The organism is Undibacterium sp. Jales W-56, from assembly GCF_025548535.1.
Taxonomy (GTDB): Bacteria; Pseudomonadota; Gammaproteobacteria; order Burkholderiales; family Burkholderiaceae_D; genus Undibacterium.
The window spans coordinates 573,039-688,381 of record NZ_JAJLQW010000001.1 but is presented as its reverse complement, the minus strand read 5'-3'; the positions used below and the strand labels follow the sequence as shown (position 1 = coordinate 688,381).

Annotated in this window: 100 protein-coding genes, 1 tRNA gene, 1 other RNA gene and 1 pseudogene (1 of these 103 only partly in view); 42 read left to right on the top strand and 61 right to left on the bottom strand. The window is 52.1% G+C overall.

The window, feature by feature from the left end:
- The 3 genes from LPB67_RS03080 to LPB67_RS03070 all read right to left on the bottom strand — a co-directional run.
- Positions 1-1,107, bottom strand: partial view of an efflux transporter outer membrane subunit gene (locus LPB67_RS03080; RefSeq protein ID WP_262835594.1) — the 5' portion only. Its footprint begins 351 nt before the window's first position; 1,107 of the gene's 1,458 nt are visible here — the first part of the coding sequence; it begins with the start codon at positions 1,105-1,107; its stop codon lies off the left edge, out of view.
- A gap of 3 nt (positions 1,108-1,110) precedes the next feature.
- Positions 1,111-4,266 carry an efflux RND transporter permease subunit gene (locus tag LPB67_RS03075; protein WP_262835593.1) on the bottom strand — a complete coding sequence of 1,052 codons (3,156 nt, stop codon included), beginning with the start codon at positions 4,264-4,266 and terminating at the stop codon, positions 1,111-1,113.
- A 69-nt stretch (positions 4,267-4,335) separates the two neighbouring features.
- A complete protein-coding gene (locus LPB67_RS03070; RefSeq protein ID WP_262835592.1) occupies positions 4,336-5,703 on the bottom strand; it encodes an efflux RND transporter periplasmic adaptor subunit in 1,368 nt (455 codons plus the stop codon).
- 156 nt (positions 5,704-5,859) lie between these two features.
- On the opposite strand from LPB67_RS03070, the gene LPB67_RS03065 reads away from it, so the two are divergent.
- On the top strand, positions 5,860-6,495 hold the full coding sequence (locus LPB67_RS03065) for a TetR family transcriptional regulator (RefSeq protein ID WP_262835591.1): 636 nt from the start codon (positions 5,860-5,862) through the stop codon (positions 6,493-6,495).
- A gap of 30 nt (positions 6,496-6,525) precedes the next feature.
- Here the strand turns inward: LPB67_RS03065 and LPB67_RS03060 are convergent, their stop codons facing one another.
- The gene (locus tag LPB67_RS03060) at positions 6,526-7,134 is read right to left on the bottom strand and encodes a trimeric intracellular cation channel family protein (protein ID WP_262836149.1); all 609 of its coding nucleotides are present in this window, start codon (positions 7,132-7,134) and stop codon (positions 6,526-6,528) included.
- 216 nt (positions 7,135-7,350) lie between these two features.
- Here LPB67_RS03060 and LPB67_RS03055 point away from each other — a divergent pair, with 216 nt between their 5' ends.
- The 3 genes from LPB67_RS03055 (at position 7,351) to LPB67_RS03045 (ending at position 10,005) form a co-directional block, all read left to right on the top strand.
- The gene (locus LPB67_RS03055; protein WP_262835590.1) at positions 7,351-7,617 is read left to right on the top strand and encodes a type B 50S ribosomal protein L31; all 267 of its coding nucleotides are present in this window, start codon (positions 7,351-7,353) and stop codon (positions 7,615-7,617) included.
- 289 nt (positions 7,618-7,906) lie between these two features.
- Positions 7,907-9,622, top strand: a complete 1,716-nt coding sequence (locus LPB67_RS03050; protein ID WP_262835589.1) for an ArnT family glycosyltransferase — start codon at positions 7,907-7,909, stop codon at positions 9,620-9,622.
- Positions 9,623-9,918: 296 nt separating this feature from the next.
- A tRNA-Leu gene (locus tag LPB67_RS03045) sits at positions 9,919-10,005 on the top strand.
- A 239-nt stretch (positions 10,006-10,244) separates the two neighbouring features.
- Here the strand turns inward: LPB67_RS03045 and LPB67_RS03040 are convergent.
- A complete protein-coding gene (locus LPB67_RS03040; RefSeq protein ID WP_262835588.1) occupies positions 10,245-10,373 on the bottom strand; it encodes a hypothetical protein in 129 nt (42 codons plus the stop codon).
- Between the two features lie 47 nt (positions 10,374-10,420).
- Between LPB67_RS03040 and LPB67_RS03035 the strand changes: the two genes are divergently transcribed.
- Positions 10,421-11,698 (top strand): NRAMP family divalent metal transporter, encoded by a 1,278-nt coding sequence (locus LPB67_RS03035; protein ID WP_262835587.1) that lies wholly within the window; start codon positions 10,421-10,423, stop codon positions 11,696-11,698.
- Positions 11,699-12,044: 346 nt separating this feature from the next.
- On the opposite strand, the gene LPB67_RS03030 is transcribed toward LPB67_RS03035, so the two are convergent.
- Positions 12,045-12,746, bottom strand: coding sequence for a glutathione S-transferase N-terminal domain-containing protein (locus tag LPB67_RS03030; protein WP_262835586.1), 702 nt, complete (start codon positions 12,744-12,746; stop codon positions 12,045-12,047).
- Positions 12,747-12,974: 228 nt separating this feature from the next.
- Here LPB67_RS03030 and LPB67_RS03025 point away from each other — a divergent pair, with 228 nt between their 5' ends.
- Both LPB67_RS03025 and LPB67_RS03020 read left to right on the top strand, forming a co-directional pair.
- Complete coding sequence (locus tag LPB67_RS03025) at positions 12,975-14,402, top strand: IgA Peptidase M64 (RefSeq protein WP_262835585.1); 1,428 nt, start codon at positions 12,975-12,977, stop codon at positions 14,400-14,402.
- 226 nt (positions 14,403-14,628) lie between these two features.
- On the top strand, positions 14,629-15,144 hold the full coding sequence (locus tag LPB67_RS03020; RefSeq protein WP_262835584.1) for a hypothetical protein: 516 nt from the start codon (positions 14,629-14,631) through the stop codon (positions 15,142-15,144).
- Here LPB67_RS03020 and LPB67_RS03015 read toward each other — a convergent pair.
- The gene (locus tag LPB67_RS03015) at positions 15,081-15,365 is read right to left on the bottom strand and encodes a phage integrase N-terminal SAM-like domain-containing protein (protein ID WP_262835583.1); all 285 of its coding nucleotides are present in this window, start codon (positions 15,363-15,365) and stop codon (positions 15,081-15,083) included. The genes LPB67_RS03020 and LPB67_RS03015 overlap by 64 nt on opposite strands.
- A 144-nt stretch (positions 15,366-15,509) precedes the next feature.
- Here LPB67_RS03015 and LPB67_RS03010 point away from each other — a divergent pair, with 144 nt between their 5' ends.
- Positions 15,510-16,196: a hypothetical protein gene (locus LPB67_RS03010; protein ID WP_262835582.1), complete on the top strand. Its 687-nt coding sequence runs from the start codon at positions 15,510-15,512 to the stop codon at positions 16,194-16,196.
- Between the two features lie 183 nt (positions 16,197-16,379).
- Positions 16,380-16,484, top strand: a pseudogene (locus LPB67_RS19160) (integrase core domain-containing protein); the annotation flags it as partial.
- Between the two features lie 241 nt (positions 16,485-16,725).
- Here the strand turns inward: LPB67_RS19160 and LPB67_RS03005 are convergent.
- Positions 16,726-19,044 carry a heavy metal translocating P-type ATPase gene (locus tag LPB67_RS03005; protein WP_262835581.1) on the bottom strand — a complete coding sequence of 773 codons (2,319 nt, stop codon included), beginning with the start codon at positions 19,042-19,044 and terminating at the stop codon, positions 16,726-16,728.
- 86 nt (positions 19,045-19,130) lie between these two features.
- On the opposite strand from LPB67_RS03005, the gene cadR reads away from it, so the two are divergent.
- A complete protein-coding gene (gene cadR, locus LPB67_RS03000) occupies positions 19,131-19,583 on the top strand; it encodes a Cd(II)/Pb(II)-responsive transcriptional regulator (RefSeq protein WP_316685067.1) in 453 nt (150 codons plus the stop codon).
- Between the two features lie 619 nt (positions 19,584-20,202).
- On the opposite strand, the gene ilvD is transcribed toward cadR, so the two are convergent.
- Entirely contained in the window at positions 20,203-22,065 is a 1,863-nt protein-coding gene (gene ilvD / locus LPB67_RS02995; protein WP_262835580.1) for a dihydroxy-acid dehydratase, read from the bottom strand.
- Positions 22,066-22,481: 416 nt separating this feature from the next.
- On the opposite strand from ilvD, the gene LPB67_RS02990 reads away from it, so the two are divergent.
- From LPB67_RS02990 to LPB67_RS02980, 3 genes are all read left to right on the top strand, one after another.
- Positions 22,482-22,892, top strand: coding sequence for a DUF2237 family protein (locus LPB67_RS02990; protein WP_262835579.1), 411 nt, complete (start codon positions 22,482-22,484; stop codon positions 22,890-22,892).
- Positions 22,893-22,969: 77 nt separating this feature from the next.
- Positions 22,970-23,872 carry a 5'-nucleotidase gene (locus LPB67_RS02985; RefSeq protein ID WP_262835578.1) on the top strand — a complete coding sequence of 301 codons (903 nt, stop codon included), beginning with the start codon at positions 22,970-22,972 and terminating at the stop codon, positions 23,870-23,872.
- Between the two features lie 610 nt (positions 23,873-24,482).
- Positions 24,483-26,060, top strand: coding sequence for a methyl-accepting chemotaxis protein (locus tag LPB67_RS02980; RefSeq protein ID WP_262835577.1), 1,578 nt, complete (start codon positions 24,483-24,485; stop codon positions 26,058-26,060).
- 189 nt (positions 26,061-26,249) lie between these two features.
- Here the strand turns inward: LPB67_RS02980 and LPB67_RS02975 are convergent, their stop codons facing one another.
- On the bottom strand, positions 26,250-28,562 hold the full coding sequence (locus tag LPB67_RS02975) for an NADP-dependent malic enzyme (protein ID WP_262835576.1): 2,313 nt from the start codon (positions 28,560-28,562) through the stop codon (positions 26,250-26,252).
- Positions 28,563-28,854: 292 nt separating this feature from the next.
- Here LPB67_RS02975 and LPB67_RS02970 point away from each other — a divergent pair, with 292 nt between their 5' ends.
- The 3 genes from LPB67_RS02970 (at position 28,855) to LPB67_RS02960 (ending at position 30,824) form a co-directional block, all read left to right on the top strand.
- A complete protein-coding gene (locus tag LPB67_RS02970; protein WP_262835575.1) occupies positions 28,855-29,334 on the top strand; it encodes a rubrerythrin family protein in 480 nt (159 codons plus the stop codon).
- Positions 29,335-29,381: 47 nt separating this feature from the next.
- On the top strand, positions 29,382-29,546 hold the full coding sequence (locus LPB67_RS02965; protein WP_262835574.1) for a rubredoxin: 165 nt from the start codon (positions 29,382-29,384) through the stop codon (positions 29,544-29,546).
- Positions 29,547-29,648: 102 nt separating this feature from the next.
- A complete protein-coding gene (locus LPB67_RS02960) occupies positions 29,649-30,824 on the top strand; it encodes an FAD-dependent oxidoreductase (RefSeq protein WP_262835573.1) in 1,176 nt (391 codons plus the stop codon).
- A 17-nt stretch (positions 30,825-30,841) separates the two neighbouring features.
- Here LPB67_RS02960 and LPB67_RS02955 read toward each other — a convergent pair whose 3' ends face one another.
- Entirely contained in the window at positions 30,842-31,717 is an 876-nt protein-coding gene (locus tag LPB67_RS02955) for a VirK/YbjX family protein (protein WP_262836147.1), read from the bottom strand.
- A gap of 424 nt (positions 31,718-32,141) precedes the next feature.
- Here LPB67_RS02955 and thiL point away from each other — a divergent pair, with 424 nt between their 5' ends.
- The 3 genes from thiL to LPB67_RS02940 all read left to right on the top strand — a co-directional run bounded on the left by thiL (position 32,142) and on the right by LPB67_RS02940 (position 34,308).
- Positions 32,142-33,110, top strand: coding sequence for a thiamine-phosphate kinase (gene thiL, locus LPB67_RS02950; protein WP_262835572.1), 969 nt, complete (start codon positions 32,142-32,144; stop codon positions 33,108-33,110).
- Positions 33,107-33,631: a phosphatidylglycerophosphatase A gene (locus tag LPB67_RS02945; RefSeq protein WP_262835571.1), complete on the top strand. Its 525-nt coding sequence runs from the start codon at positions 33,107-33,109 to the stop codon at positions 33,629-33,631. Before thiL ends, LPB67_RS02945 begins: the two co-directional genes overlap by 4 nt.
- A gap of 191 nt (positions 33,632-33,822) precedes the next feature.
- Positions 33,823-34,308, top strand: coding sequence for a CinA family protein (locus LPB67_RS02940; RefSeq protein WP_262835570.1), 486 nt, complete (start codon positions 33,823-33,825; stop codon positions 34,306-34,308).
- A 60-nt stretch (positions 34,309-34,368) separates the two neighbouring features.
- Here LPB67_RS02940 and pyrF read toward each other — a convergent pair whose 3' ends face one another.
- Positions 34,369-35,187, bottom strand: a complete 819-nt coding sequence (pyrF, locus tag LPB67_RS02935; RefSeq protein WP_262835569.1) for an orotidine-5'-phosphate decarboxylase — start codon at positions 35,185-35,187, stop codon at positions 34,369-34,371.
- A 222-nt stretch (positions 35,188-35,409) separates the two neighbouring features.
- Between pyrF and LPB67_RS02930 the strand changes: the two genes are divergently transcribed.
- Together LPB67_RS02930 and LPB67_RS02925 are read left to right on the top strand one after the other, a co-directional pair.
- A complete protein-coding gene (locus tag LPB67_RS02930) occupies positions 35,410-35,871 on the top strand; it encodes a MarR family winged helix-turn-helix transcriptional regulator (RefSeq protein WP_262835568.1) in 462 nt (153 codons plus the stop codon).
- Positions 35,872-36,024: 153 nt separating this feature from the next.
- Complete coding sequence (locus LPB67_RS02925) at positions 36,025-36,444, top strand: organic hydroperoxide resistance protein (RefSeq protein WP_262835567.1); 420 nt, start codon at positions 36,025-36,027, stop codon at positions 36,442-36,444.
- A 162-nt stretch (positions 36,445-36,606) separates the two neighbouring features.
- On the opposite strand, the gene LPB67_RS02920 is transcribed toward LPB67_RS02925, so the two are convergent.
- From LPB67_RS02920 to LPB67_RS02905, 4 genes are all read right to left on the bottom strand, one after another.
- A complete protein-coding gene (locus LPB67_RS02920) occupies positions 36,607-37,725 on the bottom strand; it encodes a hypothetical protein (protein WP_262835566.1) in 1,119 nt (372 codons plus the stop codon).
- 130 nt (positions 37,726-37,855) lie between these two features.
- Complete coding sequence (locus LPB67_RS02915; RefSeq protein WP_262835565.1) at positions 37,856-38,059, bottom strand: hypothetical protein; 204 nt, start codon at positions 38,057-38,059, stop codon at positions 37,856-37,858.
- A 111-nt stretch (positions 38,060-38,170) separates the two neighbouring features.
- Positions 38,171-39,571 (bottom strand): DUF1501 domain-containing protein, encoded by a 1,401-nt coding sequence (locus LPB67_RS02910; RefSeq protein WP_262835564.1) that lies wholly within the window; start codon positions 39,569-39,571, stop codon positions 38,171-38,173.
- Between the two features lie 10 nt (positions 39,572-39,581).
- Positions 39,582-41,369 (bottom strand): DUF1800 family protein, encoded by a 1,788-nt coding sequence (locus tag LPB67_RS02905; RefSeq protein WP_262835563.1) that lies wholly within the window; start codon positions 41,367-41,369, stop codon positions 39,582-39,584.
- 465 nt (positions 41,370-41,834) lie between these two features.
- Between LPB67_RS02905 and LPB67_RS02900 the strand changes: the two genes are divergently transcribed.
- Positions 41,835-42,293: a (2Fe-2S)-binding protein gene (locus tag LPB67_RS02900; protein ID WP_262835562.1), complete on the top strand. Its 459-nt coding sequence runs from the start codon at positions 41,835-41,837 to the stop codon at positions 42,291-42,293.
- A gap of 14 nt (positions 42,294-42,307) precedes the next feature.
- Positions 42,308-44,572, top strand: a complete 2,265-nt coding sequence (locus LPB67_RS02895) for a xanthine dehydrogenase family protein molybdopterin-binding subunit (RefSeq protein ID WP_262835561.1) — start codon at positions 42,308-42,310, stop codon at positions 44,570-44,572.
- Between the two features lie 255 nt (positions 44,573-44,827).
- Here the strand turns inward: LPB67_RS02895 and LPB67_RS02890 are convergent, their stop codons facing one another.
- Positions 44,828-47,005, bottom strand: coding sequence for a M4 family metallopeptidase (locus tag LPB67_RS02890; protein ID WP_262835560.1), 2,178 nt, complete (start codon positions 47,003-47,005; stop codon positions 44,828-44,830).
- A gap of 767 nt (positions 47,006-47,772) precedes the next feature.
- On the opposite strand from LPB67_RS02890, the gene groES reads away from it, so the two are divergent.
- From groES to LPB67_RS02870, 4 genes are all read left to right on the top strand, one after another.
- Positions 47,773-48,063, top strand: coding sequence for a co-chaperone GroES (gene groES / locus LPB67_RS02885; protein WP_262835559.1), 291 nt, complete (start codon positions 47,773-47,775; stop codon positions 48,061-48,063).
- A gap of 45 nt (positions 48,064-48,108) precedes the next feature.
- Entirely contained in the window at positions 48,109-49,758 is a 1,650-nt protein-coding gene (gene groL / locus LPB67_RS02880; RefSeq protein WP_262835558.1) for a chaperonin GroEL, read from the top strand.
- 347 nt (positions 49,759-50,105) lie between these two features.
- Positions 50,106-52,385, top strand: a complete 2,280-nt coding sequence (locus LPB67_RS02875) for a carotenoid biosynthesis protein (protein WP_262835557.1) — start codon at positions 50,106-50,108, stop codon at positions 52,383-52,385.
- Positions 52,386-52,709: 324 nt separating this feature from the next.
- Complete coding sequence (locus tag LPB67_RS02870; protein WP_262835556.1) at positions 52,710-54,449, top strand: diguanylate cyclase; 1,740 nt, start codon at positions 52,710-52,712, stop codon at positions 54,447-54,449.
- 89 nt (positions 54,450-54,538) lie between these two features.
- Here the strand turns inward: LPB67_RS02870 and LPB67_RS02865 are convergent, their stop codons facing one another.
- A complete protein-coding gene (locus tag LPB67_RS02865) occupies positions 54,539-55,201 on the bottom strand; it encodes a tRNA-uridine aminocarboxypropyltransferase (protein WP_262835555.1) in 663 nt (220 codons plus the stop codon).
- A 50-nt stretch (positions 55,202-55,251) separates the two neighbouring features.
- Positions 55,252-56,154 carry a TIGR01777 family oxidoreductase gene (locus LPB67_RS02860; protein ID WP_262835554.1) on the bottom strand — a complete coding sequence of 301 codons (903 nt, stop codon included), beginning with the start codon at positions 56,152-56,154 and terminating at the stop codon, positions 55,252-55,254.
- Between the two features lie 54 nt (positions 56,155-56,208).
- On the opposite strand from LPB67_RS02860, the gene LPB67_RS02855 reads away from it, so the two are divergent.
- Positions 56,209-57,018 carry an NUDIX domain-containing protein gene (locus LPB67_RS02855; protein WP_262835553.1) on the top strand — a complete coding sequence of 270 codons (810 nt, stop codon included), beginning with the start codon at positions 56,209-56,211 and terminating at the stop codon, positions 57,016-57,018.
- 1 nt (position 57,019) lies between these two features.
- On the opposite strand, the gene ampC is transcribed toward LPB67_RS02855, so the two are convergent.
- A complete protein-coding gene (gene ampC / locus LPB67_RS02850; protein ID WP_410482710.1) occupies positions 57,020-58,171 on the bottom strand; it encodes a class C beta-lactamase in 1,152 nt (383 codons plus the stop codon).
- Between ampC and LPB67_RS02845 the strand changes: the two genes are divergently transcribed.
- Positions 58,083-58,301 carry a hypothetical protein gene (locus tag LPB67_RS02845; protein ID WP_262835551.1) on the top strand — a complete coding sequence of 73 codons (219 nt, stop codon included), beginning with the start codon at positions 58,083-58,085 and terminating at the stop codon, positions 58,299-58,301. The two genes, ampC and LPB67_RS02845, sit on opposite strands and share 89 nt — an antisense overlap.
- A 71-nt stretch (positions 58,302-58,372) precedes the next feature.
- Here the strand turns inward: LPB67_RS02845 and LPB67_RS02840 are convergent, their stop codons facing one another.
- A complete protein-coding gene (locus LPB67_RS02840; RefSeq protein ID WP_262835550.1) occupies positions 58,373-60,157 on the bottom strand; it encodes a cell envelope integrity protein TolA in 1,785 nt (594 codons plus the stop codon).
- A 223-nt stretch (positions 60,158-60,380) separates the two neighbouring features.
- On the opposite strand from LPB67_RS02840, the gene LPB67_RS02835 reads away from it, so the two are divergent.
- Positions 60,381-61,331 carry a proline racemase family protein gene (locus LPB67_RS02835; protein WP_262835549.1) on the top strand — a complete coding sequence of 317 codons (951 nt, stop codon included), beginning with the start codon at positions 60,381-60,383 and terminating at the stop codon, positions 61,329-61,331.
- 35 nt (positions 61,332-61,366) lie between these two features.
- Here LPB67_RS02835 and LPB67_RS02830 read toward each other — a convergent pair whose 3' ends face one another.
- The gene (locus tag LPB67_RS02830; RefSeq protein ID WP_410482691.1) at positions 61,367-62,134 is read right to left on the bottom strand and encodes a helix-turn-helix domain-containing protein; all 768 of its coding nucleotides are present in this window, start codon (positions 62,132-62,134) and stop codon (positions 61,367-61,369) included.
- Between the two features lie 259 nt (positions 62,135-62,393).
- Here LPB67_RS02830 and LPB67_RS02825 point away from each other — a divergent pair, with 259 nt between their 5' ends.
- Together LPB67_RS02825 and LPB67_RS02820 are read left to right on the top strand one after the other, a co-directional pair.
- Positions 62,394-63,305 carry a dihydrodipicolinate synthase family protein gene (locus LPB67_RS02825; RefSeq protein ID WP_262835547.1) on the top strand — a complete coding sequence of 304 codons (912 nt, stop codon included), beginning with the start codon at positions 62,394-62,396 and terminating at the stop codon, positions 63,303-63,305.
- Between the two features lie 189 nt (positions 63,306-63,494).
- On the top strand, positions 63,495-64,184 hold the full coding sequence (locus LPB67_RS02820; protein ID WP_262835546.1) for a GntR family transcriptional regulator: 690 nt from the start codon (positions 63,495-63,497) through the stop codon (positions 64,182-64,184).
- Positions 64,185-64,241: 57 nt separating this feature from the next.
- Here the strand turns inward: LPB67_RS02820 and ylqF are convergent, their stop codons facing one another.
- On the bottom strand, positions 64,242-65,186 hold the full coding sequence (gene ylqF, locus LPB67_RS02815; RefSeq protein WP_262835545.1) for a ribosome biogenesis GTPase YlqF: 945 nt from the start codon (positions 65,184-65,186) through the stop codon (positions 64,242-64,244).
- A gap of 385 nt (positions 65,187-65,571) precedes the next feature.
- On the bottom strand, positions 65,572-66,114 hold the full coding sequence (locus LPB67_RS02810; protein ID WP_262835544.1) for a nuclear transport factor 2 family protein: 543 nt from the start codon (positions 66,112-66,114) through the stop codon (positions 65,572-65,574).
- Positions 66,115-66,378: 264 nt separating this feature from the next.
- Here LPB67_RS02810 and LPB67_RS02805 point away from each other — a divergent pair, with 264 nt between their 5' ends.
- Positions 66,379-66,615 (top strand): DUF2798 domain-containing protein, encoded by a 237-nt coding sequence (locus tag LPB67_RS02805; protein WP_262835543.1) that lies wholly within the window; start codon positions 66,379-66,381, stop codon positions 66,613-66,615.
- 46 nt (positions 66,616-66,661) lie between these two features.
- On the opposite strand, the gene LPB67_RS02800 is transcribed toward LPB67_RS02805, so the two are convergent.
- From LPB67_RS02800 to LPB67_RS02720, 17 genes are all read right to left on the bottom strand, one after another.
- On the bottom strand, positions 66,662-67,906 hold the full coding sequence (locus tag LPB67_RS02800) for a tetratricopeptide repeat protein (RefSeq protein WP_262835542.1): 1,245 nt from the start codon (positions 67,904-67,906) through the stop codon (positions 66,662-66,664).
- Entirely contained in the window at positions 67,903-68,796 is an 894-nt protein-coding gene (locus tag LPB67_RS02795; RefSeq protein ID WP_262835541.1) for an ExeA family protein, read from the bottom strand. The genes LPB67_RS02800 and LPB67_RS02795 overlap by 4 nt, the downstream gene beginning before the upstream one ends.
- 2 nt (positions 68,797-68,798) lie before the next feature.
- A complete protein-coding gene (gene mshL / locus LPB67_RS02790) occupies positions 68,799-70,538 on the bottom strand; it encodes a pilus (MSHA type) biogenesis protein MshL (protein ID WP_262835540.1) in 1,740 nt (579 codons plus the stop codon).
- A 28-nt stretch (positions 70,539-70,566) separates the two neighbouring features.
- Positions 70,567-70,971, bottom strand: coding sequence for an MSHA biogenesis protein MshK (locus LPB67_RS02785; protein ID WP_262835539.1), 405 nt, complete (start codon positions 70,969-70,971; stop codon positions 70,567-70,569).
- The gene (locus tag LPB67_RS02780; protein WP_262835538.1) at positions 70,956-71,723 is read right to left on the bottom strand and encodes an MSHA biogenesis protein MshJ; all 768 of its coding nucleotides are present in this window, start codon (positions 71,721-71,723) and stop codon (positions 70,956-70,958) included. The genes LPB67_RS02785 and LPB67_RS02780 overlap by 16 nt, the downstream gene beginning before the upstream one ends.
- Positions 71,720-72,424, bottom strand: a complete 705-nt coding sequence (locus LPB67_RS02775; protein ID WP_262835537.1) for a PilN domain-containing protein — start codon at positions 72,422-72,424, stop codon at positions 71,720-71,722. The genes LPB67_RS02780 and LPB67_RS02775 overlap by 4 nt, the downstream gene beginning before the upstream one ends.
- Positions 72,421-73,332 (bottom strand): agglutinin biogenesis protein MshI, encoded by a 912-nt coding sequence (locus tag LPB67_RS02770; RefSeq protein WP_262835536.1) that lies wholly within the window; start codon positions 73,330-73,332, stop codon positions 72,421-72,423. Before LPB67_RS02770 ends, LPB67_RS02775 begins: the two co-directional genes overlap by 4 nt.
- Before the next feature lie 145 nt (positions 73,333-73,477).
- The gene (locus LPB67_RS02765; protein WP_262835535.1) at positions 73,478-76,621 is read right to left on the bottom strand and encodes a DUF6701 domain-containing protein; all 3,144 of its coding nucleotides are present in this window, start codon (positions 76,619-76,621) and stop codon (positions 73,478-73,480) included.
- A gap of 264 nt (positions 76,622-76,885) precedes the next feature.
- The gene (locus LPB67_RS02760; protein WP_262835534.1) at positions 76,886-77,416 is read right to left on the bottom strand and encodes a hypothetical protein; all 531 of its coding nucleotides are present in this window, start codon (positions 77,414-77,416) and stop codon (positions 76,886-76,888) included.
- Positions 77,397-78,260 (bottom strand): type II secretion system protein, encoded by an 864-nt coding sequence (locus tag LPB67_RS02755; protein WP_262835533.1) that lies wholly within the window; start codon positions 78,258-78,260, stop codon positions 77,397-77,399. Before LPB67_RS02755 ends, LPB67_RS02760 begins: the two co-directional genes overlap by 20 nt.
- A gap of 1 nt (position 78,261) precedes the next feature.
- A complete protein-coding gene (locus LPB67_RS02750; RefSeq protein WP_262835532.1) occupies positions 78,262-78,855 on the bottom strand; it encodes a type II secretion system protein in 594 nt (197 codons plus the stop codon).
- Positions 78,845-79,309, bottom strand: coding sequence for a type II secretion system protein (locus LPB67_RS02745; RefSeq protein ID WP_262835531.1), 465 nt, complete (start codon positions 79,307-79,309; stop codon positions 78,845-78,847). Before LPB67_RS02745 ends, LPB67_RS02750 begins: the two co-directional genes overlap by 11 nt.
- A gap of 248 nt (positions 79,310-79,557) precedes the next feature.
- On the bottom strand, positions 79,558-79,989 hold the full coding sequence (locus tag LPB67_RS19090) for a type II secretion system protein (protein WP_316685064.1): 432 nt from the start codon (positions 79,987-79,989) through the stop codon (positions 79,558-79,560).
- 71 nt (positions 79,990-80,060) lie between these two features.
- Entirely contained in the window at positions 80,061-80,546 is a 486-nt protein-coding gene (locus LPB67_RS02735) for a type II secretion system protein (RefSeq protein ID WP_262835530.1), read from the bottom strand.
- Between the two features lie 236 nt (positions 80,547-80,782).
- Positions 80,783-82,012 (bottom strand): type II secretion system F family protein, encoded by a 1,230-nt coding sequence (locus tag LPB67_RS02730; RefSeq protein ID WP_262835529.1) that lies wholly within the window; start codon positions 82,010-82,012, stop codon positions 80,783-80,785.
- Position 82,013: 1 nt separating this feature from the next.
- Entirely contained in the window at positions 82,014-83,717 is a 1,704-nt protein-coding gene (locus LPB67_RS02725; RefSeq protein WP_262835528.1) for a GspE/PulE family protein, read from the bottom strand.
- Positions 83,718-83,836: 119 nt separating this feature from the next.
- Positions 83,837-84,775, bottom strand: a complete 939-nt coding sequence (locus LPB67_RS02720; RefSeq protein ID WP_262835527.1) for a histone deacetylase family protein — start codon at positions 84,773-84,775, stop codon at positions 83,837-83,839.
- Between the two features lie 254 nt (positions 84,776-85,029).
- On the opposite strand from LPB67_RS02720, the gene LPB67_RS02715 reads away from it, so the two are divergent.
- The 5 genes from LPB67_RS02715 (at position 85,030) to LPB67_RS02695 (ending at position 90,824) form a co-directional block, all read left to right on the top strand.
- A complete protein-coding gene (locus tag LPB67_RS02715) occupies positions 85,030-85,950 on the top strand; it encodes an AAA family ATPase (RefSeq protein WP_262835526.1) in 921 nt (306 codons plus the stop codon).
- A 39-nt stretch (positions 85,951-85,989) separates the two neighbouring features.
- The gene (locus LPB67_RS02710; RefSeq protein ID WP_262835525.1) at positions 85,990-87,003 is read left to right on the top strand and encodes a DUF58 domain-containing protein; all 1,014 of its coding nucleotides are present in this window, start codon (positions 85,990-85,992) and stop codon (positions 87,001-87,003) included.
- The gene (locus LPB67_RS02705; protein WP_262835524.1) at positions 87,000-89,069 is read left to right on the top strand and encodes a DUF3488 and DUF4129 domain-containing transglutaminase family protein; all 2,070 of its coding nucleotides are present in this window, start codon (positions 87,000-87,002) and stop codon (positions 89,067-89,069) included. Before LPB67_RS02710 ends, LPB67_RS02705 begins: the two co-directional genes overlap by 4 nt.
- Before the next feature lie 13 nt (positions 89,070-89,082).
- Positions 89,083-90,231, top strand: coding sequence for a lytic murein transglycosylase B (gene mltB / locus LPB67_RS02700; RefSeq protein WP_262835523.1), 1,149 nt, complete (start codon positions 89,083-89,085; stop codon positions 90,229-90,231).
- 284 nt (positions 90,232-90,515) lie between these two features.
- Positions 90,516-90,824 (top strand): hypothetical protein, encoded by a 309-nt coding sequence (locus LPB67_RS02695; protein ID WP_262835522.1) that lies wholly within the window; start codon positions 90,516-90,518, stop codon positions 90,822-90,824.
- A gap of 148 nt (positions 90,825-90,972) precedes the next feature.
- On the opposite strand, the gene cysM is transcribed toward LPB67_RS02695, so the two are convergent.
- From cysM to gyrA, 16 genes are all read right to left on the bottom strand, one after another.
- Positions 90,973-91,875 carry a cysteine synthase CysM gene (cysM, locus tag LPB67_RS02690; protein WP_262835521.1) on the bottom strand — a complete coding sequence of 301 codons (903 nt, stop codon included), beginning with the start codon at positions 91,873-91,875 and terminating at the stop codon, positions 90,973-90,975.
- Positions 91,876-92,045: 170 nt separating this feature from the next.
- Positions 92,046-92,480 carry a helix-hairpin-helix domain-containing protein gene (locus LPB67_RS02685; protein WP_262835520.1) on the bottom strand — a complete coding sequence of 145 codons (435 nt, stop codon included), beginning with the start codon at positions 92,478-92,480 and terminating at the stop codon, positions 92,046-92,048.
- 173 nt (positions 92,481-92,653) lie between these two features.
- Positions 92,654-93,571, bottom strand: a complete 918-nt coding sequence (gene rfaE1, locus LPB67_RS02680) for a D-glycero-beta-D-manno-heptose-7-phosphate kinase (protein ID WP_262835519.1) — start codon at positions 93,569-93,571, stop codon at positions 92,654-92,656.
- Positions 93,572-93,576: 5 nt separating this feature from the next.
- Positions 93,577-94,950, bottom strand: a complete 1,374-nt coding sequence (locus LPB67_RS02675; RefSeq protein ID WP_262835518.1) for a UDP-glucose dehydrogenase family protein — start codon at positions 94,948-94,950, stop codon at positions 93,577-93,579.
- Between the two features lie 55 nt (positions 94,951-95,005).
- Entirely contained in the window at positions 95,006-96,181 is a 1,176-nt protein-coding gene (gene lapB / locus LPB67_RS02670; protein ID WP_262835517.1) for a lipopolysaccharide assembly protein LapB, read from the bottom strand.
- Between the two features lie 24 nt (positions 96,182-96,205).
- A complete protein-coding gene (locus LPB67_RS02665; RefSeq protein WP_262835516.1) occupies positions 96,206-96,520 on the bottom strand; it encodes a lipopolysaccharide assembly LapA domain-containing protein in 315 nt (104 codons plus the stop codon).
- A 209-nt stretch (positions 96,521-96,729) separates the two neighbouring features.
- The gene (locus LPB67_RS02660) at positions 96,730-97,035 is read right to left on the bottom strand and encodes an integration host factor subunit beta (protein ID WP_262835515.1); all 306 of its coding nucleotides are present in this window, start codon (positions 97,033-97,035) and stop codon (positions 96,730-96,732) included.
- Positions 97,036-97,061: 26 nt separating this feature from the next.
- Positions 97,062-98,777, bottom strand: coding sequence for a 30S ribosomal protein S1 (gene rpsA / locus LPB67_RS02655; protein WP_262835513.1), 1,716 nt, complete (start codon positions 98,775-98,777; stop codon positions 97,062-97,064).
- A gap of 153 nt (positions 98,778-98,930) precedes the next feature.
- The gene (gene cmk, locus LPB67_RS02650; protein ID WP_316685062.1) at positions 98,931-99,620 is read right to left on the bottom strand and encodes a (d)CMP kinase; all 690 of its coding nucleotides are present in this window, start codon (positions 99,618-99,620) and stop codon (positions 98,931-98,933) included.
- On the bottom strand, positions 99,617-100,954 hold the full coding sequence (aroA, locus tag LPB67_RS02645) for a 3-phosphoshikimate 1-carboxyvinyltransferase (protein ID WP_262835512.1): 1,338 nt from the start codon (positions 100,952-100,954) through the stop codon (positions 99,617-99,619). The genes cmk and aroA overlap by 4 nt, the downstream gene beginning before the upstream one ends.
- A gap of 183 nt (positions 100,955-101,137) precedes the next feature.
- Positions 101,138-102,091, bottom strand: coding sequence for a prephenate dehydrogenase (locus LPB67_RS02640; RefSeq protein WP_262836145.1), 954 nt, complete (start codon positions 102,089-102,091; stop codon positions 101,138-101,140).
- Between the two features lie 10 nt (positions 102,092-102,101).
- The gene (gene hisC / locus LPB67_RS02635; protein ID WP_262835511.1) at positions 102,102-103,211 is read right to left on the bottom strand and encodes a histidinol-phosphate transaminase; all 1,110 of its coding nucleotides are present in this window, start codon (positions 103,209-103,211) and stop codon (positions 102,102-102,104) included.
- A gap of 165 nt (positions 103,212-103,376) precedes the next feature.
- Entirely contained in the window at positions 103,377-104,450 is a 1,074-nt protein-coding gene (gene pheA / locus LPB67_RS02630; RefSeq protein WP_262835510.1) for a prephenate dehydratase, read from the bottom strand.
- A 209-nt stretch (positions 104,451-104,659) separates the two neighbouring features.
- Positions 104,660-105,763: a 3-phosphoserine/phosphohydroxythreonine transaminase gene (gene serC / locus LPB67_RS02625; RefSeq protein WP_262835509.1), complete on the bottom strand. Its 1,104-nt coding sequence runs from the start codon at positions 105,761-105,763 to the stop codon at positions 104,660-104,662.
- A gap of 46 nt (positions 105,764-105,809) precedes the next feature.
- Positions 105,810-106,115: a putative quinol monooxygenase gene (locus LPB67_RS02620; RefSeq protein ID WP_262835508.1), complete on the bottom strand. Its 306-nt coding sequence runs from the start codon at positions 106,113-106,115 to the stop codon at positions 105,810-105,812.
- A 143-nt stretch (positions 106,116-106,258) separates the two neighbouring features.
- The gene (gene gyrA, locus LPB67_RS02615; protein ID WP_262835507.1) at positions 106,259-108,901 is read right to left on the bottom strand and encodes a DNA gyrase subunit A; all 2,643 of its coding nucleotides are present in this window, start codon (positions 108,899-108,901) and stop codon (positions 106,259-106,261) included.
- 761 nt (positions 108,902-109,662) lie between these two features.
- On the opposite strand from gyrA, the gene ompA reads away from it, so the two are divergent.
- The 4 genes from ompA (at position 109,663) to ssrA (ending at position 112,312) form a co-directional block, all read left to right on the top strand.
- Entirely contained in the window at positions 109,663-110,322 is a 660-nt protein-coding gene (ompA, locus tag LPB67_RS02610) for an outer membrane protein OmpA (protein WP_316685061.1), read from the top strand.
- 139 nt (positions 110,323-110,461) lie between these two features.
- On the top strand, positions 110,462-111,166 hold the full coding sequence (gene ubiG, locus LPB67_RS02605; RefSeq protein ID WP_262835506.1) for a bifunctional 2-polyprenyl-6-hydroxyphenol methylase/3-demethylubiquinol 3-O-methyltransferase UbiG: 705 nt from the start codon (positions 110,462-110,464) through the stop codon (positions 111,164-111,166).
- Positions 111,167-111,218: 52 nt separating this feature from the next.
- On the top strand, positions 111,219-111,896 hold the full coding sequence (locus tag LPB67_RS02600; protein WP_262835505.1) for an HAD family hydrolase: 678 nt from the start codon (positions 111,219-111,221) through the stop codon (positions 111,894-111,896).
- A 55-nt stretch (positions 111,897-111,951) separates the two neighbouring features.
- Positions 111,952-112,312: a transfer-messenger RNA gene (gene ssrA / locus LPB67_RS02595) on the top strand.
- A 286-nt stretch (positions 112,313-112,598) separates the two neighbouring features.
- Here ssrA and LPB67_RS02590 read toward each other — a convergent pair.
- Genes LPB67_RS02590 through LPB67_RS02575 form a run of 4 tightly spaced genes read right to left on the bottom strand, consistent with a single transcriptional unit; the run spans position 112,599 to position 115,224 of the window.
- Entirely contained in the window at positions 112,599-113,078 is a 480-nt protein-coding gene (locus tag LPB67_RS02590; protein WP_262835504.1) for a LacI family transcriptional regulator, read from the bottom strand.
- Positions 113,075-114,469, bottom strand: a complete 1,395-nt coding sequence (locus LPB67_RS02585) for a recombinase family protein (RefSeq protein WP_262835503.1) — start codon at positions 114,467-114,469, stop codon at positions 113,075-113,077. Before LPB67_RS02585 ends, LPB67_RS02590 begins: the two co-directional genes overlap by 4 nt.
- Positions 114,466-114,945 (bottom strand): DUF2924 domain-containing protein, encoded by a 480-nt coding sequence (locus LPB67_RS02580; RefSeq protein ID WP_262835502.1) that lies wholly within the window; start codon positions 114,943-114,945, stop codon positions 114,466-114,468. The genes LPB67_RS02585 and LPB67_RS02580 overlap by 4 nt, the downstream gene beginning before the upstream one ends.
- Positions 114,946-115,224: a hypothetical protein gene (locus tag LPB67_RS02575; RefSeq protein ID WP_262835501.1), complete on the bottom strand. Its 279-nt coding sequence runs from the start codon at positions 115,222-115,224 to the stop codon at positions 114,946-114,948.
- Positions 115,225-115,343 lie beyond the last annotated feature (119 nt).

Genomic DNA, 115,343 nt, shown 5'->3' with positions numbered 1-115,343 from the left:
AACCGCACCGATAGCACCCGCGCGGAATATGGGTTGCGCTAAATTGGCGCCGAGATTCCATAGCAAGGATGCCGGGTTAAACAAGTCCTGAAATACTTTGGATTCGTAACCATAACCCGTGGTCAGTTTCAGGCTCGGAAAATACTGCGCCTTGGCTTGACCGACATCGGTATTGGCCGCGACCAGACCCTGCTCGGCAGCGATGATGTCTGGTCGGCGATTCAGCAAATCGGAGGGCAGATCGGCAGGCACACTGAGTTGCCGGTAGATGCCGTCAATGCTGTTGCCGCGCGCGATATCCGGGTTGGCAATCGCCGCTGGCGAGCGACCGAGCAATACGGCAATCGCCGATTCGGTATTGGCCAACGCTTGTTTCGCTTGCGCCAGGGTGATCTCGGTGGCGGCAGCTTCTGCTTCTGCCTGATGCAAATCCAGCTCGCCGATCGAGCCGGCAGAAAAACGTTTTTGTTGCAAACGCAGATTTTCCTGGCGGGTTTTTAAAGCAGAATCCGCCAGTGCGACCTGGGCATCATAGGCACGCAAAGCGAAATAGTTTTGCGCGACATTCGAATACAAGGTGCTGATCACAATGCCGCGATTGGCTTCTTGCGCCAGCAATCTGGCACGCGCAGCCTCATCGGCACGACTCAGCTTGCCCCAGAAATCGAGTTCATACGAAGCACTTAAAGTCGCCTGAAAATCTTTGCCGATCAATGGCGAACCGGCCGGCACTTTGCCTGAATTCTGGCTAGTGCGCGATTTGGTGCCGACCAGGTTGGCATCGACAGCCGGATAGCGATTGGAGTTCGCTGCCGTTGCGGTCGCACGGGCTTCTTCAACTCGCCCTGCCGCCAATACCAGATCCTGATTATGCGCAGCGGCCTCATCCAATAAACTGTTCAGCACAGGATCCTGGAAAGATTTCCACCACGACAGCCATTCGACTGTCGCTGCGGATTTGGAGGCATTCGCCGCGGTATTCAGCGTGGCTGGCATATCGAATGCAGGTCGCTGATAATCCGGCCCGACCGCGCCGCAACCGGCCAGCAGCAAGCCGGCAGCGATCGCGGTGAATGCCAGTTTAGAGGTGGATTTATAGGTAGTCATCATTTATTCCTTCACTTCTGCAACTGGCGCATTGTGGAAAATATGCACAGGATGTTCGAAGTCTGCTTCGGTCGTTTTAAACCGCTTATCGTTAATCAGCTTAAAAAACAGCGGCACAAAGAAGATCGCCAGGAAAGTCGCTGCCAGCATGCCGCCCAGCACACCGGTACCGAGGGACATCCGTGCCGCAGCACCGGCCCCGTGCGAGAAAGCGAGTGGCATTACGCCCAGGATGAATGCCAGTGAAGTCATCAGAATCGGACGGAAACGCAAACGCGCGGCCTCCAATGCTGCCGCCACCGGCGCATAGCCTTCATGCACTTTCATCACTGCGAACTCCACAATCAGGATCGCATTCTTCGCCGACAATCCAAGCAAGGTCACCAGGCCGATCTGGAAGTACACGTCATTGTTGAAGTGACGCAGATAGACTGCCAGCAAGGCGCCGAAGATACCGAAAGGCATGGCCAGCAAAACCGAGAATGGCAGAGACCATTTTTCATATTGCGCAGCCAGGATCAGGAAAATCATCAGCACGCCTGCACCTAATGCCAGGCCAGCCGCGTTGCTACTGCGTTTTTCCTGGAATGAAGCACCACCCCAGTCATAACCCGTATCAGTCGGCAAGACATTTTTCGCGGCGCGTTCCATTGCGGCAATCGCCTGACCCGAGCTGTATCCCGGTTTCGCATCACCCAGCAATTTAATCGATGGCAAAGCATTAAAACGCTGCACGGAATCGGGGCCCGTAATGAAACGTATGGTGGTGAATGCACGCACCGGCACCATCACACCACTGGAGGAGCGGACATACATGCCGCCGATATCATCTGGCTTGGCGCGGAACTGCCCTTCTGCCTGCAATTGCACGGTGTAGATACGCCCATTTTTATTAAAGTCATTGACGTAATAGCTACCCATGGTCGCCGCCAGCGTATTGTAGATATCCGATAAGGCCACGCCCATAGAACGCGCTTTTTCATTGTCGACATCCACATACAATTGCGGTGAATTGGCTTGCCACAAGGTTTTTACGCCGGCCAGTTCAGGCTGTTTGTTGGCCTCCGCAATCAAGGCTGGCAGCAATTCTGCCAGGCGTTTGACGCCACCCTCACCTTTGTTTTGCAGATAAAACTCAAAGCCGCCGGTTTGCCCCAGGCCTTGAATCGCAGGTGGACTGAAGAACAGAGGTAAACCTTCTTTGATGTGGCCGGTTTTCATATACGCTTCACCCACCATTTGCTGTGCCGACTGATTGCGTTTTTCCCACGGCCTCAACGGAAAGAACATGGTCGCAGCAGACGACTTCAAGCCGCCGCCGCCAAGGAAATCAAGGCCGACCAGTGCAAAGGTGGTATCGATATTCTTGTTGGTTTTCATGGCGCTTTCCACTTGCCTGACCATCGCATCGGTACGATCCAGCGAAGAGCCTTCTGGCATGATGGCAGCGCCAAGGAAGTAGCCTTGATCTTCATCCGGCACCAAGCCGCCCGGCACTGTTTTCCACAGCAAACCAGTGACTACGACCATGCCGCCAAACAGCAGCACACCGAGTACAGCACGCTTCATGAAGAAGCTCACGCCATTGGTATAGCGTTTGGTCAAGCGCAGGAATGCCGCGTTGAACCACAAGAAGAATGGATGGTGATTTTCTGCCCCCGGTTTCAACAGGATGGCGCACAGTGCAGGCGTCAAAGTCAGAGCAACGATGCCGGATAAGACCACGGCAATAGAAATCGTGACCGAAAATTGACGATACAGTTCGCCAGCCAAACCGCCCAGGAAAGCAATTGGACCGAAAGCGGCGACCAGCACCATAACGATCGCAATCACCGGGCCAGTCACTTCATGCATCGCTTCAACCGCTGCATCTTTCGGCGTCATGCCTTCTTCATTAATCAGGCGCTCCACATTTTCCAGTACCACGATCGCATCATCGACTACGATACCGATTGCCAGCACCATGCCGAACAAGGTTAATGTGTTGATGCTATAGCCGAGCAAATGCAAGCCTGCCATGGTGCCGATCAGCGACACCGGAACAGCCAGTGTCGGAATGATGGTCGCACGCCAGCTTTGCAAGAACAGATAGACCACGATAAAGACCAGCACCATTGCCTCACCCAGCGTCTTTAGCACTTCGGCAATCGATTCCGTTACAAACGGCGTCGTGTCATACGGTGTGGTGTACTCCATGCCTTCTGGAAATTTTGCTTTCAGTTCCTGCAAGGTTGCTTCGACTGCTTTACGCGTATCCAGCGCATTGGCGCCGGTTTGCAAGAACACACCGATATTCGCGGATGGATGGCCATTGACCCGACCATACAGGTTGTAATCCTTGGAGCCCAGCTCTACTCTTGCCACGTCCTTGATGCGTACAGTCGCACCGCTCTTATCGGTCTTGACAATGATATTGGCAAACTCGGACGGCTCCAGCAATCGCCCTTTGGCGGTGACGGTCATCGTCAGTTCTTCGGTGTTATTCGGCGGCGCACCTACCTTGCCCGCAGCGTATTGGGCATTTTGCTCGGTAATCGCATTCGAAATATCGGCCACGGTAATGCCCAGTTGCGCCATACGATCGGGGCGCATCCAGATCCGCATCGCATAATCCTTGGCACCGAAAATCTGCACATTGGTGGTGCCAGGTACGCGCTTGATTGCATCCAATACGTTTTGCGTCGCATAGTTGGACAAATACAAAGCGTCGTAACGATTATCCGGAGAATACAAGGCCGCCACCACCAGGAAATTGGCCGAGCTCTTGGAGACCGTCACGCCCTGGCGGCGCACTTCTTGCGGCAATTTGGCATCGGCCTGACGCACCCGGTTGTTGACGTTCACCGCCGCAATATCGAGATTGGTGCCGACTTCAAAAGTCACATTGATCGATACCCGGCCGTCCGCAGATGAGGTCGAATCCATGTACAACATGTGTTCGACGCCATTGATCTGCTCTTCAATCGGTGCCGCTACTGTGCGCTCGACGACCTCGGCAGAAGCGCCCGGATACACCGCGGTGACATTGACTACCGGCGGAGAGATCTCCGGGTAGCGCGAAATTGGCAAGATCCGCAATGCGGCCAAGCCAGCCAGTACGATAATCAGCGACAGCACTGTCGCGAAAATCGGCCGGTTAATAAAAAATTTTGAAAACATGAATAGTCCTTGTGCCTCGTATTGCGTATTGTCAGGAGCTTCGTTGGGAGCTTAAGTAGCTTATTGGGCTTACTTACTCGCGGCAGGAGCGGCTTTGGCGCTGGCAGATTCAGCGGCTGGCTTGGCACCTGCAGACGCTGGCGGCAGCGCTGGTGCCGGCGTGACGGCAGCTTGCGCCGTCAACGCGACCGGTGTCACTGTCATGCCGGGATCATGCGCCTTGATGAAACCGTCGACCAGCACGCGGTCACCTGCCTGCAAGCCTTTGGTGACGATCCATTCGCCATTGCTCCAGCCGTCCAATTCAACCGGACGCGGTGCCAGTTTGTTATCCGGCGATACGGTGAAGACGATTTTGCCCATAGGACTATCGATCACCGCACGTTGTGGAATGGCGAGCGCCGCACTACGGGTCGCACCGTTCAGGATCACACGCACGAATTGGCCGGGACGCAAGTTGCCTTCAGGATTAGGAATCTGCGCGCGTGCATCAAAACCGCCATTGGCAGGATTCACCTTTTCGCTGGCGAAATTCATCTTGCCAGTGGTCGGATAAATGCTGCCGTCAGCCAGTTTCAACTTGATATCAAATGCCAGGCTACCGTTCGTCGCGCGCTTGCCCGGCAAGGCAATCTTGCCGCTTGTGACATCTTTGCTGAGCTTCAGATAATCGGCTTCGGTGACGCTGAAATTCACATAGATAGGATCGGTCTGCACTATCGTGGTCAGCAAACTATCGCTTGGCGTAACCAGGCTGCCGTTCGACTTATTCGCGATACCGGTGACACCGCCGATGGGTGCAACAACCTTGGTGTAGCCCAGATTCAATTTGGCTTCATTGACTTGCGCACGCGATTGCTTGTAGGTCGCCTCGGCTGTTTCCAGATTCGATTTCGCATCGTCGAATTCTTTTTGGCTGATCGCTTTTTCAGCCGCCAGCGGTGTTAGCCGAGCGAATTCACGCCTGGCCTGATTCAGCTTCGCCTCAGTCACGCCAGCGGCAGCTTCTGCCGAGGCTAACTGGGTCTGATAAGTGCCCGGATCGATCTGGAACAAGACAGAGCCGGCCTTCACACGAGAACCTTCTTCGTACACGCGCTTTTCCAGAATACCGGAAATTCTGGCGCGTACTTCGGTCTCGCGGGAGCCGGCGGTCTGGCCAACGTATTCAAAATCCATGGCCAGATTTCTTGGCTGGACCGTGACAACATTGACTTCTGGCGGCGGCATCCCGCCATGCGCTGCCGCATTGGCATCCTGCTTGCCGCAAGCAGATAGAGTCAGCAAAGGCAGGCTCAATGAGGCAATGAGCCAGAGACGGATGGAAGAATGAGAGACTGGATTGGCTGACATATGAGCGAATGATTCGAATGATTCAACAGAGATGGGGAACATTTTTTGGATCGCTTTAGAGAGGTCGGAATTAGGTGGGCTCATGAAATTTTCTCTTTCGATGGGGGTGCGATGTGCTATTATATACATTCACGAATGTTTGTAAATATGCAGAACAAAAAATATTATTGACCTCACAAGATAACAAAAAATACAAGGACAGGTGCAAGACATCTGCATCTGAGTAGCAGGAGAACGATTATGGCCAGAAAAACCAAAGAAGAAGCACAGGAAACCTATAGCGCGCTGCTCGACGCGGCTGAAAAAGTATTCGCCGAAAAAGGCGTGACCAGTACAACGCTTAATGATGTTGCCAATGCAGCGGGCATGACGCGCGGCGCTATTTACTGGCACTTTAAGGACAAAAGCGCCCTGTTTCAAGCCATGTGCGACCGCGCCTTCCTGCCAATGGAAGCGCTGCTCAATGAAATTGTCGCCACGCCAAGCAAAGATCCAATGGCAAGCATCAAGCAGCTATATTTACATTTTCTGAGGCAAGTCACCGGCGACGAACGGCAGCGCAAAGTCTTCGACATTATTTTTCACCGTTGCGAAAAAAACAGCGACCTGCTTTTTTTCGATGCCGAAGACGAAAAACGCATCGAATGCCTTCAAAAAGTCCAGGCTATCGTCATACAAGCTGTTGAACAGGGCAGCCTGCCTGCCAATACCGATACCTGGATCGTTATGCAAGCCATTCATGCCTACGCAATGGGTATCGTCCATGAATGGCTGGAAGATACATCAGCGTATTGCCTGATCCAGCATTCGGAAGCGATGATAGACATGTTCATGGCAGGATTGGCGGCCCGCCCTCCGCTGAAAACAATTGACTAGATACCTTCCCGACATTGCGTCAGAGCCTCTTCATCCTGGCAGTTTCCAGTCAAAACGAACTGCCAGCAATCGCATTGCCGAGGTCAGCACAATCCCTGAAAACACCGCAACACTCTCGGACATACCCAGCAAATTCAGGATCAGATAAGCCCAGCAACCTGCGAACGCACAGGTCGCATATAGCTGTCCGCGCCGGAATACCATGGGGATTTCATTGCAAATCATATCGCGCAGGACCCCGCCAAAGATGCCGGTGATGACACCCATCATGACGCAGACGAAAATCGGCATCTGCGCCTCTTGCGCCAGAGATGCCCCGACCACGCTGAACAAGCCCAGGCCAAGCGCATCGGCATACAGGATCATTTTTTCGGTGACCACGTGACGTAAATGCCTGAGGAATGGCGTAGCAATCAGCGCCATCACAAAGATCATCAAAGGATATTCCTGATGCTCAACCCAAAACAAAGGCCGTCTGTCCAGCAACAGATCGCGTAAGGTTCCGCCCCCGAATGCAGTGATGAAAGCCACGGTAAACACACCGACCACATCCATTTTCTTGCGCCGCGCTTCAATAAAGCCCGAACTGGCAAAAGCGATAATCCCAGCCACCTCGACTGCGTGAATCAGCGTGCTCATGCCTATATGTATTGATGCTGCCACCGTATCTCCTATCGTTCCCAGATTGCTGCAACTCGCACAGAATAGCGCAAACCCATGATTTTATTGTATAATCGCGGGCTGGCAATTCTGCCAAGAGTATATTTTTAAATCAGGCAAGTGATCGGCAATCGGGTCAAGAAGCAAGGCGACCGACGAAGTGGTGATTGGCTACCAAAACTTTTTGAGGCAAGCATGAAAGACGGCATCCACCCAAATTATCGTGAAGTTCTGTTCCACGATGTGTCCAATGATTTCAAATTCGTGACACGTTCTACTATCCAGACACGTGACAAAATGGAATTCGAAGGCAAAGAATACCCACTGGTAAAGATTGAGGTTTCTGCAGAATCCCATCCTTTCTACACTGGTAAACACAAAATTGTTGATACCGCTGGCCGCGTTGATAAATTCCGTAAAAAATTCGGCACTGTTGGTTCCAAAACTTCTGTTGCAAACTAAGATCGCTTTTAAAGTTTGCAAAGAATGTGTTGAACAAAAAAGGCAGCTTGAGCTGCCTTTTTTTATAAATGATCCGTCAAAGATTCATTTAACCTGATCTGCTAAAAAGATACAGAGTTTTACAGCAAGCTAAATTTGCAACAATCTACCGGCGTCAGCCAAGAATAGTATGAATGATTCATCCGGCACTGCACTACAATCTGGACTGCAATTCGCTTGACATCATTAAGATCGACTGCGATCTATTAAACCCTATTGTTTTTCGTCATAGCTCATTTTATAGAGACATATGAAGCCTGTACGCCTTCCTGCTGCCGCCACCATCGCCCTGCCACGCTGGGGCATCTTAGCGCTATGTCTGCTGTATATCCTGCCTGGCCTGATAGGTCGCGATCCATGGAAGGGCGACGACGCCGCCAGTTTTGGCATCATGTGGACGATGGCGCATGGCGGCCTGAACGATTGGCTATGGCCGCATATCGTCGGCCTGCCCATGCCGGAAGAAGGTCCGCTGGCATTCTGGCTGGGAGCAATTTGCATTAAATTATTTGGCTGGTTATTGGGCGACGCAATGGCGGCGCGGGTCGCCACCGGCATGTTCTTTATGCTGGGATCGGTGTCGGTCTGGTACACCACATATTTGCTCGGCCGCCGTACTGAGGCGCAACCGTTGAAGCTGGCATTTGGCGGGCAACCCGATGCCAAAGATTTTGGCCGTACCCTGGCAGATGGCGCTTTATTGATCTATCTCGGCTGCCTGGGCCTGTTAGTGCGCAGCCATGAAACCAGTGCCGAAGCCTTGCAGATTTCTCTCATCGCGTACGCCTTATACGGCTGCGCCAGATTACTCGACAGCAGCAACAAAACCAGCGCACTGAAGCTGGGACTAACCCTGGGCTTGCTGGTTCTGACACGCGGCTGGGTGTTGCCGGCCGCATTGAGTTTGTGCTTAATTGCATTGTGCTTTTATCGTCAGCAAATTCAATATCAATTGCTGCTCAAGCTGACATTCCCAGTTGCGCTGATTGTCGCAGGATCGTGGCTGCTCGCTATCGCCATGGTCAATCCCTTTGACAGCTCACCTTATCCTGCCTGGATGCTGTGGAACTCGCGCCAGATCGATTGGCCATCGGTATCGAGCATCACTTACTTCCTGAAATACGGCATCTGGTTCGCCTGGCCTGCATGGCCATTCGCGGCATGGGCAATTTATGCCTGGCGCAAGCAAGAAAAGGCCTTGCATATTTCTTTGCCCGTGACGTTCTTAGGCTGCTTTATCCTGCTGGCGCTGCTCAATCCGTTTTCAGAAGAAGGCATCCTGCTGCCGATCTTGCCGCCGCTCGCGATTCTGGCCGCCTTTGGCTTACCCACCATGAAGCGCAGCGCAATTAATGCCGTCGACTGGTTCGCCGTCATGGTGTTGACGGGCATTGCGGCTTTATTCTGGCTGTATTGGATTGCCCTGCAAACTGGCTGGCCAGCCAGTGCAGCAAAGGCCATGACACGCTGGGCACCGGGTTATGAAGCAAGCTTTAATCTCTTCACGTTCCTGATCGCCTTGATTGCGACTATCGCCTGGTTTGCCCTGGTGTATTGGCGCATTTCTCGTCAGCCATCGGTGCTTTGGCGCGCGGTGGTCTTGTCTAGCGGCGGCGTCATTCTATGCTGGTTGCTGCTGCTGACTTTGGCATTACCAATGATCAATCATCGCATCAGCTACGCCAAGCTGACCGAAGCATTGCAAGCAAAAATACCGCAGACGTATCAATGCATCGACAGTAATATCGGCCCTTCGCAGCGCGCCTCCTTTGCCTATTTCGGTCACCTGCATTTTGCCGGCTTTAATGAGCGCTCATGCGATGTGCTGCTTCTGCAATCGAGCCAAAGATTGCATCAAACCAGCGAAGTCGATACCAATACCTATCCAGGTAAATGGGAGCGGGTATGGGATGGCCATCGCGCTGCAGATAAAGATGAACTTTTTACTTTATATTTAAAAAAATAATCCTCAGCAAGGCAGTATTTTGAAGTCCATACTTAGGAATGGAAGTTCTCGCAGAAGATCTTGAGACAGAATTGCAATGCATCTCGCTTTAAAATATGAGCTGCGATTTATATCAGAAATGATGCCACGCTATCGTCTCAATTACGTAGTCAATTCAAAATCAATAGACTCACCACGAAACTGCAATACCGGTAAAAGAGAGGCGCAGTAACGCCAAACAGCTTAAGAAAATATGGCGGATTGCAGACGCACTATTGCAATCTTAAGTCACTTCTGTCATAATCTTCGCTTGCGTTGCCGAGATGGCGGAATAGGTAGACGCACGGGACTCAAAATCCCGCGCTGGAGACAGCGTGCCGGTTCGATTCCGGCTCTCGGCACCAATAACATTAAATGTTATTGGCAAATTAGAGAACCCTGTAAAGCTAATAAAATCAAAGCTTTACAGGGTTTTTTATTTATTAAATTCGAAAAAATTCCGATTAAAAACTTGCAATTCGGTTTGCCACAAAAAACCATAATTGACTCTTGGTCTTACCTTATCCTACCTCTTATTACCTCTCTTTTTGTGCCATTTTGTTCTGTACTTTTTTTACCTCACGTACCAGTCCTTGATTGCAACTTATTCGTCGCTGTCGATGGTTTTCTTTGCCGCAATCTTGATCAGCGTATTCACGATCTTTTCTCCCGGTAGACTTTGACCGGCATCAATCGCTGAAGACCCTCCCGTGTAGCATCGTGAGCACTTCATACCTATGCTATCTTGGCTGCATACGAATTACTCTGAATAGACGACTGATGCCAAAGAAGATACCCACGCTTCAAAACGAAGAAAAATCCTGGCTAGAAAAACTCGGTCCCGGCCTGATTACCGGCGCCGCTGACGACGATCCAAGTGGGATCGCTACATATTCGCAGGCCGGTGCGCAATTCGGCTTCAACATGTTGTGGACCGTATTATTCACCTATCCTTTAATGGTCGGTATCCAGGTGGTAAGCGCCAGAATCGGGAGGGTGAGCGGGCATGGTTTGGCCACCAACATTCGCCTGCACTTTCCGGGTTGGCTTTTGTACGGCGTAGTCGGACTGTTGCTGATCGCAAATACGATCAACATTGCAGCCGATGTATCTGCCATGGGTGAAGCACTTAAGTTGCTCATCGGCGGTCCGGCACAAGGCTACGCTGTGGCATTCGGCGTCTTGTCATTGCTGCTTCAAGTATTCATTCCCTATCGTCGCTATGTCCGCATCTTGAAATGGCTAACCTTGGCTCTGTTAGCCTATGTGGCAACGGTTTTTGTCGTTCAGATCCCCTGGCCGCAGGTCATCATGGGAGTATTGGCCCCGCAAATCTCCTGGAAGACGGAGTACATTACAACCGTTGTCGCTGTGTTCGGTACGACGATCAGTCCTTATCTTTTCTTCTGGCAAGCGTCACAAGAAGTCGAAGAACAGCTGGCGGATCCTCATGCTCAACCCTTGATTAAGGCTCCGGCTCAAGCGGCAGCCAATCTGCAGCGGATTAAAATTGATACCTATATCGGTATGGGTTTTTCGAACCTGGTGGCGTTCTTCATTATCTTGACCACGGCGGTGACGCTCAACTTACACGGGATTACCGAAATTCAGACTTCGGCGCAGGCTGCATCAGCATTACGTCCGATCGCTGGCGAGTTCGCTTTCCTGTTATTCAGTGCCGGAATCATTGGCACCGGCTTGCTCGCTATTCCGGTCCTGGCGGGGTCATCGGCCTATGCCATGGCAGGCGCATTCAAATGGAAAAACAGTCTTGAACGAACCCCAATGAGAGCAAAGCGCTTCTATGGAATCATCGCCGTTTCGACCTTAATCGGGATAGCTCTTGGCTTTAGCAAGATTGATCCAATCAAAGCCTTGTACTGGAGCGCTGTGATCAATGGGGTTATTTCTGTTCCTATTATGGTCGTGATGATGTTGATGGCGGTCAAGCCAGAAATTATGGGGCAGTTCGTCGTCACCACTAGACTGAAGGTGCTTGGATGGCTGGCGACGCTGATGATGGCGGCAGCCGTTTTTGCGATGCTGTGGACCTTATAAAACCCCGGTGACATTTTTTACTCGGGCACACTTTCAACTATCCGTTTTCTTCCAAAGCACCAATGCGAGAATGGTGCTTTTCTTTCATAGAACTTACGCAAAACGACACGTTGCTTACAACAAGGTACGTTGAACCCGCATACTGGATGCGGCTTTCCGAGGCATTTCGTGCCAACAGGCGCACTCAGCTTGCGGGTTCATGAATATCAAACGCTATGTATTCAGTCCCTTCTTGCCTGTTCTCTGTGTCTCCGTGTCTCTGTGGTGAGAGGTTTTGGTTTTTGCGTAAGTCCTATTTCAATCCAAAACACGATGTTTCAGTCCCTACCACCTCCTGCTAATACCTTTATCGTTTAGGAATTTCCAGTCCGCGCAGCACTGCTGATCGCGCGAGGAATTGGTGCAATACCCTGGTGACATGCGGATAATGCGCCATCTCCACCAAATCTCCTGCTTCATAAAATCCGATCAGATTCCTGATCCACGGGAAGGTGGCGATATCGGCGATGCTGTAACTATCACCCATGATCCAGTCTCGTCCGGCCAAGCGCTGATTTAAAACACTTAGCAAGCGTTTTGATTCGGCGACATAGCGATCACGCGGACGCTTGTCTGCATAATCCTTACCGGCAAATTTATGGAAAAATCCGAGTTGGCCGAACATAGGTCCGACACCGCCCATCTGGAACATCAGCCACTGTATGGTTTCATAGCGGACCGCCGCATCTGGCGGAATAAATTTTTGCGTCTTATCTGCCAGATAGAGCAAAATAGCGCCTGATTCAAACAACGCCAGCGGCTGACCGCCGGGACCGTCGGGATCGATGATGGCGGGAATTTTATTGTTTGGATTCAACGATAAAAACTCGGGGGAGAGCTGATCATTCGTATCGAAACTCACCAGATGCGCTTCGTAAGCAAGTCCCGTCTCTTCCAGCATAATCGATACCTTGACGCCATTCGGCGTAGGCAGTGAATACAGTTGCAAGCGATCGGGATGCATTGCAGGCCATTTTTTTGTGATGGGGAAATTTGCCAGGTCAGTCATGTTCTGTTCTTTCAAATGGATACGTGGATCAAGTGCTGAGAAATGAATCCTCAAAAAGGAGCCATCAACTGCGAACGCAAACCTACGATGCAATTTGTGCTCGCGCTAGCGTGCAGCAGTTTAAAATAATTCCCTGATCCTCGCCGGGCCCGCAAAATCCACGATGTAGATATAACCGATAAAGACAAGAACGGAGCTAACGTGTATAGAACTACTTTTAAAACGATGATGGCAACTCTGCTAGCACTTGCCGCATTAACCACGGCGGCAACAATCGCCTCTGCCGCATCGTCGACAACAACGGCACCGGCCACAGTGCGCCTTGACTATCTGCATACCGGCAATGCGAACGCCGAACAGTATGCGATTGAGCGGGTATTAATCGAACCTTTGCCCTGGCCCGGCAATTTATCGCGCACCATCGACGACAGTGATCGCGGTGTCAATAAGGTCGAGATACTGGATCAAAAAACCGGCGCCTTACTGTACTCACGAGGTTTCTCAACAATTTTCGGCGAGTGGAGCAGCACGGATGAAGCGAGCCGTGTACAACGCGCTTTTCAGGAATCCGTGCGCTTCCCCAAACCCGAAAAACCGGTGCGCGTACGCATCCTCAAGCGCGATGAAAAAAATAACTTCGTCGTGGCGTGGAGTATCGATATCGATACCGATGCACAAGATGTGATTCGCAAGCAAGGTCCCGCGCCCGCCAAAACCCTGCCGATCAGGGTCAATGGCCCATCGGATCAAAAAGTCGATCTGCTGATTCTAGGCGATGGCTACACGGCTGCCGAGATGGCGAAATTTGAGAACGATGCGCGCACCTTGTCGGATCATTTATTTCAGGTGTCGCCGTTCCGTGAACGTGCAACGGATTTCAACGTCTGGGCCATGGCAGTGCCGACCCAGGAATCCGGCGTCTCCCGTCCCTCCACAGGGATGTATCACGCATCGGCCCTGGGAACACGCTATGACATCTTTGGCAGCGAACGCTATGTGCTGACCACAGACAATCGCGCCTTGCGTGATATCGCACAATATGCGCCGTATGAGTTCATCGAAATTTTGGTCAATAACGACACCTATGGCGGCGGTGGTATCTTCGGTCAATTCAGTACCGCCGCAGCCGGCAATGACTGGGCAAAGTATTTATTCGTCCATGAATTCGGTCATCACTTCGCCGGGCTGGCCGATGAATATTACACCTCGCCGGTTGCCTACCAGCCCAGCGCAACACACCAGGAACCCTGGGAACCGAATGTCACCGCCTTGCAAGATCCGGCCCGACTCAAGTGGAAAAATAAAGTAAAGGCAGGCACCCCATTACCTAGTCCGTGGCCAAAAGAAATCTATGATGAGCATGCACGTGAATACCAGAAAAAGCGCACTGCCCTGCGAGCCGCGAACCGACCGGAATCCGAAATGAACGCGCTGTTTAAAGAAGACCTGCAATACAACAATGCCCTGTTTTCAAAAGCGCCGCATCAGCATGTAGTCGGTGCTTTTGAAGGCGCCAATTATGAATCCAAAGGCTATTATCGCCCTGAGATGCAATGCATCATGTTTGATCGCAGCGAGACTTTCTGCGGGGTATGCAGCGACGCCATCAGCACCATCATCGATTTGTATACCAGGCCGCTGGCTGCAGGCAAGTAGTACCTACGGAGCTAATCTGCAATAGCGATGCCTATGTGATTCCATCTGCAAAACCGGAAATGCATTACAATCGGGGCACTTAGTCTGACAACGCCCTTGCACTCTGTCGCAGAGATGCGTTCAACATTCACCTCTTGAAAATTCAAGAGGTTTTTTATTTTCAATACCTCCAGCCAGATATTCCATCAGGCGACTACCTATTTCAAAAAATTACCGAAAGTACCCGATGAGCAGCTTCGACGATCCATCTGATTTAATTGAAGATAGCGAACAAGATTCAGCTGAAAAAATTCAGGAACCCCGCTTGTGGCGGGACAAAGGCTGGACGGCACGCGTGATCAAGAATGACGACGATGAAGGCTGGGCGGTTGCCATGATCAAGGACGGCGAACCTGAACCGGCCCTGATTGGTCCGTGGACTATGGGGCGCGACAAAAAGAATCCCAAGCCCTTGGATGCGAATGCCTTTGGCACACTGGTAAAAACCGCGTCCGAAGTGATCCGCCGTCATGAGCAACAATTGCATGCGATTCTGCATAAGAGCCTGATGGTCAGCACGGCAACGGCAGACTATAAAATCAGCCTGGATATCGTGCCGGATGACGACGATCCTTACGCCATCTTATCGGCCCATGATGCTGACAGCAATGAGCTGGCCAAAGTACGGGTTGCCGCGAACTACAAACTCTCGATGGGCAATGCCAATGCATGGATAGAGAATGAATTCCGCAAACCCGACTGATCACTTTGTCTGACTAAAACGGATAAGAAGGCTTTGACCTCGGCGGCACCCATCTCTATGGGATGGCGTAGCCCATGGAAGCGGATGTACCATCGAATCCAGTAGACATAGGCTACTTCTGTACGTAAGCTATCGTGCTTATCACGAATACAATTTTTAACGCGGATTAGCAACTTTGCTTGTTTGGAACTTAGTTCGGAAGTGAGACGATCGGTGCCCATGGAAGCTGTCTGCCTTTCCTGTTTGTTTAATACTGTGTATTTGTACGGCATATTAAGGAAAGCGGCGCAGAGCAACGGTTACGAACGAACGACCTCGCCAGGTTAGGCGGAATTTTTTTCACCCTATTTGAAGTTATGCATCCTATGTTTAGTAAATTACTCGCTGCAGTTGGTCTTAATTTCGCTGCTGCTTCTGACTCAGTCGCGGGCACGCATTATTCGCCATACTCCAATGATGCGATCAATGTAATTTACAACTTACTTTTCTGCGACAATCCAGATGGGTTTAAAAGTAAGCCAAGTGAGCCCCCCACGCGTTGGCAATCAATTCTATTTTCTGCCCCTTCCGATTTCGGTGCTCTAGAAGCGTTAGCTTCCGACACTTCGGCAGAAGGACGTGTTCGATTTTTGGCTTTCTCGCGTCTTCGCGAGCAAGGAAAAATTGTTCAACCAAAGATTTTGCTTGGTGTGATTATTGAAGTACCACTCAAGGGTGGCCTCGATACACTCGCCGCATTTTCGGAAGGTGGTGTGCGCTATATTAATCAGTCTGGCAAACTCGTTGTCATTGAAAGTGTTGAAAGCTTTCTGCCGATGGTTAAGAAATTATTTTCTGTTTCAGCGCCGGTTGTGTCGCAGATAGGGCCGTGGGATAAGCCACGATTAGCTCCCCCAAAACAAGGAAATGTACGATTAACATTTTTGGTCTCGGACGGCCTCTATTTTGGTGAAGGGCCAATGTCCGCAATGCAGCGCGAAGCTATGGCGGGGCCGATCATTAATCATGCAACTGAGTTACTTCAGGCTGTTGTTGCCACAGGTTCGAAATGAAAATGCATAACACGACGCTCGATTCGGAAACTGCGCAAATAGGCATTTCGACCTTCGGTATTCTTTCAATCATATGCTCTTCGGTTGCAGTGCGTTGCACTCAGTCCCGATCAGCTTTGCGTTATATGTATGAATGAGCTGACGTAGTTCGATATTTCAAATATGGCTAGCGGAGGACTGACACTGGTTTTGGAATCCGTGCGCATTTATAACGGCGAACGACCGCATCAGTCTTTACAATACAAAACGCCCGATGAGATTCATCGGGCGTCTTTAGCTACTATCTGATCGGTGAATCGGCGCACCGACAGGTGTCAACCTAATTCAGGACGGGTCATTAATTTTCTGATAGCGGGCGCCCCCGAGACCTTTGCGTTAAAAATATCAACCTGACTGCCCGTTAAAGCTGACGAAGCTGACATACATTCAGCGACGGTGAACCACAAGAATCGGCCAATTTAAGCCGTTCCTGATCTGGCACACCATGTCAGGTCGGATTGCAAATTGTACAGTTTAGATCATATCGGCATCAGCATTCAGCGTCAGCCGCCTGCTTCCAGCGCAATAAACGCAGGCCATTAAACACCACGATCAGGCTCGCGCCCATGTCGGCAAATACCGCCATCCATAAGGTCGCGATGCCTGCACAGGCCAGTCCGAAGAACACCGCTTTAATCCCGAGTGCGATGACGATGTTCTGCCTCAGGATAGCCGCCGCCTGGCGACTCAGGCGGATGAATTGCGGTATCTTTCTCAGGTCGTCGTCCATCAGGGCGACATCGGCAGTCTCTAATGCGGTATCGCTGCCCGCTGCGCCCATCGCAAAACCGATATGCGCGCAGGCCAAGGCGGGCGCATCATTGATGCCGTCTCCCACCATGCCGACTGTCGTGTATTGGCTGATCTGCTGCTTCAGCGCTGCCAGCTTATCGTCTGGCAATAAACCGCCGCGCGCTTCATCGATCCCGACCAATTGCGCGATCGCATTGACCGTCATCTGGTTGTCCCCGCTCAGCATCACCGTATGGATGCCCATCTTGTGCAATTCGGCAATCGCCTGACGACTCGATGCGCGCACCGTATCGGCCACAGCGATGATCGCGATAGCGTTCACGCTGTGGCCGATCACGACCACGCTCTTGCCTTCAGCCTCCAATCGCTTTAACTGCTGCTCGATCTCTGGACTGCACAAACCGAGTTCTTCAAGCAAGCGATGATTGCCTAAGAAATGCAATTGCGTATTAACGCGGGCTTGGATACCACGACCGGGTAAGGCCTCGAAGTCAACCACCGCATCCGGTTCGGTATCCTGATCAAACTGCGGCGAATGTTGCTGGATATGTTGCTGGATATGTTGCTGAGTTTGTTGCTGCATATATTGCTGAGTATGCTGATAAATCGCCACGGAAACAGGATGATCCGACCGCTCTGACAGCAAAGCGGCAATGCGCAAAGCAGCGAACTCCTCCGTCGCTGCCAGCATAATCACATCGGTGACGACCGGTTTGCCCTGGGTAATCGTGCCGGTTTTATCCAGGGCGATGCTGCGCAATTCCCGTCCCTGCTCCAGATACATGCCGCCCTTGATCAGGATGCCTGCTTTTGCCGCAGCGGCCAGACCGCAGACCACAGTAACGGGCGTAGAAACCACCAAAGCACAGGGACAGGCAATCACCAGCAGCACCAGCGCTTTATACAGCCAGATCATCCACGGTAAACCCAACAGCAACGGCGGCACCACCGCAACCGCCAAGGCAATCGCAAACACGATGGGTGTGTAGTACGCAGCGAATTGATCGACAAAACGCTGGGTCGGCGCTTTACTCGCTTGCGCCTCTTCCACCGCTTTAATGATGCGCGCTATGGTGGAATCCGTTTGCAATGCGCTCACAAGATATTCAAACGAGCCGGTCTGGTTGATCGTACCGGCAAATACTTGATCGCCGACTCGCTTCGCAACAGGCATGCTTTCGCCCGTAATGGGGGCCTGATTGACTGAGGACTGCCCTTTGCTTAGTTCTCCATCCAGCGGAATCCGCTCACCGGGTGCAACGCGTATCGTTTGACCTACATGGATGCTGGCAGCGGCTTGCATCTGCCAGTTGCCATCGGCCTGCAACACGCTTGCCTGTTCGGGTGTCAATGCCATCAGACTGCGAATCGCATTGCGCGCGCGGTTGAGCGTCAAGGCTTCTATCATCTCTGCGAGGTTGAATAAGACCATCACCATCGCCGCCTCGGGCCACTGTCGCAGCAAGACCGCGCCAGTGACCGCAATCGCCATCAGGGCATTGATATTCAGGTTCCAGTTGATTAAAGCGATCCAGCCCTTTTTATACGTGCCCAAACCACTGATCACAATCGCCAGCAGCGCCAGCGACATCACCGGCCAGCCATGTTCATTGCCGCCGAACCAGGCAAGCAACTCCGCCGCAATCGCCGCTACGCCGGCGCTTGCGAGCAGCCACCATTTATGCGATGCAAGCGCTGTTGCCGGCCTGATTTCCTGCGATCCGCTGGCTGGCAGCAATACCGCATTCATCCCTATCGCGGCCAGGGCTGCGCTGATTTGCGGTAACTGGTCGGTGTGAACGATACTTAATTTACGCTGCAAGAGATTGAAATCGAGTTTGCCAATTCCAGGCATGCCGGCGAATTTACTGCGTATCAACGCCTCCTCGGTTGGACAGTCCATGTTGTCGATCAGGAAGCTGGTACGGCTGCTACCCGGTGGGATGCCCGCATGCGGCGACTCTGCCGCTGCCGTTCTATCCGACTTGGCTTGCGTTGCTGAATGCGCATGGGTATGCCCGTGATCGCAGCAAGTATGTTCGTGATGAGTAGGCATGATGGTCCTTAATAAGCGTATATTACGCATTAGAGACCCTGTAGCAGATATAGAGTCAAGCAAAAAGAAGGTAAGGGGAATGAGGTATGCCAAATGATCTGAAGATAGGCGAATTGGCCAAACGCACAGGCTGCCTGGTGGAAACCGTGCGTTACTACGAAAAAGAACAATTGCTGCCGCAGCCAGGCCGCTCCGACGGCAACTTCCGGCTGTATAACGAAACGCATGTCGAGCGCCTGCAATTTATCCGTAATTGCCGCTCGCTGGACATGACTCTGGATGAGATCCGGCACCTGCTAAAATTTAAAGACTTGCCGAATGAAAACTGCGCGCAGGTGAATGCCCTGCTCGATGAGCACATTCAGCACGTCGCCGCCCGTATCGCCGAATTGAGCAGCTTGCAAACGCAGTTACATGAATTGCGCAGCCTGTGTCAGACAGCACAGGCCAGCGCGGATTGCGGAATATTGCAGAATTTAGCGAGCGCCGAGGGTAGCGCTCCGGCGAATTTTGGCAGCCATAGCGGTGGATGCCATTAAATCCATCGGGCAAATGAATGGCTCGGATGATTGATTGCCTGCCTATGTCAATTGCCGGTCAGGTCATGGCGAATTTACTGCCGTCTTAAAGCGCGGCAATCAGTCCGCCAAAGCGGCTGTCAACACGACGATGGTTGCTGCGATTTGCGCCAGGATGATCAATGAAATCATGGTGTTTTTCCTTTATTAAATGAGAACAACGCCATCATAGGTGGATTTTTATTGTCATTCCAATCACATATATCGATACCAGTTATACGTTTCAAGAATGTCATCATAATTTCATATTTCTGACATTGATATTCTTAACCAGGACTTACGCAAAACGACAAGCTACTTACCACAATTCAGATTGAAACCGCAGGCTGGATGCGGCTTTCAGCGGCATTTCGTGCCAACAAGCGCACCCAGCTTGCGGGTTCATTTGAATATCGAAACGCCATGGCGTCTTTCCTCACTTGCCTTTTCTCTGTGTCTCCGTGTCTCTGTGGTGAGAGGTTTGGTTTTTGCATAAGTCCTAATTGATATTCTTAATTTCCAAAATAGGAATAAAAAAGCCTCAAACTCGCGTTTGAGGCTTTTTCCAGAATGCTGCCAATCGTCGATAAACCGTCGACCATCAGCGCTTTAACTGCGACAAATCCCGCACGGCACCGCGATCTGCCGAGGTCGTCAACGCGGCATAGGCTTGCAGCGCCTGCGATACGTAGCGATCGCGATTGACCGGCAGCCAGGCCGCCTCGCCTTTGGCTTCCATCGCGGCGCGGCGCTCTGCCAATGTGGCATCGCTGATGCGCAAATTGATGCTGCGCTGTGGGATGTCGATGTCGATCATGTCGCCCTCTTCCACCAGGCCAATCGCGCCGCCCTCTGCGGCTTCCGGCGAGGCATGGCCGATCACCAGACCCGATGAGCCGCCAGAGAAGCGACCGTCGGTGAACAGGGCGCATGCTTTGCCTAAGCCTTTGGATTTGATATACGAAGTCGGGTATAGCATCTCTTGCATGCCGGGACCGCCTTTGGGACCTTCGTAACGGATGATGACGACATCGCCTTCATGCACGGTGTCGCCCATGATCGCATCGACTGCGGCATCCTGGCTCTCGAACACCCGTGCCTTGCCGCTGAATTTGAGGATACTTTCGTCCACGCCCGCGGTCTTTACGATGCAGCCTTTTTCTGCCAGATTGCCGTACAACACGGCGAGGCCGCCATCTTGCGAATAGGCATGCGCTTTGTCGCGGATACAGCCGCTGCTGCGATCGGTATCGACTGCTTCAAACCGTTCAGATTGCGAGAAAGCCGTTTGCGTCGGCACACCGCCCGGCGCCGCGCGGAACAACTGATGCACCGCCGGATCCTGGGTACACATGATGTCGTTATTGGCAATCGCATCGCCCATGGTTTTACTGTGGATGGTCGGCAAGCTGGTATCCAGCAAACCGCCACGCGCCAGCTCACCGAGGATACTGATGATACCGCCGGCCCGGTGTACGTCTTCGATATGGTATTTGTCCGTCATTGGGGCGACCTTGCACAGGCAAGGCACTTTGCGCGAGATGCGGTCGATATCCGCCATGTCGAATGCCACCCCGGCTTCATGTGCGGCTGCCAGCAAATGCAGCACGGTATTGGTCGAGCCGCCCATCGATACATCGAGTGCCATGGCGTTCTCGAACGCAGCTTTGCTCGCGATACTGCGCGGCAAAACCGAGGCGTCATCATGCTCGTAATAACGTTTGGCGATATCGACAATCAGACGGCCGGCGCGTAAGAACAGTTCTTTACGATCAGAATGCGTCGCGAGTATCGTGCCGTTACCTGGCAAGGCCAGGCCCAGCGCCTCGGTCAGGCAGTTCATCGAATTGGCGGTGAACATGCCGGAACAAGAACCACAGGTCGGGCAAGCCGAGCGCTCGATCTCTGCCACATCGGCATCACTGACTGTGCTGTCGCCAGCCTTGATCATGGCATCGACCAGATCGAGCTTGATGATTTTTTGTGAGCCGTTGACGACTTTCAAGACCTTGCCCGCTTCCATCGGGCCGCCGGAGACAAACACCACCGGAATATTCACCCGCATCGCCGCCATCAACATGCCTGGGGTAATTTTGTCGCAATTCGAGATACACACCATGGCATCTGCGCAATGCGCATTCACCATGTATTCGACCGAATCGGCAATCAGGTCGCGTGATGGCAGCGAGTACAGCATACCGCCATGACCCATCGCAATCCCGTCATCTACCGCAATCGTATTGAATTCTTTAGCGACGCCGCCGGCGGCCTCGATCTCGCGCGCAACCAGTTGCCCCAGATCCTTCAAATGCACATGACCCGGCACGAATTGCGTGAAGGAATTCACCACCGCGATGATCGGTTTGTCGAAGTCGCCGTCCTTCATGCCAGTGGCGCGCCATAATGCGCGGGCGCCTGCCATATTGCGGCCATGCGTGGTAGTGCGGGAACGGTATTGCGGCATGATGTCTCTCCAGAGTAAATATGTTCTTAGAGTGCACCCGGATGATTTTGTTGTCAAATAGGGGTTTTACATGAAATTAGGTCGCATTAGATATAAATGGGATTTACGCAAACACCAAACCTCTCACCACCGAGACACGGAGACACAGAGAAAAGCAAGAGGACCGGTTCTATGAAATGAATATAAAAACGAACCCGCAAGCCGGGTGCGCCTGTTGGCACGAAATGTCTCTGAAAGCCGCATCCAGCCTGCGGGTTCAATGTGGACGGTGGTAAGCAGCTTGCCGTTTTGCGTAAGTCCCGATAAATAAAAATTTGTTTACCTCAGCAATTGAGGCTTGAATAATTTCCTGTATTCTTCAGTACATCCACGCTGTTTTACGCAATCCGATAGCTCTCCTGAAAGCCTTGCAATTTATGTCAACATCCGCCATTCCGCCAGCCCTGAACGTGTTTGGGCAACCGCTGGTGCCTTGCTCCTTCGATCCCCTGACCGGTTTTTTGCGTGATGGCTGCTGCAAAACCAATGAGCAAGATGTCGGCACGCACATCATTTGCGTCATCGTGACGGCGAGTTTTTTGATGTATAGCAAAAGCCGGGGTAACGATTTAATGACGCCGCGCCTGGAATGGAACTTCCCCGGCCTGCAACCCGGCGATCAATGGTGTCTGTGCGCGAACCGCTGGCTGGAAGCGATGGACGATGGCGTTGCGCCGCTGGTGGTCTTGGAAAGTACCAACATCAAGATGTTACAGTTGGTGGAACTGGAGATACTCGAGCAGTTTGACAGCAGGACCGGACACGATGAGTTGTCATCCAATCTTTGAGCAAGGCTTGGTCAAGATTCACTCCGGCTTCCGATCCTCCGACTCCATTCACCGTTATTGAAAACATACTGATCCCTATGGCTTTTTCGCTCGATAATTTATTAGTCGTTGGCATCTCTTCCCGCGCCTTGTTCGATCTGGAAGTCGAAGAACGTATTTTTCAGGACGATGGCTTGGCAGCCTACCGGCAGCACCAGCTGGATAATGAAAATACGATTCTCAAGCCCGGCGCCGGATTTGCGCTGGTCAAGGCCTTGCTGCATCTGAACACCCTGACGCCGCAGCACAGGCTGGTCGAAGTCGTGATCATGTCGCGCAATTCGTCCGAGACTTCCTTGCGCATTTTCAATTCGATCAAGCATTACGGCCTCGACATTTCCCGTGCGGCGCTGGTAGGCGGCGCCTCCTTGTCGCCGTATTTGCAGGCGTTCAATCTGAGTTTGTTTTTATCGCTACATGAAGACGATGTGCAGGCTGCGATCAATTCCGGCATGGCAGCCGCTTTGCTGTACGGCATCCCGGAGAATCCGCAGCAAGAGTTGGAGCAAATCCGGATTGCATTCGATGGCGATGCGGTGATTTTTTCAGATGAATCGGAACGGATTTATCAGGAACAAGGGATTGAAGCCTTCGAGCAGCATGAACGCGACAACGCCAGCAAGCCGCTGCCGGAAGGTCCGTTCGCCCGTCTGCTGGTGGCGCTGTCCTTCCTGCAAAATAATTTTAAAAGCGCCGATGGCAGAGCCTTTCCTTTGCGCACCGCACTGGTCACTGCGCGCTCATCGCCAGCGCACGAACGGGTGATCCGTACGCTGCGCGCATGGAATATCGCGATCGACGAAACCTTCTTCATGGGCGGCGTGCATAAGTCCGCCGTACTGGGCGCTTTCAAACCGCATATGTTCTTTGACGATCAGCACGGCCATTGCGAGCGCGCATCGAGTGTGGTGGCGACCGGACGGGTACCGATTAAACAGTGACTTAAGGAACCTCAAACGTCACTATAAACACACATACTCCCCATTAAATTTAACAAAACAAGCCTAAGCCGCATATGTAACTTGCGCGATAAAAATATACTGGGAAGGAGTATAAATAATACCCCTGCAATCCACGATAACTCCGCGTCCCGCAACAGAGCATCATCCATCAGGCCGACCGCCTCATAGGGAAGTAAAGCCTGACCTGTTTTTGCGCCGGCAGACAGGATGTTGCGAGCGCACAGCGGATTTACCGGCGATACCGAGCATCTGGATTAAACAATAATTGCCTTCCTGCGATTATTCGGCTTAAGATGATTCCAATATAAATAACTAGCTTGGGTTGGTTCACATCACCCCGATAAGGCATGCCGCCTGAGACTGCGCGCAACAAGCTTGAAGGAGCAATCAAAGAGACTCCGATTCTTTACCCGTATTACGAATTGCTACGAATTATTACGAGTTCATTTTCGTGTGGCAGAATAGCACCCCCGCTGGTGCACGTATTGCTCATGCACGCCGATACGGCGTCACTGTTTTGTTGCATGGATTGATGCAATTGTCAGTCGTATTGCTTCGTCAAATCCGTCATTTTTAATGAAAGAAGAAAATGAATTTTTTCCCTAATATGAAAATCGGTAAGCGGCTTAGCTTGGGTTTTGCCGTAATCTTATTATCGATGATCGCGCTGCTTGGTCTTAGCCTGATGCAGCTCTCTAAAGTAGCGGACACCACGGCGACAATTTTAAAAACACCGCTTACCAAAGAGCGGCTCGTTTCTGACTGGTATCGCGTCATTCAATCCGGCGTCAGGCGCACTACAGCGATTGCCAAGAGCTCAGACTCTAGCCTGAGCGCCTATTTTGCCAGCGATTCAGTCGCCTCCAGCAAACAGTCAACTGAGCTGCAAAAGAAAATTGAAGGATTGCTCACCAGCGACGAAGAGCGAAAAGTTTTTGACCAACTGACTGCGACCCGAAAAAATTATATCGCGGTGAGAGATGCCATCGCCAAAGCAAAGGCCGACAACAATACCGAGGAAGCGAATAAGATATTTGAAACTACCTACACTGCCGCAGCGACAAGTTATCTCGATTTATTACAGCAACTGCTAGATTTGCAACGAGCCAGCATCAATAAAATGGCCGACAGCATTCAAGAGATCAATACGCAAAGCCGCCTTCTTTTATTGTTTTTTGGCGGAGCACTATTTCTTCTGGGCTGGCTGATCGCATGGCGCCTGGCCATAGGTATTACACGACCGCTAAACCAGGCGGTCGATATTGCAGAAACCATCGCCGCCGGTGATTTGACGGCGCATATCGAGTCGAGTACCCGTGATGAAACAGGCCAGCTGCTTAACTCGCTCCAATCCATGAACAACAATTTGCTCAAAATAGTCAATCAGGTCCGGATGGGCACCGACACTATCGCCAATGCCTCTGAGGAAATTGCCAGCGGCAATCTGGACTTATCCAACCGTACCGAGCGGCAGGCCGGCTCACTGGAAGAAACCGCATCGACCATAGAAGAACTGACCGCCACTGTCAGGCATAACGCAGAAAGTGCCCGTCAGGCCAATCAATTAGCCGTATCGGCGTCCGAGATTGCCATCCAGGGCGGCGTGGTGGTCGACCAGGTGGTGGAGCGTATGGAATCGATTAACGAATCCTCGAAGAAGATCGTCGACATCATCAGCGTGATTGACGGCATCGCCTTCCAGACCAATATCCTGGCGCTCAATGCCGCAGTAGAGGCGGCGCGCGCCGGTGAGCAGGGCCGCGGCTTTGCCGTGGTGGCATCCGAGGTGCGCAATCTGGCGCAACGCAGCGCCAGCGCAGCTAAAGAGATTAAAACACTGATCGATGATTCGGTAGAAAAAGTCGACAACGGCAGCAAGCTGGTAGAGAAAGCCGGCGCCACGATGGTAGAAATTGTCGCCAGCGTGAAACGCGTGGTCACCATTGTCGGCGAGATCACTTTAGCGGGACAAGAGCAAAGCTCGGGAATCCAGCAAGTGAATGATGCGATTGTGCAGATGGATGAGGCCACGCAACAAAACGCAGCGCTGGTAGAACAAGCCGCCGCAGCAGCGCAGTCGATGCAGGATCAGGCCGCCAGCCTGGCGGAAGTGGTGCGGCAATTTAAGTTGAATGGCGCCCCTCAATTGCGCCGGGTTACTCGCTAGCCAAGCTTAAGAACAGCGCATCAAATGGCCTGACAGACGCGGCGGCAAATTCTGCGGGCGATTCAACCGCATGATGCGAATAAAAAAGCCGGATATCCTGTTCAGATATCCGGCTTTCTTCATCTGGCGATGACTTATTTCAATCGCGATAAATTTTTTCGTCGCCCGCTCAACTTCACGGCGCTTCGATCACCGCTGGGCGACCGCATCCACCACACATAAAGCCGTCATATTCACGATGCGACGCACCGTTGCCGACGGCGTCAGGATGTGTACCGGCTTTGCGCAACCGAGCAGGATAGGGCCGATCGCGACGTTGTTACCGGCGGTCGTTTTCAGCAAGTTGTAGGCAATATTCGCGGCATCGATGTTCGGCATGACCAGCAAATTCGCGTCGCCCTTCAAGGTCGTACCCGGCATCATCTTGGTACGGTAAGCACTGTCCAGAGCCGTGTCGCCATGCATCTCGCCATCGACTTCCAGATCCGGCGCATCGCGCTGAATAATCGCCAGTGCAGCACGCATTTTTTGCGCAGACTCGCTGTTGCTGGAACCGAAGTTCGAATGCGACAACAAGGCGGCGCGTGGCTTGACGCCAAAACGACGCATCTCTTCGGCGGCCAGTATCGTGATCTCGGCGATCTGTTCTGCACTCGGGTTTTCATTGACATGGGTATCGACCAGCACCAGCTGACGATCCGGCAAGACCAGCGCATTCATCGCGGCATATACATTTACACCGTCGCGTTTGCCGAGCACCTGATTGACGTAATTCAAATGCAGGCCCGTGGTGCCAAAAGTGCCGCAGATCATGCCGTCCGCATCACCTTTGTGGATCATCATGGCGCCGATCAAGGAGTGGCGGCGACGCATTTCTAGTTTGGCATATTGCTGGCTATTTCCCTTACGGCAGGTCATCTCATAATAGGTTTGCCAGTAGTCGCGGAAGCGCGGATCGAACTCAGGATTGATGACTTCGAAATCGATACCGGCTTTCAGGCGCAGGCCAAATTTTTCAATGCGCTGATCGAGTATATTCGGACGACCGACTAAAATCGGCTTTGCCAGTTTCTCATCGACCACCACTTGCACCGCACGCAGGACGCGCTCTTCTTCGCCCTCGGCATACACGATGCGCTTGCGTTCATCCGGTGCTTTTTTCGCGACCTGGAACAAGGGTTTCATGAAGGTGCCGCTATGGTAGACAAATTGCTGCAGCCTATCGACATAGGCTTGCATGTCCTTGATCGGACGCGCTGCCACACCGGATTCTTCGGCTGCCTTGGCCACCGCCGGTGCGATCTTGATCATCAGGCGCGGGTCGAACGGTTTTGGAATCAGGTATTCGGGACCGAAGCTCAGATTGGCGATCCCATACGCGGAGGCCACCACGTCGGACTGTTCGGCTTGCGCGAGTTCGGCAATCGCATAGACCACCGCGACTTCCATCTCACGTGTGATGGTGGTCGCGCCGCAGTCGAGTGCGCCGCGGAAAATATACGGGAAACACAGGACGTTGTTCACCTGGTTCGGGAAGTCGGAACGACCGGTCGCCATGATGGCATCGTCACGCACCGACTTGACTTCTTCCGGCAAGATTTCCGGAGTCGGATTGGCCAGCGCCAGGATCAAGGGCTTGTCGGCCATGGCTTTGACCATCTCTTTTTTCAGTACGCCGCCAGCCGACAAACCGAGGAAAATATCTGCGCCTTCGATGACTTCTTTCAGGCTGCGCGCTGAAGTTTCTTGCGCAAAACGCTCTTTGTCCGGATCCATCAGTTCGGCACGGCCTTTATAGACCACACCCGCCAGATCGGTGACGTAGATATTCGGAATCGGGAAGCCGAGATCGACCAGCAAATCCAGACAGGCAAGCGCGGCGGCGCCGGCGCCGGAGACCACCAGTTTGCAATTCTTGATGTCTTTGCCGATCACTTTAAGGCCATTGATAATCGCCGCACCGACAATGATCGCGGTACCGTGCTGATCGTCATGGAAGACCGGAATCTTCATGCGCTCACGCAATTGGCGCTCGATGTAGAAACATTCCGGCGCCTTGATGTCTTCCAGATTGATGCCGCCAAAGGTCGGCTCCAGCGAGGCGATGATATCCACCAGCTTGTCTGGATCAAGTTCATTGATTTCGATATCGAAAACATCGATGCCGGCGAATTTTTTGAACAGGACGCCCTTGCCTTCCATCACCGGCTTGGACGCCAGCGGGCCGATGTTACCGAGACCGAGTACCGCAGTACCGTTGGTGATCACGCCGACCAGATTGCCGCGGGCGGTATATTTGAATGCGTTGGCAGGGTCTGCCACGATTTCTTCGCAAGGAGATGCCACACCAGGAGAGTAAGCCAGAGCCAGATCGCGTTGATTCGTCAGTTGTTTGGTCGGTGTGACGCTGATTTTGCCGGGAGTCGGAAACTCGTGATACTCCAGTGCTGCCTGACGCAATTGTTGACGTAAAAGTTCTTTCTGATCTGCTGACGAATCCATACTCTGCGGCCTCTCTTTTTTATTTGCTTGCTTACTTAGTACTTACGAATGGTCTGTGATTCTAGCAGAGGGATCCCTCTAACTTTATACGTATTTGTACGACTCCTATGACTTTTAAACATAACTAAATTCAATTTTTTGTGGAAATTAGGCTGGATATAGTAATTTTCTATCGATACGGTGTAAACAATCAATTTCACCAAATTATTAATTATATCTATCATTTGTTTCAGATTGATAGCAAACAAAATTAATCAGCCGTATCCCTTAGATCACCATCAGGAGAGCCACCATGAGTAATACAGCCAACCCATCCGTTACCATCCAGAACCTCGAAGCTGCCTTTGCAGGCGAATCGATGGCGCACATCAAATATCGCTACTTCGCCAAACTGGCTCGTGCAGCAGGCGCAGAGGACGTCGCACTGGCGTTCGAAGCAACCGCAGAGCAAGAAGTCATGCATGCATTCGGCCACCTCGATTTGCTATACCCAAAAGCGCAAATGACACCGCAAAAAGCACTGGAAATCGCGATAGAAGGTGAGACCTACGAATATACGGAGATGTATCCAAAGTTCCGCCATCTGGCAATTGAAGAAGGCAATCATGCAGCAGTCGCTGAATATGATGAACAGATCGCCGAATCCAAAGAACATGCAGAACAGTTCAAACGCACTTTAGAAACTGCTGCAAAACGCTTTGCAGCCCTGGCTAAAGTCGAAGAGCGTCATGCGAATCACTACCGTGCCGTGCTGGCAGCATCCCAGACATAAATAGCTGTTTGATCGCCATTTAATTCAATTACAGAATCGAGAATCCCATGAAAACATATCAATGCATCGTTTGCGGTTTTATCTATGACGAATCCTTAGGCTTGCCGGAAGAAGGCATCGCCGCCGGCACGCGCTGGGACGATATTCCGGCAGATTGGGAATGCCCTGATTGCGGCGTTGCCAAAGCAGATTTCGATATGGTCGAAATTTAATTTACCACACCAGTCGATTTAAAAGAGCGCACTGCACTGCAGATAAAGGTAGTGCGGCTCAGCGCAGTACCCAATTAATTTTCACCGAATCAGGGTTTTAACATGTCTCCTATCGTCATCATCGGCAGCGGTCTGGCGGGCTATACCGTTGCCCGCGAGTTTCGCAAACTCGATAAAACGACAGCTTTGCTGATCATCACTGCAGACGATGGCGGTTTTTATTCGAAACCCATGCTGTCGAATGCATATGCTCAAAATAAACAGGCAAAAGACCTGATCAGTCAGACCGCAGAACAAATGGCGGCCCAGGTCAACGCGACCTTGTTGACAAAAACCAGGGTCGATCACATCGATACCGCGGCCGGCAAGATTGTGACGAATGCCGGCAGCTTTGAGTACAGCAAAGTCGTGATTGCGCTGGGCGCGCAAGCGATCCGCTTGCCGATTGCAGGCGATGCAGCGGCGCAGGTGTTATCGGTGAACAATATCGATGACTACGCGCTGTTCCGCGAAAAAATTATGGCAAAAGGTGGCACGGTACGCGTGGCTATCCTCGGTGCGGGTTTGATCGGTTGTGAATTCGCCGATGATCTGGCGGGTGCCGGACATGCCGTGACTTTGATCGACCCGCAGCCCTTGCCGCTGGCGGCGCTGGCACCGCAGGCAATCTCTGTCGGTTTGCAAGACGCATTACTCAAACGCGGCATCGCGCTGCAGCTCGGCACGACCGCCAGCAGCATCAACCGGCAATCCGCTAGCGATGCATTGCAAATCAATTTGGCGAATGGCTCGGTAATCCATGCGGATCTCGTGCTGTCTGCCGTAGGCTTGCGTCCCAAATTACGCATGGCAGAGGCATCTGGTCTGCGCACCGATCGCGGCATCCTGATCGATGCGTATGGCGAAACCAGCGCAACGCAGGTATATGCCTTGGGTGATTGCGCACAGTATCAAATCGCTGAGAACGTGCAGCAAGTGCTGCCCTACATCGCGCCGCTGATGACGGCGGCGCGTGCAATCGCTCGCAACCTGATGGGCGAACGTAGCGTCATCGATTTTAAACACGCGCCTGTGATCGTAAAAACACCGAGTTACCCGGTCGCCTTGATAGCGCCGTCAGCAAAAGACGCGGCTGCGGGACGCTGGGAAACCGAGCTTGGTGAAGGTGCTACGATCAGCCGTTTTTTTGATGCGAATAATCGCCTGTCGGGATTTGGCGTTGCGCCGCAAGACGCCAGACTACGCGCTCGCTTGCTGGCGGAGCTGGCGGGCGCATAAGGCTCGCCTTGAGTAACTCAGTTGATGGCAAGCCGTTGAGAAATCTGATCGCGCATCGCTTCCAGTATGACAGCCCGGGCGCGGTACTCACTGCGCTTGTTTGACGGGCGCGACGAGATCGGTTTTGTGATCGTCATGATGGGCAATAAATAATTCCCACATGCACGCTTGACGCCGCCGGCAGTCATCCACAACTGGTCGTATTCGGCTTTGACATTTTTGGCAAATTTATAGCGCCAAGCCTGGTAGATATGATTTTTCTGGGCGATGCATTCTATCGTTGTGCTTTGCAATTCTTGCGCAAGATAACGCAATGCTTCAACCAATAATAAGCGGGGTTGTATCCCATGCAGTTCTTTAGTGGATTCGCGGATCAGGTCACGGGACCCGCCATTGCTCGCTTGCACGCCTCCGACTTTAATCGCCAGATAATTTTGCTGATGATCGAAAGAAAAAGTCACACATTGCAACAGCGTATCGTCGATAAACAAGCCGAGACTCAAGCCCCCTTCTCTTTTATAAGACGCCCCTCTGAACAAACGTAGCTGGAATACCTCGTGATTTTTACCAGTCACGCTTGCCAGCTCTAACTTCTGTCCTAAAAGTACGCTGCGGTAATTGCCTCTGCCTAAAATAGTTTCAGCCAGCTTGAAGTGATTCATCAATAAAGACAGGCGATCACCGGATCGCATACGCCGGTCAAAAAATGGCCGATGGATAGAGTCCAGCAAACTTGGATCTGATGTGGCAATTTTTAAGAGGTTGTTATTGCGGACATAGCGAAACCACGCATAGCTATTGAGCGGATCGAACAGGGTTCTGAGCAAAAAAACGGCCTTCCCCTTGAAACTGCCAGCAGGGTCCGAGCATCGCAACTGAATCGCCCATGCCATCACATCGAAGAAAGAACAGCGACAGGACGCATATTCTTCTACGTGTAGCTGCCGACTTTCATCTGCAAAGCACAGTTCTTTCGAATTTGAAATAGTCACTTCCTGCCACCAATTGTCACGCAATGTGTAAGATTGTAACCTATTGTTTCAATGCTGCATTTGAAAAAGGCTTCGGTTTTAACCTTTCTTTGCACATATGCAGTCATTATTTGGTTATAAAAACAGCCCAGAACCAATGGCGCACAGTTGAAAATTGCCAATTCACTATCATTCCAAAGACAGAGTTTTATTGGCTGCCCTTCAGATCACCGGATGCCAGCCTCCATTGAATAAAAATGTTAATTACCACCGTCTCACACTGCTTATCACGGTCAATCAATGATTGTCGCTTGTTCTAATAAGTCAGCGCTGAGTACAATGCGGCATGCTCTCCGAATTCGACCTCATCCAACACTATTTCGTTACACCTCCCAGCGACGATCCGCGCATTCAGCTTGGGATCGGCGATGATTGCGCCTTGCTGCAGCCAAGTTCCGGGATGCAACTGGCGATTTCCAGCGACATGCTGGTGTCAGGCCGGCATTTTTTCCCCGATGCGGATCCCTACTTATTGGGACATAAGTGTTTAGCGGTGAATTTATCCGATCTCGCAGCGATGGGAGCCAAACCTGTGGCTTTTACCCTGGCGCTGGCATTACCCGAGGCAAATCCGGCCTGGCTGGCGCCTTTTTCGGCCGGCATGCTGGCATTGGCGAATGAACATCGCTGCGTCTTGATCGGCGGCGACACGACGAAAGGACCGCTGACGATCAGTATTACAATTTTTGGTGAAATTCCACCCGGCAAAGCATCGCGACGTGACGCCGCCCAAGTTGGCGACGATATCTGGATATCCGGCAATCTCGGTGATGCGCGGCTGGCACTGGCGCATTACTGGCATGAACTGCAATTAAGCGACGATGATTTTGCACTTGCCGCGATGCGTATGCATCAACCTGTACCGCGGATTGCGTTGGGACTCGCATTACAAGGAATTGCACATGCCGCCCTGGATATTTCCGACGGCTTGCTGGGTGATCTCGGACACATTTTAAAGCGCAGCGGTGCCGGTGCCAGCCTGCACGTGGATTTGCTGCCAGCCGGAATGGCGCTGCGTAATCAGCCGCGCGAAAAACAGCGTGAATTCACGCTCGCTGGCGGTGATGACTACGAACTCTGCTTCACCGCGCCGGCAGAACTCAGGGCGCAAGTAATGGCGGCATCCGCAGCAAGCGCCACGCCGGTCACCCGGGTCGGCACCATCGACCGCGAATTGGGCATCCGTTTGCTCGATTCAACGGGGCAATTATTGACTTTACCCCTGACTTCCTTTGATCACTTTCGCACCCCATGACGACATTAGAATCCGGTCAGACAGCCAAAATCAACAAACCTACAGCGCGTTTCATGCTGGCGCACCCGGCACATCTTATTGCGCAGGGATTCGGTAGCGGCTTGTCCCCGATCATGCCAGGTACTTCCGGAACCTTATTTGCGTGGCTCAGTTTTAGTGTCCTGAATACGCGCTGGCCGGAATTATTTACCCCCGCAGTCTGGGCCTGGATCATCGTATTAGGGTTCGCTATCGGCGTTTGGGCATGCGCTGTTACCGGAAAGCATATGGGGGTCGCGGATCATGGCAGCATGGTCTGGGATGAAATTATCGCGTTCTGGCTGGTACTGCTATTCATCATGCCTGCCGGCTTTTCTACCCAGTGCTGGGCTTTTTTCTGGTTCCGCGCATTTGATATGGTGAAGCCACCGCCGATTGGCTATTTTGATCGCCATTTGAAAGGCGGATTTGGCGTCATGTGGGACGATATACTGGCTGCGTTGTATACCCTTTTGCTATTTGCATTGTGGCGCGTTATATGAGCAGGCCTGCCAGATAACGGCAGCCAATCTTCTATGACACACAGTCGCAGTAAATTCTTGTTCAGCCGATCAAATAGCGTTCACAAAGTGGTAAAGTAATTCCGTAGCTGATTCCGATGCTTTATGAGTTACGCCCAACGGCTTGGCTCATCCGCCATTGGTATTCCGAAAAAACCACAGGAGACCATATCATGCTTGATGCCATTGAACTCGCGGCAGAAGTCGGCGCTGCCCTCAAATCCAAACGACTTTTGTTAACGATTGCAGAGTCCTGTACCGGCGGCGGCATATGTCAGGCGATTACCGAGATTGCCGGCTCATCAGAATGGTTTGACTGCGGCTTCATCACGTATTCCAATTCTTCAAAAAGTGAATTGCTCGACATCTCCGCAGCGCTGATTGCACAACACGGCGCAGTCAGCGAAGAAATCGCTGCGGCAATGGCCGAAGGCGCCATCGCAAATTCCGAAGCACATGTCTCGCTCGCCATCACAGGCATTGCAGGCCCAGGCGGCGCAGTCCCCGGCAAGCCGGTGGGCACGGTATGTTTTGCCTGGCAAGTCAATAATGTCACGCACACTGAAAGAAAAGTCTTTAGTGGTGACCGGCATGCAATCAGAGAACAAACCATCATACATGCGCTGGATCGTCTGCTTCGCTACGTGACGGAAGCCTGAATTTCCAAACAATAAAAAAGGAAGCAGTCTGCCTCCTTTTTTTATTGTCGCCTGAAACGATCAGCGATATTGATTAATCGCGTCCCTGGTCTCCAGTGCAACGCGTCGTGCGGCCTTGGCATAATCCTCTGACGCCAGCGGTTTGGCATACAAAATAGCTCGTGAGGAATTAATCATCATGCCCGTCGCTGACGCCGTTTTTCCCGCAGCGACTGTGGCGGCAATATCGCCGCCCTGTGCGCCAATCCCCGGCACCAATAGAGGCATCTCGCCAACGATCTGACGTACTTGCACCAACTCGGCTGGAAAAGTTGCGCCGACCACTAAGGCGCATTGTCCATTCGTATTCCATTTATCCGCAACCAGTTGCGCAACATGCTGATATAAGGGTTTGCCGTCCACATTCAAAAATTGCAAATCAGATCCACCTGCATTCGAAGTGCGGCACAGGACGATCGCGCCACGATCTTTCCACTCCATATATGGGGCAAGCGAATCAAAACCCATGTAGGGATTGACCGTGACCGCGTCGGCATCGTAACGTTCAAAAGCTTCGCGTGCATACTGTTCAGCGGTTGCACCGATATCGCCCCGCTTGGCATCCAGAATGACGGGAATCGCCGGATAAGTCGCCTTGATATAGCGACAGACCGCTTCTAGCTGATCTTCCGCGCGCAAGGCCGCAAAATACGCAATTTGCGGTTTAAATGAACATGCCAGATCAGCCGTCGCATCAATCATCGCCTTGCAAAAAATAAAAATTGCATCCGGCTGGCTGGCTAATTCTGCGGGGAAACGCGACACGTCCGGGTCAAGACCAACACACAGGAGAGAGTTATTTTTTTCCCATGCCGCAGCTAATTTTTCGATAAAAGTCACAATTGCCCTTCGGTGTTTTCTTTATGCTTATTTTTACAGCACTATAATGAATAGCGTGCCAGAGGATCGCATTATAACTTGCGGAAATAGGTCTTCATCTGAAAAACGACTTATGACTCAGCTAGGGCCTGTTTGATTATCCACCCCATAAAGTCGATAATTGATTGAAATCCCCGCTTACAATCAATTCGCATCCATTTGCATCAATTACTCGCCGTCAAAATGAAAAATACCGTTCCCGACCAGATAAATTTACTCGCGCTGGATAATCAGTTTTGTTTCGCACTGTATTCCGCCTCCCTGGCGATGACCAAAACCTATAAGCCGTTGCTGGATAAAATCGGCCTGACCTATCCGCAATATCTGGTCATGATGGTGTTGTGGGAGCACGATGGCATTCTGGTCAAAGATATTGGTGAAGCTTTATTCCTTGATTCCGGCACCTTGACCCCCCTTCTGAAGAGGATGGAAACAGCAGAATTGCTCACCCGAAATCGCGATACGCACGACGAAAGACAAGTCCGGATCAATTTAACCAGGCAAGGCAAGCTTTTGAGAAAAGCCGCCAAAGAAATTCCCCTGCAAATCATGTGCGCCAGCGGTCAGACCAAAGAAGCCCTGGTTAATTTAAAAAACCAGCTCTCTCAGGTGAGAAATGATTTAACGGAAAGCAACATATCTTAAAGGAGGATTATTTTTCAAATTTTCTCGCAATTTAGATTGCGCACAATTTAATTGTGTACTATTATATTTTTACCGGCAAACGCCGTCTTATCGAATTCGATTTTCAAGCTCGCTTTAACCCTACTTTGACGCAAGATAACCCAGGAGAATCACATGCAAGTTCTTTACACAGCAAACGCTACAGCAACCGGTGGCCGCGATGGTCGCGCCGCTTCCAATGACAATCAACTGTCGGTCAAACTGACTACGCCAAAAGAACTCGGCGGCGCAGGCGGTGAAGGCACCAATCCTGAACAAATGTTTGCCGCAGGCTACTCAGCCTGCTTCATTGGTGCGATGAAGTTCGTTGCAGCGGCAACAAAAACTGTCTTGCCAGCAGAAACCTCCGTCAATGGCCTGGTCGGCATCGGTCCAAATGGCAAAGGTGGATTTGGCCTGGAAGTCGCGTTGAATGTCTCGATACCAGGTATGGAACGCAGCGCAGCTGAAGCTCTGATCGCTAAAGCGCATGAAGTTTGCCCTTATTCGAATGCAACACGCGGCAATATTGAAGTGAAAATCGGATTGGTATAATCAAATCGACGCAGAGCACATGATCAAAAGCGCCCGGAAAATTAATTTTCCGGGCGCTTTTTCTTCGCTAACATGGTCACATACAAAAAATGCGCGCCTCCTAAGATCAAGGAGATTCGCGCATTTCTTAAGTCGATGAATGTTATTCAGTCAATGTCAAAACTACAGTTTTTTACCGTTAAACGCACCACCATATGTTGGTGCATTTACAAAATTCCATGTTCCTGAAACTACACCTGTTGAAGAGTCAATTTTTCCGGTGAATAGAGCCGACCCGGCAGAACCGCTGGTTGTCATTGAGACTGAACCGCCAGAGCCAACACTCCCTGTCACGTTGAACAGTAGCTTATCCGTGTTTGAATAGCCGCTTCCCGATATGACCCCAGTTGGTGAAATTGCTACGTTAAATGTACCGGTGTCGTAACCGCTATAAGTACCGGCATATGTACCCGCAAAGTTTTGGGTTGGTATCGTAGCTCCCCCGAAATTGAATCGACTCAAAGGAATAGAGACACCATTTGGCAAAATAAGAGTGGCAGTAGTTGGGCTGTTAAATGTCAGGCTGACTGATCCTGCATTTCCATTTACCACAGAAGCTGGTTTATACAATCCGGTAAGCGTTTGACCATTGCCGTATTGCTGCCATTTTCCCTGGTAATTGTATTGATTGACCATGGCAGTTGGACCAGATGCGTACCAAATTGGATTACCGCCACTATCGTACATATAGCCGGCCAAAAACATGGTGCCGTTTTGGATTTCGACAGAGAATCCTCGTCCGCCTTCAGAAGCATTCCACCACCAGCCTGTTTCGGGAGATCCGGCGGGAGATACCGAACTGGCACCAGATGGGACAATATCAAAACGCTCAATCGGAATAGTGCCGCCTGGCCAAGTCAAGGTTCCATGACTTGGATCCTTGAAATTCATACTGATAGTTCCGCTATTCATTGTCCCTGTCGTCGGATGGTAACTGCCGTCCAGAGTCTGCCCTCCGAGATAGGTGGTTAACTGCGCAGTGAAATTAGATCCATTCATCAAAGAGGGCCCTGCCGCATACCAAGTCGCACGCCCCGACTGATCATACAAATAGCCCGCCATGAACATGCTGCCATTTTGAACTTCGAGAGTAAAACCGCGTCCGCCCTCAGATGGATTCCACCACCAGCCACTTTGCGGCGTCACTGCATAGGAATTACCGGTAAGAGTAGAGAGCAGTAGCGATGAAAATAAAATTTTTGAAAAGAGCTTAAGTAGTTTGATCATCTTTGTTTTCTTCATATTGCTTTTTAAAAAAACAATATTTTATGTTATTTTTGATGATTAAAACTTTAACTAAATTTATTTTTTGATACTTTATTTGATTTGGCAGGCAAATTTGCTGCAAGCCCCGCTTAGAAGCTCAACATGCTTATCCGCTCAAGGCCTCTTTCGCCGCCTGCTCGGGCGTCAGTCCATCAAAAAACAAATCGGTGAACCAATCGATTTCTTCTTCGATATGTTCTTGTGCCTGTCGCAAAGTCGCACCACCTGCAACCAGGAATCCTTCGACTTCCGTACACCACGCAATCAGTGCAGCGGTGTCCGGATCGATCTCTTCATTTTTCTTTGCCATGTTTTCTCTCCGTTACCATACCTCGGTCTGGCTACCACGATGGCAGCCAGACGCATGGATCGCACTGTAACATGGGTAGCTATCTGCCTTGCAATTACCCGGATCAAGGCATTATACGAAGCCCAGATTGCGCGAACCCGGATTGAAATTTTTCAGGTTCGGCAACAGCGACAGCAGGTCGGTATCGGACGCCCCCAGCCATTTTCCCAGTGTTGCCGCATATTGATCGACCGACGTCGTCGGCAATAAACGCCCCTGCCCGACGTCATCCGGACCGTCGCTGGCCACTGCGGGCGGGGTGCCGTAGTAACGCTTACCATTGACCGCGCCACCCAACATGAAATGCATGCTGCCCCAGCCATGATCGGAGCCGTCATTGTTGCCGCTCAAGGTTCGTCCAAAGTCGGATGCGGTAAAGCTGGTGACATTATTTGCCACACCGAGTTCGACCGTTGCGTTATAAAACGCTGAAAGCGCGTCGGCGACACTTTTCAATAATCCGGGATGCTTGGTGAGTAGTCCGTCGTGGGTATCAAAGCCGCCCATCGATACAAAGAATACCTGGCGCTTGGCCCCCAATGCGCTGGCACTGGAAATCATTCTGGCCACCATTTTCAATTGATCGCCTAAATTATTATTTGCCGGGAAAACCGTATTGATTGTTGGTCCGCCGGCCAATGCCGTGGTAAGGATATTGTTCGCATCCATAGAGCGCCGCGTGACGCGGGTATATTCGTTTTCAAATAAGTTGCTACTAGTCTGGCTCATCAAAGTCTGCAATGCGCTGGACGATGCGGCAGAGCCGAACATAGGCTTGGCTGACGCACTCAATGGGACTGAACCCGTAGTCGATACCTGATACTGTACTGCGGTACTGCCGGACAAGTACACGGCATTACCGGATACGTTCACGCATGTGAAAGTGGTATTGCCATTTCCAGACTGAAACAAATCGCCCATACGTCCGCCCCAACCGGATACCGCTCCCTCCGGCGACGAGGATTGCCACACCGATTGCTGATCGTTATGCGAAAACAGCTTTGGCGGCAAAGGTACTGTTTTATTTTTATATTGCAGTTTGCTGGTCGGCTGTATCAAGGTCCCGACATTCAGCAATACGCCCATCTTGCCGGCATCAAAGATCGGCAGCAATGGCGCAAGTTCCGGTGCCAGCGCATACTGGCGACTAAATCCTGCCGCATCAACCGGCGCCACGGAGGGCGTCAATATGGTGGACGACAAGCTATCGTGGCTATACGAAAGCGTGGGACGTAATTGCTGATAAGCGGCATAGTTGCTGGAGTCATAGGGAACTAAGGTATTGCCGTAGTCATTACCACCGTACAGAAACACACAAACGATGGCTTTGTAATCGTTGGCGGTAGCAGCGGATGCCTCAGCCATCGCAGCCAAATTGAGCGCCCATGGGGTGGCAACGCCAGCCAAAGAAAGTGCCGACGCTTTTCTCAGGAATGCGCGGCGCGAAGCATCCATCTTGTTGATATTATTCATGATGCTTCCTTTATTTTTGAACGATAAATTCCGGGGCTGCCATGACCATCGTCAAGGCAGAAAAAATACGATTATTCCGCGCCGCGAGTGTGCCGCTCGGCATGCTGTTGATGGCATTGCGTATCAAGCCAACTGTCGTGCTACTGAGCTGGCTGGCGGCCAAAATCAAATTCAACTCATCGACCAGCGCCTGCGCATTATCTGCCAGCGATAACAAGCTGCTATAGTCGGCAGCCACATCGCCGATTCCGACACTGACGGCGCGCTGCATGAAATTGACATAGCCAATCACGGTCGATTCATTAGTGATTTGAAACTCCGGCGCGACCAATGAGGCATTCGCAATCACCGTATTTGGCGGCACATAACCCGGGCGAAAAAAATTGAATACCGAGGGTGAGCGCAAAGGACTTTGACCGAGGCGGGTACCAGGGTCAGATGTATTGCCTATGCCCCATGCGCCACTCGGCGAATTTGCATTGAACGCTCTTGCCCAAGCAGTGAATCGTAAAATCGGCTCGCGCAATTTTCCAAAATTCGGATCGCTAATCCGTGCATCGTCGCGCGCCTCGCTATCGAGCAAAATTGCCTTGATCACTGCTTTCAAATTGCCTTTAACGCCAGTGCCGTCATTGCCAAAGGTGCTGGCAACTCTTTGTATATAAGCAGGACTAGGATTGCTGCATACCAGACGCTGTATCAATTGCCGGCTGATAAAAGGCGCGACATTCGGATGTGAAAAAATGCCGTCGAGCGCCATCTTGAGACTATCCACCCCGTTGGTACCGGCCGGGATGGTCATGCCCAGGAAGGTTTTGGCACCGAGTTCATGGCGGCTAGGTATTTGCACCATGGGACGACGCAGAAAATCCGGCGTGGTCAGTTTCAAACTATCCAGATCAAAATCCCATCCGGTAAATACCCTGGCCAAACCGGTGATATCGTCCAGAGAATACGATTCGATCGCGACGCCATTGGCCAACTTATTGCTTCCATCGAGATTCAATTGCAGCAAGCCTATGCTGAACAACTGCATGACTTCACGTGCGTAATTTTCATCGGGTAGCGCGCCAGTGACCGGGTTGTATTTCACATTACCGCGAAAGGTCAGATATTGCCCCATAGGTGCACTGGTGGAAACCTGCTGCAGCAAAGTCCGATAATTGCCGAAGGCATTCGCCTCCAATAAATCCAGGTAAGCGGCGGCTGAAAACGCTCTCCAGCCACCGCCGATCAAGCCATCAATCGCAGCGACTGTAATTTCGGACAGGGCAAATGTAATGCGCTGTCGCAAGGTATCAGGTGAGGCAATCAATTTAAACCATGCGACAGCATCGAAGCCGGCTTCTGAGTTGCGGTTGATATCGGCGTTATAGCCGTTCGACACCAGCCAGTCAAAGCGACTGGTCGATGAAGGTAAGGCGAATTGTTCATTCAACCAGCCCTCGTAGCCGAGCTGCTGCACGCGCGCAATTTGCGCCCGGGTCGCCCCCATAGAAGCCTGCGCTAAAAAGCGTGAGGCTTGTGCAGACGAAATGCTGGCCAACGGCGGCGGACTTGGAGGACTGCTGACTGGCGGTGCTGGCAAACCTGGGTCAGTACCGCTAGCATTAGGCGCGGTTGACGCGACGCCGCCAGAACCGCCGCAAGCACTCAGCGCCAAACCCGACAGAACACTACTGGCAATAGTCGCGCTGGATAAACGCCCCTTGGCATCCTCATCAGCGTGTACTGCATTTGGCGGATCGGCTAATTCGCTCAAATTAGATCTGTCCAGCAAACTCGTGTTCTCTGACATGGCTTACCTCCATCGCGATGGGTTATTGTTTAAAAATTCTCTGTATTTGTCTGTGTCTGACAATTGGTTCTCACATGTTGAAACAATAGATAAATTGCGGCGGGATGCCTATCCACACTTTGTAAGTAGATGTCACGCGGATTCAAGTAAAAACGCCGGCATATCTACTCCCTCCCGCATCTGGCATTGCCCGGCAAAATATCGATGTCATCCTGAAGGCGTACGGAAATTGCTCAAACCTGCTTACCGAAGTCTTGATTTGTTACAAATTAACAGGATAAGTTTAAGGACTGTTTGAGTTCAAGGCCCGGCTATCTATATCTCGCCCTATCGCATTGCCAGGCAACGTCAGCAAAAAATTCCAAACTAGCTCAGAATAGCTGTCGATTCATCAACGACGCACCGTAGCTCAGCTAGCGTCACCTCAGCACGACTCCCTGACACCAACCGAATGGAGATGCAAGCATGACCTCTCTCAACATCAACAACAAAGTACATACTCTCGATACCGATCCGAATACGCCAGTCCTGTGGGCGTTACGTGATTCGCTGGGTTTGACTGGCACCAAGTTTGGCTGCGGCCAGGCCTTATGCGGCGCCTGTACCGTCCATGTGAATGGTCAGGCAACCCGTTCTTGCGTCACCCCGATTTCTGCGGTGGCAGGGCAAAAGATCACCACCATCGAAGCCATGGCCGGCGACAAGGTAGGAAAAGCAGTGCAAGACGCCTGGATCAAGCACGACGTTGCGCAATGCGGCTATTGTCAGAGCGGGCAAATCATGAGTGCCGCTGCATTGCTGAAATCGAACAAGAAACCGAGTGACGCCGATATCGATGCCGCAATGGCAGGCAATATCTGCCGTTGCGGAACCTATGTCCGTATCCGCGCTGCGATTCACGATGCCGCCAGCCACCTTGCCTGAACCAGGAGACCATCATGCATTTTGATATCCGCAATGAATTACCGAAACATCTGCAAGCTTTGTTCGAGCAAGAGACCGGCGCAAAAAATTCGATCGGCGCCCAGGCTGAATTGCCGCGCCGCCGTTTTTTAAAAGTCGCAACGATCGGCGGCTTTGCGCTTGGCGTCTATCCTCTGATCGGTAACGCTCAGAATACTCAGGACGCATCTGCCGCCAAATCCAGCGAACTGAAACCTACCCAGCAACCTTCCGCCTTTGTCCGGATTGATAAAGACGGCACAACCACGGTCACGATCAACCGGCTCGACTTTGGACAAGGTGTGCAGACTGGCTTGCCGCTGATCCTGGCAGAAGAACTCGACGCCGACTGGAGCAAAGTCAAGAGCGTGCACGGCGACAGCAATCCCGCGTATGTCGATCCGGTGTTTGGGATTCATCTGACCGGTGGCTCCAGTTCCATCAAAAATTCGTACACCCAATACCGCGAGTTAGGTGCGCGCACGCGCGCCATGCTGATCGCTGCGGCGGCCAAACAATGGGGTGTGGAAGCCAGCGCTCTGCAGACGCAAAATGGCGTAGTGATCGGCCCTGGCGGCAAGAAATTGACTTACGGCGAATTGGCAGAAGCCGCCATGAGCCAGCCGGTACCAGAAAAAATCCTACTCAAGGATCCCAAGAATTTCCGCCTGATCGGCAAGCCCACCGGCCGCCTCGATGCCAGGGCAAAGTCCACCGGTTCGCAGCAATACGGTATCGATACGCATCTGCCGGGCATGCTGACAGCGGTGGTTGCCCATCCTCCGGTTTTTGGCGGCAAGATCGCCAGTGTCGATGACAGCGCAGCCAAAGCCATTCGCGGAGTTAAAGCAGTCGTCCGCATTCCGGTCGATCGCGGCGGCGAGGGCATTGCAGTGATTGCCGATGGCTACTGGCCAGCCAAGCAGGGGCGCGATGCATTGAAAATTCAATGGGATAACGCGGCAGTCGATAAGGTGGATAGCGCGCAATTATTGGCGAATTACAAAGACCTGGCCAAGCAAACCGGCAAGCTGAAATACAACGACGACATGTCAAAACTAGCCGCCGCGCCGCATCAGATCGATGCCGAATTCGTCTTCCCGTTTTTAGCCCACACGCCGATGGAGCCGCTGAATTGCACGGTGGCGATCAATGGCGATAAAGCAGAACTGTGGGTAGGCACGCAAATGCCGGGGCTCGATGGTTTGGCGGCCTCAAAAACATTAGGCATTCCGCCGCAAAACGTCAAGATGAATACCCAGATGGCGGGTGGCGGATTCGGGCGCCGCGCAGTACCGACCAGCGATTTTGTGGTCGAAGCATGCACCGTTGCCAAAGCCGCCAAGACAGCCGGATTGACCGCACCAGTCCGCACATTATGGAGCCGTGAGGATGACGTCAAAGGCGGTTACTACCGCCCTATGCACGTGCATCGCGCGCACATCGGCTTCGATGACCAAGGCCGGATCGCAGGCTGGGATCATGTCGTCGTCGGGCAATCGATTCTGGCAGGCACCCCATTCGAAGCAATGATGGTCAAGGACGGGATTGATGCCACTGCGTTGGAAGGCATGAGGGAACCGTACGAAATCCCTATGCGCCTGTCGGTCCATCATCCCAAGGTCAATGTGCCGGTATTGTGGTGGCGCAGCGTCGGCTCTACCCATACCGCATTTGTGATGGAGACTTTGCTCGACGAGATCGCCACAACGACCAAGCAAGATCCGGTGGCGTATCGCCTGAGTCTGATGGGCGACCAGCATCCGCGTCATAAAGCCGCTTTGCAACTAGCGGTCGCACAATCTGGTTATGGCAAAAAAACTTTAGCCAAAGGTCACGCCTGGGGCGTCGCCGTGCACGAGTCTTTTCAATCCGTGGTCGCGTATGTGGTTGAAGCCTCGGTCAAAGATGGCGTACCGAAGCTGCATAGCGTGACAGCCGGCATCCACTGCAATCTGGCGGTCAATCCTAAGAGTATCGAAGCGCAAGTCCAGGGCGGCGCATTGATGGGCTTATCAATGTGCCTGCCGGGCGCTGCCATCACGTTGAAAGACGGCATGGTCGAGCAAAGCAATTTCGGCGATTTTGTCGTGCCGCGGATTACCGATATGCCGAAAATCAGCGTGCATATCGTACCAAGCGCCGATGCGCCTACCGGCATGGGTGAGCCGGGCTTACCGGCGTTAGCGCCGGCTTTTGCCAATGCGATTGCCAGAGTAACGGGACAACGCTTGCGTGAATTGCCGTTCAAACTGGCATAAAGCTGATAGGGATAAAAACTAGGAGAGGAAAGGCTTCATGGGGTGCTGATATTAAAACGAACCCGCAAGCTGGATGCGCCTGTTGGCACGAAATGCCTCGGAAAGTCGCATCCAGTATGCGGTTTCGATGTACATGGCGGTAAGCAGCTTGTCGTTCTGCGTCAGTCCTTATTTGTGCCGATACGTCCATAAAAAAATCCCGCTCTAAAAAGAGCGGGATTTTTTTCACACAGGAATTTCTACCAATACGCTGACTTAGTAAGTAGCCACTAAGGTAACGCCGCTGAATGAAGTGTAGGCATTCAGAAGCAAGTAGTAAGTTCCGGCTGCAGGTGCATTGACTGTAATGGTTTCAACCGTCGTTGCGCCGTCTGACTTCAGTGTATAGGAGCTAGTCGTTGGAGCGGAACCTAATCTTTCGTAGATGTCGCAATCGCCAGTTCCACCAGATGTCTTGAAGGTCAGAGTGGTACGACCCGCCGGTACATTGATAGTAAACAGCTTGCTAGCGCCGGCAGCCAATGAAAGGCCCGTGACTGGTACGCCGCTTGTCAAGACATTACCCGGTGTTCCGGTAGTGTAATTTGCCACCACCTGGAATCCGCTGGAAGCAGCGTAACCATTGATCAGCACGTAGTAAGTACCCGCCGTTGGATTGGCAAGAGAGATACTCTCGGCAGTAGTAGGACCGTCAGATTTTTGCAAGTAGGTCGTCGTTGTCGGTGCCGATCCCAATTGTACATAGAGATCCACATCGCCTGTGCCGCCAGACGTCTGGAAACTTGCGTTAGAAGCACCTGAAGGTACGGCAAACGTATACGTTTGCTGTGCGCCTGCGGCCAATGAAAGTCCAGTGACCGGTACGCCGTTAGACAGAGCTGTGGTGGTCGGTGGCGTAACGACACCGCAACCACCGTGAACGCCAACCGAATTAAACGCCGCAGTCACATCAGCAACCGCATAGCCACGATTCGCTGCTGCTTTTTCTACACCGCATGCACCTTGATCGAAGGTACTGTTTGCAGTCCAATATAAGCGGTTCGCATCAGCCATGACTTCAAACGCTTTGCGGGTATTCCAGCCAGTTGTAGTGGCCAGCAGATAGAAGGCTTTGTTAAACACACCGCTCGAATGATGCACATCCAGGCTGCTGGTATAGTTGGCGGCATTATCGATAGAACGGCCGTCTAACGGCGGGTTGTACATATAGCGCAAAGCACCGGCTGCTTTGAAAATATCGACGCCGACCTTGAAATCATTGGTGCCGCGGACATAGTACTCAACCGCTTCACCCGCCATATCCGAGAACGCTTCGTTCATACCGCCGGACATGCCGGAGTATGTCAGATTCGAGTTTTGTTCGGTGAAACCATGGCTGACTTCGTGACCGGTCACATCCAGCGATGTCAGTGGGTAGAATGTCGAGGCACCGTCGCCAAAGTTCATCGAGACACCATCCCAGAATGCATTTTCGTAGGCGGAACCGTAATGCACCTTCATCACCAGTTTTTGGCTGATAGGACGCACGCCCAGATAAGTCTGGTACATGTTGAAGACCTGGTTGCCGAAATAGTGCGCATCATTCATCGGTGAATAAGCGCCATTGATTGTTTTGACCGTATTGCGCGGGCAAGTGAATGTGTGCAAGGTACCGCTGCCGGTCGTTGCGCTATTCATGTTATAGGTATCCACATTCGTGCCGCTCAGTTGGCAGGTGGAACCGCTTACCAGCACATCCATATAGCCGAAACCGGCGGTGGTGCCATATTCATATTGACCGGTTTTCGCGTTACCGCCAGGGCCTGTGCCTGTCAGAGAATGAGTAAGACCTTCCCATTGCTTTAACACTGCGCCGGTGTTGGCGTCGATCACATAATGAGGACGGCTTGGTTTGGCCGGATTCGACGTATCCAGGAAAGAAACCACATAAATCAATTTGGCGACATTGTTTGCGCCAAGTTGGACATGCAGTTTAGCTTGTTCATTCTGGGTGGAATTGGCACGGGATTGTGTTTTCGCCAAAGTCAATGCCTGCGATGCCGAATATAAAGGACTGGCGCTTGGCAGATCATTCGTCACATTACGCAGCATCGCACCGGACAAAGTCGGCTGTGCAGCACCTGGCACGAGATGCTCAACAATAGCCTCGCCCCATACTGGTACGCCTTGGTGGAATTGCTGGTAACGCGTAACCACTTTGCCGTTGGCATAAGTGTGACTGCGCACCGCTTGTAATTCGCTGGCGCTCAAACCCAACAAACTATGGGTCGTCACCGCACCGCTTAACGTCTTGGCGGCTGAGATAGTCGCTGCAGAGGGGGTAACTTTATCCAGATCAACGCGTTCAGCAGCCATCGCATTGCACGCGCCTGCCACCATGATCGCCAACATTGTTGGACGTAAAATTTGTGTCAATTTCAAAGCTTGTTCCATATTCTCTCCATGTTCAAATTGCCGTAGGGATTGTGTCCCCTATGAGTATTAGCCAACGCGGTAAGCGTTGAATGATGTCAATCTAAAAAAAACAAGTAGACCAGAATGAAGGCTTTTAATCTGTATCCCAGCAAATACGCTGAAAATTCATGTTGAACCTATCAAATATGACGATCGCCTCAACAAGCTATTGCCCATATAGCTGACAGGCAGTTAATCAGACATTAAGAAGCTTGCAAATATACCTTGTTGTTAATTTGCAATATCAAAAGTGCAGTATTAATTTGATTACAGTAGAAAATTTTGATCAAGGCCCCTTTTTGTACAATTTACATAAATCAATTATTGATTTGGAAACACAAAAAAATGCTATTAAGTTGATATTTGTAAAATAAGTTGTTACTAAAAATATGAAACCATTTAAGTGCCAGCAGACCGGAAATTCCGTTTGGCTGCATTTTTTTGCAATTCGGCAATAACTTAGAATTAAATAGCTGAAATTCAAACTCAAATGTATTCCGCCATTGGCAATAAGCCTCTGATTATTAAAGTATTTTCAATAAATCGCTGGAATCAGTCTTGAAATAGGCGTCCCTCGCCCATATAATTAGCACTCGTTGTGAGAGAGTGCTAACAGCGCGTCACTCGCATAAGAATTTAGGTGTAGCGCCATTGGGCAGAGACTCAGGTCACAGCTTAATGGTGAGTATAGCTACACATTATTTTGTAAAACCATTGCTATTCATAGCTAATCAAAAGGAGTTTGTATGAACCTTCGTCCCCTGCATGATCGCATTATCGTCAAGCGTCTGGATCAAGAAACAAAAACTGCATCCGGCATCGTATTACCTGACGCAGCTGCTGAAAAACCAGATCAAGGTGAAGTACTGGCGGTTGGTAACGGCAAAGTACTGGAAAACGGCTCTGTACGCGCTTTAGAAGTCAAAGTGGGCGACCGCGTCCTGTTTGGCAAATATTCTGGTCAAGCAGTCAAAGTTGACGGTAACGAAGTTCTGGTGATGCGCGAAGAAGACGTCTTCGCGATCGTACAGAAGTAATCCCTACCCGCATCACAATCCCATTCAAGATTCTGGAGATTTAACATGGCAGCTAAACAAGTAATTTTCGGCGATGACGCACGCGCTAAAATCGTTAACGGTGTTAACGTATTGGCCAATGCAGTTAAAGTAACTTTAGGCCCTAAAGGTCGCAATGTAGTTTTGGAACGCTCCTACGGCGCGCCTACAGTGACTAAAGACGGTGTCTCAGTCGCTAAAGAAATTGAACTCAAAGATAAACTCGAAAACATGGGCGCTCAGCTCGTGAAAGAAGTCGCTTCCCGCACTTCTGACAACGCTGGCGACGGTACAACTACGGCAACCGTATTGGCACAAGCGATCGTTCGCGAAGGCTTCAAATATGTTGCCGCCGGTTTCAATCCAACCGATCTGAAACGCGGTATCGACAAAGCAGTGGTAGCGCTGGTTGCTGAAGTTAAAAACCTGGCACGTCCTACTACGACTAACAAAGAAATCGCTCAAGTTGGTTCTATCTCTGCAAACTCTGACCAAAACATTGGCGATATCATCGCTAAAGCCATGGACAAAGTCGGCAAAGAAGGTGTGATCACTGTTGAAGATGGCAAGTCACTGGATAACGAATTGGATATCGTAGAAGGTATGCAATTTGACCGTGGCTACCTGTCACCGTACTTCATCAACAACCCGGAAAAACAAGCCGTGATTTTGGAAAACCCGTTTGTCTTGCTGTACGACAAAAAAGTGTCCAACATCCGTGACCTGCTGCCGGTATTGGAACAAGTCGCTAAGTCTGGCCGTCCATTGCTGATCATCGCTGAAGATGTCGATGGCGAAGCACTGGCAACTCTGGTGGTCAACAACATCCGCGGCATCTTGAAAACTGCGGCTGTTAAAGCCCCAGGTTTTGGTGATCGTCGTAAAGCCATGCTGGAAGACATCGCGATTTTGACTGGCGGCCAAGTGATTGCTGAAGAAGTCGGCCTGACTTTGGAAAAAGCAACATTGGATCAATTAGGTCAAGCTAAGCGTATCGAAATCAGCAAAGAAAACACCATCATCATCGACGGTGCAGGTCCAGCTGTTGGTATCGAAGGCCGCGTAAAACAAATCCGCGCGCAAATCGAAGAAGCGACATCTGACTACGATAAAGAAAAATTGCAAGAACGCGTTGCCAAGTTGGCTGGCGGTGTTGCAGTGATCAAAGTCGGTGCAGCAACTGAAGTTGAAATGAAAGAAAAGAAAGCCCGCGTTGAAGATGCATTGCACGCGACTCGTGCAGCGGTTGAAGAAGGCGTTGTACCTGGCGGCGGCGTTGCATTGCTGCGCGCACGTGCTGCTGCCGGCGTGATCAAAGGCGACAATCCTGATCAAGATGCAGGTATCAAACTCGTCTTGAAAGCCATCGAAGCTCCATTGCGCGAAATCGTTGCCAATGCTGGCGGCGAACCAAGCGTCGTCATCAATGCCGTTGTCAACGGCACTGGCAACTACGGCTTCAATGCTGCCAACGACACTTATGGCGACATGATAGAAATGGGTATTCTCGATCCAGCTAAAGTAACGCGTTCAGCATTGCAAAATGCAGCATCGGTTGCTGGCCTGATCCTGACAACCGATGCATTGGTTGCAGAGTTGCCAGAAGACAAACCAGCCGGCGGCATGGGCGGTGGTCACGATATGGGCGGCATGGGTGGTATGGGCGGCATGATGTAATTCCGCGAGGATTACATGCTGTTCAGCGTTGCAATATAGCGCTGCTAAAAAGCCTCACAATTTTTTGTGAGGCTTTTTTATTGGTATCGTTGCTGTCCTGCGGCCACTTCTTCAGCGCTATTCAGTACGATTCAGCACAATTCAGCACGATCAACGCGGCGCAATTTTACGTCCGCCCATACCCGATACGCCTGTCGGATTGTTCACACATTGCCGTATTCATAGAGTAAGATTCTCAACGCAAATATGTCTCTTTTCAAGAGCACATACATAACCGGTCTGAATGCGGCGGAGCCAGTGACACCCGCACATCAACCTCTACTCAACGCTCACGTTCAAACGCAATTATGAAATCTCCTCTGACGCGCTGGTCTATTCTCGGTTACCTCCTCTTCTCCGCATTTTTAATCGTGATGGCCTGGCGTACGCATAGCGAGACCACGATGGCGATTGTGGCGAGTTCCGTATTGATGTTCGCCATGTGCTGGGTCAATGCGAGCCATTTACTGGGCGCAAAAACCGCGCTGAAATTTATGCTGATTGCGGTCAGCTTCGGCTGGTTTGCCGAACAGATGGGGTCATCGCATGGCTGGTTTTTTGGCAGCTATGTATATACCGATGTGCTCGGATGGCGACTCGTCGATGTACCTATGGTGATTCCTTTGATGTGGTTTGCGTTGACTTACTCCTGCTACGTGATCAGCAATCTGATCGTGTGGCGCACTCCGATCGACACCAGATCGAGCTACACCAATATCCTGTTTATGTCGTTTCTCGCCGCGATGCTGGTCACCGCTTTCGATCTCGGTGCGGATCCGTACATGGTGTACCAACTCAAAGCCTGGATCATGACGAAAACCGATGGCTGGTGGTTCGGCGAGACCATACAAGGTTTTTTTGGCTGGGTCTTTGTCTCACTGATGATCTTATTGAGCTTCCGGCTGTCTACGCAGGATCTTCAAATGCAAGTCGGGAATACCTATAGCAAACGCGATGCCTTGTTGCCGATGGGGCTGTATGCAAGTGCGATGGTATTCCAGTTGCTGGTCGGTTATCCGGTCGAAATCCGCAGCATGACGGTGTTCGTCATGGGCATCCCTTTGTTATGCGCCTGGGCGGCCTGGAGGCAGTGGAATATTCATGAAGTAAGTGTCGCGCCCATCAGTAAAATCACCGATGCACAACTCGATCAATCTCAATACCAGGCCGATCCTTTAGCCGATACAACGATAGCCGATATTGTCGGTCCCTGGGCAACACCGTCTGCCAACGCGACGACGCAAATCACCGCTCACGCGATGCAGTGGCGCAAAATCGGTATCGTGAATCGGCAATTTGAACAATGGCAAACCAATGCCAGCATCCAGCACTGGATGCCTGTCGATAGCAGTACGCCGCCTGAGATTACCGCTGCTTTACAAACTTACCTGACGACAGGAAAAACCCTGCCAGCCTGGGCCGATCTCGCCAAAATTCATCGGGCCGAGACCCTGTTTATTGATTACGGCATGCTGTCGTGCACCCTGCTGTTTTGCTCCAGCCTGCCCGAGTGTTATGTGATCCCCGATTTATCCGCGGTGTTGCATGTCGCCGGTCAATTGGAAAAACATACGGAATACAGAATACGCTCGACCGCGGCGATGATTTTCCCAGTCATGATGAAGGGTGGGTTGACCAACCCCGACGGCAGCGGCATTGCGCAAATTCTCAAAGTGCGGCTGATCCACGCGACGATCCGTAATTTGATCTTGCGCGGCAAACCTGAGGATCTTGTCTTCGCTTTAGGTGACGAGCAAAACGACAAAGATGCCGGCATCATTCCACCGCTGGCCGCGAACGCTCTGCCCGAAACCTCGAACGATATGTACCAGGCCTTGTTCGCACACGGCTGGCGCTTAGGTGAAGATGGCTTGCCATGCAATCAGGAAGAGCTCGCGTATACCCTGCTGACTTTCGGTTATGTATTCCTGCGTAGTCTGCGTCGCCTCGGTCTTGGTTTGTCGCAGGAGGATGAAATCGCCTACCTGCATACCTGGAATGTGGTTGGCCATATCCTGGGCATACAACGTGAATTGATGGCAGAGACTATGGAACAAGCGGAAGCCATGTTCGCGCAAATGCAAGCCCGTGGTCGCGCCGACCCCAGTGCGCCGGATCCGCGTCCCGGTCTGGGAATCGCCTTGATGAATACCATGGAAGCCGTGCTTCCTTTCCGCCTGATCAAACCTTTCCCGGTTCTGATGACACGTTATCTGTGCGGCTCTGCCACGGCACAAGACCTGGGCATCGATAGCCGCGTCGGCTTATTGTCCAAGCTGGTCTTCAGCACGCTGATGTTTCTCACCGCAGCGATTGATGGCACGGTGCGTCTGGTATTGCCGGAATTTTCTATCTCGCGCTTTATCACCCGCCTGTTCGGCACTCAGTTCATCAGCGATATCCTGATGGATCAGACACGCCCGCTGAAATTACCCGAGCATCTTTTAGCCAACGTGAATGCCATGATGTCCGGCTGGACATCGGATCCGAAAGCACCGGACTGGATGAACTCGCTTGAAACCAAAATTACGCATGCCATAGAAAAAAATTCTGCGCCAAATGAAGATTTTTCAGGTGTACAGAATTAATTCAGGCAACTACCGGTTTACAAATGATGGGCAAGCGATTGGAATAGTTAAATTGTATTAATTTATCGGCAAGTTTTGAAAAATACGCATAACTTCGTTCAAAATGACGCTTGACAGCAAAACCGCAGCGCCACGATACTATTCCTTTCGCTTCGTATCTCCGGATATGAAGACGATTCAATCGCTTCCATCATTACAGGTTTAGCATCCCCCATCTTGCAACTCATGAGAAGCCGACAACATCAAGGCACTCGTTCTTGGACAAATTTCGTCAGACACATTGCTGGCCGATATTTCCTACCTGGCTACTTCATCGTTTTTTTAATGAGCTGGATGACCGGCATCCAGGCGTTTGCCACAGAAATGGCAATGCCAGTTGCAGCAGGCGCGACACAAGCCGCATTGCAGCTGCGCGATGCGAATCCCGCAGTTGATGCCTGGTCAGCGGTCAGCATCATGCCCGATCCTGCTGGCAAGCTCAGCGTGGATGAGGTGATTGCCGATCAATCGCAATTCGTCCGGCCAAAAACTGCCGCAGATACCTTAGGCTTGCGCAGAGATGTCGTGTGGCTGCGCATTCCTCTGGCCGTTTCTTCAGCCAGCGACGGTCTTTGGGTACTCGATATCGATTATGCCGTCTTAAACAAAATCGACGTTTACCTGACGCAAAATAAGCAGCAAATACAACATAGCTTGCTCGGTAATATGCAAGCGTATTCCAAACGCCCGATCACCAGCCGCTCTCATGCGCTTGGACTCAAGCTCAAGCCGGATAGCGATTACACCTTATATCTGCGGGTCGAGACAGTCGGCGCCATGATTGTCCCCATCAGTTTAAGCAAACCCTCCAACTTTCATGCGCGCGCCCTGAATGAGCAGATGCTGCAAGGCATGATGACCGGCCTGGCTCTCTGCTTACTGATCTACAGTCTGGCGCAATGGCTGAGCCTGGGCGAATACCTGTTCCTTAAATATGCCGTGCTGTTGACTGGCAGCCTGATGTTTTCCTTATTGCAGTTTGGCGTGGGGGCGCAATACGTCTGGACGGAGAACGTCTGGATGGAATTGCATGCCGGCGGCCTGTCCGCACTGATCGCAGCATGCGGCTCGTTTCTCTTCATAGAACAGGCGCTGGCAGGGCGGGATCGCCATCGCTACTTTGGCATCATGATGAAGGGCGGTGCCTGCCTGACGATGGTATTTGCAGCACTGTATTCGTTCGACATGATCGATATCCATATTGTGACCGCCATCATCAGCACCCTGGGCATGACGCCGGTGCTGATGGGAATGCCGGGCGCTATTGCCAGAGCACGGCGCGGCGATACCGTCGGCGGATATTTCCTGAGCGCCTGGGTGGTCTATTTTGTCACCACCGCGATCCTGATCGGCGTCATTAAGGGCGGCATTCCTGCCAATTTCTGGACTTTACATTCATTCCAGTTCGGCGCTACCTTTGACATGCTGGTGTTCATGCGGGTCCTCGGGCTGCGCACCAAGGCATTGCATACCGCAGCGCAAGACGCTACCCGTGAACGCGATACCCTGCACTCGATGGCGCATACCGATCCTTTGACTGGCCTGCCGAATCGACGCGGCCTCAATACCAGCTTGAATACCATGCTGCCGAAGGCGTCTGCCGATAATATTCTGGCCGTGTACATGCTCGATCTCGACGGTTTCAAACAAGTAAACGACCAGTACGGTCATGACATCGGCGACGAATTACTGATCGCCGTGGCGCAGCGCTTGCAGGCTAATCTACGCAGTGCCGATCTGGTCTCGCGCCTGGGTGGCGATGAATTTGTCGTGATGTCGATGGGCGTGAATAACGTGCAGCAAGCGCATGAACTTGGTCATAAATTGCTCGATGCATTCAGCATGCCATTCAAATTGCGCGAACAAATTTGCAGCGTTGGCCTGACCATCGGCTATGCACTTGCTCCGCACGACGGGCACGACACCATCAGTCTGCTCAAGCGCGCCGACGCCGCCATGTACTCAGGTAAACAAAGCGGTAAACACTGCCTGCGCCGCGGTGAAGCGTCCGAAACTTTAGCCTGATCCGGCGAACTGGCTCTTGATATCGAATCCGCTGATTCCATGCGCCTTGCAGCACGAAAACGGCCTGCCAAGCGCATCAGTATTGACGTTCAGATTTTACGATGGGCCGCCTGTATCGCTTCCTGTTGTGCGATAAAGCGATCGAACGCGCTCAACAGCGCTTGATATTTTTCCCCGGAGTTTTCGTGCATCCTGTCTAGCTGCATCAATGCATAGCAAGTCGCTTCCAGGGTCGATAGCTGATCTGGCTTATGCGCCTTACGAATCCGGTAATGCGACGCACCGATGTCACGCAAGCTCACGCGCGGCAGACCTTGCAGCAAGCGATTTAGATACAACATCTTGCGACTTTTACGCCAGGTACCGTCGAGCACGATCAATCGTAACGAGCCAGGACGATCGGCTGCGACGCACTCCAGCGGCGGCGCTGACAGCAATCCCAGCAAGGCGTCTTGCGGCGTGTCCGGATAGAGCAAAATACTGCGCCTGCCATCGGCATGCAAACATGCTTCCAGCCATGTTTCATCGAATACTTCGCCGACATGCATCTGACTGCCCGGTAAACTCAAATGCAACAGCCGCGCACTTCCTTTGGCATGCTGTACTTCCAGCGGATGCTGCAACACCACTACCTCAATCTCGCTGGCAATCGGCGTCACCCATGGGCAAATGCAAACCGTCTGAGGTCGTAAACATTGTTCGCAGATATGGCGCTTGGCGGGCCTTGGCAAGTCGATGTCGGGATTTTGCATAGCTAACTGAGGTGCGCCAGATTGTTTTAAATTTTCTGCGGTTTTGGGATTCACTGCTTTTTCAGCAAGGCCCGCAAAGCCGGTTCCAAGGTGGGGTAGCTAAAAACAAAACCGTAACTTTGCAAGGCCTGCGGCGTCACCCTCTGCCCACCCAATAATAAAATCGCCATGTCGCCCATCGCTATTTTCAACAAGGCGGCGGGAGCAACCAGCCAGGCCGGTCTGCGCACTACCCTCGCCAGGGTTTGCGTGAACTCGGCATTTCTTACGGCGACCGGTGCCGTCATATTCAGCGCCCCCTGCACCTGAGTTTGCTCTAATAAAAACAGCAGTGCCGCGACATAATCATCGATATGTATCCAGCTCATCCACTGCTGTCCGTCGCCGAGACGCGCCCCCAGGCCGAGTTTAAAAGGCAGTAATAATTTGTGCAGCATACCGCCAGCGGCATCCAGTACGAGGCCGGTGCGCAAGAGCACGGTACGGATGCCGAGCGCATTGGCCTTGAGCGCTTGTTGCTCCCATTGCAGACATAACCGGGCGGCAAAATCGTGCCCCGCCGTCGCGGCCTCATCAATCCACTGGTCACCCGTATCGCCATACCAGCCAATCGCTGAACCACTCAAAAATACCTCCGGCTTGCTTGTTGCCGCCGCCATGCAAGCGACCAGATCGCGCGTCAAGCCGACCCGGCTATCGAGCAGGATTTGCTGTCGTCTGGCAGTCCAGCGTGCATCGACGATAGGCTCGCCGGCCAGATTAATCACCGCATCAAAACTTTTATCCGGCGTCCATTCCTGCAAAGATGCCAGAGGCTGCACTCTAGCACCGCACATACCTCGAACCATTGCAGGCCGTCGGCTCAGGACGCTTATTTCATGCCCTTTTGCGAGCAATGCCGCACACAGGTGCCGCCCGATCAAACCCGTACCACCCGTGATTAAAATTCGCATTTTGTTCGCCTGTTAAAATTGTTCCTTATCTTGCCACAACCGGATTTGTTTAGCATGCATCCCGACCCAGCCGCATTGCAATCGCTGCGATCACAACTCCAGGTCTATTTTGGTGCTACGCTGGAATTGATTGATTTTCTGGCGACGCCGCCGAAGGTACGGATCAAAGGGCGAGCCACTTTGTCGGCCGCACAAATAGCGGCCAGCCAACATCATGCACGACAACTGGCAGCAACAGGCAAACCAGACGATACGCATCTGATGGTGACTTCAGCAGCGCTCAATAGCAGTTGCTTAGAGGTCGAAGCAATCCAGTTTTCCGAAATTTGCAGCTTGCGATCGGAAGGCCGCAAGCCGGCGATCCTGAGCGCCAATGCGCTGCTGGTGTGCGAACAAACGCAAGAACTGATTTTGCTGCGGCGTTCCGGCACGGTGGCTACTCATCCGCATCACTGGCATGTGACTGGCGGCGCGATGCATCCACAACTCGATCGCTATCAAGGTGAATTGGATCTTCTGAAGACCATGCAAAGAGAAGTGCAGGAAGAAACGCAATTACGGATCGATTTAAGCGATCGCCCTTTGCTGTCATTGGTCAAAGAAAACACCACCGGCTTCATCCAATGCGCGGCGATTGGCGTCAATGTGAATCGTCAGTCACTCGAAGGAATGCAAAGCAACTGGGAAGGGCAAGCCGTGCGCATCGCATTCAAGGATCTGGCTGCATGCCTGCAAACGCCATTGTGGGTACCAAGCGGCAAAGCCCACGTACTCTGCTGGCTGGCATTACGGGCAATCAAGCAACGGCAAGGCGATGGGCCATTCGATGCGGGTCAAGTGTTAGGGCAGATTTTGCAGCGCTAATCTATTTGGCTATTGGCCCGAGTTGCTCCAGGATCGCATGGGCTGCCTTGATGCGGGCGGGGATCGGATAGTTCCTGTTGGCCAGCATCACGATACCGATCTTCTTGTCCGGCACGAATGCCACATAGGCGCCGAATCCGCCGGTGGAGCCGGTTTTATTGAACAGGGCCGGTCCGGGCGGCGTCGTTGCCCGCGTGATCCGCTTGGCGGGATTGGATTCCCAGATCATGGTTTCGGAGTTGCCAGCCAGCAGGCGCTCCAGGCTGGCCGGGTAGGGATATTGCTCCCATCCCAGCCCTTGCACCATTTCCCCGACCTTGCCGACCTCGAAGTAGCCTACATGGGTGCCATCGACCGCGCGCCGCATTGACTCATCCAGCCGGCCCGGCGCGATGTTCGCCTGCACGAAGCGGATCATGTCGGCAGCCGACGACCTGACCCCATAGGCTTGCGCGGCGAAGACGCCGGGGTTCATCCGTATCGCCTGGTTCGCCTGGTTGTATCCCCAGGCATAATTGGGCATCGCACTTTTTGGCACACGGATATAGCTGTGGTGCAAGCCGAGCTGGGGGAAAACCCGGGTTTCCATGGCGTCGGCAAAATCAGCCTTCAGGGCGAGCGCGGTGATATGCCCGAACAGGCCGATACTGGGATTGGAATATTCACGTTGGGCGCCGGGCGCGGCGTCCGGTTTCCATTGCCTGAAATAGCCAGTCATCCCCTTATCCGAGACCTCGTCGGGAAATTGCAGCGGCAGTCCGCCCGCGGTATAGGTGCCGAGATTGAGCAGGCTGGCCTGGTCGATCGCACTCCCCTTCAGTTGTGGCATATATTTACCGGGATGGTCGTCCAGCGACAGCTTGCCGAGCACCTGTGCATAAGAGCCCAGCGTTGCCGTGAAAGTCTTGCTAATGGAGCCGAGCTCGAACAGTGTCGCCTCGCTGACCGGCGTATTTTTTTCCCGCGAAGCGACTCCGTAGTTGAAGAAAAAAGCTTGGCCATCGACAGTCACGGCGACCGCCATGCCGGGCACGTCGTACTCTGCCATGAGAGGGTGAATCGCCGTGTCGACGATGGCGCGCATCTTCGCGGTATCGTCGGCAGCCCAACTGGTGAGGGGGAGGCAACAAGAACAAATGAGGGCGATTGCGATGCGGCGGTTGAGTTTTGGTCTGATGCTCAAAGTGATTTTTCCTTTTTTTGATCTGGATCAAGGTTCCTGCGGCGCGATAATGCGGCAATGGCTCGTCTACGATATAAACACTGTCAGCATGGGGAACTAAACCAGATCTGACACCGTCGGTAAGGCCAAGTCTGAGCCGGCATAGCTAATTGGTGACACTGGTCAATGAGCTCAACGTATCTCTTCAAGAATCCTTAAGGTATCGTCAAAATTCCAGACGCGCCGGATTTCTATGACGTCGTATTTCAAGGCAATATTGGCTGGGAACGCCGCATAGCGTGCGTTGACCCTGACGATACGACGCACCGCCTCATCCAGATCGGCACGGCCACTGGAGCGGTTGATGATGATGTCTTCGACGCTGCCATCGCTACGAATGATCACCGTCACAACCGGATCGCCGCGCGCCTTGTCTTTAGCTACTTGCGAATAATTCAGGTTGCCGTTGCGTTCAATTTTTTGGCGCCAGCTTTCGACATACATCCGTACCGGAAACTCTTTATCCTCGCTCCCCAGGAAACTGCGGCGACGGGATTTGCTCATGTCTTCGGTTGACCGGGGCACGGGTGGATTACCGCGCAACAAATCCAGTCCGCGCGCCTGATCTAATGCGCGGTTTGCCAGATCGCTGCTGAGCAGATTCTTCGGCAATACGATGCCTTTAGCGGCGTCCTTGTCATTGCCGGTACCTACCAGGCTATCGCCACTACGCTCACCGGCCCGGTCGCTGCTAGCGCTTCCCAACGGTGCCAGCGTTCTTGGTTCAAACTTCGCCTGTCCGGTGGAGGTTTGCGCTGGCTGGGCAGCTTGCGCCAAACGCTCACGCTCTTTTTGCGCCTGCACCTCGGCAAGCTGGCGCGCCTGCTGCTCCGCCTTTTGTCTGGCCGCAAGTTCTTCCGCTTGTTTCTCCAATTTTTGACGAGCCACGGCAATCGCCTGTTGCTGCGCGATCTCTTCCGCTTGTTTGCGTAGCTGCAATTCCAGCGCTTGTTTTTGCTTGCTTTCTTCTTCCTGGCGACGTGCCAGATCCAGACGCAAGCTTTCTTGCTGCTGCCGTTTTAGTTCTTCCGCCTGCTGCTTTTGCAAAGCCAGCGCGGCCTGCTCCGCCAGTTTTTCATTTTGCTTGCGCGTCAATTCTTCTGCTAATTGCCGGTTATCTTCTTCGAGTTTTTTTGTCGCGAGTTTTTGTTGCTGCTGTTGCGCTGGCACTTCAGCCAGCTGACGCATTTCTTCTTTCAGCTTTTTTTGCCGGGCAAGATCTTGTCGAATGAGCTCTGCTGGTTTTTTCTCATCCGCCAATTTGGCCAGACTGGCCGCCTCTGCCGCCTGTTGCAAAGCAGGATCGGGAGCTTCAGGTAAATCGGCGAGCTTGACTGGCTCGGGTAGTGGCTCGACTTTTGGTTTTACCTCCGGCTTAGCGGTGCTTTTTCTTTCCGGCTCTTCCGGGCTAGGTAAAGGCACGACAAAACTATCGTCCCTCATCTGATCCTGGGCAATAATGCGCGGCGGATTGTCAGGCAACTCTTCCGGCACCGCTTGCGTGGTGCCTGGACCTGGTGCCGGTGGCGTCGGCAATTGTGCTATTTTTTTAATTGCCGTTTTATTTTTGACAGTCACTGGCTTCAACGGTGCAGCAAGCGGTTGGGGAACCGCAGGCGCGACCAGTTGTATGGCGCCGACGGGTGCTGGCGTCGGTACCGTATTGGTCGGCGTCGCTGCAGGCATTGCCAATGGCGGAGCTGGCAAATCGGGCACGCTCGCCGATGCGGCTGGAGGTAAGGCATTTGCAATTTGTATGCTCAAGGGCGGCGTCGGTGCGCGGCGTTTTTCCCATGGCATTTCTATTCCCGGCAAACCCAATCCCGGGATGCCGAACTGCAAAGACAGTACAAAAGCGTGGATCAATAGCGATACCGTCACGCCGATCAACAGACGTTTTTTTACTAAATCAGGCATTGATGATTCGCGTTGGCGTGGTCCGAAATTCATGCAAAGTGATGGTATTTTTCGTAATTCAACATGCATTATCGCATGGCAAATTTTATGCGCGCTATCCGATCGCCAATCTGCAGGCATGTGCCTATTTTAAAGCCCATGATGCTTCGGCTATGCCGTTTCCATATGAAAAACTGCCGTAATCCGTCAAGACAAATCAAATTCAGTTGAGTATCCTTGTCGTATGAAAAAAATATTGATTATCGATTCCCATACCGGCGGCGAACCTACCCGTCTGATTGTCGACGGCGGCCCCGATCTCGGCGATGGTCCATTGACAGAACGGCTGGCGCGCTTTAAGGCGGAATTCGATCACTATCGCTCTGCGACAGTGTGCGAACCGCGAGGCTCCGATGTCATCGTCGGCGCGCTGGCCTGTGCGCCGCACGATAGCTCATGTGCAGTCGGCGTGATTTTTTTTAATAACGTCGGCTATCTCGGTATGTGCGGTCACGGCATGATAGGTTTTGTCGTGAGTCTTGCCTACCAAAACAAGATCGGTATCGGTCCGCATCGCATCGAAACCCCGGTCGGAATTGTGTCAGTCGAATTGCATGCCGATCATAGCGTGACTGTGCATAATGTGCCGGCGCGCCGTTACCGGCATGCGGTGACGCTGGAGGTCGACGGTATCGGTCGGGTGGTCGGGGATATTGCCTGGGGCGGCAACTGGTTCTTTTTAATTGCCGGGCACGGATTGCAACTCGATCCATCCAATATCGATACCCTCAGCGATTATTGCTGGCGCGTACGGCAGGCGCTTGAAGCACAAGGCATCGCGGGTGAACATGCTGCGCTAATTGATCACATCGAGTTATTTGCGCCGCCCGCTTCATCGCAAAACCACAGCAGGAATTTTGTCCTGTGCCCTGGCAAAGCCTATGACCGTTCACCCTGCGGGACCGGCACCAGTGCAAAATTAGCTTGCCTGGCAGCCGATGGCAAATTGGCGGAAGGCGACATCTGGCGCCAGGAAAGCATCATCGGCAGCGTGTTTGAAGCCTCGTATAAGCGCACAGGCAGCACGCTTCAGGCCGATGAAATCCGACCCAGCATACGCGGTCGCGCTTATGTGAATGCCGAGGCGACCTTACTCCTGGATGAAGCTGACCCGTTCGTCTGGGGAATCCGCTAAAACCTGCGGAGCGCGCATAGCCTTAGCAACAATGTTTAAGCCCGGCTCAGAACGACATTGCGATAATCGCTGGGCGTCATGCCCACGGTGGATTTAAACATTCTGGAGAAGGCGCTGTGATCCTGATAACCGCAGGCGGCGGAAATATCGGTGATGGTCTTGGTCGGATCGGCCAGCATCGATGAGGCCGCATCAAGCCGGATTTTGATAATCATCTGACGGGGTGTCAGCGCAAATATTTTGTGGAAATAACGCTCTATCTGCGCCACCGATAAGCCGGTCAACTGCGCCAGATCCGCCATCTGGATATTCTGGAAATAATGGCTGTGCAAGTGCCGTACCGCGGCGGCAATCTGATGATAAATCGGGTGGCGCTGGTCCGGCATCGCCAGATCGCGCGAGATGCCGGTCAAGCCGATGATCACATTATTCACGTCGCGCAAAGGCAGCTTCTTGGTCAGGCACCAGCCCGGATCCCGATTCGGATACAGATGCAGTTCCAGTTGATCGTTCAGCGCGGTATCGCCATTCAGCACCAGCTGATCCTGCTCATCGTAGTTGACCGCTAACGACGCGGGGAAAACCTGCGCTGCAGTCCGCCCTATCAATGCCGCTTTCTCTCTTTCGCCTATCCTGTTCACCAGAGTCTGATTCACCACCACGTAGCGCCCCGCCATGTCTTTGACGAAAAAAACCACATCCGGCATCGCATCAAATAGAGCTTCAGCAAAAAAGACGTCGGCAATTTCATTGGCAATTTGATGTCGCTTGGAATTAACGTCGGCGCTAGAGGCGATGGGCATGGAATCAATGAGCATGGATAGTAGCCGAAGCATTATTGAAAAAATAATTAATATTATTCATTTTACATGGAACAACTGCAACAAGATAAAAATTCAACAATATTTTAAATATCATGCAACACTTTAAATATATTGTAAATATATTTAAAGGATATTAGCATAGTCCATCGATTTTCATCTTCATCCAATGATTTACCTCGTCCCCTGAAATTTCAGAGCTAAGTAATCCACCACTCATATCAACCATCAAGGAAACAGCATGAACAACAGCAAATGGCGCGGCGTCTTCTCTGCAGTCACCACTAAATTTAAAGCCAACGAGGAGCTTGATCATGCCGAGATGGCAAAGCACTATGCCTTCCAGATCGACAGCGGCGTGCATGGACTGGTGACCTGCGGTTCGCTGGGGGAAGCCAGCACCTTGTCGTTTGATGAAAAATTGGAAGTAACCAAAATCGCTTTGGAGGTTGCGGACCAACGCGTCCCCGTTTTAGTCAATGTGTCCGAAACCCGCACCGCGAATGCCGTGCGCTTCGTCCGGCAAGCGGCCGACCTAGGTGTGCAGGGATTCATGGTGATGCCTTCAGTGCTGTATGCCGCCGATGCGCGCGAAGCCAAAGACAATCTGCGTACGATCGCCAAAGCGGCGCAACTACCGATCATGGTCTACAACAATCCCGTCACTTATAAAGTCGATCTGACGCCGGAAGATTTTCAGGATCTCGCGGATTGCGAATGGCTGGTCGCGATCAAAGAATCGACCGACAATATTCGCCGCATCACCGATCTGCGCAACGCAGTCGGCCATCGCTATCAATTATTCATGGGCGTGGATGATCTGTCGTTTGAAGGTCTGGCAGTCGGTGCGGACGGTTTGCTGGCGGGACTGGTGGTCGCGTTTCCCAAAGAAACTGTCGCGCTGTATAACTTGATGCAGGCAAAGCGTTACGATGAAGCGCTGACGCTGTATCAATGGTTTATGCCCTTATTACACCTCGATGTCTCGACCAAGCTGGTACAAAATCTGAAACTGGTTGAAGCACTCGCCGGTGTCGGCAATGAAAATGTCCGTCTGCCACGCCAGCCCTTAGTCGGCGCGGAGCGCGAACGGGTGACGGCCATCGTGCGCAAGGCTTTGGACCATCGACCCGATGTGTCTGCTTACCTCTGAGTCTGCTTGCCTTTGAGTCTGGTCAGCGCTGATTGATCGCAACATCATCCGGGGTTGGCGCAATGCCAATCTTGGATTAACAACCCGCAACCATACGAGAATTTAATAAAACACAAAATAACCAAGTAAAATTCGAAAAATTACCGATAAAATCCATACAAAATACAAAATACAGAATCCGGATGCCTGATGCTTGCCACTGCCCCTAAGCCCACACCGTCCATGCCGCTGACCTTTCCGGCACCCAAGCTGCGCGCTGCCGACATCGCCTACGATGCGATAGAAAGCATGATCGTTACTTTGCAACTCAAACCGGGCTCGCCGATCGTCGAAGCAGAATTAGTCGATATAACCGGCTTGGGCCGCACGCCTCTGCGCGAAGCACTGATGCGCATGTCATCCAACGGTCTGATCCAGCAATTGCCGCGCCGCGGCCTGATCGTCAGCGACATCGAGGCTGCCGAGCATATGACGCTGATCGAGACCCGCCGGGTGATTGAACGACTGATCGCCAGCAGTGCCGCCCGCCGGGCCACGCCCCAGCATCGCAGCGATATGGTGGAGTGCGCCAATCACATGATCATCGCCGCTAAATGCGCCGATCTGAACGCATACATGGCAGCCGACCAGGCCTTCGATCACGTCGTGCATGAAGCCTGCCGCAATCCGTCTGCGGTGGCAGCGGTGGTGCCGCTTGTGATTAAGTGTCGCCGCTTCTGGTATGCGTTTCAGCATGAAGGCGATATCGAGGAAGGAGCGCGTTGCCACCTGATGCTTGCCAAAGCAATTGCCAAGGGCAATGAAGAACAAGCGGTCAAGGCCGCAGAATCATTGATGGATTACCTGGAATCATTTGCGCGCAAAGTCATCAACGGCTGATGTCCGGCCAAGCACTGTTCAGCAAGCATCTCAGGCCATCGCCGTACAACTGGAAATTTACTGACGTGGCAGCGGGTCCAGCTCGCCCTGCTCACCTTGCGAGACATCGGTGGTTTTACCTTGGCCTAACAATACCGGCGGCACATAAGTCGCCAGCAGATGTTCGCGGCTGGCCGGCGTCTCCAGACTGATGCGTCCGAGCGCGCCGCTGCGATAATCGAGCAGCAAGGTATGTGCGGCTTTTTCCAGATCCCACTCGCCGCCCTTGAGTCGATACGCACGTTTTTTCGCTACGCCTTCGATCACGCTGACGCCATCGATGCCTTCAGTAGGGAAACCATAACGTGCAGTCAGGAACTTGGCATAATTCAGCAATAAACGCTCCGCCAGGAAGGTCGCCACTTCTTCTTCGATCAAGGCATTCACGCCGACCGCATGACTCGCCGCCAGCATCAGACCGTCGGTAGGATGCGCGATCTTCGGCCACAACATGCCCGGCGTATCCACCAGGATCATATTCTTGCCGAGATACAGGCGTTGCTGCACCTTGGTTACCGCAGGCTCATCGCCGACATTCGCCACACGTTTTTTCAGCAAGGCATTCATCAGCGTCGATTTACCGACGTTGGGAATCCCCATGATCATCATGCGCAAAGGCTTGGTCGGCACAGCGCGGTGCGGCGCCAGCGCCAGCGCCAGACCCGGCACCTTGGCGACGTCAGAGGGCTTCTTGCAGCTCAAGGCAACGGCATGCACACCCTTTTGGGCATTATAAAAATCCAGCCAGGCTTTGGTCGCATGCGGATCAGCCAGATCGCTTTTATTCAAAATCTTCAGGCAAGGACGCTGGCGAAAATTGCGCAGCTGCTCGACCATAGGATTGCAACTGGCTTGCGGAATACGCGCATCCAGCACTTCTATCACCAGATCGGTACTTTCCATGGTTTCTGCGGCTTTTTTGCGCGCAGCATTCATGTGGCCGGGGAACCATTGTATGGACATGCTTATTCTTCTTTTTGGTAAAACAAAGCGATATTGTACGGAAGTCTGCCGCCACTGCGCCGGAAGTTTCGGGATTAAGCCGATAAATATGCATTTTTAGGGGAGTATTGACTGATTTATTGCCGATTTCGCTTAATTTACAAGCGGTGAAAAATATACACCGCCCCAGTATATTCAGCTCTCAAAGAACCGGAATCAGCGGATATCGCGGCGTTTACCGGTGTCCGCCCCCGATTTGGAAAAATCGATGCGTGGAAGGCTTTAACGTAATGAGATCCGCCGTTCTTAGCGCGGCCGGGCTAAGGCTTGATCAACGCAACGATCACATTGGCAAAAATTTGATTGCAAGGGTCAGCAAAACAAGAGCGCTGATCATGAGATTTAATTACTTTTTGCTTTCGGCAGCTTCAAATTTTTTAATGCTCTCGACCACCTGATTCGCCAGTTCATTCGGCACCGCAATCGATAATTGATAGTGTTCAATCTCAAAACCTTTATCCGTTTTATGTACAACCCCGGACGCCTGGCAGATGCCCATCTGGGTGGCTAGCTGTTCATCGAACCAGAACCAGGCTTTATCGGCGGACATGCCGATGTTGCGTTTGACCGCTTTAAATGCCCAGGCGCTGGGTCGCTCGAAGGGGACTTTAGCCCAGGCCTTAAATTCATCACGGGTCCAGCGCTCGGTTTTATCGGTGCCGATATACACGCCGTTTTTAGCCAGCTTGTCGAAATACGCCAGGCGAGAATGGGCGGCATCGTCATGCCACTCATCGAGAAAAGCGTGCAAGGCGTTGACCTCGGCCGGCTGTGCGGCTTGAGATTGGCTCGCCCCAACCGCAGGCACCGGATCCGCCGCATGGACTGCGGCGGGTAAACATACTGAGGTAAACAAGATGCAAAGATAATTGAAAAATAGTTTGAGCATAATAGTGCCCTCATCGATTAAGTTAATAGGCCAGACGCAAAGCCCAGAAAATTCGTTTTATTCTGTGCCCTTTGCGTCTTGGCAGTTATTTTTTCTTTTTTGCGTAAGTTCTGATTAGATATACACTAACCAGTATCCAAGCTATAGGCTTTGGCAATCAGCCGCTTTGACAGGTCATCGCATGATCAACGCATGCCAGGATTGCCTGCTTTCAGCGTCGCCATTGACCATGACTATTCGTCGTTCAGTACAAAGGAATTTTGCATGAAAGGCCGTGTCCCTGCTCGCTTCGCACCGTTTTTATTCGGCGGCATCTTATCGATTATTATGGTATCGATCATTTCTGCCGTCGTACTGTTCGTGACTCAGGGGATGACGCCTGATTTTGCTACACGCTGGCTGAAAAGTTTTTTAAGTACCTGGCCTATCGCCTTCCCTACCGTGCTGGTAGTCGCTCCGCTGGTACGTAAATGCGTGGCTTATCTGACGGCAAGCAATTAGCGTTGTCTGCGCGGACAAGCCTGGAAACAGGCTGTCGCATGACTGTTTAGCGGGCATGTAATTGACTGATTCTTTGTTCTACATAAGCCTGCAATTCGGGACTGAGGCTATTGCTGGATTTGGCGCGTTGGAATGCATCCGTGGCGTCGCTGTTGCGTCCGTCCGCCTGCAGGGAAATCCCCAAACCCATCCACCATACGCCGCTCTGCGGATTCTTCTTCAGTGCGTTGACGTACAAATCTGCGGCTTCCTTATGATGTCCTTCGCGCTGCTGTAGCGCTGCCAGAAATGCCAGGTAGTCTGCGCGCTCTGCCGCATAACTCACGCTGCGCTGCAGGGTTTCAATCGCCGATGTAACACTGAGTTTCTCAACTTGCAAACGCGCCAGTATCATCGCCAGATTGACTTGACTCTTATCGAGCGCCAGGCCGCTTTGCAGCCAGCGTATCGCGTCTTCATGACGTTTGCTATCGATCAGTATGCTGATCAGCGATTGCCGCGCTGCTGCATGTTGCGGATCGAATTTAAGCACTTGCTCCAGACTGGCAATGGCATCGGCGTTGCGGCCCTGTTGCAGCAAACTTCTCGCTTGGCGGTATTCATTATCCGCCTGCTGTTGTGGCGTGGTTTCTTTAACGGTTTTAATCGCGGTGATAGTCGGCGCTGATGTTGGTGCCGGAGTCGCTGCCGGCACGGTGGATTGGGCATTCGATGACATTCCCGCAGCCGGATCGGGCATGGCTGCTGATGCGCTACGGCCTTCTGCAATGCCTGAAGTTCTGCCTGGCGCTTGCGAAGGTTGAAGCTCACTGCCACGCTCACGACCATGTGTATTTTTTTCCGCAATCGCCCAGCGTCCTATTGCATCCAGATCCGGGCTCATTTTTAAATGCAGCAATTGCGCGGATAAAGGCGGCAAGGCTTCGGCATTGAGCTGCTGCTCTACCTGGTTTAAGCGGGCTGATCCGGCCACTGCTTTGGCGCTGGCGTCGGCGGTCACTGCTGCTGCGGGCGGCTGTGATGCGGATAGCGCTGTTTTTTTTGGCGTTGCTGCAAGTGCCGCCGTCATGCCCTTGGTCGGTCGAATTGGTCGCCAGGCCAGCCAGAAAGCAACCCCAGCGGCTGCGACGATCAGACTTGCTAGCAGTATTTTGCGCGCCAGGCTGATACCCGCATCACGGCCAAACGGCTCATCAGGAATCGCTCTGACCGCTGCGGGACCGGTTTCAAGCGGGTTAATCGCGACGCCGCGCTTGTCCAGATCCTGCAACATTTGATTGATCAGACTCATTTGAGATATATCCAGACCGAAATAAAAGCGAGCGCCGCCAGACCCAGTGATAAGCGTGAGAACCAGTTGCGCACACTGGACAAACTGGTACTGCCAAGCGTGTCGTTAGCGGCCAGCAGAACCTGGCGTATACCGACCTGCGGTTTGCCTGCGCCAAAGCTCAGCATCAGCGCCTTGTGGGCGAGAATATTCAATAAGCGAGGAATACCGCCGCTGCTCAGGTACAGCATGCTCAGCGCGGCGCGGCTAAACAGGTTTTGCTGCTGGCAACCGGCAACAGCCAGGCGGTGTGCGATATAAACCTGTATCTCTTGCTTATTCAGCGGGCGCAGATGATAGTGAAAAGTAATGCGTTGCGCCAATTGACGGATCTCGTTACGAGCCAGCTTGACGTCCAGTTCCGGCTGCCCGAACAACACGATCTGCAGCAATTTTCGTTTTTCCGTTTCCAGATTACTCAGCAGGCGCAAGGCTTCCAGTGTGTCCAGAGGCAATGCCTGCGCTTCGTCTATGCATAGCAAGACACGCTTGCCTTGCCTGGCTAAATCGAGCAAGCGATGATTAATCGACTTGAGTAATTGGTGAGTATCCTGGTTAGCCGGCACTTCGAGTTCATCGGCCACAGCCCGCATCAGGCTGCTGGGATCAAGCAGCGGATTAGGGATATACGCGGTGACGAAATCCGGCCCCAGGGTCGTCATGAATTTACGGCATAACATTGTCTTGCCAGTACCGACTTCACCGGTAATCTTGATGAAGCCCTCGCCACTTTTTGCAGCAACCAGCAAGGTATTTAATGCGGCTTGAAAGCTGGCAAATAAAAAGAAGTAACTCGTGTCCGGTGTAATGCTAAACGGTATTTCACGCAAACCGAAGTGAGACTTGTACATAACTATCTTTTTTCTATCTGCCTATGTGGCGCCAGGCTCTGGATGCGATTCTGACTCTCCAGTATGTCTTGTTCCCAGGCGCCGTCGCCCTGCACTATAGTAGGCTTGATCAAGATCACCAGTTCGCGTTTTTGCACCACCTGATTCGTATTGCGGAACAAGGCGCCGACCAGAGGCGCGTCACCTGCCCCCGGAATCTGCGAGCGGTCATTGGTGCTGGCCTGGCGCATCAAACCGCCGATGGCGACTATCCGGCCATCCTGCCCGCGCACTACGCTGTCCGTCTCCGACACCGCGCTCGACGCCAAAGGCAGCGTCAGCGTCCCCGAGGTACCGAGATTTAAGGTTTTTTCTACCGTCGTGACATTGCTGACCGAGGGATGTACATGCAGAGTAATATTGCCGCTCTCATCAATCTGCGGCGTCACATCCAGCGCCACGCCGGAGAAGAATGGCTGCACTTCTACGCTCGAGGTCGGTGTAGTAGAACCGGTGGTCGTATTGCTCCCTGGTGTGGTCGTCACTTTGGTGACAAAAAATTCGTCTTTCCCGACTTTGAGCACGGCTTTTTGATTGTTCAATGTCGCGATACGCGGGCTGGACAAGACATGCACATTGCCTTGCGATTCTAAAAAGGACAGCAAGGCTGCAAAATTGCTGGTCTGGAAAGCCAGTCCAAACAAGGAACCGACGGCAGTACTGACTGCGCCCAGCGCCGAGCCGGCAGTCGCAGTGATGCCCGTATCTTTCGCGGAGATTGCGGTGGTACTAAGGCTAGTTCCGGGCGACACAAACCCCAAAGAAGCGCGGTTATTAGGGACTGCATTCAAAGACGCGAATGAGGCCCAGTTAATGCCCGACTGGAAGCGGTCATTCAGTTCGACTTCCAGTATCTTTGCCTCCAGGATGACCTGGCGATCTACCGAGAGTTGCGTCGCTTTCAGATACGCGCTGACATTACGCATCTCGTCCGACATCGCGCGAATCACGACCACACCGGATTGCGGACTGATCACCACCTGACGCCCTTCTTTGCCGGCACCGACGATCGTGTCCAGCGATAGTTTTAATTCTGTCCAAAAATCGCTGTTAGAAGTGGTCGTGATTTTGCTGGAATTAATCGACTGAGAGTTATTACTCTGGTTGTTCTGATTATTCTGGTTATTACCGGTACCACCCGCACTATTCCCAGTTTGTACCGAATCGGATACCGAGCCGGAGATGACACGGATATCCGATGTGCCTTTGCGACTCGATGCCAGATAACTGATCTGAAAAATCCTGGTCTGCAAGGTCAAGGGCTTGATATAAATCCGTGTCCCTTCGACCTTATATTCATAACCGTATAATTCCCTGATCGCATCCAGCGCCTCCATCAAACTGACATCTTTCAGGTTCGCAGAAATGGTGCCGGTGACATCGGGATGTACCAGCATGTTGTAGCGCGTCCCAGAGACGATGCCCATAAAAAACTGGTTAGCCGGAGCGTTGATGAAATTCAGATTAAAGCGTTCTTCCGTCGACTTCCCGACGGGAGGCAAATCGACTTTCAGTTCCGGCAGCAGCGATAAGGACACTGCTTCCGGCGCTGCCGGCTTGACTGGTACAGTCGCTGCCTTACGCATTTCTTCCCGTATCAAGTCATACGTCTCTTGCCGGGATGCAGGCGCGGCGCAACCCGCCAATCCCAACACGAGTGCCGGTAAGCCCGTAAGTAAAAGTGACGGTATGGTTTTGTTCATGCTTGTATGCCTTTAAGGTCACGCCGTATCATTTTTTTGCGTTGGTAGAAATATTACCGGAAGCGCGTTGGGGTTTTTTTTCAAAATCAGGAAATAATTTCAGTATCTGCAGCTCTTTGCCTCTGCGCAAAATCACTTCTGTATCCGTTATCTTGACCACAGTCTGATCCTCGAATTTTTCGTTTAGACCGAGTGTTTTACCGTTGATGATCGCGAGCCGGCGATGCGGTGCAATCAGCACGGTTTGCAATACCGGTCCGGCAGCGATCTCATTATTGGGACTCGATGGTAACAATAAGATGTCCGGCGGACGGGTAGGATCAGGAATAGGTTGCGCACTGGCCAGGATAGGAAAAGCCAGCAACGTCAAAGCCAACCAGCTCTTTGCTAAAGATCTGTTAACACACCTTGCCTGCGTCATAAATTGAGCCATTTTTTCTCCAGACTCAAAGTGAATAAGGTCAGCGTCATGCTGGCAGTCGGATAATGATCGACGTGGATCCTGGTCTTGCTCCAATACACCTGCTCCGGCATTTCCTCCAGTTCACGCATATACGACAGCATATCCAGATAATTACCCTGGACTACAATTTCAAATCCGTGCTTGTATATCGCTCCGCTCTCAAGATCGGTACTCGGCGGCGTCATCGCCGCCGTCGCTGTCGCGTTAGCAGGCACATTCCCACTACCATTCGCAGCAACATTGCCCGTCCCATTCAGGGCCGGTCTCAGGTTCGCATCCATCCCATCAGTGATGCTGGATACCGGCAAGGTTTTTAAGGATACGAGCTGCAATTTTTGATTGCGCTTCAAGATATTCTCTAACAGCGAAGTCATTTTTTCCGGTGCGATCAAGCCTTTTTGCAATAGCTGCATACGCTTTTCGATCTGCGCCAATTGCTGCTGCACAGCTTGTAATTTTTGTTTATTCTCTGCGTCCGGATCAATTTTTCCGATATTGATTTTTTGAACGATCTCGGACTGGATGGCAAGAATCTGTGCTTGCTCTTGCTTGATTTTTTCCGCCAGCGCTTTTTGTTTTAAGAATTGCGGATCAATAAAAAAAGTATTTGCGCCAAGTACGATCATCAACATCAAGACAAGCAATATAATGCCGCGCTCGCGCAAACTCAGTTTATCGATTTTGCCTGCCCAGCTAGACCATTGTTGCTGCAATTGCTTCATTTCGATTTGGCTCCCGATGCTTCTGCCCCATCCACCGCGCCGGTAGAGCGTAATGAGAATTCGATATACGAGGTCTGCGTTTTTGCCGTTTTTGCTATGTTTTCTATCAGCAGCGCAGTCGTTGTAACGCTCTCCTGCTTGCCAGTCTCATTGGCAGGCATTTGCATCTGCAGCGAGGAAAAACTTTTTCCCTGCAAACTATTTTCTTGCCTGAGCCGGTTCACATAGACAGGAAGCAATTCCGGCTTGAGCGCGCGCCCCTGCAATCCGATCTCGCTACCGGCGCCATCGATACTCAATCCGGTGAGCCAGACTCCGGTCGGGATCTGGCGTGCAAAAGCCAGCAGATAATTCGAATAACCGCTGGTGTTCCCAAAATCGCTTTTCTGCAGCAGCGTAAGAATTTTCTGCTTATTGTTAAGCTCTGTTTCCGCCTTCAGGATCACGCTTTCTAACTGCCTGTTTTTTTGCGGCTGTACGAGTTCTGCCCTCAATTTGCCGATCTGCGCTTCTGCATCGCGCAATTGTGCGTCGACCTGGTCTGCGTTCTTACTTAAATTGGCGGTTTGCCATAATAGATACGACATCAACAGCATCACTCCGCCAATTAACAATCCCGCAACCTGCAGCATCGTCACTGCCGAAAACACCATGTTTTGCTTCAGGAACTGAGGATTAAAAAGATTGATCTGCTGACTCATAACACCGTCTTTTCATGACGTAATGCCGCACCGATCGCCAGAAAAAAAGCTTGCTGATTCTCTTGTTGCGCTAATGCCGGTATTTTGGAGATATCAAGAATATCGGCGAGATCAAGTGTTTCTACCGCCATATAAATATTGGCGGCGAGATACGCCTGCAAATCTCTGGACACAGCCTCATCCAAGGGTGCCAGCACTAACTTGGACGTGGTGATAAAGGTGTGTTGCCGGTCGAAATTATCGAGTGAGCGCTGCAGCTCAAGCGCAACACGCTCGTAGACTGCACTCCTGGCTTCACTGTCTTTGGTCTGTAATTGCTGCAGGCTGACATCAATTCTGCGTGACAAATACAACTCGCCCGCATAACTGACGGTCAACAAACCTCCGCTATGATCAAACGACAATAAGGCGAGACCACGGCTCTCCGGCTCCAGCAGTACGGACACATTACGTTGCGCGAGGTCCGGAATATCGATGACTTTCAGTGCGATGCCTGCCGCCGCGAATACCGCCTGACGTTCTGCAATCAACTGATTGCGGGCGGCAACGGCATAGAGCGAATGTGCCCGCCCTTGCATTGCCTTGTCGGCAGGTACATCGAGGACGTCGATGGTGGCATCGTCAATGTGATAATCCAGCATATCTTTCAGACGCCAGCGCATGGCGCTTTTCAGCTCATCCGGCGGGACATTCGGCGACTCGACAGAAAATAATTGGAATTCGCCATGTGACAGCAACAGGCTGCATTGATAGTTTTGCGCGTTCACTTGTTTCTTTAGATTTTTGAGCGTCTCGGTCTGATTGATTGCATGAGGAATTGAGACCAGTATTTCCACTACCGGCTTGCCGCCGGAATGTCGTGTCACGTAGACGACACGCACACAATCGTGTTCCAGACTGATTGCCATCCATCCTGCATATTTCTTGTTTTTTGCAAAAAATCTCATCCACAGAACCCAAAGAATTGTTTTGCTTGAAGTTAAGTTAATAACGGACCGGTGTCAATCAATGATGCGCAAAAATGACGCACTAACGACGTTCTGCCGGTGTCGCTTAGTGATTTTCACGTAAATAGATGAATTCACTGGCGTTCTTGTAAATGCCGAAAGTTGCCCTTGCCTTTGGATTGTCCACACCGCTGCCCAGCCAATTGTATTTAAGCCAGGGTAAATTAGCCGTCGTCGCAGCGGGCCCCGATGCACCGACTGCAACACATCGGTTCCCGGTCGCAATGCTATCCAGATTCAAGGTCAAGTCGGTCCAGCCGAAATTGCCGCTACCGGGCGCACTCAATTTAGCACTCTGATTGGGTGGGACACCCGATACTGTTATCGCCGTCTCGCATGCGGCCAGTTGATTTTTGGTACTCGCTGCAAAATACGTAAAAGCAAAATCGCTGGCGGCAATACTGCTGCAGCTATCCAAGGCGTTAAGATTCCAGCCCGATGCCGCATTCCAGTATTCGAGACGCAATGGCACTGGCAGAGGTAATAATTCCGTGCCCGATGCATTCGATAATTTCAGGCGTCCATAGCGCATTTTGGTGTTGGCGATTTTGACGGCTTTGCAAGCGCCGGCGGCACTGCTGCTGGTGCCGGCCGGATCGGCTGTGCAGCCAGGATTGGTGGCGTCCATATCGCGATCCCAGAGGGGGATCGCATCGGTCGGATCAGTTACCCCCAGGCCGATAGACAGCGCATCGTACGGTCCATCGGGAGCAGCCAACCGGGAAAATTTATTCGCGACAAAAGAATAAGCCCCAGTGACCCAGGCTGGCGAAGGAACCGGCACTGCCAAGCGGCTTAGCGCAACCGGACTGGTGTTGTCTAACATCTGCGCAGTGATCGCCGCCCTGCCAAACAAATCCCGATAATTCGCAGTTTTCACATTATTGAAGTTGCGTGCCTCTACCGTAACCGCAAGATTAAAGGACTGATCCATATAAATGAATCCACCGGCAGCACAAAAGCCATTAAAAGTAGCGGGCTTCACCACCGAAAAGTGGTCGGGAATAAATCGTCCAAACGATTTCGTTGAAGTATTCCCGATCGAACAACCATAGCGACCGCTCGCATCGATCACGTCCGACAGATAGGCGTTGTTTGTGGTGGAGGTCACGCAGTCACAGGTATTGGTCGCGGCACAGTTAGCCGGTGTAAGGTCGACATTGGTGAAGCTATCGTCACGAAAACTGCCCGGGCCGGCATACAGATAACCGACTTCTGAGTAGCTCGCGTTATTGCTGACGCCAACAGCATTGGTGCCTATCACCAGATTGGTAGAGGTATTGGCGTTATACAGATTGCCGACTGCACCACCATTCTGTTGTGCGGCACTGGCTGGATCCTGCGCTGTAAGCCTGGAGGTATCCAGGACCAGATTGCCGGTATAAGTTGCCGGATTGGCGCTAGCGCCGAGAGTGAAAGGCACGCCGGCCTTAATGACAGTCGGATCGGTGGCGGAAGGTGGCGTAGCCAGAGCGGTCGTATTCAAAACAGGCGCTGAAGGCCGGACTGCAAAATCGTCCGACGAGCAACCATAGACGTTCTGGTTCAGATTCTGGTCATTTACCCTGCAGCGCAGTTTTTTATAAGATTGTGGAAGATTAAAGGGCATCGATAATGTCTTGCGTCCTTTATCGCTGGCAGCAAAAGTAATTGGCTGACTAGCCACAGGCGAACTGTAATCACCGCATTGTGCCTGCGGCACCGTATCATCAAAAAGCTCGACGTCGACATTAGAAGTCGCCGTATAGTTAATCGCCTGCGAGCCATCGGCAAGCAAGGCGACTACATCGAATTTAAAATTATTGCCTGCCAGTTTGGTGTAAAGCGGATTCCTGGCTGCCGGATTGAGTGTCAAATTATTATAGGGTAGCTGGATGGGAGTACCTGTTTCCATGCATTCAAAATTGGCGACGCAAGGCGTATTGCTGAAAACAATCGCACAACTATTTGAATTGGTATCGGTGGTATAGCACTTGATGCCATTTAAAGGGACCGAACTCAAACTGCCGACACCTAGCACATAGGCGCCGCCGGGTGCGGTCGCTTGTAAAACAACCGTTGCAGAGGGAGCGCCCGATCCAAGGGTAAACGTAGTGGGTGTTGCAGTAACCGCGGGCGACGCCGGCGTCGCGGTCAAGCTGCCGGTCAGCGTCCCCGTATTGACATAATCGCTCGCATTACAAGGTACGCCAGCGGTCTTGCAAGCGAGTACCGTGACATTCTCTGGACATAAGCTGCCGGCACTATTATGTTGAATTTCAAGATGATCGTAAGGAGGCACGGCAGGTGAGCCAATCACAAAGTCGTAACTGAAGGTATAGGTGCCCGGCGCGATAAAGTCATATTCGATACCTATCCCGGTATCCTGATAGGTGGTCGCAATCGTGTCGTTCATGGAAGCGTTCTGTAAGACTGAACAGGTATTACCGGTAAAAAAAGTACTCCACCCCGAGGCACAATAATGCGAGAACGACAGCCCGCTGCGTTCACGGAACGACTCCACTATGCTCACACCGTTGGGGATACTGGTACTCGAGGTACAGGTAGTCCCCGGAGGTGGATAAGTACCGACCACCAGCGAGGCGCCGCCTCCGCCATATTTAACGCCGCAACCATTATCGCTACCGCCTAAATAAGTGTCGAACACGTGGTAATAGCGAACAGGATTGGCGACGCTGACAGCGTATCCGAGCGGTATCACCAGCGTCACTTCGGCCGTCATGAAGTCCAAGGGCGTGGTGTACTTCCACACCACAGTTACCTGCGGTCCAGAGGTAATACCAAAATTTCCGGTCGCAGTTTGCTGCACACCAATTGAAGATGGATTGGCTGGAGTTGTTGCTGAAATGGAATAAGTGTTGAACATACCACCCGTCGGTGTAAATGCAGTTACGTTATGCCCAGGTCCATACACCTTGCCATTCGCCCGCAAAAAAATACCGTTATCCAGACTGGTGCTGGGAGGAACGGCGGTCGGATTGTATACCTGCCCGGTGTTATTGAGCCGCTTGACCTGGATATGCGTCGTGTCTTCGATGTAAAAATGCAAGCCGTTGCTGGCGCTGGTGCCGCCGGTATTATTAAATTCGATCGTTGCCGCCAATGCAGTAGTCGCTCCGGCACACGACAGCAGTAAGCTCATGGCGCACAGAATGAATCCATAAAAGATCCGCTTGATTTGACGATTCATTTCGACCCACTTTCAATTTCACTTTGCCATCAGCAATGACAAATTCGCGATACTGTTTGCTTCCATTTGAAATAACAGCATTTAATTTACATCAATTTCCAAATACGATTGCGCAATATACATGCGTCTTACAGACCATTTTCATGCTAACAGGCGCATGAATACTGCGTCTGCCTGTTGCATTATGTGTTGTGATACAGCCGCCGTTTCGCTGTACGGCCGTCAGCAAGCGCCCGAACCAGAATCGATGTACCCAGCCTTAACTTAACAACTCGCACCATTCGCTACTTTACGGCAGGTATTCACAGTTGCTGCTATTTGTCGCTCTACCGAATTCACTGCCGGCGCCGTTCCAAACGTCGCCGTCGAGGTGATCTGATAGACCGTGATCAGATTGCCGCCTTCCGGCAAGCTGGTGCTTTGGCACTGTACTTTGACGGTAAATTTATTCAGACCGCCGGCCAAAGTCGTGATGTTCGCCGGCGTCGCAGGACACGCATACTGAGTCGTAAATGATCCCGACGCGGGATTGGTATTTTCTGGATACATGATCTGATACGTACCCCATTCGATGCCCGCCTTGGCGGCCTGATAGGCTTTGCTGCCGAATAAATCCTGGGTCGAATTAGCCTGTTCCATGGTCGATAATGAGAGCATAAATGTGCCCAGGGCAGACAGGATGACCAGTAAAAAAATGGCGGCTACCAAAGAAAAACCCTGCGCGCAGAGCGCCTTCGCGGGCAAGGCCAGGCGATGCGGTTGCCGGGATATCGGTTTAGGGTACATTGCTGACATGGACATCATGATAAAGCGTGACGGTTTCATTGCTCTTGGTGATGCCCAGCCGTATCGAGACCAGACCTGTGCGCGATGTCACTCCAGAGGTAAAGGCAAAACTGCAGCTACTTACATTTTCGGCCAATACCGGGGTAGTAGCCGTCACAGTGGGGCAGACACTGACCGTTGGATTGATTCCATAGCCGGAAAACCGATATAAGCGGCCTTGACCATTACCCGCGGCATCGATGCCTGTGAGTTTACAGGCATAAAATACCGCTTGTTCGGTGCCGGAAATGACATGAAAGCGGCTGGCAGGCGAGGTAAAAGGAAATAACTTAGCCGGGGACAGCGTGATCTGGGTCGACGTCGCACTGCCAGCACTGGACGCGACCACGCCGGAGTTGTCGCTGTTGTACGCATCGGCACCAGGAATACCCAGGTTGTAAATGACCAGGCGATCGCCCGCAACCGGTGCTGCGCTTAGCGGACCAATGGTCTCGACAATGGAGGTAGCCACTGCGGTATCCACCACATTACCCGGCACATCGGCACGATAACGCCCGCCGGTTTTAGTCGGTAAAAATTCCAGGCAACTGGTATCGCTTGCCACGGTTCGGACACTATTCGGCAAGGCCAGATGCAGGTCGCGTGAAATCCGCCTGACCGAGGTATCGGCAATATCACTCAACTCGGTGCGTCGCGCCAGGTCAAAATAACCCTGTACCGGCTTTTGTATAAACACGGCGACCCCCGCCGCCAATATGCCGGTAATCGTCATGACGATGATCGCCTCGGCCAAGGTAAAACCTTTCTGGCGCGGGGAATTAAGCGAGTGACTAAGCCGGCGGCGATTTCTCATATCAAGGCACCGCCCTTGGCGCGTAACGCAAACGATAACCGGTCAGAAGTATGGTATTGGCAGCCGGATCCTTGACCGTCACATCGATCTGCAAGGCGTCATTGTTATTCGCTGCCGGCAGGCCAAATACCGCAGCGCCAACTTGTGAGATGAGGACTTTAGCGGTGTAGCCGGTGGTGCCGACTGCGTTACCGCTTATGTCGTAAATCGTGGTGGGTAAATCCAGGGTATGGTAATCCGCGACATTGTTCGCAATGCGAGGCGTACCGGCAGCATTACTGACTCTGGCGCTGGCCGGCAGTACGTCTTCCGAGTTCGCGGCACCGCCGGTACAGCCAGCAGTACTGGTTGCCGAACTGGCATTAGCATCGCTGGGCAGGCAGAACGTAAATGCCTGCAATTCAATTTCTTCCAACAGGGATTCGCCTATCGCAATAGCCTGTTTGCGCAACATCGGATCGGCACTGGCCTTGCTCGTCACATTCATCACGGACAAAATACCGGTCATGGCCAAACCGACGATCACGATAAACATAATCAGCTCGACCAGCGAGATTCCTTTTTGCCTGATAACAGCGCGGACACTAGTGGACATAACCGGTGTCGCTTTCTATTGTCATGGTTCTGGTACTGCCGTCTCCCGTTACCCCTAAAGTTAACGTGCTGGCAAAATTCGGCTTACCCAGTGCATTAAAGGAAAAAAGCGCAGACCCGGTAAAGCTGATGCCGCTCGGTGCCGACTGAATAAATTTTTTCTGGTCCGCCGGATTTAATACGGCGTCTGCCAGAACAGCATTCGCGCAAGTGACCGTCGAGATATACAACAAGCAAATATCTCCTGCAGCCGAATCTACCCGGACAAACACATCTTTACGCTGCGCAATCGCCACTTTTTGCGCATAGCGCACCATGCTTCGACTCTGGTCAAAAAAACCACGTGCATCAAAGGTTTTCTTATCGGTAAAACGGGGAATAAGCGTGACGGACAGAATACCGACCAACAGCAGTACCATGATCATCTCGATCAGGGTAAACCCCGCGGCAGTCATTGAAGTCCGAAATATGTTGGCTCGCATAATCAGGTCGCTTACCAAGTTGAATTGCATGAACCGGACGGTATACCTGAAAATCGGTCAAATAGGGCAGTATTTGGTTTTACGCCGCGTTTAGGCTGCGAATGGCATACCAGATATCGAAATGTGACTCAAACCTACGCAACGTCAAATCGATAGCAGGCATGAACTTCAAAAAATTCATGCCTGTATATCAATCATTGATTGCGATAAGAATCGTAAAATCAGGTGCCGGTAATTGCGTAGGAAAATGGTACGCCTGCATTGGTGCCATCACCATATACCGCATTACAGGTAGCAGGAGCACTTGTCGCTGCCGCAGTATCGGTAACGATATACAGTGATTTTGCCACCGTTGGCGTTGGTAAGGCGCCCACTATCAAAGTAACTGAAGGATTAAGTAAGCCTCCCGCATCAGAACACTTCGCCACTTTGACGCATACATTTGCTGTCACCGCAAAATTTTTCGCAGCACAACCGGCATAATTGATGCCCGCTGCCGCGCTGAGCGCCCCGCCGTATCCTGACGCGACAGAGGCGTTCGCATCGGTTCTGAGATCGACGAACTTAGGCAATGCGGTCGCAGCTAAAATACCGAGAATCACGATCACCATCACTAATTCAATAAGGGTAAAACCCGATTGTTGCTTATGCATTTTTATCTCCTTTAGATATATTTAAAAACTTGCCAAGAACATTGCATCAGCACGTCTCGATGATTCAATGGTTAACAATTTGCTGCGGTAACGCCTGCATTACTGTAGGTCGGCGCCGATCCGGCTGCTGCTGGTACCGTGTAAGTCACAGTGCAAGCAGAATGTGCCGCATCGGGCGTCACTGTAAATACAGTCGCAGATGTCGCTACCGGTACGTAATCAGGCAAGGCAACGCCAGCCGACGTTGTAAATCCTGCGGCATGTCCAATCGACGCCAGGTCGCTGGTCGGATAGCCGTTTGCCATGACTATGGTTGAGCCTTCCATCACCACCGAAGTACCGGCACCTAATTGTTGCGTTAATTGAATCGAGTGCGCCAACACGGCAGCCGCCTTGATAGTGCCCAAAGCGCCATTCATTTTTGCCATGCGTGCGTCGGTTTGCAGCGCAGCGAATCTCGGCAGCGCCAATGCCGCCAGAATGCTGACGATAGTAATGACGACGATCAGTTCTATCAATGTAAAGCCGTTCTGTCTTTGATACCTTGTGATGTTCATTTATGCTCCGACTCTTTCGTCTATCCATATTTTTGAGAAATAAGTAAAATTCTCAATCACTTATATTGAGATTAGCATTACCCCATCGCAATAGTAACAAACAAATGTAAAAGATTATTACCTGAAAATGCTTAAACAGCCGCACTGGTTGTCTTAGCATACAAATTACAACATATCTGCGTAAAAATCCGTCTTATCCGCTATTAAACGAGTACTCCGTTTGCTTATCTCGCGTCCTAGCGTTTAAGCGCGACCTTACCCAAATCCCAGATCGGCAAGAAAATCCCCAAGGCCAGAATCAGTACCAGCACGCCGAGACCCACAATCAGAATTGGCTCGATATTGGCCGACAAAGTTTTCAATTCGTACTCGACGTCATGCTCATACATGCTGGCAATCTCGTCCATCAAGTCGTCGATCTCGCCAGTCTCTTCACCTACCGCGATCATCTGCAAGACCACGGGCGTAAATACGCCGGCCGCTGCCGCCGTTCGCAAAATACTCTCGCCGCGTTCGACCCCATCGCGCATTTGTTCAATACGCATCGCGATATAATGGTTATCGACCGTTTGTGCCACAACATTAAGGGCTTGCACAATAGGCACCCCACTTTTGCTGGATAAGGCGAAGCTGCGTGCAAAGCGGGCCAAGGTCCCTTTCAAGATAATTCTGCCGACAATCGGGATTCTTAATTTAAATTTATCCCATTGATACCGACCGCCCGGACTTGCTACAAACATCCTGAAAGCAAATATGGCAACGATAGCTGTCGCCAGTAACATGACCCAATACTGCACCATGAAATTGGACACCCCAAGCAAGATCCTGGTCATAAAGGGGAGCTCGGCGTTAAATCCGGCAAATACTTTAGCGAAAGCAGGTATCACGAAAATGTTGATGACGATCATCGCAAGCACCATCGCGATCATGACGAACATCGGGTAGCGCAGCGCCGACTTGACGCGCTCCGACATTTCTCTTTCAAACTCCAGATGCGCATATAGGCGGATAAAAATATCTTCAAGCTGCCCGGTCATTTCGCCGACCCGCACCATACTAATATAGAACGATGAAAATACCCCGGGGTGACGCCGCATGGCCGCGGATAACTCACGTCCGCCATCCAGCGCCTCGCGTAAATCCTGAATCACCCGGGCGAAGGCCTTGTTGATGGCGGATTCCTGCAAACCGGCCAGACCTCGCATGATAGGCACACCGGATTTCAACAGCGTGTATAGCTGGCGACTAAAAAGCTGGACATCGATGGAGAGTATTTTCGGTTCGGTGATTTTGCTCCACCAACCCGTCTGTTCGCCTCGGACAGGCTGACTCGTGACACTGATTTGTATCGGCGTCACGCCGGTATTAAATAATTGACTCGCCACCGCACCGCTGTCGGCACTCTCCAGCACGCCCTCAACTAACTCACCGCGGCTATTCCTGGCTTTATAGGCAAAAAACGGCATGCTATTCCTCTAGTTGATTGCTTATTCGCATCGCTTCGGCGATCGAGGTTTTGCCGGTGATTGCCAGTTCGACCGCATGCTTTCTCAGAGTCTGCCCCCCCATCTGCTGCTGCCCGACTTTGATAAAACTGGCAGGATCGCCGTGATTCGCTGCATCGGCCACCGCTTGCGTCACCTCCAGCAATTCATAAACGCCAACCCTGCCCCGATAGCCGGTACCGTTGCAGTGACTGCAACCACGACCTTTTTGAAAAGTATGAATATCCACGCTATCGGCAAGTTCCTGTTTCAGCCACTGTCTCTCGGTAGGATTGGGGGACTCAGGCTGGCTGCAACTTTCACAAATTACCCTGACCAGCCTTTGCGCCAGCACTGCCTGCAAAGAACTGCCCACCATGAAGCGAGGCACTCCCATATCCATCAAACGGATAGGCGTACTGACTGCATCGTTTGTATGCAAAGTAGATAACACCAGGTGGCCGGTCATCGCTGCCCGCATGCCGATTTGCGCGGTTTCCTGATCGCGCATTTCGCCCACCAGCAACACATCAGGATCTTGCCGCAAACTCGCGCGCAATACCCGCGCAAAGCTCAAATCAATCTTGTCGTTAACCTGCACCTGATTAATGCCCGGCAGGCGGTATTCAACCGGATCCTCTACCGTAATCAGCTTACGGCCTTCGGTATTTAACTCAGACAAGGCGCCGTATAAAGTGGTGGTTTTACCGCTGCCGGTGGGCCCGGTGACCAGCACCAATCCATTCGGTCGCTGGATGATCGAGCGAAAGCGTGCCAGCATCGGTTTGGGCATGCCGATGCGTTCGAGATTCAGTGTGCCGCCACTTTGATTCAGCAGGCGCATGACGACGGATTCGCCATATTGCGTCGGCATGGTAGAGATACGGACGTCAATCTGCTGCTGTCTGACTTTGATAACGAAGCGGCCATCCTGAGGTATGCGCTTTTCTGAGATATCCATATCGGACATCAATTTCAAACGCAGGGCTACGGAAGGTGCAATCTTGATATCGGTTTCGGTTTGCAAATGTAAAACACCGTCGATACGAAAACGTATTTGCAAACGTTTTTCTTGTGGTTCTATGTGAATATCTGAGGCCCGTATCTGAGTTGCATCATCGAATACCGACTGCAATAGTTTTACAACCGGCGCGTCCTCCATGCCAGGCGTGGCGCTCAGCATGCCAAAATCGATATGCGTATCGCCTAGCTCTTGCTCCAGCTCGCGGGCCAGACCAGAGATTTCATCGGTGCGACGATATACCTGGTCAATCGTCGACAATAATTCTGTTTCGTTGATCACCGCCAGCACTATAGGCGTTTTGACGATACGCGTGATCTCGTCATAAGCGAACAGATCGGTGGGATCCGCCATCCCTATCAGGATGGCATTGCCCTGATGCTCAAGTGCCAGCGCACGGAAGCGGCGTGCCTGAATTTCGGGCAGCAGTTTAACGATACCTGGGCTAAGATTGTATTGCTTAAGATTGATATATTGAATATTCAGTTGCCTGGCGAGAGCGCCTGAAATTTGCGCTTCTGTGACAAATCCGTTTTCTACAAAAACTTTACCGAGTTTCCTGCCGCTACGTTTTTGCTCGGCCAGTGCTATTTGAAGCTGTTCTTCCGACATCAACTTTTGTTGCAGCAAGATCTCCCCTAACCGGACTTTTTCTGGTCTTGCCATTCGTCTTCCTTTCAAGGGGTTTCGTTGCGGGAGAAATGCGCCCTACTCTACACAAGCCGGGGGATGCTTGCAAAGTCTTTCGCCACAAAATGTCGCGAGAATCACATCCAGACCTCAACTCAATCCAATTCAGCCAATACCTTGAGATGTGCAACGACACTGCGACCAAGTGCCGACAAGTTGTAACCGCCTTCCAGACAGCTGACGATCCGGCCTTGCGAATACTGCTTCGCAATACCCATGATCTGCCGCGTGATCCAGCTGTAATCGGCTTCGACCAAGCCCATCTGTCCCATATCATCTTCTTTGTGCGCATCAAATCCGGCAGAGATAAAAATCATTTCCGGTTGATGCTGATGGAGTGCCGGCAGCCAGCGTTCAGTAATCGCCTGACGCACCACGTCACCATAACTGTGCGCCGGAATCGGCAGATTGATCATATTGACGGCGGGATGGCCGGTGCCGGTATAGGGATAAAAAGGATGCTGAAAAAAACTGACCATGAGCACGCGCGGATCGTCACGAAAGGCTTCTTCGGTACCGTTGCCGTGATGGACATCAAAATCGACGATGGCGACGCGTTTGAGCCCATGTACTTCGATCGCATGTTTGGCGGCAACCGCAACGTTGTTGAACATGCAAAACCCCATGGCCTCACGCGGCGTCGCATGATGCCCGGGCGGGCGGATCGAGCAAAAAGCGTTTTCCAATTCACCGGCAATGACAGCATCGGTCGCGGCAATCGCCGCCCCTGCTGCACGCAAGGCAGCGCGCCATGTGTAGGCGTTGAGCATGGTGTCCGCATCGAGCGGGAAATGCGGATGCTCGGAATCGATGGCCGGACAGTTTTCCCGGATCCGGTAAATGGCATCGTCGGTATGCACCCGGGCCAGGTCTTTTTCATCGGCTGCCGGTGCTTCACGAAATTCCAGCAGGCTATCGATACGACTCGCAATCAGCTGATCCTCGATGGCTTGCAGGCGCTCGGGGGATTCGGGATGCCATGAACCCATCTCATGGCGCTTGCAGTCGGCGTGGGTATAGAACGCAGTAGTCATTGATTTGTTGTCGTTATAGGATTGGCGGCGATATTCCGGCGAACGCTAGCTCAGCGTCAGGTAAATTGCGCGCCTCCTAAGTAAATTAGTGCATCTCCGCATACAAGTGTCACCCTATTTAGCGCTTTTTGCAAATCGCTATTGATGACATCGCTTATTCATGCCAGCGATGATGCTGCGTCAATACAGAATGACTTGATTCGGTTTACACTAGGGCCTGCTAACATTCTTCGACCGACCCAACAGGGCATCCCATGTTTTCTAAAGTTCACGCCGTTGCAAAACAAGTCAATCAAGTCATCATTGGTAAAGACCAACAGATACGCCAGGCGCTGGTTTGCCTGCTGGCAGGCGGTCATTTGCTGATAGAGGACGTACCCGGCGTAGGCAAAACCACGCTGGCACATGCACTGGCGATTTCCCTTGGCCTGCAATTTAATCGCCTGCAATTTACCAGCGACCTGCTGCCTGCAGATATCGTCGGCATCTCCGTGTTCGATCGTGAAAAGAGCCAGTTTATCTTCCATCCCGGCCCGATCTTCACCCAGGTGCTGCTGGCAGACGAAATCAATCGTGCAACACCTAAAACGCAATCGGCCTTATTGGAAGCAATGGAAGAACGTCAGGCCAGTGTCGAAGGGAAAACCCGCCCGCTCCCATCACCTTTCTTTGTAATTGCGACCCAGAATCCCACGCATCAGGTCGGCACTTTCGCCCTGCCGGAATCGCAGCTTGACCGTTTCCTGATGTGCCTGTCGCTCGGTTACCCGGATGCAGCCGCAGAGCGCGCTTTGCTGATGGGTGAAGACCGCCGGATTTTGCTGCAAAATTTACCGGCCGTGATGCGCGCGGATGAACTGGTCGAAGCACAAAAATTATTACGCCATATTCATACCTCGCCGTCCCTGATCGACTACGTCCAGTCGCTGGCGCATGCAACGCGTCAAGGCGATATTTTTGCGGACGGCATGAGTCCGAGGGCGGCGATTGCCTTATTGCAGGCGGCCCGCGCCTGGGCGGCATTGGAAGGACGCGATCATGTGATCCCGGAAGATATACAAGCAGTATTGATACCGGTAATAGCGCATCGTTTGCGCCCACTCAAATCGGTGAATGGAAAAACCAATGCGAGCAGTGATTTGTTGCAGCAATTAATGCTGCGCGTTGCGGTTTAAGGGTCTGCCTTTGGCGCATCACCATCAATTAATCTGAGCATGCTAGCTCCTATGTTGACCTCATTGTTGACCTCACTGCGCGAGCGCTTCCGGCGACTGGTATTTCTTGAGCACAAACCAGAAAGCGGCGAAGTGCTGCTCAGGCAGCGCCGGGTGTTTACTTTGCCGAGCAAAGCTGGCTGGATGTTTGTCTTGCTGATGATGGTCTTATTCGTCGCCTCGACCAATTACAATCTGAGCCTGGGCTTTGCTCTAACCTTTGTACTGACCGCATGCGGCATGATCAACGCGTATTTTGCTTTCTTAAATCTCGCTTACCTGCATTTGTCGGCAGGCAGCGCGCAGCCTGTGTTTGCAGGTGAGGATGCGCAATTTGTTTTGCACCTGATCAACCGGCGCAAACGCGATCGCTATGCAATCTGGATAGGCTTTTCCTATCAAGGCGGGACGGATCACGCCGTAGATATCGCGAGCCAGAACCGCACTACCGTGACGCTCAGTTCACCAACCACAAACCGCGGTTACATGCCGATTCCGCGGGTCCGCTTACAAACCTGGTTTCCACTCGGTTTATTGCGCGCCTGGAGTACCTGGTTGCCTGACGCGCAGGTTTTGGTGTATCCGCGGCCTGAACTGAATGCGCCGCCGCTGCCGCAACAAGGGGTAGATAAAAACGATGGCCAGGGTCATGCCGGTGATGAGGATTTTTCAGGTGTACGCGCCTATCAGACTGGCGACGCAATGAAACATCTGGCCTGGAAGCAAATTGCCAGGCTCGATCCGGAATCCGGCGGTCAATTGGTCACGAAACAGTTTTCCGGCGGTTCCGCCAGCGATGTGATACTGGACTTTGCCAGCTTGCCTAGCTTCATGGAGCTGGAACTAAAACTCGCCAGAATGACGAGCTGGGTGCTGGAAGCGGATGCCAGCGCTATCCCGTACGGATTTCGGCTAGGCGACATTGACTATCCGGTCGCAACCGGACAAGCGCATCGACTCGATTGTCTGCGCGCGCTGGCATTGCATGACATCACCGGCAAGCAGCTGCCATGAGTCAATCCATCAACAACTCAATGAGCAAAAAAGGGATCGCTTCCGTGCACACCAGTTGGCATAAGCTACCGCTGGCGCGTGACAAGGCCGATACCTTGCTCCTGATGCTTGCCTGCTTGCTGGTACTGGTGCCGCATACGCTGTATGCCGCATGGTGGGTGTCGGCAAGCTGCCTCGGCTTATTCGTCTGGCGCGCCTGGGTAACGCTGACGGGACGCCGCCTGCCGCCATCCTGGGTATTGGCACCTATCGCCAGCTTGATGATGTGCGGCGTGTTCTGGCAATTTCGCACCTTCCTCGGTAAAGAAGTTGGCGTCACCATGCTCATGCTGCTCCTGGCTTCCAAGCTTTTAGAGATGCATGCCAAACGCGACCTGTTTGTGGTGATTTACCTGGGATACTTTCTGCTTCTGACCCATTTTTTTGATGCGCAGACGATCGGCACGGCGGCAATGTCCCTGTGTACTTTGGCGATATTGCTGACTGCGCAGTTGTCGTTCCACTATACGGGTATCGTCCCGTCTTTATGGCAAAGACTGAAATTGGGGCTCGCCATTTTGGGACTCGCCATTCCTTTGACTTTGATCGCTTTCTATCTGGTGCCCAGAATACAAGGCCCATTATGGAAACTCCCGGGTGACGCCCAAAGCGGACATACCGGTTTGTCGGATTCGATGGCACCGGGGAATATCAGCAAATTAGCCTTATCTGAGGATATCGCCTTCAGAGTGAAATTCCCGGATCTCGCCGCGTTCAAGGCGCCGCCTAAAAATTTGTTGTATTGGCGGGGTATCGTATTAACGCATTTTGACGGCAGGAACTGGACGCATGAAGATGTCCAGATAAGCACGAAGGAAGTATCATCCGCTAAAAATAATATCGAATTCTCTGACAAGCCAATTCGCCAGCAAATCATTATGGAGCCGAACGGTCAGCGCTGGCTGATGGCGCTGGATATGCCAGCAAATCCGGCCAGTCTGGCGGAATTCAATAGCAGTCTCAATCACCTGAAAGAATTGACTGCCTCGCAGGCCGTTCACAGTCGCCTGCGTTATGAGCTTAACTCCTATCCCCGCTACCGGTGGCAAGCTGAATCTGGTCTGGCTGACTTATTGCCTGAGGTCGAGTTGCCAGCCGCTTACAACCCTCAAACGCTGGCATTCGCCGCGGAATTGAGACAGCGTTTTCAAGATGATGAAAGTGTGATCCGTGCTGTACTCAATTATTTTCGCAACGAGAAATTCGTTTATACATTAGACCCCCCTTTATTGGGGCGCAATAGCGTCGATGATTTCCTCTTCAAATCGCGCGAGGGATTTTGTGAACATTATGCAAGCGCATTTGTGGTCTTAATGCGCGCCATCGATATTCCAGCCAGGGTCGTCACGGGGTATCAAGGTGGCGATATGAATACGATTGATGGCTATCTGGAAGTCAGGCAATCGGATGCTCATGCCTGGACTGAAGTATGGCTGAAGGGGAAAGGATGGATCAGAGTGGACCCGACTGCGGCCGTTGCACCGAATAGAGTGATGTTAAATCTGGACAATTCACTCTCTCGCAAAGGCTTCATTGGAACCCTCGGCAGCGCACTTGGCAATACCTCGTTGCTGACAGGGTTACGCATGCAGTGGGATGCTGTCAACAATTCCTGGAATCAATGGGTACTCAACTATAACCAGGCCAAACAACTCGATTTTATGCGCTCTCTCGGTCTGGGAGATTTAGACTGGTACACAATGACGATGTTATTTTTTTCCATCAGTGCGCTGATGATGGCGCTGTATGCTTTACCATTAATGCGCTATCGCCCTCAGTTGTCGCCACTGGATAACGTCTATGTATCGTTATGCAAAAAACTGGCCGCCAGGGGTTGGCCAAAGGCGGCGCATGAGGGGCCGCAGGCTTATTTGCTCAGACTTAAAAACCTACTGCCGGAAAATCACTATACGACAGTCAACACTTTTTTGAATTTATATACTGCCGCAAAATACGGCAAAGCCGAACTACCACCCTCGGCTATCCTGATTGCCCGTCTGAAAACCTTACTCAAGCAATATCGCTGAACAATTGATCTCCATGCCTAAATCACCTGCACCAGTTCACTCCCTTACGAAACAATTCGGCCTCATTGCAGCACTCATCACCGCCTGTTGCGCCACACCCGATGGCATGGCTGCGATAAAAAAACAAGATGCGAAACCGACTGCGGCAATAATAAAAAAATTACCGCAAAAGCAGAATGAAAATACTGAATTCGCGCATTTTGCCCAATGGAAAGAAGTCGCTGATTTTATCGACATGATGGCGGCAAAACACGGATTTGATAAAACCGAACTGGCTAGCACCTTTGACCAGGTTCATTATGTTGAATCGGCAATTCAGCTCATGAAACCCGCCCCAGCCGGCAAGCCCAAAAATTGGAAAGTCTATCGCTCGCGCTTTGTCGACGCGTATCGCATCAATGCTGGCATCGCGTTTTGGGATAAATATGCCGATGTATTGACTCGTGCCGAAAATCAATATGGCGTTCCAGCAGAAATCATTGTTGGCCTGATTGGCGTAGAGACGGTGTTCGGCCGGAATACCGGTAACTTCCGTGTCATGGATGCACTGACGACCTTGGCTTTTGCCTATCCGGATACGCCAACGCGCACAGCCCGTATGGAATTTTTCCGGGGTGAATTGGAAAACATGTTATTGCTGGCGCGCGAGTCAAATCTTGATCCTTTCCTGTTCAAAGGATCCTACGCCGGCGCCATCGGCTGGTCACAATTCATGCCTAGCAGCATCAGAAAATTTGCGGTCGATTTTGATGGCGATGGGCAAATCGATCTGCTGGCTTCGCCAACGGATGCCATCGGTAGCGTGGCGCATTATCTGGCGATGCATGGCTGGAAAAAAAATGTACCTACGGCATTTCCCGCGACGCTGATGATTAATCCGGAAAATGAACAAGAACTCAGTAAACTAACCGGCATCTTAGGGCAGGGATTACGGGCAAGCTACCACCTCGATGAACTTCGGACTGTCGCAACGACTGCCAGTCCCGATGCGCCGGACAATCTGTTATATGGCTTGGTTGATTTGCAAAATGGAAATGAGCCGACGGAATATTGGCTGGCAACTGAGAATTTTTTTGCCATTACACAATATAACCGTAGCTACTTTTATGCGATGTCGGTCATTGATTTGGGTAAGGTCATTGCTGCTGCGCGTACCAAATAAGATAAAAGCAAGCTGAAAATCATCGAAAAGTTGTCATACAGAATTTTCTACGCCGATATGATATTTTTTCCGATTAATATTGCTAAGTAGTATGTTTTAAACTACATTAATATTATCTAATGATGCATTTATGTAATCAAAAGGCAATGTGTCAAGAGATTTAACAATGTTTTGCTATTCTTCTGGCAAGAAAAATCTATTTTAAAGATACAATATTACCGTTTGATTAATCTTTTATTGAGGCAATATTCTTTTGTGTCAATAAACTAAACAGTGAGGTAATTATGGCAAATCTGACACAGCTTGAATCCGATGAAATCGACTATGATCCAAATAATTTATTGGACACATTGATTAAACAATTGCACTTGAAAAATGATGCCGCTTTGTCCAGGGCCTTGGAGGTAGCTCCACCAGTTATCAGTAAAATTCGTCATCGTCGTCTGCCGGTAGGCGCATCCCTGCTGATTCGCATGCATGAAATCAGCGATGTCAGCATTAAAGATTTACGTGAATTGATGGGCGATCGTCGTGCGAAATTCCGTATCAGCGACAAACAATTCAAACCAAAAGAAGCTGCAGCGAATAGCTAAGAAATTTCCGGCAACGATGTTGTCGTCATGCATTAAATTGATTGAGAATGCCGTCAATGTATCTGAGTACATTGACGGCATTTTTGTATCCGTAAGCAATGGCTGAATTAATACTCAAAGTAATGATATTAAGCAAGGCCATTACTTATCATGCTGGAAATACGCCCGTTGATAAGTAGCGATCACCGCGATCACAGACAATAAATACAATCGTCGCATTCTCAACCGTATGGGCTATTCGCAATGCCACTTCGCAGGCGCCTGCTGCTGAGATGCCGCAGAAAATACCTTCCTCCGCAGCCATGCGACGCGCCATGTGTTCAGCGTCTGACTGGCTCACCGACTCCTCCTGATCGACTCTAGACTTGTCATAGATTTTTGGCAAATAGGCTTCTGGCCACTTCCTGATGCCTGGAATCTGCGAGCCTTCTTCCGGTTGCGCACCGATGATGCGGATGGCTGGATTTTGTTCTTTCAAATAGGCCGAAACCCCCATAATCGTGCCGGTTGTTCCCATCGCACTCACAAAATGCGTAATTTGTCCGTCGGTATCGCGCCAGATTTCCGGACCTGTCGTTTCATAATGGGCAAGCGGATTGTCAGGATTGGCGAATTGGTCAAGAATGACGCCCTTGCCTTCTTTTTGCATTTGCTCAGCCAGATCGCGGGCGTATTCCATGCCCCCTGTTTTCGGGGTCAAAACAATTTGCGCGCCATAGGCCGCCATGCTTTGGCGGCGCTCTATACTCAAATTTTCCGGCATCAACAACACCATCTTATAACCACGCATGGCGGCTGCCATCGCCAGGGCAATTCCGGTATTGCCGCTGGTTGCCTCGATCAGCGTGTCGCCAGGCTTGATGCGGCCGCGCAACTCAGCGTGTTTGATCATCGAGAGTGCAGGTCTGTCTTTCACAGAGCCGGCGGGATTATTACCTTCCAGTTTGCCCAAGATAATATTGTTGCGACGTTTGATCTCCTCACCAGGAATTCGTTGCAACATCACAAGAGGCGTATTTCCTATCGTATCTTCTATGGTCAAATAAGGCATGATGGTTAGTGTCCAATTTAAAACATCATTTTAAACGCTGTAGCGCCTTACTGCTTGACCCGACATGAAGGTAAGAGTTAATCATGCTGACAAATAAAAACCTCCCAGGTTTTGATCACCTGGGAGGTTTTTTTAATTTCAATTCCCTGCTCTATTAAACCCGATAAAACTTATTTTGAGGCAGATGCTTTGGCGGAAGATTTACTTGCGGAAGCGGATGCGGCGGATGCTGGGGCAGCGGCAGGAACCGCTGCCGGAGCGCTGGCGGCTTTTTCGGCCTTGTCAGCTTTAGCAGGCTTTGCCGCTTTTTCTGCGGGTTTAGCTTCTGCACCTGCTTTAGCCTGACCGTTGACGGTTAAACCTGCGGCAGACAGTTTGACGGCGCTCTTCTCGCCTATGCCTTTAACGCGTTTTTCAAAATCAGCCCAATCCTTGAAATTACCGCCCTTAGTACGTTCCTCGATAATCGCTTTTGATTTTACTGGCCCGATACCCTTGATACCGTCTAATGCGGCCTGATCGCCCTTATTCACGTCCACATCGGCGAAAGCGAACCCCATCGTGACAATCATAGCGGCGATAGCTAAAAGAAATTTCTTGAACATGTAAGCACTCCCAATTAAGTTGAATTGAACTGCGTTCATTGATGACGCTGTCGAATTAATTTGTAAATCAGACCGAAATACTGCCTCGCTCCATGTCAATTAACGACCTGTACACCCACAGGTTGACAGCAATAACAATATTAACAGGAAACCAATTTGATTAACTAAGTGGACTATGCCTTGGCAAACAATTCTTCTTTGGATACGGTGGCGGTACCCAGCTTGCCGACTACGATACCGCCAGCGCGATTGGCGAGCATGACGGCGTCATTCATATGCATACCGGATGCCAGACTAGCGGCCATCGTCGCAATCACGGTATCGCCTGCACCGGACACGTCATACACTTCTCTTGCCATGGCTGGTACACGAATGACCTCATTTTCCGTGTACAGACTCATGCCCTCTTCCGAGCGCGTTAATAACAAGGCTTGCAAATCTAATTTTTGACGCAAGGCTTGCGCTTTTTCGGTCAGCTCAGCCTCATTACGCCATTCCCCGATGACCTGGCGCAACTCTGATTTGTTCGGCGTCAGCACGGTCGCTCCGGCGTAGCGTGAAAAATCACTGCCTTTGGGATCAACTAATATGGGCTTACCTGCCGCCTTGGCGGCCGCAATCATCGCGACGACATTGACTAAGCTACCTTTTGCATAATCGGACAGGACGATTAAATCGTAATCTGGGATTAATACATTGAAACGCGATAACTTATCTTGCAGCACTTGCTCGGTCGGTTTCTCCTCAAAATCGACGCGCAGCAACTGTTGTTGCCGCCCGATAACACGTAATTTGATAATCGTGGAAATGGCAGTATCACGGCTCAGGTAGCTATTAATGCCTGATTCTCTCAGTAAATATTCAACGCTATTACCGGCCTCATCATCGCCGATCACGCCCAGCAAACCTGCGTGTAAACCCAGGGCTGCCGCATTACGTGCGACGTTCGCGGCACCGCCCAGTCGCTCTTCGCGCTTTTCTACACGCACGATCGGCACCGGTGCTTCCGGCGAAATACGATTCACCTCGCCGAACCAATAGCGATCCAGCATGACGTCGCCGGCGACCAGAATACGTTTTGATTCGAGCATAGAAATCATGTGCGTGTCAGAACTGAGCGGCCAATGCCGTGATATTCAATACCGATTTCTGTCATCACGGCAGGTTCAAATAAATTGCGACCGTCAAAAATCACCGGCTGATTCAGGAGTGATTTCACCTTATCAAAATCAGGACTGCGGAATGCCTTCCACTCGGTGACAATTGCCAGCGCATCGGCCTGGTTCAAGGCATCCATAGAGTTGCTGGCGAAACGTATTTTTTCCAGCAAGGCAGGATTGTCTGCAAAATCCAGGGCAAATACCCGCTTCGCTTCCGGCATCGAGACCGGGTCGTAGACCGCGACGGTGGCGCCTTTGCGTAACAGTTCGCCCAGCAGCGCACGCGATGACGCTGCACGCATATCGTCGGTATTCGGTTTAAACGCCAGGCCCCAGATTGCAAAATGCTTGCCGCTCAGATCCTCGCCAAACCGCTTGACGATTTTTTTACCGAGCACGAGTTTTTGCTGTTCATTGACGGCTTCTACTGCCTGCAATACCAATAAATCCAGGCCGTAGTCCTGTGCAGTACGTTCTAGTGCCTGCACATCTTTCGGGAAACAAGAGCCGCCGTAGCCACAACCTGCATACAAAAAGCTATGGCCGATGCGCGGATCAGAACCAATACCGTGCCTTACTGCTTCAATGTCTGCACCAACGTGATCAGCCAGATTCGCCAGCTCATTCATAAATGAAATGCGGGTCGCCAGCATCGCGTTCGCCGCATATTTAGTAAATTCCGCCGAGCGCACATCCATCCAGAAAGTGCGTTCATGATTGCGATTGAACGGCGCATACAATTTTTTCATTTGCGAATGTGCGATCTTGCCTTGCGGCGTATCGTCGCAACCGATCACGATCCGATCGGGTCGCATGAAGTCCTCGACCGCGGCACCTTCTTTCAAGAATTCAGGATTCGACACGACCGAAAATTGGCCATCCGAACCACGCGTAGCCAATTCCGTTTTTACCGCAGCAGAAACTTTGTCAGCGGTACCAACCGGCACAGTGGATTTATCGACGATGACTTTAAATCCTGTCATGTATTTGCCGATATTACGCGCAGCGGCCAACACGTATTGCAAATCGGCCGAGCCATCTTCGTCGGGCGGCGTGCCGACCGCGATGAACTGCACATCACCATGTGCAACACTGGCTGCCACATCGGTAGAAAACTGTATGCGTCCGGCGGCACGATTGCGCGCGACCAATTCTTCCAGACCTGGTTCATGAATGGGAATACCGCCGTTATTCAGGATATCGATTTTACGTTGATCAACGTCAAGGCAAAATACATCGTTACCCAACTCGGCCAGACAAGCACCGGTTACCAATCCTACATAGCCTGTGCCAATAATGGTAATTTTCATGTTGTGATCACAATCCTTTGATAATTTTTACGTTATTTTTTATGCGAACGAAAACTCAATTCATCACATTTAATTCTTCTGTACGGCGCGGAGGATAAGTTTCCCAGCGGCTGCAACCAGGACATTGCCAATAAAATTGACGCGCCTTAAAACCGCAATGCGAGCATTGGTAGCGAGCGAGTTTTTGGGCGTACCCATGCACAAGGTTTTTCACCAGTGACAGTTCAGGGCGGACTTCCGGCGGCGCCACCATCAGGCGTGCATCGAGCAATTTATCGAGGCCTAACAATGTCGGCGTGCGACGCAATTCATCACTGACCAGTTGATTCGCGGCGTCTACCGTATCAAGCTCCAGAGTGGCTTTAAACACGACCTCCAGCAAATCGATGGACGATGCTTCTGCCAGATAGCCCTTGAGTAAATTCAAACCTTCCTGCGGACGCTCCAGCTTACGGTAACCGTCCATCAGACGTTGCGCGACGAGCGCCACATGCGGCACACTCTGCTGCTCAACCCGGCGCCATGCCAGCAAGGCTTTTTCGATTTCACCATTGGCGAGATGAACGTCGCCCATCAGGATCGCAGCACGCACATTATGGCGATCAGCCGCCAGGGCTTTTTCCAACATCGCCAGGGCGGCATCAGGATGGGTGTGTACCAACTCGTCCTGCGCCATTTCGCAATAGAATTGCGCGATCTCTTTTTGTCGGCCACCTGCACCCGATTCTTGCAAGGCGTAAGCCGCTTCAATCGCTCTGGCCCACTCTTTTTCGCGTTGATAAATTTCCAGCAAAGCGCGTCGCGCCTGATTTGCATATGGTCCGGCAACCAGTTGATTGAAGGTTTCTTCAGCGCGATCGAGCAAGCCTGCTTTCAGATAATCCTGGCCGAGTTCAAACATCGCCTGGGTTTGCTGATCCAGTGGCAAATCAGGACGCGACAACAAGTTTTGATGCACGCGAATCGCTCGCTCGGTTTCGCCGCGACGGCGAAACAAATTACCGAGCGCGAAATGCAGGTCGACCGTTTCAGGATCAAGTTTGACGATTTCGATGAAGGCATCGATCGCCTTGTCATGCTGATCATTCAGGAGAAAATTCAGTCCTTTGAAATAGCCACGTGGCAGGCTGCGCGATTCGGAAATCAGTTGACGGATATCGACGCGGGCAGCAATCCAGCCCAGAGAAAAAAACAAAGGGATGCCCAGCAACCACCAAATATCAAATTCCATTTTTTATTTTCGCTTGTATGGTGATCAGATATTTCGAACGCCATCAGGCTGCGGCGCTTCTGTGCTGGCGCGTTGCGCGGCGAGTTTTTCTTTTTCGATTTCTGCGATGGTTTTTTTGTGCTTGGAAATATCGCGTTTATGGCGAAACACCATCGGTACCATCGCAAGAATTCCGAGAATGGCGCCGCCACTAAAAAAAGCCAAAAGCCAAATGATTAACGGGGCTTCTTGCTGATACCCAAAAAAATAATGCAAGGTGACGTATTCAACATTCTTGATCGTAAAACTGATAAAAATGAAAAAGACGATGGTCCAAAGAATTTTCGAAACGATTTTCATAACAGTATCCTCTTTGCTCTTATGGCGTTTTCGACACCGTATCACAAGTAGCCAATGTGCAGCGGATTGGCGTCGATTGACGTCAATCTACAATTGATAGCCAATGCGAAATTGTACGTGAAAAAAAACGGTATATCGGTCAAGCCGATATACCGTTTTCATTTTTTTGCATACTTTTTAAGAGTCAGGCCGCCGAACCGACGACTAAGCTAATCGTCTTGTATCGGTTGCCCTACCATCGCATCCACACGCTCACGCAATTCTTTGCCGGGCTTGAAATGAGGCACCCGCTTTTCGGGCACCATCACTTTGTCGCCCGATTTAGGATTGCGCCCTATCCGTGGAGGCCGGCTATTTAAGGCGAAGCTGCCAAAACCCCTGATTTCAATGCGGTGCGCTGTTGCCAGCGCATCCGACATCGCATCGAGTATGGTTTTGACCGCGACATCCACATCCTTCGCTACCAGTTGCGGATATCGCTCAGCCAGGCGAGCAATCAACTCAGACTTTGTCATCTAAAACTCGGCGCCTAAATTGATGCTTAGTTTTTGTTGTCGAGCTTAGCTTTCAACAATGCGCCCAGGCTGGTAGTGCCGGAAGCTGCATTGGAGTCAGTCGTCATTTTTTGCATGGCTTCTTGTGTTTCAGCGCTATCTTTTGCTTTGATAGACAACTGGATACCACGCGCCTTGCGGTCGATGTTCAATACCAGGGCTTCAACGCTGTCGCCGACTTTCAGGTGAGTACCGGCATCTTCCACGCGGTCGCGGGAGATTTCGGATGCACGCAGATAGCCTTCAACGTCGTCTGCCAGCTGGATTACTGCGCCTTTAGCTTCAACCGACTTGACTGTACCAACGACGATTGCGCCCTTATCGTTCATTGCGCAATAGTTGTTGAATGGATCGCCTTCGAGTTGCTTAACGCCCAGGGAAACACGCTCACGCTCAACGTCGATCGCCAACACGATGGCTTCCAGTTCGTCACCTTTCTTGAAGCGGCGAACTGCTTCTTCGCCAGTTTCGTTCCAGGACAAATCGGACAAATGTACCAGGCCGTCGATGTTGCCGGACAAGCCGATGAACACGCCGAAGTCGGTGATCGATTTGATCGCGCCACGGACTTTATCGCCCTTCTTGTGGTTGATCGCAAAATCATCCCAAGGATTGGCTTTGCACTGTTTCATGCCCAGGCTGATACGACGACGTTCTTCGTCGATTTCCAGAACCATGACTTCAACTTCGTCGCCCAATTGAACAACTTTGTTCGGTGCCACGTTTTTGTTAGTCCAATCCATTTCGGACACGTGAACCAGGCCTTCGATACCTTGCTCGACTTCAACGAATGCGCCGTAGTCGGTCAGGTTAGTGACTTTACCGAACAGACGTGTGTTGGCTGGATAACGACGGGACAAACCTGTCCATGGGTCGTCGCCCAATTGTTTTACGCCCAGGGACACACGGTTCTTCTCTTGGTCGAACTTCAATACTTTGGCAGTGATTTCCTGACCGACTGTCAACACCTCGGAAGGGTGACGTACACGACGCCATGCCAGGTCGGTGATGTGCAACAGACCATCGATGCCGCCCAGATCCACGAACGCGCCGTAGTCGGTGATGTTCTTGACGATACCGGTCACCACTGTACCTTCTTTCAGGGTTTCCATCAGTTTCTGACGCTCTTCGCCCATCGATGCTTCAACTACAGCACGGCGCGACAACACAACGTTGTTACGCTTGCGATCGAGCTTGATGACCTTGAACTCCATGGTCTTGCCTTCGTACGGCGTTGTATCCTTAACCGGGCGTGTATCGACCAAAGAACCTGGCAAGAAAGCGCGGATGCCGTTCGTCAGAACAGTCAGACCACCTTTGACTTTGCCATTGACGGTACCGATAACCATCTCGCCGGACTCCAGCGCTTTTTCCAGCGCGAGCCATGAGGCCAGACGTTTTGCTTTGTCGCGGGACAAAATCGTGTCGCCGAAACCGTTTTCCAGCGAATCAATCGCTACGGAAACGAAATCGCCGATGTTAACTTCCAGTTCGCCCTGGTCGTTTTTGAATTCTTCAACAGGAATAAAGGCTTCAGATTTGAGGCCAGCGTTCACGATCACGAAGTTGTGGTCGATACGAACGACTTCAGCAGAGATTACTTCGCCGGAACGCATATCCTGGCGTGACAGGGATTCTTCGAATAAAGCGGCGAAGCTATCTGCACCGGTAGCAAAATCTTGGGACATAAAAACAGTAGACATAAGGTACTCGAGTTATCCAGAACACGGCAAAAACGCTGTGTACACTGGGTTAGGTTAAACAAACCCGCACTGACTTTGCATCAGCATGGGCACTTCAGCATTGATTTCCAGAAGACGGATACACCGGAAATCAATTGAATTTACAAACTAAATTTACCGGCTTGTCTTGCCAATTGCCTGGCTTGCCTTAGCGTATAAATCCAGCACGATTTGCACCGCCTGTTCGACCCCCATTGCTGAGGTATCGAGAATATACGCTCCCGGTGCGGGCTTGAGCGGCGCTGCAGTGCGGGCGCTATCTCTCGCATCACGTTCCGTCAAATCCTTTACCAAGTCTTCCATATTAGCAGAAAAACCCTTTTCAATCAATTGCTTATATCGTCTTGACGCACGCGCTTCAACACTTGCCGTAAGATAAATTTTTTGGGTCGCATCCGGGAAGATCACGGTGCCCATATCGCGTCCATCCGCCACCAGTCCCGGGGCGTAGCGAAACGCCACCTGCAAATCGACCAAGGCTTTGCGCACCGCAGGCAATACCGCGATTTTAGACGCGGCAACGCCTATCGCTTCGGCTCTGACGGCATCGGTCACATCTTGCTCATCAAGCAAGACATGGCCGTGCACAAAGCGGCAGGGCAAGACTCGCGCCAACTCCGCCAGGCTGGCTTCATCATCCAGGGCAATTTGCTGTTGCTGTGCTGATAAGGCGGTCAGGCGATACAGAGCGCCGGAATCGAGATAATGAAACCCCAATTGCTTGGCAACCCGATGCGCCACCGTTCCCTTGCCTGAAGCGGTAGGTCCATCTATCGTGATGACTGGCACGGTCGGCATACTCAAAACAATTCCTTGTGGTTAATTTTGGCAAACGCTTCAAAATAATCGGGGAAAGTTTTCGCCACGCATTTCGGATCATTGATGCGCATCGCCGCGCCGCGCCGCGCTGCGCCATCCAGGGTGGCGAGCGAGAAACACATCGCCATCCGGTGATCATCGTAAGTATCGATAGTAGCAGGCCGGATCTCGGCGGGAGGCGTGACCGCCATATAATCCGCGCCCTCCTCGACGATCGCACCGAGCTTGCGCAATTCTGTTGCCATGGCGGCGATACGGTCGGTTTCCTTGACGCGCCAACTGCCGATATTACGCAAGGTCGTGGTGCCGTTCGCATACAAAGCGGCCACGGCAATCGTCATCGCCGCATCGGGAATGTGGTTGAAATCCATATCGATCGCTTGCAATACGCCATTCGATCTGGCTTCTATCCAATTGTCGCCGCGCGTGATGGTCGCGCCCATTTTTTCTAAAGCTTCGGCAAAACGCACGTCGCCCTGGATACTGTTCAAACCCACGCCTTCGACCCGCACCGGTCCGCCGGCAATCGCACCGGCCGCGAGGAAGTACGACGCCGACGAGGCGTCGCCTTCGACATGGATGGTCTGTGGCGAGACATAGCGCTGGCCGGTCGCGATCGTGAATGCCTGCCAGCCGTCGCGCTGCACCGTCACGCCAAAGCGCTGCATCAGGTTCAGCGTGATTTCGATATACGGTTTGGAGATCAGCTCGCCGATGACTTCGATGGTCACATCATGATCGCGCGCCATCAGCGGCGCTGCCATCAATAAGGCCGTCAAAAATTGACTCGAGACATTGCCCTTGACCTGTAAACGATGCGCATGAATGTGGCCGCGCCGGATATGCAGTGGCGGGAAACCGGGGTTGCCGGTGTACTCAATCTGCGCGCCGACGGCGTTTAAGGCATCGACCAGATCGCCGATCGGACGCTCATGCATGCGCGAGACGCCGTGCAGGGTGTAGTCGCCGCCGATCACCGCCAGCGCCGCGACCAGCGGACGGATCGCGGTGCCTGCATTACCCATGAATAAGTCGGCCTGATGTTGCGGCAACACGCCATCCACACCGGTCACGCTGTAGTTCTGCGTAGCACCTTCCTGAGTCCACTGCACCCCGAGCGTTTGCAGGGCATTCAACATGATCAGCGTGTCGTCAGACGCCAGCAACTCCAGGATCTGCGTCGTTCCTTGCGCCAGCGCTGCCAGCAGCAAGGTACGGTTGGAAATACTCTTGGAACCGGGTAGGCGCACCGTGCCTTGCGCCTGCATGACAGGATGCAGATCGAGATAATGCGGGTAGTGTTTGGCTTGTTGGCTCATGCGGGTGGCTTGTATTTGATAAAAATGGGTTTAAAACGTGATTCCATCATACCGGGGATATGGATACTCCCATCAGTATATTTTATAGTCCGCATATATCATACGGGATTAAGCAGGTTTCAAGAGTATTTAAGGGGGAGTATCAGCACTCCACTCACTATGCGTTCAGATTGGGACTCAACTTCAATCCCCGCCCTCTTTATTCTGCTTCTCGGCAGCTTCAATCGCCGTGATCCAGTTATGTCGCGCTGCCTGCGCATGACTATAAATCGATTCGATCCCGGCCGCATCGGCGTTCACCAGATGCGTGCGCAAGATCGCCAGCCGCGCCGTGTAGGAATCGAGTTCCCGCAGCATTGCGACACGATTCGCCAGCGTGATGTCGCGCCACATCTCGGGCGAGGAACCGGCAATCCGGGTGAAGTCGCGAAATCCGCTGGCCGCGTATTGAAATAATTTATCGGCATGCGGTTTGCGGGCGATGTCATCGACCAGCGCATACGCCAGCAAATGCGGTAAATGACTGACCGATGCAAACACCGCGTCATGTTCAGCCGGACTCAGATGGTGAATGATGGCACCGCATTGCTGCCACGCATACGCCACGCGCGCGACCGCCTCATCGGTATTCTCAGGCAAACGCGTGATCACGGCTTTTTTACCGACATATAAATCGACGATCGCGGCATCGGGGCCGTTTTGCTCTCGACCGGCAATCGGATGCGCGGGGACGAATTGCGCCAGCTTGTCGCCCAGCACCTGCTGTGCCGCGGCGACCACATCGGATTTGGTACTGCCGGCATCGGTGACGATGGTATCCGCCTGTAAATACGGCTGAATCGAAGACAAGATCGCTGCCGTCTGCGCGACAGGCGCGGCAATCAAGACCAGGTCCGCATCGCGCACCGCCGCTGCGGCAGAATCGGCGATCGCATCGATGATGCCGAGTTGCTGGGCGCGTTGCAGCGATGCCAGGCTGCGTCCGACGCCGACCACCTGCCCGACCGCACCGGCTTTTTTCAAGGCCAGCGCAAATGAGCCGCCAATCAGGCCGACACCGAATACCGCGACCCGTTTAAATCCGGCCTGATCCGGCTGCTGGGGTGCTGCCTGCTTCAACTTGTCTGCATTCGTCATCATGCAATGATCAGGCTGCCAGTATCTCTGTTAGGGCCGCGATAAAGGCGGCATTCTCTTCCGGCAAACCGATAGAGACGCGCAGGAATTGCGGCAAGCCATAGTTGCCAACCGGACGCACGATGATGCCGCGTTTCAGCAATTCCAGATTGATGCGGGCACCGGCGCTATCTTCGTTACCGACTTTGACCAGGACAAAGTTGCCGAAAGACGGCACGAACTCCAGTTTCAATGCTTTGAACGCATTCGTCAGCTGGATATAACCGTCGGCATTCAACCTGGCGCTTTTTTGCAAGAATTCGGTGTCGTTCAAAGCGGCAATCGCCGCAGCTTGCGCCATCGAATTGACGTTAAAAGGCTGACGCACGCGGTTCAGCAAATCGGTGATGCCAGGTTGCGCAATGCCGAAACCGATACGCAAACCCGCCAGGCCGTAAGCCTTGGACATCGTGCGCGACACCAGCAGATTCGGATATTGCCGGACCCAGGCGATCGAGTCGTATTGCAAGTCGGCAGCAAGGAATTCGTTATAGGCTTCGTCCAGCACCACAACCACATGCGCCGGCACTTTTTTCAGGAAAGCCTCAATCTCCGCCGCCGCCAAAAAGGTGCCGGTAGGATTGTTAGGATTGGCGATGAAAACCAGTTTGGTATCCGTCGCAATCGCTGCCGCCATTGCGACCAGGTCATGGCCGAAATCTTTGGCCGCCACCACAATCGCCCGCCCGCCGACGGCCTGCGTCGCCAGCGGATACACGGCAAACGAATACTGCGCAAATACCACCGACTGCCCCGGCTCGACCAACGAATGGGCTGCCAGTTCCAGTATGTCGTTACTGCCGTTGCCCAAGGTAATCCAGTCTTGCGGCACATTGTATTTGGCCATGATCGCGGCTTTTAAGTCAAAGCCATTCGCATCGGGATAACGTCCCAGATCGGCGGCCGCTTTCAGCATCGCTGTCTGCGCCGATTGCGGTACGCCGAGTGGATTTTCATTCGATGCGAGTTTGACGATTTTTGATTCGTCCAGACCAAATTCACGCGCCACTTCAGAGATGGGCTTGCCGCCTTGGTAAGGGGCAATTGCGCGCACATAATCAGGGCCAAATTGTATAGACATAGCTGCTCCAGAAATTGTCCAGCGCCAGGCTGGATTGACAAAACAAGTGATATTTTCAATTGCATCACGCAATACCGGTGCGGGTTTCAAGGCATTTTCAGCCTGAAAGGCGCATCCACCTTGCGGATAGCAAATTCAAGGTATTTTCAACGCATCTTCAATGGATTAAATCGTACAAGGATAGGAACCCAGGATTTTGAAGAAGGCCGCGTTGTCATTCAGATCCGCCATCGCTTTGGCGACTTTGTCATCCAGCACGTGACCTTCCACATCGACGTAAAAATAGTATTCCCAATTGCCGGTGCGCGCCGGACGCGATTCAAAGCGCGTCATCGACACCCCATGCTTGGACAAAGGCGCCAGCAAGTTATACACGGCACCGGCTTTATTCGGCACCGCCAGCACCAATGAAGTCTGATCCTTGCCGCTTGGCGTCGTATGCAGACGTCCGATCACGGCAAACCGCGTGCGGTTATGCGGATCGTCCTGAATATGCGCGCTGACCACGCCGAGCTGATATTGCTGGCCGGCGATTTCGCTGGCAATCGCGGCCATCGTCGCATCGCCGCTGGCCATGCGTGCGGCTTCGGCATTCGATGCCATCGCCTGTCGTTCGATATGCGGATAGTGCTGATTCAGCCAGGCCTGACATTGCGCCAAGGCTTGCGAGTGCGCGCAAATCCGCGTCACGCCATCCATATTGCCGCTCTGGGTCATCAGGCTATGCTGTACCGCAATCGCCAGTTCGCCGCTGATCGCCAGGCTGGTTTGCAATAGCAGATCGAGGGTACGGTTAATCGCGCCTTCGGTCGAATTTTCAATCGGCACCACGCCGAAATCGGCGGTACCTGCTTCAGTCGCGCGGAACACCTCATCAATCGAGACGCAAGGCAAAGCCTGGATCGCGTGACCGAATTGCTGATACACCGCCTGCTCGCTGAAGGTGCCGACCGGCCCCAAAAAAGCCACCACCACGCGCCGCTCCAGCGCACGGCAGGCCGACATGATTTCGCGGAAAATTAACTGGACATCCTGACTTGCCAGGGGACCGGGATTGCGTTCAGCCACACTGCGCAAGACTTGCGCTTCACGCTCAGGGCGAAACACCGGTGCGTTGGTCTCGGCCTTGACGTGACCGACGGCTTCGGCGACGCGGGCGCGCTCATTCAACAAAGCCAGGATTTGCGTATCGATGGCGTCGATTCTTTGACGCAGGGGGAGTAATTTATTGTCGCTCATAAGAAACCTAAAAACCGTTTAGCGAGTTTTTTGCAAACTCGCTGTTTAATCACACTCGCACCATTCCCGCTGGCCAGCGGCGATGGCAAATATGCTTGCCTCTCTCTTGCGACTTTTGGTCGTTGTCCTTAGCGCCACGGTTTCCAGGTGATGGTGAGTGCCATGCAAAGAAAGGGCTAAAGAGGAGAGGCTATCGGGTCGCTCGCAGCTCAGGCATGAGCGCGGGCAAATTCTTTCATAAAACCGACCAGAGCTTGCACGCCTTCGATCGGCATGGCGTTATAAATCGAGGCGCGCATGCCGCCGACCGATTTATGCCCTTTTAACTGCAACAAGCCATGCTGCTTGGCTTGCGCTACGAATTCGGCATTCAGGTTTTCGTCACACAGGAAGAACGGTACATTCATGCGTGAGCGGCAATCCCTGGCAACGCGATTGACGTAGAAATCGGAGGAGTCCAGATAGTCATACAGCAATTGTGCCTTGGCGATATTTTTCTGTTCCATCGCCGCCACACCGCCCTGGCGCTTCAGCCACTGGAACACCAGGCCGGCAATATAGATCGCATAAGTCGGCGGCGTGTTGTACATGGAATCATTGTCGGCAACGATTTTCCAGTTAAACGCCGACGGGCAAATCGGCAAGGCATGGCCAAGCAAATCTTCACGCACAATCACAATCGTCAAACCGGCAGGGCCGATATTCTTTTGCGCGCCGCCGAAAATCACGCCATAGCTGGCAACATCAATCACGCGCGACAAAATATGCGACGACATGTCCGCCACAATCGGCGCATCGTCCGTATCTGCGCTGACATCCGGCGCGAACTGGTATTCGACGCCATCAATGGTTTCGTTGGTACAGAGATGCACGTAGGCCGCGTCTTTCGACAATGTCCAGCTATCACGTGACGGTACCGCGGTATGCCCATTCGCTTCAGCGGAAGCCGCAATATTCACCTTGCCGTACTTCTGCGCTTCTTTGATCGACTTGGCGGTCCACGATCCGGTATGGATGAAATCCGCAGTTGCCGGTTGCGGTTTGCGTCCCATCAGATTCATCGGAACAATCGCGTTTTCACCTAAACCGCCGCCCTGCAGGAACAGAATTTTGTAATTGTCCGGCACCGCCAGCAGCTCGCGCAAATCGCTTTGCGCTGCGGCGATGATGGACATAAATTCCGGTCCGCGATGGCTCATTTCCATCACCGACATACCGCTGCCATGCCAGTCCAGCATTTCTGCTGCAGCCTGCTGTAAAACTTCTTTAGGCAATACGGCAGGTCCGGCAGAGAAATTGTAGATTGTGTTCATTTTCTTGATAGTAAGTTGGGATTTCTTGCCCACGGGTTCAAGTTTCTTATTTTGTCACGGGCAGCAATCCATGACCGCCAACTGGATTGGTTTCAAATCTTTCGCCAAATCCGACAATAAGCGGTCTACCTTTGATAAGCGCCTGCTGAACCGCAGGAAGACTTAAAGACGCTTTATGCAGTTCCGCGCTTTCCCAAACTTCTGTGACCCACAAGGCATCTAGATCTTTCGGATCGTTCGCGATAATGTAGCTGCGGCAACCAGGCATCGTGCGGGTTCCTTCCATCAAGATCGACGCAAGTAAATCACGTTGACCAGCTTGCACTTTTATTTTGCCGATTAAACCGTACATAGCTTTCTTTTCGCCCAAATAATTTTGACTCGGAGTTGACTGACACGCTGCCATCAACATCGTAGCGAACAGTGAAATGAAAACATGTCGTCTTAGGGTCATATTATGAATCCATCCATTGATCAAATACAGCTTACACCGCTCTACTCGCTACCCTCTTCCGCGGCATTCGCCTGACCGCTCTCAGCATCAAATTCAACGTCTTCCACGTCTGTCTCAACAATGCGCTGCAAGCCGGACAGCTTGGTGCCGTCTTCCACCGCGATCAGTGTGACGCCCTGGGTTGCACGGCCCATTTCACGGATCTCGGACACCCGGGTACGGATCAGTACGCCGCCGGTCGTGATCAGCATGATTTCGTCATTGGTATCGACCAGCGTGGCCGCCACCACTTTGCCGTTGCGCTCCGATGTCTGGATCGCGATCATGCCTTTGGTGCCGCGGCCGTGACGGGTATATTCGGTGATCGGGGTGCGCTTGCCGTAGCCGTTTTCGGTCGCCGTCAATACTGATTGCTGTTCGTTTTCAGCCACCAGCAGCGCGATCACTTGCTGACCTTCTTCCAGGTTCATACCGCGCACACCGCGTGCGGTGCGGCCCATAGGACGGACATCGTTTTCGTCGAAGCGCACCGCCTTGCCGGAGTCGGAGAACAGCATCACATCGTGCTTGCCATCGGTCAGCGCGGCGCCGATCAGGAAGTCGCCTTCATCCAGATCCACCGCGATAATGCCGGCCTTGCGTGGGTTGCTGAAATCGTTCAATGGCGTTTTCTTCACGGTACCGAGGCTGGTCGACATGAAGATGTAATGGTCTTCAGGGAAGCTGCGATTGTCGCCGGACAATGGCAGGATCACCGTGATTTTTTCACCGTCTTGCAGCGGGAACATATTCACAATCGGCTTGCCGCGCGAATTGCGCGAACCTTGCGGGACTTCCCAGACCTTCAGCCAGTACAGGCGGCCGCGGTTCGAGAAGCACAGGATGTAGTCATGCGTATTGGCGACGAATAGCTGTTCGATCCAGTCGTCATCTTTGGTCGCTGTCGCCTGCTTGCCGCGACCGCCGCGTTTTTGCGCACGGTATTCAGACAAAGGCTGCGACTTCATATAACCGGTGTGGGACAGCGTGACCACCATATCGACTGGCGTGATCAGGTCTTCGGTTTCCAGATCGGTCGCATTGTGCGTGATCTCGGAGCGGCGTACGTCTTTATTGCCTTCACCGTATTCGTTACGTGCGGCAGTCAATTCGTCGGTGATGATGACGGTGACGCGCTCCGGCTTGGACAGGATGTCGAGCAAATCGGCGATGACGGACATCACTTCCTTGTACTCGTTGACGATCTTGTCCTGTTCCAGACCGGTCAAACGTTGCAAGCGCATTTGCAAAATTTCCTGCGCCTGATCGTCGGACAGTTTGTACAAACCGTCCTTTTGAATACCGTAATGCTTAGGCAGATTTTCTGGGCGGAAGGCATCGATGCCGCCGGGATTATCCGCCGCAGTACGCGTCAACATCTCGCGCACCATGGAGCTGTCCCAGGCGCGATTCATCAATTCTTGCTTCGCCAGCGGCGGCGTCGGCGCGGCCTTGATGATGGCGATGAAATCGTCGATATTCGCCAACGCGACGGCCAGGCCTTCCAGCACATGGCCGCGCTCGCGTGCCTTGCGCAATTCAAACACGGTGCGGCGTGTCACCACTTCGCGACGATGCGACAGGAAACAATCGAGCATCTGCTTCAGGTTCAGCAGCTTGGGTTGACCATTCACCAGCGCCACCATGTTCATGCCGAAGGTGTCTTGCAATTGCGTTTGCTTGTACAGATTATTCAGGACGACTTCCGGTACTTCGCCGCGCTTGAGTTCGATGACCACACGCATGCCGGATTTATCGGATTCATCGCGGATGTCGGAAATACCGTCCAGTTTTTTGTCGCGCACCAGCTCGGCAATGCGTTCCAGCAGGGATTTTTTATTGACCTGATACGGCAGCTCATCAACGATGAGAGCGGTACGCGCATCCTTGCCGAATTCTTCAAAATGCGTTTTGGCGCGCATCACGACGCGACCGCGACCGGTGCGATAACCGTCGCGCACACCGGACACGCCATAGATGATGCCGCCGGTAGGAAAATCCGGCGCCGGAATGATTTCGATCAGTTCATCAATCGTGCAATCCTGATTACGCAAGACATGCAAAGCGCCGTTGATGATTTCGGTAATATTGTGCGGCGGGATATTGGTCGCCATACCGACCGCGATACCGGACGCGCCGTTGATCAGCAGATTCGGAATACGGGTCGGCAAGACCGACGGCTCTTTTTCCTTGCCGTCGTAGTTGGGCACGAAATCGACGGTTTCTTTTTCGATGTCGGCCAGGATTTCATTGGCGATCTTGTCCAGGCGGCACTCTGTATAACGCATCGCGGCGGCATTGTCGCCGTCGACCGAGCCGAAATTGCCCTGGCCGTCCACCAGGGTATAGCGCAGAGAAAAATCCTGCGCCATGCGCACCAGCGTATCGTAGATCGATGCATCCCCGTGCGGGTGGTACTTACCCATGACTTCACCGACCACGCGCGCGCATTTGACGAAGGGGCGGTTGTACACATTATTCATTTCGTGCATCGCGAACAAGACGCGTCTATGCACAGGCTTTAAGCCATCACGTACATCCGGCAAGGCACGTCCGACGATCACGCTCATGGCGTAATCGAGGTAGCTCTTGCGCATTTCTTCTTCAAGGGAAATCGGGAGTGTTTCTTTAGCGAATTGATCCATTGGCGGGCCGGCAATTTAGAGCTTGGTTAAATAACGATGCATTCAAAAACACCGGGCAAACTCTCAACAAAAAACAAGAGAAGTGCAAATTAGGCATTTTTAACGCTTAACTTCTGATTTTAACATGCCCGTCATACGATCAGCATCGTTTTTGAAGCTAGCTGTCATTCACCCAAGTGACGCCAAAATACCGCAGTTTCCGGACGACTTATATTGCATATCGCCTCATAAGCATCGTAAATACACAATCATCCATCTTTTGGAGATAAAAATGATGCGATCCATTTCCATTATGCGATTGGACCGGCAAAAATGTTTATATAAATGCAAATACAGCTATCGGCATTATAAATACGAAAAAGATCCCACAGATCATTTACCGCGACCTGAGGACCAGCCTGACCAGAGCAAACTCGCCGGATACATCACATCAACCCGATCACATCAACCCGGCGTGTTGCAATCTGAAGAACGAAGGCTAAATAAAGCGTTTCTGCCAGCGTTAATTGAGATAAGGCTTGCATACAAACAAGGCAGGTTGCTAAAACACGACAATTTTCACAAAATGTTACTTCATTAATTTAACAATCTTAGCTTGGTGATACATCCTGTGGCAAAATAGTAAGGTGTAACAACGCTAATTCAGTCATGGTATTTGATGATGAAATAGTATTGTCATCAAGCATGTGGTAGTATCCGGTTTTATGCAGTCAATTGCGCAGTTCATCTGCGGTAAGTAATCTCACCCCGAGAGGAGAAATATGAAAAATTTAGTAAAACTCGTTATCGCAGCTTCCTCAGTAGCCGCTTTTTCGGTCTCTGCACAAGATATGACAGATATCAAAGCAAGCACACCTAACAGCGCTTATGTACAAGATGGTCGTGGCGTCATCGTCCGCGATCCATTCGGCCTGTGCTGGCGTACTGGCTACTGGACACCGGCTGACGCGGTTCCAGGCTGTGACGCTCCGTTGGTCAAACCAGCTGCAGTTGTTGCAGAACCAGCACCGGTTGCTGCTCCTGCACCAGCTCCGAAGCCAGTTGCGCCACCAGCGCCAACATCTGAGAAAGTTACTTTCGCAGCTGATGCATTCTTTGATTTCGACAAAGCAGTGTTGAAGCCAGAAGCAAAAGTCAAATTGGATGACATGGCATCTAAACTGAAAGGTATCAACCTGGAAGTCGTCATCGCCGTCGGTCATACTGACTCTGTTGGCTCTGATGCTTACAACCAAAAATTGTCTGTAAAACGCGCCGAAGCTGTTAAAGCTTACCTGGTTAGCAAAGGTATCGAAGCGAACCGCGTCTACACTGAAGGCAAGGGCAAAAAACAACCAGTTGCTGATAACAAAACAGCCAATGGTCGCGCTCAAAACCGTCGCGTAGAAATCGAAGTAGTTGGTACACGTAACGTTAAATAATTTCCCCGCCTCTGGCGAGTGAATTATAAAAACCCCGCTGTTGCGGGGTTTTTTTATTGTGCCCAAGCCAAAGACCATTCATCAAGTTGGACTACAATACGACTTCATTCATTTCCGTTTTACTTCACGGTTCTAATCTATGTCCACTATTAACGTCGATCCAGCAGAAATTCAAAAATTCAGCGATTTAGCGCACCGCTGGTGGGACCCAAGCTCTGAATTCCGGCCTCTGCACGAAATCAACCCCTTGCGTTTGGAATGGATCAACGCTCGCATACCATTAGCGGGAAAGAAGGTAATCGATGTTGGCTGTGGCGGTGGGATCCTGGCTGAATCGATGGCCAAAAAAGGCGCTGAAGTCACCGGTATCGACCTGTCCGAAAAAGCACTTAAAGTTGCGGATTTACACGGACTGGAATCTGGCATCCGCGTGCGTTATGAAAAAATCGCGGCAGAAGACATGGCCGCCCGCGAAACGGAACAATTCGATGTCGTTACCTGCATGGAAATGCTGGAGCATGTTCCCAACCCCGCATCCGTGATCCAAGCATGCTATCGCATGGTCAAACCCGGTGGACATGTGTTTTTTTCCACTTTGAACCGCAATCTGAAATCCTATTTATTTGCCGTAATAGGCGCTGAGTACCTGCTGCAATTACTACCTAAAGGCACACATGATTATGCCAAGTTCATTACCCCCGCAGAACTATCTCAGGCAATCCGCAATGCCGGCCTGCAGGTCGAAGCATTGAAAGGCATGAGCTACAACCCGCTGACACAAATTTACTCGCTCAATCAAGATACCAGCGTAAATTACCTGGTTGCCTGCACCCGTCCCGTTTAAACCAGATTAGCTTCTTCCGCAGTACTCCTGCGGAAACCGAGAACCACTTCCTATGCAAACTCCCCGCGCTATTTTGTTTGATCTTGACGGCACGCTGGCCGATACGGCCCCCGACCTGGCCGCCGCAGTAAACTTAATGCGCAGTCAGCGTCAATTGTCTGAAGTTCCGTATCTTAGCCTGCGCCCTTTCGCCTCTGCCGGCGCAAGGGGATTGCTCGGCGCCGGCTTCGACATCAAACCCGACCACCCCGATTACGAAACGATGCGCGTCGAATTTCTGGCAAATTACGAGAGCGCAATTGCGGTCCACAGTCAACTTTTCGCAGACATCCCTGAACTGCTGCAAGGCATAGAGCAATTGCAACTGCCATGGGGCATCGTCACGAATAAAGCCATGCGCTTTACCACTCCCCTCCAACCTTTGCTCGGCTTGCAAAATGCCGCATGCAGTATTTCTGGCGATACAACGCCACATGCAAAACCACATCCGGCTCCATTATTAGAGGCCGCCAGGCAACTCAATGTGAATCCCGAGGATTGCTGGTACGTTGGTGACGACCTGCGCGACATTAAAGCAGGTCAAGCTGCGGGAATGTTCAGTATCGCAGCAGCCTGGGGCTATTGCGGCGCAACCGAGCCCACCCACTGGAAAGCCGATGCCATTCTGGATTCTCCTTTAGAGCTATTAGAGTTGATACGGGCAAAGCACAGTCAGCGAATCACCCCTTGAATTCATCAATTTTCACCACATCTGATAGTTACACGTTACAATGATGAACTGTTTTGGGGTCGACCTGGTTTCGACAGGGGTTGCAAAGCAGCGCAGGGCATACCGAGGCCTGACTACCTCGTAAATACAATCAGAACTATATAACTGCAAACGATAACTCGTACGCATTAGCAGCTTAATTGCTTGCTAACTCTACACCGTCTCTTCCCTAGGGCGGGCTGGCAACAGCAGTAGAGTCATTCATAGGGAATCGTCTTAAGTTGGGTTACTTAGCTTTAGACTAAATAATAGGTAACTCGTCCAGCCGCAGCGTGTGCGTCCGCGTCGTCTGGATTAAATTAAATGGCAGCACTAAGTATGTAGAACTGTCTGTAGAGTGCTTCTGGACGCGGGTTCGATTCCCGCCGACTCCACCATAAAAACTTGCAAAGACACCCTCTTTGCATTTCGATGAACCCCGCCAGACGCCACGTTTGGCGGGGTTTTTCACTTCTGCTTGCGGACTTGGCACCCGACCGCAACGCCGGTTTTTCGCCTTTCTCGCCCCTCTCTCACTCTCTTTTCTCTACTTCTTGCGAACGCGCAAAGCGCCAAGTCCGCAAGGTCACGTCCTTTAAAAACATGGACTTACGCGCAATCTGCCTGTCCATCTTTTTTTCAGCATCGCTCTGTCGTTGCGGACTTGAGAGAAAGAGAACCGTGTCAAATCTGCGCAACTGAGTCGGTTTTTCCCGCACCTTTGGGCCGGTCTGCCGCCTCCGCAACGCGTCGCCGCTGTTCCTCCCACGACAAAGGCGTGTCGACCGCGAGGTCGAACAGGGACACGTTTTCGGGCAAAGTCTCGTCCAAAATCGCAGCCACGATGTCCGGGGCCAACGTGGTCAGGTTGACCATTCGGCTGATGTAGCTGCGGTCGAGGTTTTCCTGCTTGGCGATCTCGGAGAGGTTGGTGACCTTGCCGCTCTCGATCTGGCGCAGCCAGCGGTGGCCACGCGCCAGCGCAATTTGCAAGGCCGTCGGCGCGGCCTCACCGGTCAGCGTTGTCGAAATGCCCTGTGGCACCACCACCTGCCGCCGTCCGCTGTAGCGCTTGATCCGGATCGGGATCGACACCGTCACGGCACCGTCGGCGGCGCGCAGCAACATTGGGTCGCCGGTGAATTCCAGTATGGTCGTTCTCATGCCAATGCCTCCTCTTTCAAATTGGCGCTACGGGGTCTGGCAGGATCGCGGATCACGTCCAGGGCAAGGTTCTCGACTCCATTGGGATGCAGCTTCACCTGCAACTCGTTCGGCGAGACGATGATCCGGTCGACCAGCAACTGGACGATGCGATATTGCTCCAAGGGGAAAAGCTGATCCCACACCAGATCGATGCGGTTCAGCGCCACGGCAACCTGCATCTCGTTCATGCCTGCCGTGGCCTTGTCTTTGAGTTTGCTGATCTCGCGCCAGACCTGCGTCACGACCTCGGGCGAGCGCAAGATGCCGCGCAATTGCGCCATCACGGCTTCCTCCACTTCTCCGGCCGGAAGCATCTTGACTCCGGACGTGCCGTGCCCCTCCTTGGCGTCGCGTGTTGACAGGTAGTAGCGGTACAGCCTGCCGCCGTTGCCCTTGGTGGCGTGCGGCGTCATCGCTCGACCGTCGAGCGTAAAGATCAATCCCTTGAGCAATGCCGGGCGCTCGGTTCGCGTCTGTCCCTTCTTGGCTCCGTTGGGTTTCGACGCCAGCGCTGCTTGTACCACCTCCCATTGCGCCTTGGTAATGATCGCCTCGTGCTCGCCCGGATAGCAAATGTCCTTGTGCCGAATCTCGCCGATGTAGACGGGGTTGTTGAGAATCTTGTAGAGCGCGCTTTTGTCGATCAGCTTGCCGACGCGGTCGTTACCCGACTGCGCCACCCATGATTTGGTGGTGACTCCTTCGTGCCGCAGTTGCTGGACAAACATCGTCGTCGAGCCGATGCGCGGGTAATCCGTGAACATGCGGCGCACGACCTCAGCCTCGGCATCGTTGATCACCAGTTTCCGATTGATGACGTCGTAGCCCAGCGACGGCACGCCGCCGACCCACTTACCCTTGCGTTTGCTGGCCGCGATCTTGTCGCGGATGCGCTCGCCAGTCACTTCCCGTTCAAACTGGGCGAACGACAGCAGCACGTTCAACATCAACCGTCCCATTGAGGTCGTGGTATTGAACTGCTGGGTGACCGACACGAACGACACCCCTTGGCGCTCGAACACTTCAACCATCTTCGAGAAGTCGGCAAGGCTGCGCGTCAGGCGGTCGATCTTGTAGACCACTACGATGTCGACCTTGCCTACCTCGATGTCCGCCATCAGACGCCTCAGGCCAGGGCGCTCCATGTTGCCGCCGGAAAAAGCTGGATCGTCATAATCGTCGGCCACCGGAATCCAGCCCTCGGCACGCTGACTGGCGATATAGGCATGGCCCGCGTCACGCTGCGCGTCGATGGAGTTGTATTCCTGATCCAAGCCTTCCTCACTGGATTTGCGGGTGTAGACCGCGCACCGCAGGCGTTTTTTGGTGCTGCCCTCGGGCGCGCTCATTTCGCACCTCCCTTCGCAGCTTTCTCCCGTAGACCAAAAAACGCGGGGCCAGACCAACGCGTGCCGGAAATTTCGTTCGAGATGGCAGTGAGGCTGCGATAGGGTTTGCCGTTGTATTCGAACTGGCCGTCAGGCATGGCGACTACCCGATGTACCGCGCCAGCGAATTCTCTGGTGAGCACCGTCCCCGGCACCAGCTTGACCAACTCACCCCGGCCCGCTTTGGTTTTTGGTTTGGTGCGTTCGAGCAACGCGTCGATGCGCACCTTGTTCCTCTCCAGCACGGCAGGCTCGCGCTGCGCGAAGTCAATCTCCTGCATCCGATAGGCAATGCGCCGTTCCAGATACACGCGATTGTGGGTTGGCATCGGGGTGGCGAAAAGCTGCTGCCACAGCGATTTGATTTCTTCGAATGGTGTGTCAGGCAATCGGGCAATACGCCCGATGACACCTGATAGTGCTGTGGATGTGTTCATTCAAACTCCTTTCTGTTTGGCCAGCAACGCTTCTCGGACGGCGTTGCGGACTCGTGATGCGGGGTTTGTATGAACGCGCTGTGGCAGGGAAAAGCCAAGGTCTGCTTTTTCTCTTTCTTCTGGTGTGGGTTCGGGTGCCGTCCTCAAGCGAATCAGCCCGAGAGCCAGGATGGATGCGACTTCCGACCGTCGTTCCTCGACGGTCATTCGTGCTGGATCAATAACGTTTAGTGTGGTCATGGTGAGCGCTCCCTCGATATAAAAATGCTTGATGAGCATTCTGTTTTTTATGGGGTGGTCTGCTCCATCGCAATATTGACAAGCGTTGCGGACGCTTGCGGGCATTTGCCGAAAGCAAGAACCGGAGATGGACGCAAAACAGGCTCATGGTCACGCTG

What these genes read in the sequence shown, in the direction of transcription:
- LPB67_RS03075 (WP_262835593.1), bottom strand. Translation starts at nt 4,266, where the DNA reads ATGTTTTCAAAATTTTTTATTAACCGGCCGATTTTCGCGACAGTGCTG.
- LPB67_RS03070 (WP_262835592.1), bottom strand. Translation starts at nt 5,703, where the DNA reads ATGAGCCCACCTAATTCCGACCTCTCTAAAGCGATCCAAAAAATGTTC.
- LPB67_RS03065 (WP_262835591.1), top strand. Translation starts at nt 5,860, where the DNA reads ATGGCCAGAAAAACCAAAGAAGAAGCACAGGAAACCTATAGCGCGCTG.
- LPB67_RS03060 (WP_262836149.1), bottom strand. Translation starts at nt 7,134, where the DNA reads ATGAGCACGCTGATTCACGCAGTCGAGGTGGCTGGGATTATCGCTTTT.
- LPB67_RS03055 (WP_262835590.1), top strand. Translation starts at nt 7,351, where the DNA reads ATGAAAGACGGCATCCACCCAAATTATCGTGAAGTTCTGTTCCACGAT.
- LPB67_RS03050 (WP_262835589.1), top strand. Translation starts at nt 7,907, where the DNA reads ATGAAGCCTGTACGCCTTCCTGCTGCCGCCACCATCGCCCTGCCACGC.
- LPB67_RS03040 (WP_262835588.1), bottom strand. Translation starts at nt 10,373, where the DNA reads ATGAAGTGCTCACGATGCTACACGGGAGGGTCTTCAGCGATTGATGCC.
- LPB67_RS03035 (WP_262835587.1), top strand. Translation starts at nt 10,421, where the DNA reads ATGCCAAAGAAGATACCCACGCTTCAAAACGAAGAAAAATCCTGGCTA.
- LPB67_RS03030 (WP_262835586.1), bottom strand. Translation starts at nt 12,746, where the DNA reads ATGACTGACCTGGCAAATTTCCCCATCACAAAAAAATGGCCTGCAATG.
- LPB67_RS03025 (WP_262835585.1), top strand. Translation starts at nt 12,975, where the DNA reads ATGGCAACTCTGCTAGCACTTGCCGCATTAACCACGGCGGCAACAATC.
- LPB67_RS03020 (WP_262835584.1), top strand. Translation starts at nt 14,629, where the DNA reads ATGAGCAGCTTCGACGATCCATCTGATTTAATTGAAGATAGCGAACAA.
- LPB67_RS03015 (WP_262835583.1), bottom strand. Translation starts at nt 15,365, where the DNA reads ATGGGCACCGATCGTCTCACTTCCGAACTAAGTTCCAAACAAGCAAAG.
- LPB67_RS03010 (WP_262835582.1), top strand. Translation starts at nt 15,510, where the DNA reads ATGTTTAGTAAATTACTCGCTGCAGTTGGTCTTAATTTCGCTGCTGCT.
- LPB67_RS03005 (WP_262835581.1), bottom strand. Translation starts at nt 19,044, where the DNA reads ATGCCTACTCATCACGAACATACTTGCTGCGATCACGGGCATACCCAT.
- cadR (WP_316685067.1), top strand. Translation starts at nt 19,131, where the DNA reads ATGCCAAATGATCTGAAGATAGGCGAATTGGCCAAACGCACAGGCTGC.
- ilvD (WP_262835580.1), bottom strand. Translation starts at nt 22,065, where the DNA reads ATGCCGCAATACCGTTCCCGCACTACCACGCATGGCCGCAATATGGCA.
- LPB67_RS02990 (WP_262835579.1), top strand. Translation starts at nt 22,482, where the DNA reads ATGTCAACATCCGCCATTCCGCCAGCCCTGAACGTGTTTGGGCAACCG.
- LPB67_RS02985 (WP_262835578.1), top strand. Translation starts at nt 22,970, where the DNA reads ATGGCTTTTTCGCTCGATAATTTATTAGTCGTTGGCATCTCTTCCCGC.
- LPB67_RS02980 (WP_262835577.1), top strand. Translation starts at nt 24,483, where the DNA reads ATGAATTTTTTCCCTAATATGAAAATCGGTAAGCGGCTTAGCTTGGGT.
- LPB67_RS02975 (WP_262835576.1), bottom strand. Translation starts at nt 28,562, where the DNA reads ATGGATTCGTCAGCAGATCAGAAAGAACTTTTACGTCAACAATTGCGT.
- LPB67_RS02970 (WP_262835575.1), top strand. Translation starts at nt 28,855, where the DNA reads ATGAGTAATACAGCCAACCCATCCGTTACCATCCAGAACCTCGAAGCT.
- LPB67_RS02965 (WP_262835574.1), top strand. Translation starts at nt 29,382, where the DNA reads ATGAAAACATATCAATGCATCGTTTGCGGTTTTATCTATGACGAATCC.
- LPB67_RS02960 (WP_262835573.1), top strand. Translation starts at nt 29,649, where the DNA reads ATGTCTCCTATCGTCATCATCGGCAGCGGTCTGGCGGGCTATACCGTT.
- LPB67_RS02955 (WP_262836147.1), bottom strand. Translation starts at nt 31,717, where the DNA reads ATGGCATGGGCGATTCAGTTGCGATGCTCGGACCCTGCTGGCAGTTTC.
- thiL (WP_262835572.1), top strand. Translation starts at nt 32,142, where the DNA reads ATGCTCTCCGAATTCGACCTCATCCAACACTATTTCGTTACACCTCCC.
- LPB67_RS02945 (WP_262835571.1), top strand. Translation starts at nt 33,107, where the DNA reads ATGACGACATTAGAATCCGGTCAGACAGCCAAAATCAACAAACCTACA.
- LPB67_RS02940 (WP_262835570.1), top strand. Translation starts at nt 33,823, where the DNA reads ATGCTTGATGCCATTGAACTCGCGGCAGAAGTCGGCGCTGCCCTCAAA.
- LPB67_RS02930 (WP_262835568.1), top strand. Translation starts at nt 35,410, where the DNA reads ATGAAAAATACCGTTCCCGACCAGATAAATTTACTCGCGCTGGATAAT.
- LPB67_RS02925 (WP_262835567.1), top strand. Translation starts at nt 36,025, where the DNA reads ATGCAAGTTCTTTACACAGCAAACGCTACAGCAACCGGTGGCCGCGAT.
- LPB67_RS02920 (WP_262835566.1), bottom strand. Translation starts at nt 37,725, where the DNA reads ATGAAGAAAACAAAGATGATCAAACTACTTAAGCTCTTTTCAAAAATT.
- LPB67_RS02915 (WP_262835565.1), bottom strand. Translation starts at nt 38,059, where the DNA reads ATGGCAAAGAAAAATGAAGAGATCGATCCGGACACCGCTGCACTGATT.
- LPB67_RS02910 (WP_262835564.1), bottom strand. Translation starts at nt 39,571, where the DNA reads ATGAATAATATCAACAAGATGGATGCTTCGCGCCGCGCATTCCTGAGA.
- LPB67_RS02905 (WP_262835563.1), bottom strand. Translation starts at nt 41,369, where the DNA reads ATGTCAGAGAACACGAGTTTGCTGGACAGATCTAATTTGAGCGAATTA.
- LPB67_RS02900 (WP_262835562.1), top strand. Translation starts at nt 41,835, where the DNA reads ATGACCTCTCTCAACATCAACAACAAAGTACATACTCTCGATACCGAT.
- LPB67_RS02895 (WP_262835561.1), top strand. Translation starts at nt 42,308, where the DNA reads ATGCATTTTGATATCCGCAATGAATTACCGAAACATCTGCAAGCTTTG.
- LPB67_RS02890 (WP_262835560.1), bottom strand. Translation starts at nt 47,005, where the DNA reads ATGGAACAAGCTTTGAAATTGACACAAATTTTACGTCCAACAATGTTG.
- groES (WP_262835559.1), top strand. Translation starts at nt 47,773, where the DNA reads ATGAACCTTCGTCCCCTGCATGATCGCATTATCGTCAAGCGTCTGGAT.
- groL (WP_262835558.1), top strand. Translation starts at nt 48,109, where the DNA reads ATGGCAGCTAAACAAGTAATTTTCGGCGATGACGCACGCGCTAAAATC.
- LPB67_RS02875 (WP_262835557.1), top strand. Translation starts at nt 50,106, where the DNA reads ATGAAATCTCCTCTGACGCGCTGGTCTATTCTCGGTTACCTCCTCTTC.
- LPB67_RS02870 (WP_262835556.1), top strand. Translation starts at nt 52,710, where the DNA reads ATGAGCTGGATGACCGGCATCCAGGCGTTTGCCACAGAAATGGCAATG.
- LPB67_RS02865 (WP_262835555.1), bottom strand. Translation starts at nt 55,201, where the DNA reads ATGCAAAATCCCGACATCGACTTGCCAAGGCCCGCCAAGCGCCATATC.
- LPB67_RS02860 (WP_262835554.1), bottom strand. Translation starts at nt 56,154, where the DNA reads ATGCGAATTTTAATCACGGGTGGTACGGGTTTGATCGGGCGGCACCTG.
- LPB67_RS02855 (WP_262835553.1), top strand. Translation starts at nt 56,209, where the DNA reads ATGCATCCCGACCCAGCCGCATTGCAATCGCTGCGATCACAACTCCAG.
- LPB67_RS02840 (WP_262835550.1), bottom strand. Translation starts at nt 60,157, where the DNA reads ATGCCTGATTTAGTAAAAAAACGTCTGTTGATCGGCGTGACGGTATCG.
- LPB67_RS02835 (WP_262835549.1), top strand. Translation starts at nt 60,381, where the DNA reads ATGAAAAAAATATTGATTATCGATTCCCATACCGGCGGCGAACCTACC.
- LPB67_RS02830 (WP_410482691.1), bottom strand. Translation starts at nt 62,134, where the DNA reads ATGCCCATCGCCTCTAGCGCCGACGTTAATTCCAAGCGACATCAAATT.
- LPB67_RS02825 (WP_262835547.1), top strand. Translation starts at nt 62,394, where the DNA reads ATGAACAACAGCAAATGGCGCGGCGTCTTCTCTGCAGTCACCACTAAA.
- LPB67_RS02820 (WP_262835546.1), top strand. Translation starts at nt 63,495, where the DNA reads ATGCTTGCCACTGCCCCTAAGCCCACACCGTCCATGCCGCTGACCTTT.
- ylqF (WP_262835545.1), bottom strand. Translation starts at nt 65,186, where the DNA reads ATGTCCATACAATGGTTCCCCGGCCACATGAATGCTGCGCGCAAAAAA.
- LPB67_RS02810 (WP_262835544.1), bottom strand. Translation starts at nt 66,114, where the DNA reads ATGCTCAAACTATTTTTCAATTATCTTTGCATCTTGTTTACCTCAGTA.
- LPB67_RS02805 (WP_262835543.1), top strand. Translation starts at nt 66,379, where the DNA reads ATGAAAGGCCGTGTCCCTGCTCGCTTCGCACCGTTTTTATTCGGCGGC.
- LPB67_RS02800 (WP_262835542.1), bottom strand. Translation starts at nt 67,906, where the DNA reads ATGAGTCTGATCAATCAAATGTTGCAGGATCTGGACAAGCGCGGCGTC.
- LPB67_RS02795 (WP_262835541.1), bottom strand. Translation starts at nt 68,796, where the DNA reads ATGTACAAGTCTCACTTCGGTTTGCGTGAAATACCGTTTAGCATTACA.
- mshL (WP_262835540.1), bottom strand. Translation starts at nt 70,538, where the DNA reads ATGAACAAAACCATACCGTCACTTTTACTTACGGGCTTACCGGCACTC.
- LPB67_RS02785 (WP_262835539.1), bottom strand. Translation starts at nt 70,971, where the DNA reads ATGGCTCAATTTATGACGCAGGCAAGGTGTGTTAACAGATCTTTAGCA.
- LPB67_RS02780 (WP_262835538.1), bottom strand. Translation starts at nt 71,723, where the DNA reads ATGAAGCAATTGCAGCAACAATGGTCTAGCTGGGCAGGCAAAATCGAT.
- LPB67_RS02775 (WP_262835537.1), bottom strand. Translation starts at nt 72,424, where the DNA reads ATGAGTCAGCAGATCAATCTTTTTAATCCTCAGTTCCTGAAGCAAAAC.
- LPB67_RS02770 (WP_262835536.1), bottom strand. Translation starts at nt 73,332, where the DNA reads ATGGCAATCAGTCTGGAACACGATTGTGTGCGTGTCGTCTACGTGACA.
- LPB67_RS02765 (WP_262835535.1), bottom strand. Translation starts at nt 76,621, where the DNA reads ATGAATCGTCAAATCAAGCGGATCTTTTATGGATTCATTCTGTGCGCC.
- LPB67_RS02760 (WP_262835534.1), bottom strand. Translation starts at nt 77,416, where the DNA reads ATGTCAGCAATGTACCCTAAACCGATATCCCGGCAACCGCATCGCCTG.
- LPB67_RS02755 (WP_262835533.1), bottom strand. Translation starts at nt 78,260, where the DNA reads ATGAGAAATCGCCGCCGGCTTAGTCACTCGCTTAATTCCCCGCGCCAG.
- LPB67_RS02750 (WP_262835532.1), bottom strand. Translation starts at nt 78,855, where the DNA reads ATGTCCACTAGTGTCCGCGCTGTTATCAGGCAAAAAGGAATCTCGCTG.
- LPB67_RS02745 (WP_262835531.1), bottom strand. Translation starts at nt 79,309, where the DNA reads ATGACTGCCGCGGGGTTTACCCTGATCGAGATGATCATGGTACTGCTG.
- LPB67_RS19090 (WP_316685064.1), bottom strand. Translation starts at nt 79,989, where the DNA reads ATGCATAAGCAACAATCGGGTTTTACCCTTATTGAATTAGTGATGGTG.
- LPB67_RS02735 (WP_262835530.1), bottom strand. Translation starts at nt 80,546, where the DNA reads ATGAACATCACAAGGTATCAAAGACAGAACGGCTTTACATTGATAGAA.
- LPB67_RS02730 (WP_262835529.1), bottom strand. Translation starts at nt 82,012, where the DNA reads ATGCCGTTTTTTGCCTATAAAGCCAGGAATAGCCGCGGTGAGTTAGTT.
- LPB67_RS02725 (WP_262835528.1), bottom strand. Translation starts at nt 83,717, where the DNA reads ATGGCAAGACCAGAAAAAGTCCGGTTAGGGGAGATCTTGCTGCAACAA.
- LPB67_RS02720 (WP_262835527.1), bottom strand. Translation starts at nt 84,775, where the DNA reads ATGACTACTGCGTTCTATACCCACGCCGACTGCAAGCGCCATGAGATG.
- LPB67_RS02715 (WP_262835526.1), top strand. Translation starts at nt 85,030, where the DNA reads ATGTTTTCTAAAGTTCACGCCGTTGCAAAACAAGTCAATCAAGTCATC.
- LPB67_RS02710 (WP_262835525.1), top strand. Translation starts at nt 85,990, where the DNA reads ATGCTAGCTCCTATGTTGACCTCATTGTTGACCTCACTGCGCGAGCGC.
- LPB67_RS02705 (WP_262835524.1), top strand. Translation starts at nt 87,000, where the DNA reads ATGAGTCAATCCATCAACAACTCAATGAGCAAAAAAGGGATCGCTTCC.
- mltB (WP_262835523.1), top strand. Translation starts at nt 89,083, where the DNA reads ATGCCTAAATCACCTGCACCAGTTCACTCCCTTACGAAACAATTCGGC.
- LPB67_RS02695 (WP_262835522.1), top strand. Translation starts at nt 90,516, where the DNA reads ATGGCAAATCTGACACAGCTTGAATCCGATGAAATCGACTATGATCCA.
- cysM (WP_262835521.1), bottom strand. Translation starts at nt 91,875, where the DNA reads ATGCCTTATTTGACCATAGAAGATACGATAGGAAATACGCCTCTTGTG.
- LPB67_RS02685 (WP_262835520.1), bottom strand. Translation starts at nt 92,480, where the DNA reads ATGTTCAAGAAATTTCTTTTAGCTATCGCCGCTATGATTGTCACGATG.
- rfaE1 (WP_262835519.1), bottom strand. Translation starts at nt 93,571, where the DNA reads ATGCTCGAATCAAAACGTATTCTGGTCGCCGGCGACGTCATGCTGGAT.
- LPB67_RS02675 (WP_262835518.1), bottom strand. Translation starts at nt 94,950, where the DNA reads ATGAAAATTACCATTATTGGCACAGGCTATGTAGGATTGGTAACCGGT.
- lapB (WP_262835517.1), bottom strand. Translation starts at nt 96,181, where the DNA reads ATGGAATTTGATATTTGGTGGTTGCTGGGCATCCCTTTGTTTTTTTCT.
- LPB67_RS02665 (WP_262835516.1), bottom strand. Translation starts at nt 96,520, where the DNA reads ATGAAAATCGTTTCGAAAATTCTTTGGACCATCGTCTTTTTCATTTTT.
- LPB67_RS02660 (WP_262835515.1), bottom strand. Translation starts at nt 97,035, where the DNA reads ATGACAAAGTCTGAGTTGATTGCTCGCCTGGCTGAGCGATATCCGCAA.
- rpsA (WP_262835513.1), bottom strand. Translation starts at nt 98,777, where the DNA reads ATGTCTACTGTTTTTATGTCCCAAGATTTTGCTACCGGTGCAGATAGC.
- aroA (WP_262835512.1), bottom strand. Translation starts at nt 100,954, where the DNA reads ATGAGCCAACAAGCCAAACACTACCCGCATTATCTCGATCTGCATCCT.
- LPB67_RS02640 (WP_262836145.1), bottom strand. Translation starts at nt 102,091, where the DNA reads ATGACGAATGCAGACAAGTTGAAGCAGGCAGCACCCCAGCAGCCGGAT.
- hisC (WP_262835511.1), bottom strand. Translation starts at nt 103,211, where the DNA reads ATGTCTATACAATTTGGCCCTGATTATGTGCGCGCAATTGCCCCTTAC.
- pheA (WP_262835510.1), bottom strand. Translation starts at nt 104,450, where the DNA reads ATGAGCGACAATAAATTACTCCCCCTGCGTCAAAGAATCGACGCCATC.
- serC (WP_262835509.1), bottom strand. Translation starts at nt 105,763, where the DNA reads ATGAACACAATCTACAATTTCTCTGCCGGACCTGCCGTATTGCCTAAA.
- LPB67_RS02620 (WP_262835508.1), bottom strand. Translation starts at nt 106,115, where the DNA reads ATGTACGGTTTAATCGGCAAAATAAAAGTGCAAGCTGGTCAACGTGAT.
- gyrA (WP_262835507.1), bottom strand. Translation starts at nt 108,901, where the DNA reads ATGGATCAATTCGCTAAAGAAACACTCCCGATTTCCCTTGAAGAAGAA.
- ompA (WP_316685061.1), top strand. Translation starts at nt 109,663, where the DNA reads ATGAAAAATTTAGTAAAACTCGTTATCGCAGCTTCCTCAGTAGCCGCT.
- ubiG (WP_262835506.1), top strand. Translation starts at nt 110,462, where the DNA reads ATGTCCACTATTAACGTCGATCCAGCAGAAATTCAAAAATTCAGCGAT.
- LPB67_RS02600 (WP_262835505.1), top strand. Translation starts at nt 111,219, where the DNA reads ATGCAAACTCCCCGCGCTATTTTGTTTGATCTTGACGGCACGCTGGCC.
- LPB67_RS02590 (WP_262835504.1), bottom strand. Translation starts at nt 113,078, where the DNA reads ATGAGAACGACCATACTGGAATTCACCGGCGACCCAATGTTGCTGCGC.
- LPB67_RS02585 (WP_262835503.1), bottom strand. Translation starts at nt 114,469, where the DNA reads ATGAGCGCGCCCGAGGGCAGCACCAAAAAACGCCTGCGGTGCGCGGTC.
- LPB67_RS02580 (WP_262835502.1), bottom strand. Translation starts at nt 114,945, where the DNA reads ATGAACACATCCACAGCACTATCAGGTGTCATCGGGCGTATTGCCCGA.
- LPB67_RS02575 (WP_262835501.1), bottom strand. Translation starts at nt 115,224, where the DNA reads ATGCTCATCAAGCATTTTTATATCGAGGGAGCGCTCACCATGACCACA.